Origin of the sequence: Micromonospora sp. DT68 (assembly GCF_049847245.1) — a bacterium.
GTDB lineage: Bacteria > Actinomycetota > Actinomycetes > Mycobacteriales > Micromonosporaceae > Micromonospora > Micromonospora profundi.
The window spans coordinates 1-115,343 of sequence record NZ_JBNCNZ010000002.1; the positions used below are offsets into that span (position 1 = coordinate 1).

90 protein-coding genes (1 of these 90 running past the window's edge) are annotated in these 115,343 nt (G+C 69.7%); 47 read left to right on the forward strand and 43 right to left on the reverse strand.

Going from position 1 to position 115,343, the window contains the following annotated elements:
- Positions 1-294: 294 nt before the first annotated feature.
- The 8 genes from ACPXB1_RS03295 to ACPXB1_RS03330 all read right to left on the reverse strand — a co-directional run bounded on the left by ACPXB1_RS03295 (position 295) and on the right by ACPXB1_RS03330 (position 14,198).
- Positions 295-5,346: an Eco57I restriction-modification methylase domain-containing protein gene (locus ACPXB1_RS03295; RefSeq protein ID WP_425734775.1), complete on the reverse strand. Its 5,052-nt coding sequence runs from the start codon at positions 5,344-5,346 to the stop codon at positions 295-297.
- Positions 5,343-8,144 (reverse strand): helicase-related protein, encoded by a 2,802-nt coding sequence (locus ACPXB1_RS03300; protein WP_425734776.1) that lies wholly within the window; start codon positions 8,142-8,144, stop codon positions 5,343-5,345. The genes ACPXB1_RS03295 and ACPXB1_RS03300 overlap by 4 nt, the downstream gene beginning before the upstream one ends.
- A gap of 13 nt (positions 8,145-8,157) precedes the next feature.
- Positions 8,158-9,219: a serine/threonine-protein kinase gene (locus ACPXB1_RS03305; RefSeq protein ID WP_425734777.1), complete on the reverse strand. Its 1,062-nt coding sequence runs from the start codon at positions 9,217-9,219 to the stop codon at positions 8,158-8,160.
- Positions 9,220-9,565: 346 nt separating this feature from the next.
- On the reverse strand, positions 9,566-9,976 hold the full coding sequence (locus ACPXB1_RS03310; RefSeq protein WP_425734778.1) for a hypothetical protein: 411 nt from the start codon (positions 9,974-9,976) through the stop codon (positions 9,566-9,568).
- Positions 9,976-11,355 carry a WXG100 family type VII secretion target gene (locus ACPXB1_RS03315; RefSeq protein ID WP_425734779.1) on the reverse strand — a complete coding sequence of 460 codons (1,380 nt, stop codon included), beginning with the start codon at positions 11,353-11,355 and terminating at the stop codon, positions 9,976-9,978. Before ACPXB1_RS03315 ends, ACPXB1_RS03310 begins: the two co-directional genes overlap by 1 nt.
- Positions 11,352-11,684 carry a type VII secretion target gene (locus ACPXB1_RS03320; protein WP_425734780.1) on the reverse strand — a complete coding sequence of 111 codons (333 nt, stop codon included), beginning with the start codon at positions 11,682-11,684 and terminating at the stop codon, positions 11,352-11,354. Before ACPXB1_RS03320 ends, ACPXB1_RS03315 begins: the two co-directional genes overlap by 4 nt.
- A complete protein-coding gene (locus tag ACPXB1_RS03325; RefSeq protein WP_425734781.1) occupies positions 11,674-12,093 on the reverse strand; it encodes a YbaB/EbfC family nucleoid-associated protein in 420 nt (139 codons plus the stop codon). The genes ACPXB1_RS03320 and ACPXB1_RS03325 overlap by 11 nt, the downstream gene beginning before the upstream one ends.
- A gap of 197 nt (positions 12,094-12,290) precedes the next feature.
- A complete protein-coding gene (locus ACPXB1_RS03330; protein WP_425734782.1) occupies positions 12,291-14,198 on the reverse strand; it encodes an N-6 DNA methylase in 1,908 nt (635 codons plus the stop codon).
- A 102-nt stretch (positions 14,199-14,300) separates the two neighbouring features.
- Here ACPXB1_RS03330 and ACPXB1_RS03335 point away from each other — a divergent pair, with 102 nt between their 5' ends.
- The 9 genes from ACPXB1_RS03335 (at position 14,301) to ACPXB1_RS03375 (ending at position 24,116) form a co-directional block, all read left to right on the forward strand.
- Positions 14,301-14,858, forward strand: a complete 558-nt coding sequence (locus ACPXB1_RS03335; protein WP_425734783.1) for a DUF4352 domain-containing protein — start codon at positions 14,301-14,303, stop codon at positions 14,856-14,858.
- Between the two features lie 218 nt (positions 14,859-15,076).
- Complete coding sequence (locus ACPXB1_RS03340) at positions 15,077-15,976, forward strand: hypothetical protein (protein ID WP_306271768.1); 900 nt, start codon at positions 15,077-15,079, stop codon at positions 15,974-15,976.
- A gap of 82 nt (positions 15,977-16,058) precedes the next feature.
- On the forward strand, positions 16,059-18,512 hold the full coding sequence (locus tag ACPXB1_RS03345) for an AAA family ATPase (RefSeq protein WP_425734784.1): 2,454 nt from the start codon (positions 16,059-16,061) through the stop codon (positions 18,510-18,512).
- Positions 18,509-18,913 (forward strand): hypothetical protein, encoded by a 405-nt coding sequence (locus tag ACPXB1_RS03350; RefSeq protein WP_306271770.1) that lies wholly within the window; start codon positions 18,509-18,511, stop codon positions 18,911-18,913. Before ACPXB1_RS03345 ends, ACPXB1_RS03350 begins: the two co-directional genes overlap by 4 nt.
- A gap of 162 nt (positions 18,914-19,075) precedes the next feature.
- The gene (locus tag ACPXB1_RS03355) at positions 19,076-19,771 is read left to right on the forward strand and encodes a DUF6218 family protein (RefSeq protein ID WP_425734785.1); all 696 of its coding nucleotides are present in this window, start codon (positions 19,076-19,078) and stop codon (positions 19,769-19,771) included.
- A gap of 14 nt (positions 19,772-19,785) precedes the next feature.
- Positions 19,786-20,994 (forward strand): exonuclease domain-containing protein, encoded by a 1,209-nt coding sequence (locus tag ACPXB1_RS03360; RefSeq protein ID WP_425734786.1) that lies wholly within the window; start codon positions 19,786-19,788, stop codon positions 20,992-20,994.
- 13 nt (positions 20,995-21,007) lie between these two features.
- Positions 21,008-21,754 carry a hypothetical protein gene (locus ACPXB1_RS03365; protein WP_425734787.1) on the forward strand — a complete coding sequence of 249 codons (747 nt, stop codon included), beginning with the start codon at positions 21,008-21,010 and terminating at the stop codon, positions 21,752-21,754.
- 103 nt (positions 21,755-21,857) lie between these two features.
- Entirely contained in the window at positions 21,858-22,694 is an 837-nt protein-coding gene (locus ACPXB1_RS03370) for an aldo/keto reductase (RefSeq protein WP_425734788.1), read from the forward strand.
- Positions 22,695-23,066: 372 nt separating this feature from the next.
- Positions 23,067-24,116 carry an SEC-C domain-containing protein gene (locus ACPXB1_RS03375; protein WP_425734789.1) on the forward strand — a complete coding sequence of 350 codons (1,050 nt, stop codon included), beginning with the start codon at positions 23,067-23,069 and terminating at the stop codon, positions 24,114-24,116.
- A 9-nt stretch (positions 24,117-24,125) separates the two neighbouring features.
- Here the strand turns inward: ACPXB1_RS03375 and ACPXB1_RS03380 are convergent, their stop codons facing one another.
- Positions 24,126-24,728 carry a CGNR zinc finger domain-containing protein gene (locus tag ACPXB1_RS03380; protein WP_425734790.1) on the reverse strand — a complete coding sequence of 201 codons (603 nt, stop codon included), beginning with the start codon at positions 24,726-24,728 and terminating at the stop codon, positions 24,126-24,128.
- A 93-nt stretch (positions 24,729-24,821) separates the two neighbouring features.
- On the opposite strand from ACPXB1_RS03380, the gene ACPXB1_RS03385 reads away from it, so the two are divergent.
- From ACPXB1_RS03385 to ACPXB1_RS03395, 3 genes are all read left to right on the forward strand, one after another.
- On the forward strand, positions 24,822-25,568 hold the full coding sequence (locus ACPXB1_RS03385; RefSeq protein WP_425734791.1) for a metallophosphoesterase: 747 nt from the start codon (positions 24,822-24,824) through the stop codon (positions 25,566-25,568).
- A 2-nt stretch (positions 25,569-25,570) separates the two neighbouring features.
- Entirely contained in the window at positions 25,571-26,203 is a 633-nt protein-coding gene (locus ACPXB1_RS03390; protein ID WP_053652876.1) for a LysE family translocator, read from the forward strand.
- 85 nt (positions 26,204-26,288) lie between these two features.
- A complete protein-coding gene (locus tag ACPXB1_RS03395; RefSeq protein ID WP_425734792.1) occupies positions 26,289-26,783 on the forward strand; it encodes a DUF2231 domain-containing protein in 495 nt (164 codons plus the stop codon).
- A gap of 59 nt (positions 26,784-26,842) precedes the next feature.
- Here ACPXB1_RS03395 and ACPXB1_RS03400 read toward each other — a convergent pair whose 3' ends face one another.
- Positions 26,843-30,187 carry a S8 family serine peptidase gene (locus tag ACPXB1_RS03400; protein WP_425734793.1) on the reverse strand — a complete coding sequence of 1,115 codons (3,345 nt, stop codon included), beginning with the start codon at positions 30,185-30,187 and terminating at the stop codon, positions 26,843-26,845.
- A gap of 340 nt (positions 30,188-30,527) precedes the next feature.
- On the opposite strand from ACPXB1_RS03400, the gene ACPXB1_RS03405 reads away from it, so the two are divergent.
- Positions 30,528-32,411, forward strand: a complete 1,884-nt coding sequence (locus ACPXB1_RS03405; RefSeq protein WP_425734794.1) for a Xaa-Pro dipeptidyl-peptidase — start codon at positions 30,528-30,530, stop codon at positions 32,409-32,411.
- Positions 32,412-32,506: 95 nt separating this feature from the next.
- A complete protein-coding gene (locus ACPXB1_RS03410; RefSeq protein ID WP_355632748.1) occupies positions 32,507-33,031 on the forward strand; it encodes a DinB family protein in 525 nt (174 codons plus the stop codon).
- 86 nt (positions 33,032-33,117) lie between these two features.
- Here the strand turns inward: ACPXB1_RS03410 and ACPXB1_RS03415 are convergent, their stop codons facing one another.
- The 5 genes from ACPXB1_RS03415 to ACPXB1_RS03435 all read right to left on the reverse strand — a co-directional run bounded on the left by ACPXB1_RS03415 (position 33,118) and on the right by ACPXB1_RS03435 (position 48,386).
- Positions 33,118-34,014 (reverse strand): acetyltransferase, encoded by an 897-nt coding sequence (locus ACPXB1_RS03415; RefSeq protein WP_355588679.1) that lies wholly within the window; start codon positions 34,012-34,014, stop codon positions 33,118-33,120.
- 175 nt (positions 34,015-34,189) lie between these two features.
- Entirely contained in the window at positions 34,190-35,374 is a 1,185-nt protein-coding gene (locus ACPXB1_RS03420; RefSeq protein ID WP_355632745.1) for a low temperature requirement protein A, read from the reverse strand.
- Between the two features lie 237 nt (positions 35,375-35,611).
- Positions 35,612-36,511 carry an NAD-dependent epimerase/dehydratase family protein gene (locus tag ACPXB1_RS03425; RefSeq protein WP_425734795.1) on the reverse strand — a complete coding sequence of 300 codons (900 nt, stop codon included), beginning with the start codon at positions 36,509-36,511 and terminating at the stop codon, positions 35,612-35,614.
- 81 nt (positions 36,512-36,592) lie between these two features.
- Positions 36,593-43,195, reverse strand: coding sequence for an SNF2-related protein (locus ACPXB1_RS03430; RefSeq protein WP_425734796.1), 6,603 nt, complete (start codon positions 43,193-43,195; stop codon positions 36,593-36,595).
- A complete protein-coding gene (locus ACPXB1_RS03435) occupies positions 43,188-48,386 on the reverse strand; it encodes a RecQ family ATP-dependent DNA helicase (RefSeq protein WP_355631202.1) in 5,199 nt (1,732 codons plus the stop codon). The genes ACPXB1_RS03430 and ACPXB1_RS03435 overlap by 8 nt, the downstream gene beginning before the upstream one ends.
- Before the next feature lie 738 nt (positions 48,387-49,124).
- Between ACPXB1_RS03435 and ACPXB1_RS03440 the strand changes: the two genes are divergently transcribed.
- The gene (locus tag ACPXB1_RS03440) at positions 49,125-49,535 is read left to right on the forward strand and encodes a VOC family protein (protein ID WP_355631204.1); all 411 of its coding nucleotides are present in this window, start codon (positions 49,125-49,127) and stop codon (positions 49,533-49,535) included.
- A 122-nt stretch (positions 49,536-49,657) separates the two neighbouring features.
- Positions 49,658-50,077, forward strand: coding sequence for a PPOX class F420-dependent oxidoreductase (locus ACPXB1_RS03445; RefSeq protein WP_355631207.1), 420 nt, complete (start codon positions 49,658-49,660; stop codon positions 50,075-50,077).
- 37 nt (positions 50,078-50,114) lie between these two features.
- On the opposite strand, the gene ACPXB1_RS03450 is transcribed toward ACPXB1_RS03445, so the two are convergent.
- Entirely contained in the window at positions 50,115-50,999 is an 885-nt protein-coding gene (locus ACPXB1_RS03450; RefSeq protein ID WP_425734797.1) for a bile acid:sodium symporter family protein, read from the reverse strand.
- 145 nt (positions 51,000-51,144) lie between these two features.
- Here ACPXB1_RS03450 and ACPXB1_RS03455 point away from each other — a divergent pair, with 145 nt between their 5' ends.
- The gene (locus ACPXB1_RS03455; protein WP_355631213.1) at positions 51,145-52,479 is read left to right on the forward strand and encodes a glycoside hydrolase family 18 protein; all 1,335 of its coding nucleotides are present in this window, start codon (positions 51,145-51,147) and stop codon (positions 52,477-52,479) included.
- Positions 52,480-52,533: 54 nt separating this feature from the next.
- On the opposite strand, the gene ACPXB1_RS03460 is transcribed toward ACPXB1_RS03455, so the two are convergent.
- Entirely contained in the window at positions 52,534-52,887 is a 354-nt protein-coding gene (locus tag ACPXB1_RS03460) for an effector-associated constant component EACC1 (protein ID WP_355631215.1), read from the reverse strand.
- A 180-nt stretch (positions 52,888-53,067) separates the two neighbouring features.
- On the opposite strand from ACPXB1_RS03460, the gene ACPXB1_RS03465 reads away from it, so the two are divergent.
- The gene (locus ACPXB1_RS03465) at positions 53,068-55,878 is read left to right on the forward strand and encodes a M14 family zinc carboxypeptidase (RefSeq protein ID WP_425734798.1); all 2,811 of its coding nucleotides are present in this window, start codon (positions 53,068-53,070) and stop codon (positions 55,876-55,878) included.
- Positions 55,879-56,156: 278 nt separating this feature from the next.
- A complete protein-coding gene (locus ACPXB1_RS03470; protein ID WP_425734799.1) occupies positions 56,157-57,188 on the forward strand; it encodes an endonuclease domain-containing protein in 1,032 nt (343 codons plus the stop codon).
- Between the two features lie 135 nt (positions 57,189-57,323).
- Here the strand turns inward: ACPXB1_RS03470 and ACPXB1_RS03475 are convergent, their stop codons facing one another.
- The 5 genes from ACPXB1_RS03475 to ACPXB1_RS03495 form a co-directional block, all read right to left on the reverse strand.
- Entirely contained in the window at positions 57,324-59,384 is a 2,061-nt protein-coding gene (locus ACPXB1_RS03475) for a cellulose binding domain-containing protein (protein WP_425734800.1), read from the reverse strand.
- Positions 59,385-59,641: 257 nt separating this feature from the next.
- Entirely contained in the window at positions 59,642-60,634 is a 993-nt protein-coding gene (locus tag ACPXB1_RS03480) for a LacI family DNA-binding transcriptional regulator (RefSeq protein ID WP_425734801.1), read from the reverse strand.
- Positions 60,635-60,721: 87 nt separating this feature from the next.
- Positions 60,722-61,558: a carbohydrate ABC transporter permease gene (locus tag ACPXB1_RS03485; protein ID WP_355588653.1), complete on the reverse strand. Its 837-nt coding sequence runs from the start codon at positions 61,556-61,558 to the stop codon at positions 60,722-60,724.
- Entirely contained in the window at positions 61,558-62,553 is a 996-nt protein-coding gene (locus ACPXB1_RS03490) for a carbohydrate ABC transporter permease (RefSeq protein ID WP_355588651.1), read from the reverse strand. The genes ACPXB1_RS03485 and ACPXB1_RS03490 overlap by 1 nt, the downstream gene beginning before the upstream one ends.
- A gap of 52 nt (positions 62,554-62,605) precedes the next feature.
- Positions 62,606-63,901 carry an extracellular solute-binding protein gene (locus ACPXB1_RS03495; protein WP_355632652.1) on the reverse strand — a complete coding sequence of 432 codons (1,296 nt, stop codon included), beginning with the start codon at positions 63,899-63,901 and terminating at the stop codon, positions 62,606-62,608.
- Between the two features lie 251 nt (positions 63,902-64,152).
- Here ACPXB1_RS03495 and ACPXB1_RS03500 point away from each other — a divergent pair, with 251 nt between their 5' ends.
- The 4 genes from ACPXB1_RS03500 to trxA all read left to right on the forward strand — a co-directional run bounded on the left by ACPXB1_RS03500 (position 64,153) and on the right by trxA (position 68,026).
- Positions 64,153-65,778 (forward strand): glycoside hydrolase family 43 protein, encoded by a 1,626-nt coding sequence (locus tag ACPXB1_RS03500; protein ID WP_425734802.1) that lies wholly within the window; start codon positions 64,153-64,155, stop codon positions 65,776-65,778.
- Between the two features lie 194 nt (positions 65,779-65,972).
- Entirely contained in the window at positions 65,973-67,175 is a 1,203-nt protein-coding gene (locus ACPXB1_RS03505) for a chitosanase (RefSeq protein WP_425734803.1), read from the forward strand.
- Positions 67,176-67,316: 141 nt separating this feature from the next.
- Positions 67,317-67,709, forward strand: coding sequence for a MerR family transcriptional regulator (locus ACPXB1_RS03510; protein ID WP_355588641.1), 393 nt, complete (start codon positions 67,317-67,319; stop codon positions 67,707-67,709).
- Positions 67,679-68,026 (forward strand): thioredoxin, encoded by a 348-nt coding sequence (gene trxA, locus ACPXB1_RS03515; RefSeq protein ID WP_425734804.1) that lies wholly within the window; start codon positions 67,679-67,681, stop codon positions 68,024-68,026. The genes ACPXB1_RS03510 and trxA overlap by 31 nt, the downstream gene beginning before the upstream one ends.
- A gap of 4 nt (positions 68,027-68,030) precedes the next feature.
- Here trxA and ACPXB1_RS03520 read toward each other — a convergent pair whose 3' ends face one another.
- On the reverse strand, positions 68,031-68,678 hold the full coding sequence (locus ACPXB1_RS03520; RefSeq protein WP_425734805.1) for a DUF5872 domain-containing protein: 648 nt from the start codon (positions 68,676-68,678) through the stop codon (positions 68,031-68,033).
- Between the two features lie 97 nt (positions 68,679-68,775).
- On the opposite strand from ACPXB1_RS03520, the gene ACPXB1_RS03525 reads away from it, so the two are divergent.
- The gene (locus ACPXB1_RS03525; RefSeq protein ID WP_425734806.1) at positions 68,776-70,671 is read left to right on the forward strand and encodes an ABC transporter ATP-binding protein; all 1,896 of its coding nucleotides are present in this window, start codon (positions 68,776-68,778) and stop codon (positions 70,669-70,671) included.
- Positions 70,672-70,809: 138 nt separating this feature from the next.
- Here the strand turns inward: ACPXB1_RS03525 and ACPXB1_RS03530 are convergent, their stop codons facing one another.
- From ACPXB1_RS03530 to ACPXB1_RS03540, 3 genes are all read right to left on the reverse strand, one after another.
- The gene (locus ACPXB1_RS03530) at positions 70,810-71,334 is read right to left on the reverse strand and encodes a PepSY domain-containing protein (RefSeq protein ID WP_425734807.1); all 525 of its coding nucleotides are present in this window, start codon (positions 71,332-71,334) and stop codon (positions 70,810-70,812) included.
- A 273-nt stretch (positions 71,335-71,607) separates the two neighbouring features.
- The gene (locus ACPXB1_RS03535; protein WP_425734808.1) at positions 71,608-72,885 is read right to left on the reverse strand and encodes a HAMP domain-containing sensor histidine kinase; all 1,278 of its coding nucleotides are present in this window, start codon (positions 72,883-72,885) and stop codon (positions 71,608-71,610) included.
- Complete coding sequence (locus ACPXB1_RS03540) at positions 72,882-73,577, reverse strand: response regulator transcription factor (RefSeq protein ID WP_053652902.1); 696 nt, start codon at positions 73,575-73,577, stop codon at positions 72,882-72,884. Before ACPXB1_RS03540 ends, ACPXB1_RS03535 begins: the two co-directional genes overlap by 4 nt.
- A 102-nt stretch (positions 73,578-73,679) precedes the next feature.
- Between ACPXB1_RS03540 and ACPXB1_RS03545 the strand changes: the two genes are divergently transcribed.
- The 3 genes from ACPXB1_RS03545 to ACPXB1_RS03555 all read left to right on the forward strand — a co-directional run bounded on the left by ACPXB1_RS03545 (position 73,680) and on the right by ACPXB1_RS03555 (position 76,007).
- A complete protein-coding gene (locus ACPXB1_RS03545) occupies positions 73,680-74,129 on the forward strand; it encodes a hypothetical protein (RefSeq protein ID WP_053652903.1) in 450 nt (149 codons plus the stop codon).
- A gap of 135 nt (positions 74,130-74,264) precedes the next feature.
- Positions 74,265-75,404 (forward strand): zinc-dependent alcohol dehydrogenase, encoded by a 1,140-nt coding sequence (locus ACPXB1_RS03550; protein ID WP_231639922.1) that lies wholly within the window; start codon positions 74,265-74,267, stop codon positions 75,402-75,404.
- A gap of 18 nt (positions 75,405-75,422) precedes the next feature.
- Positions 75,423-76,007: a hypothetical protein gene (locus tag ACPXB1_RS03555; RefSeq protein ID WP_053652905.1), complete on the forward strand. Its 585-nt coding sequence runs from the start codon at positions 75,423-75,425 to the stop codon at positions 76,005-76,007.
- Here the strand turns inward: ACPXB1_RS03555 and ACPXB1_RS03560 are convergent.
- Positions 75,997-76,584: a TetR/AcrR family transcriptional regulator gene (locus ACPXB1_RS03560; protein ID WP_053652906.1), complete on the reverse strand. Its 588-nt coding sequence runs from the start codon at positions 76,582-76,584 to the stop codon at positions 75,997-75,999. The genes ACPXB1_RS03555 and ACPXB1_RS03560 overlap by 11 nt on opposite strands.
- 141 nt (positions 76,585-76,725) lie before the next feature.
- Here ACPXB1_RS03560 and ACPXB1_RS03565 point away from each other — a divergent pair, with 141 nt between their 5' ends.
- The 6 genes from ACPXB1_RS03565 (at position 76,726) to ACPXB1_RS03590 (ending at position 85,310) form a co-directional block, all read left to right on the forward strand.
- The gene (locus tag ACPXB1_RS03565) at positions 76,726-77,745 is read left to right on the forward strand and encodes an aldo/keto reductase (RefSeq protein WP_053652907.1); all 1,020 of its coding nucleotides are present in this window, start codon (positions 76,726-76,728) and stop codon (positions 77,743-77,745) included.
- 19 nt (positions 77,746-77,764) lie between these two features.
- Complete coding sequence (locus ACPXB1_RS03570) at positions 77,765-78,640, forward strand: LLM class flavin-dependent oxidoreductase (RefSeq protein WP_167944194.1); 876 nt, start codon at positions 77,765-77,767, stop codon at positions 78,638-78,640.
- A gap of 150 nt (positions 78,641-78,790) precedes the next feature.
- Positions 78,791-79,864 (forward strand): endonuclease domain-containing protein, encoded by a 1,074-nt coding sequence (locus ACPXB1_RS03575; RefSeq protein WP_167944196.1) that lies wholly within the window; start codon positions 78,791-78,793, stop codon positions 79,862-79,864.
- A complete protein-coding gene (locus tag ACPXB1_RS03580; protein WP_053652910.1) occupies positions 79,861-80,565 on the forward strand; it encodes a hypothetical protein in 705 nt (234 codons plus the stop codon). The genes ACPXB1_RS03575 and ACPXB1_RS03580 overlap by 4 nt, the downstream gene beginning before the upstream one ends.
- The gene (locus ACPXB1_RS03585) at positions 80,562-83,780 is read left to right on the forward strand and encodes an ATP-binding protein (protein WP_425734809.1); all 3,219 of its coding nucleotides are present in this window, start codon (positions 80,562-80,564) and stop codon (positions 83,778-83,780) included. The genes ACPXB1_RS03580 and ACPXB1_RS03585 overlap by 4 nt, the downstream gene beginning before the upstream one ends.
- Positions 83,781-84,251: 471 nt before the next feature.
- A complete protein-coding gene (locus ACPXB1_RS03590; protein ID WP_053652912.1) occupies positions 84,252-85,310 on the forward strand; it encodes a polysaccharide deacetylase family protein in 1,059 nt (352 codons plus the stop codon).
- An 82-nt stretch (positions 85,311-85,392) separates the two neighbouring features.
- On the opposite strand, the gene ACPXB1_RS03595 is transcribed toward ACPXB1_RS03590, so the two are convergent.
- Both ACPXB1_RS03595 and ACPXB1_RS03600 read right to left on the reverse strand, forming a co-directional pair.
- On the reverse strand, positions 85,393-86,481 hold the full coding sequence (locus ACPXB1_RS03595; RefSeq protein ID WP_053652913.1) for a winged helix DNA-binding domain-containing protein: 1,089 nt from the start codon (positions 86,479-86,481) through the stop codon (positions 85,393-85,395).
- A gap of 67 nt (positions 86,482-86,548) precedes the next feature.
- A complete protein-coding gene (locus ACPXB1_RS03600; RefSeq protein ID WP_231639923.1) occupies positions 86,549-87,166 on the reverse strand; it encodes a DinB family protein in 618 nt (205 codons plus the stop codon).
- A 63-nt stretch (positions 87,167-87,229) separates the two neighbouring features.
- Here ACPXB1_RS03600 and ACPXB1_RS03605 point away from each other — a divergent pair, with 63 nt between their 5' ends.
- The 3 genes from ACPXB1_RS03605 to ACPXB1_RS03615 all read left to right on the forward strand — a co-directional run bounded on the left by ACPXB1_RS03605 (position 87,230) and on the right by ACPXB1_RS03615 (position 89,286).
- Complete coding sequence (locus ACPXB1_RS03605; RefSeq protein WP_053652914.1) at positions 87,230-88,231, forward strand: helix-turn-helix transcriptional regulator; 1,002 nt, start codon at positions 87,230-87,232, stop codon at positions 88,229-88,231.
- A 101-nt stretch (positions 88,232-88,332) separates the two neighbouring features.
- The gene (locus ACPXB1_RS03610) at positions 88,333-88,812 is read left to right on the forward strand and encodes a hypothetical protein (RefSeq protein ID WP_231639924.1); all 480 of its coding nucleotides are present in this window, start codon (positions 88,333-88,335) and stop codon (positions 88,810-88,812) included.
- Between the two features lie 102 nt (positions 88,813-88,914).
- Positions 88,915-89,286, forward strand: coding sequence for an ArsR/SmtB family transcription factor (locus ACPXB1_RS03615; RefSeq protein WP_355588607.1), 372 nt, complete (start codon positions 88,915-88,917; stop codon positions 89,284-89,286).
- A gap of 105 nt (positions 89,287-89,391) precedes the next feature.
- On the opposite strand, the gene ACPXB1_RS03620 is transcribed toward ACPXB1_RS03615, so the two are convergent.
- The gene (locus ACPXB1_RS03620; RefSeq protein ID WP_053652916.1) at positions 89,392-90,408 is read right to left on the reverse strand and encodes a PaaX family transcriptional regulator; all 1,017 of its coding nucleotides are present in this window, start codon (positions 90,406-90,408) and stop codon (positions 89,392-89,394) included.
- A gap of 288 nt (positions 90,409-90,696) precedes the next feature.
- Here ACPXB1_RS03620 and ACPXB1_RS03625 point away from each other — a divergent pair, with 288 nt between their 5' ends.
- A complete protein-coding gene (locus ACPXB1_RS03625; RefSeq protein WP_053652917.1) occupies positions 90,697-92,076 on the forward strand; it encodes an extracellular catalytic domain type 1 short-chain-length polyhydroxyalkanoate depolymerase in 1,380 nt (459 codons plus the stop codon).
- A 120-nt stretch (positions 92,077-92,196) separates the two neighbouring features.
- Here ACPXB1_RS03625 and ACPXB1_RS03630 read toward each other — a convergent pair whose 3' ends face one another.
- The 5 genes from ACPXB1_RS03630 to ACPXB1_RS03650 all read right to left on the reverse strand — a co-directional run bounded on the left by ACPXB1_RS03630 (position 92,197) and on the right by ACPXB1_RS03650 (position 97,575).
- Complete coding sequence (locus ACPXB1_RS03630) at positions 92,197-92,811, reverse strand: dihydrofolate reductase family protein (protein ID WP_053652918.1); 615 nt, start codon at positions 92,809-92,811, stop codon at positions 92,197-92,199.
- Between the two features lie 161 nt (positions 92,812-92,972).
- Complete coding sequence (gene katG, locus ACPXB1_RS03635) at positions 92,973-95,249, reverse strand: catalase/peroxidase HPI (protein WP_053652965.1); 2,277 nt, start codon at positions 95,247-95,249, stop codon at positions 92,973-92,975.
- Positions 95,250-95,290: 41 nt separating this feature from the next.
- Positions 95,291-95,716, reverse strand: coding sequence for a Fur family transcriptional regulator (locus ACPXB1_RS03640; protein ID WP_053652919.1), 426 nt, complete (start codon positions 95,714-95,716; stop codon positions 95,291-95,293).
- A gap of 145 nt (positions 95,717-95,861) precedes the next feature.
- The gene (locus ACPXB1_RS03645; RefSeq protein WP_400278940.1) at positions 95,862-96,587 is read right to left on the reverse strand and encodes a DUF1275 family protein; all 726 of its coding nucleotides are present in this window, start codon (positions 96,585-96,587) and stop codon (positions 95,862-95,864) included.
- Positions 96,588-96,846: 259 nt separating this feature from the next.
- Positions 96,847-97,575, reverse strand: coding sequence for a TioE family transcriptional regulator (locus tag ACPXB1_RS03650; protein ID WP_400278942.1), 729 nt, complete (start codon positions 97,573-97,575; stop codon positions 96,847-96,849).
- Between the two features lie 55 nt (positions 97,576-97,630).
- Here ACPXB1_RS03650 and ACPXB1_RS03655 point away from each other — a divergent pair, with 55 nt between their 5' ends.
- A complete protein-coding gene (locus ACPXB1_RS03655; protein WP_334550961.1) occupies positions 97,631-99,208 on the forward strand; it encodes a DUF6194 family protein in 1,578 nt (525 codons plus the stop codon).
- 9 nt (positions 99,209-99,217) lie between these two features.
- Here ACPXB1_RS03655 and ACPXB1_RS03660 read toward each other — a convergent pair whose 3' ends face one another.
- The gene (locus tag ACPXB1_RS03660; RefSeq protein WP_425734810.1) at positions 99,218-99,898 is read right to left on the reverse strand and encodes a VOC family protein; all 681 of its coding nucleotides are present in this window, start codon (positions 99,896-99,898) and stop codon (positions 99,218-99,220) included.
- Positions 99,899-99,979: 81 nt separating this feature from the next.
- Entirely contained in the window at positions 99,980-100,468 is a 489-nt protein-coding gene (locus ACPXB1_RS03665) for a MarR family winged helix-turn-helix transcriptional regulator (RefSeq protein ID WP_355588589.1), read from the reverse strand.
- Positions 100,469-100,566: 98 nt separating this feature from the next.
- Between ACPXB1_RS03665 and ACPXB1_RS03670 the strand changes: the two genes are divergently transcribed.
- Entirely contained in the window at positions 100,567-101,598 is a 1,032-nt protein-coding gene (locus ACPXB1_RS03670) for an LLM class flavin-dependent oxidoreductase (protein WP_425734811.1), read from the forward strand.
- A gap of 32 nt (positions 101,599-101,630) precedes the next feature.
- Positions 101,631-102,317, forward strand: a complete 687-nt coding sequence (locus ACPXB1_RS03675; protein WP_355631424.1) for an NADPH-dependent F420 reductase — start codon at positions 101,631-101,633, stop codon at positions 102,315-102,317.
- A gap of 121 nt (positions 102,318-102,438) precedes the next feature.
- Here the strand turns inward: ACPXB1_RS03675 and ACPXB1_RS03680 are convergent, their stop codons facing one another.
- A complete protein-coding gene (locus ACPXB1_RS03680) occupies positions 102,439-103,143 on the reverse strand; it encodes a TetR/AcrR family transcriptional regulator (protein WP_425734812.1) in 705 nt (234 codons plus the stop codon).
- 117 nt (positions 103,144-103,260) lie between these two features.
- Between ACPXB1_RS03680 and ACPXB1_RS03685 the strand changes: the two genes are divergently transcribed.
- Complete coding sequence (locus tag ACPXB1_RS03685; RefSeq protein ID WP_425734813.1) at positions 103,261-104,244, forward strand: NAD(P)-dependent alcohol dehydrogenase; 984 nt, start codon at positions 103,261-103,263, stop codon at positions 104,242-104,244.
- Positions 104,245-104,303: 59 nt separating this feature from the next.
- Here ACPXB1_RS03685 and ACPXB1_RS03690 read toward each other — a convergent pair whose 3' ends face one another.
- Positions 104,304-105,320, reverse strand: coding sequence for a LacI family DNA-binding transcriptional regulator (locus ACPXB1_RS03690; protein WP_355588579.1), 1,017 nt, complete (start codon positions 105,318-105,320; stop codon positions 104,304-104,306).
- Between the two features lie 261 nt (positions 105,321-105,581).
- Here ACPXB1_RS03690 and ACPXB1_RS03695 point away from each other — a divergent pair, with 261 nt between their 5' ends.
- Both ACPXB1_RS03695 and ACPXB1_RS03700 read left to right on the forward strand, forming a co-directional pair.
- Complete coding sequence (locus ACPXB1_RS03695) at positions 105,582-107,954, forward strand: AbfB domain-containing protein (RefSeq protein ID WP_425734814.1); 2,373 nt, start codon at positions 105,582-105,584, stop codon at positions 107,952-107,954.
- An 86-nt stretch (positions 107,955-108,040) separates the two neighbouring features.
- On the forward strand, positions 108,041-109,090 hold the full coding sequence (locus tag ACPXB1_RS03700; RefSeq protein WP_425734815.1) for a zinc-dependent alcohol dehydrogenase family protein: 1,050 nt from the start codon (positions 108,041-108,043) through the stop codon (positions 109,088-109,090).
- A gap of 14 nt (positions 109,091-109,104) precedes the next feature.
- On the opposite strand, the gene ACPXB1_RS03705 is transcribed toward ACPXB1_RS03700, so the two are convergent.
- A complete protein-coding gene (locus tag ACPXB1_RS03705; protein WP_425734816.1) occupies positions 109,105-109,686 on the reverse strand; it encodes a copper resistance CopC family protein in 582 nt (193 codons plus the stop codon).
- Between the two features lie 10 nt (positions 109,687-109,696).
- Entirely contained in the window at positions 109,697-110,287 is a 591-nt protein-coding gene (locus tag ACPXB1_RS03710) for a hypothetical protein (RefSeq protein WP_355588571.1), read from the reverse strand.
- A gap of 263 nt (positions 110,288-110,550) precedes the next feature.
- On the opposite strand from ACPXB1_RS03710, the gene ACPXB1_RS03715 reads away from it, so the two are divergent.
- Complete coding sequence (locus ACPXB1_RS03715; protein WP_425734892.1) at positions 110,551-111,129, forward strand: carboxymuconolactone decarboxylase family protein; 579 nt, start codon at positions 110,551-110,553, stop codon at positions 111,127-111,129.
- Positions 111,130-111,157: 28 nt separating this feature from the next.
- Here the strand turns inward: ACPXB1_RS03715 and map are convergent, their stop codons facing one another.
- The gene (gene map / locus ACPXB1_RS03720) at positions 111,158-111,976 is read right to left on the reverse strand and encodes a type I methionyl aminopeptidase (RefSeq protein ID WP_355588569.1); all 819 of its coding nucleotides are present in this window, start codon (positions 111,974-111,976) and stop codon (positions 111,158-111,160) included.
- 78 nt (positions 111,977-112,054) lie between these two features.
- Between map and ACPXB1_RS03725 the strand changes: the two genes are divergently transcribed.
- From ACPXB1_RS03725 to ACPXB1_RS03735, 3 genes are all read left to right on the forward strand, one after another.
- Positions 112,055-112,348 carry a helix-turn-helix domain-containing protein gene (locus tag ACPXB1_RS03725; protein WP_355588566.1) on the forward strand — a complete coding sequence of 98 codons (294 nt, stop codon included), beginning with the start codon at positions 112,055-112,057 and terminating at the stop codon, positions 112,346-112,348.
- 39 nt (positions 112,349-112,387) lie between these two features.
- Entirely contained in the window at positions 112,388-112,996 is a 609-nt protein-coding gene (locus ACPXB1_RS03730) for a class I SAM-dependent DNA methyltransferase (RefSeq protein WP_355588564.1), read from the forward strand.
- A gap of 208 nt (positions 112,997-113,204) precedes the next feature.
- Positions 113,205-114,452 carry a cellulose binding domain-containing protein gene (locus ACPXB1_RS03735; protein ID WP_425734817.1) on the forward strand — a complete coding sequence of 416 codons (1,248 nt, stop codon included), beginning with the start codon at positions 113,205-113,207 and terminating at the stop codon, positions 114,450-114,452.
- A 102-nt stretch (positions 114,453-114,554) separates the two neighbouring features.
- Here the strand turns inward: ACPXB1_RS03735 and ACPXB1_RS03740 are convergent, their stop codons facing one another.
- Positions 114,555-115,343, reverse strand: partial view of an IlvD/Edd family dehydratase gene (locus ACPXB1_RS03740; RefSeq protein ID WP_425734818.1) — the final stretch only. 939 nt of this gene lie beyond the right edge of the window; 789 of the gene's 1,728 nt are visible here — the last part of the coding sequence; its start codon lies off the right edge, out of view; it ends in the stop codon at positions 114,555-114,557.

The window sequence follows — 115,343 nt, forward strand, 5'->3', positions numbered from 1 at the left end:
GTGCCACCCCGATCGTGCAGGCCATCCTCGTCCTCCAAGCCGCCGAGGAGGCCCGCTACCCACGATGAAAATGGCTCAATCTGTCGACGTCTGCGATCATCCAGCCGCCCTACGCGGCGCGACCTGCACTGCCGCCGTCATACCGTTGATCGTCACGAAGGTCTGCTGACCGTGCAAGCTCGCCGAATGGCCGTGCAAGAGGGGCCTCAGCCACCGCAAGGTGACGCCCAGCCTGGTGCTTCTGGTGATTGCTCGGAGCCATCTGCGCTCCTTCGGCTGGAAGGGGGCAGCGGGCTATGACGGCTGCCAGCCCGCGTCGACCGCATCCTGAAGCCGCTTACTGAACACGGCATGCGCCTGCCGGTACTCGTTCTCCCGATCTGCCTTGTAAAACGGCGCCGTATACCCGTCCGGAACCGAATTCCGTTCCGGATCATCTAGGTACGCCGTCAACTCCTCGAAGTTTTCCTTCTTTTGGCGTATGCCGAAGACGCGGTAATTCGCCGCGATTCTCCTACCCTCTGCATCAAAAAATATGGCGTCTTCATAGTCAGCAAGCACCGGGTAGCGCGATCTGTAGATAGCGATCAGCTCATCCGCAGATATACCGAGCCATACGGCAACAATGGCGTCGATTTCCACTAGGGCAGCGCGTCGGTCTCGGTCGCTCCGGAGCGGTGTAGACCAGGTCCAACTAGGACCAATCTCTCCGAGCCCGTCTTGACCGGGCACAGAGGCGGTCCACCTCTCAGAGACCTTCCAACGGGGATCATATAGATCACCCCAAAGGTCGCTGTACACATTTGAGAGGCAGTTCAGCCTGAGGGTCCGCAACAGCAAAGCCGGCGCAAGCGGATGCTCGGGTTCGGGCACAGGGAGCGCATTGGCCTCGGCTACGTGAAGGTCCGACCTTCCCGCGATCCTCAACAAGTAGTCAACTGGAAGCGCCGCCCAGTAGCCTGCGACCAGCACGGTATTCAGCCGATCTGGAAGAGCCATGGAGTAGACGGTGTTGACGTGTGAGGGACCAGGAGGCAGAAGCGCTGGAAACAGGCTGCGCTCCGTATCAAAAGGGATCATTCTGCGCCACGCAACTCTGAAGAACTCCGTATATGGAATTCGAGACTTGTGGATAAGATACTGATCGATCTCGTCTTGATTCGGTTCCCGGCCAAGCACTACCAGCAGCTTTTCACGAGCCACATCCTTGTCCGCTGCAGACAGGCGCAGGGCGGCGAGCCTAGAATGGTCCAGCCAAACGTCTTGCGCCTGCCGGAAGGCGGCGGCATCTGCCGCTCTTCGAAGGTTAGTTCGAGGTACGAGGTCCGCCTCAATGGCAGTCAAGTCCCACGGGTCGTAATCGCGGTTCAGCCGGCACGGAATTCGTGGACATTTCGCGATTGGGTTCGCGATGCCAAACAAAGGGCCCTGATAGATCACCTCGGACCATGCCGAGGGATCAAACGTTTCCCATCGAATCAAACCAGCCTTCGTATCGTTCGCCTCATGGAGGCCAGGAGTGATCTGCGGGTTTCTCGAGTTCAATCGATGCTTGAACCTCGCGATCGCTCGAATCGCGCGTTGCTCCTCCAAGCTCACCGGATACAGTAGCTTAGCTTCTTCCACAGAAGAGGCATCATCTATACCACTAATATTCTGCCACTCGCTTAGCACGCCCCGGTCAACACTAACCAACCGCGACCGATGGGGCCGCCTATCCCAGACACCACCGAAGCGAATACTGGGCACCTCCCCGATACCGTTGTGAGAAAATGATTCGGTGAGAGTGACCGGATCGAAGAGCCAACTCGCGTTCGTGAACGCTACCTCCGACTCACTGCCATAGACATGGATGCCAAACTGCCGCGTCCATTCGATCTCGGGAAAAAGTAGACGACGGTTAGAGAAGTGTGCATGCAGCCGCAAACGTCGATAGGTCGACCTACGGAGCGAACCTTCTTTGGTTCCGGCCAAATGACTGTCAGGGTGCACCAAGGCAGCAACGCCCTCGACAGCCGAGAATCTCCAACATCCGATCATGAAGGCTCGGTAGAGGTTGGGTTGCGTTCCAGCAAGTAGAGGGTACTCCGATGACGAGCCAAGAAAAGCAGCAGTCGCCACCTGGCTAGCTGCCTCCGTCAGCGCGTACCACAACGTACGTGATGCTTCGAGCATCTCGGTCCTCCGGCGACGCCACTCGACCGCCGGAGGCTTCTCGACGAGGGAAAACCAAGGCTCGACCTCCGCTAGAACACCAGCCTCGTCTTTGCGAGGACGCACCCAGGGCGGGTTGCCGACTTGGAGGTCAAAACCACCCTTGTTGAATGCTTGAACAAAGGTGAGTTCCCATTGGAAGAAGCCCTGCTGCTCGGCGATCTGGTCGGCGGCGAGGAGCCACGGGAAGCGATCGGAGAGCGTCCACGGCGAGTCCACGCCGATCACGCCATCGAGCTTGCGCTCGAAGTCGCTCATCTCGCTGAGGCTCGTGAACGTCCGACCGTAGAACCTCTCGGTGCTCTCGTCCAGGTCGCTCCGGCCGATGAGCGCTTCTGCGAAGGTCAGCCAGTCGTCCAAGTTGGACAGCGGCACCTGCTGGCGGAGCTGTTCCGCCACCGTCATCCGCCGGGTGCCGCCGGTCGGCTTGGTCGGCAGCTTCATCTGCTGCGGCTGCACGTTCCCGAAGATGTCCGGCGTCTCGTAGACTACCGCTTCCTCGTACGCCGGCTCGTCCTTGATGTGTGAGACCTGGACGGGCGCGGCCGGGTATGCCGGGTCGGAGCCGTCGAGCAGCCCGACCTTGTCCAGCGGCCAGAACCACAGCGCGCACCACACGTCCATCAGCGTCTTGAGCCGCCAGTACGGCGTGCCCGGCGCGGTCAGGTCGGCAAGGATTTCCTCCCGAGGCACCGCCTCCGTGACCTGCGGCAGATCCTCAGCGCCCCAGACAGGAATGTCGCGGCGGATCTCCCGCTCGGAAATGTCGAGGCGCTGCTGCACCAGCCCCCAGAGGAACTCGACCCGCCGAGCGAGCGCCTGCAAGCGCTGGACCTGCGAGTTTTTCCCCTTGGCCGATGGCGTCCGCTTCATCGCCGTACGCCAGGCTTTCAGACGGGCGGTCTCTTCCGGCGCCAGCTCGCGGGCCTCCTTCTCCCCCGCGACCGCGCCCCACCCGTCGGCGGGGAGCAGGAAGTGGTGGATGGTGCCTTCGTCGATCGGCCCGTCCCGGAAGGGCTGCTCCTTCGGCGCGGTGGTCAGCCACGACTTGTCGGCGAGCTGCTTCGGGCCGTAGGTCTTGCGGCCGGCGCCGATGAGCGAGTTACCGCGTTGCAGGTGCAGGCCGAACCAGGGTGCCTGGAGGCCGGCGTGCATGACGTTGAGCCAGAGCGACACCTCGGCCAGCTCGACGGCCGTGCGGTTGAGGTCGACGCCGTAGCTGTTGTGCAGCGCGACGTACGCCTTCACCCGCTGGAGTTCGAGGTGGTAGTCCTCGGGATCGAGGGTGGTGTCGAGTTCCTTCTGGCGGCGGCGTAGATATTCGGCGGCGACCTGGTTGATCGCCTCGTTGAGGAACGCGCCGGAGCCGAGCGCCGGCTCGCAGATCGTCCAGTCCAGCAGCTCACGGGCCGGGGTGACCGTGTCGTCCTGGTCGAGCCGGTACTTCAGCGCTAGCTGGACGGTGACCTCGGTCAACGACTGCGGGGTGTAGTAGGAGGCGCTGGTCTGCCGGTCGCGGCCGGCGAGCCGGTAGACGAACTGGCCGGGCTGGTAGCTGACCCGGCTACGGACGCCGGTGTACGGGTCCTCCTTGTAGACGAAGACACCGTCGTCGTACTCGTCGACCTTGGAGGCCGGGATCATCCACGAGCCGTCCTTCGGGTCGCCGTTCTTGGCGACCTCGTAGAGCTGCTCGGTGGCGACGAACCCGGTGTAGGACATCAGGCCCTCGTAGACCGCGCCGAGCTGGTTGATGCCGAGCTGGGCGTACGAGATGAAGCCGCCGCGGCGCTTCTTGCCGCCCTTGGTGAGCATCAGCCGGCGCAGCACCTCGTAGAGGACCTTGTTGCGCAGCCGGGTGTCGATCTTCGGGGCATCGTCGTCGTCCATGTCGTCGCTGCCCGGCTCGGCGATCAGCCGACCGATGAGCTTCGTCTTCTCGGGCAGGAACAGGTCGGAGCGCATCGGCTCGAAGCGAAGACCCTCCCCCTCGCTGGCCTTCTCCTCGACGTCCGCGCCGCCGCGTGGTCGGTGCCCCTCGTTGACCATGCGGAAGAGCAGGTCGAGCGACTCGTACAGGTGGGTGCCGTCCTCGGCGGACGGGGCGAGGCGGCGGGAGACGAGGTCACCGAGGCGGGCGAGGCTGTAGCCCTCGGCGTACTGGGGGTCGTTGACCGGCAGCACGCCGAGTTCGGGGCGGGCCTCGGCGTAGAGCAGGAACAGGATTCGGTAGAGGTAGCGCAGCGACTCCCGGCCCAGCTCCTTGGCCAACTCGTCGAGGTCCATCACCTGCTGCGGTTGGTAGCCGGCCCGCCGAATCTGGTCCAGGACCTCGTTGGCGATGAGTTCGACGGAGACCTTCAGGCCCTCGCGGAGTTCGCTGGAGACACCGATGGCGTGTTGGCGGGAGCCGGCGACCAGGTCGGCGAGGGGTTCGGTGCCGCCTTCGGCGGGTGGGCGCAGCGAGTCGGCGCCGAAGAGCGCGGCGACGACGTCGAGTTCCTTGTCGTCGTTGCGGGCGTACGCGGTGTCGAGGCTGACGGCCAGGTAGCGGCCCTCACCCCAGACGGTGCGGTCGGCGAGGGTGATCACGCCACCGCTGAGGATCAGCACGTAGCGGGGCTTCGGGGTGTCGGCGGCGAAGAGCAGCGAGGCGAGCTTGGCGCCCGTCTCGATGGTCTCGGTGCTCGACAGGGTGAGCGGGTCGAGCAGGCGGCCGGCGTCGTCCGGGTCCTGTGCTGCCTCGGTGTCGACGGCCCAACCGCAGTCCAACGCGACGATGCCGTGCGCGGTGGTCAGCTCGGCGTGGGCGACGCTGACCTCGTACTCCTGGCCGGCCCGCTCGACGGTGATGGTCTGCGGCTGCGGGTCGAACCCGAGCGCCCGCAGCACGTCCTGGTGCTGCTTGCGCAGCCGCTCGGGGTCGAAGAAGTCGACGTCGGTCAGCTCGGTCTTGGCGTCGAAGTACTGCCGGCGCATGCCGCGCAGCCCGGCGCGCGGCGTGACCCGGTTGGCCTTCTCCTGCTCCGTCCACTGCTTGAGCAGACCGCCCTTGAGGGTGGTGGGCAGGATCTCGGCGAGGTAGTGCGCGGAGAGATACTCGCCGCGGTTGGTCAGCGACTCGAAACTCATGCGGCACTCTCCTGCGACGGTACGAGGACGGCGAGCACCCGCAGCAGCGGGTCGCCGTCGGTTTCCAAGCGGTCGAGCAGGTCGTGCTGCTCCTGGACGGTGGCGTCGACGCGTTGGCGTCGCTTTTCCCGATGCGCGCCGGGCAGCTCATCGAAGAGGCTCGCCTGTTGGAAGGCGCTCAGCTGCTCGCGATATTTGCGCAGCGGCTCGGCGTTGGCCTCGGCCCACTCCGCGCGCTTGCCCTCCAGATACTGCCGGGCAACCGCGACAGCCCTCGGCAGCAGCGCCTTCAGCGGGTCGATCGCGATGGCCTCGGCGCGGTTGACCATGGCCGGGCCGACGTTGGCCTCCCGCAGCACCTCGTCCATGGGTCGGATCGTCGGCGACGCGGGCAGGTCGGAGACGGCCATCCACTGGACGACCGTGGGTTGGCCGAGACGGTTGGCGTAGACGCCCTGGATCAGGAACGTCGGCGCGGCCACGTCGGCGGTGAGCACCGGGGCCTGCTGGCGGCCGAGCCGGATCAGCACCTTGTCGACCAGCCAGTCGACCATCGGGTGCACGTCACTGAGGAAGGCGATGTCGGGCCACATCGGGGTCTTGCTCTGCCGGGCCTGGTCGAGCTTGCGCTGGGCGAGAGCGCGGTCGAAGGTGACCTTGAGTCGCAGGTCCTCGCCCTCCCGGTGGGCCCGCAGATACGTGCGGGGCAGGTCGGTGAGCCGGTGCACCAGGTCGTCGGGGGCGAGGAAGGTCAGCAGCTCGTCCTCGCGGCGCAGGTCGATGTGATCCTCGGGCCGATCCTCGTAGATCTCGTAGAGAGCGGCGTCGACGAAGTCCTGCGTGGAACCGAAGAGCTTCGGCACCCGAGCGCGCGGCACATCATCCGTGACCGGTGCGGTGCCGACGTCGCCGAAGAGGTCGGCCATCACGTCCACCTCGGCGTAGGCGGCCTCGTAGGACTCGTCCACCGACTTGCCGGCGAGCAGGTCCCGGACCAGCCGGTCCTCCTCGGCCTTGGCGTCGTACTGGCCCGTCACAGCCTCGACGCTGCCGAGGCTGCGGTGGGCGGTCTCCTCCCGGTTGAGCAGCTTCTCGGCGACCGTCCGGTCGTCCTTGGCGTCCTCCCGGTCGGAGGTGAGGATGAGCGCGCGGAACTGCGGCTGGTGCTTCTGCCCGTAGCGGTCGATGCGGCCGTTGCGCTGCTCGATGCGGATCAGGCTCCACGGGATGTCGTAGTGGATCAGGTGGTGGCACTGCTGGTGCAGGTTGACGCCCTCGGAGGCGACGTCGCCGGTGAAGAGCAGCCGGACGTCACTGCCGGCCAGCTCGAACTCCTGGAGAATCGTCTGCTCGTCCTTGTCGGCCACCCCGCCGTGCAGCACCCGGATCGCGTTCGGCTTGAGGCCGAGCAGCCCGGGGACGACCTCGGCGAGCCACTTGATGGTCGGCACCCGCTCGGAGAAGACCACGGCCCGGGTTGCGCTGTTCTTGCCGATGCCGATCTTCCTCAGCTCGTCGACCAGCCCCTTGAGCTTGCTGGAATCGCTGTCGGTCATCGCGGAGGTCAACTCCGCGAGCCGGTCCAGGGCCACCCGCTCGGTGCCGGTGGCCTTCTTGCGCCGGTTGGTCACCGTCTCGTGCAGCGCACGGTGCGAGGACAGAAACGACTTCAACAGGGTGTACGGGAAGAGCCGGTGCTGCCCGGTGATCGCTTCGTCGGTCCATTTGCCAGCCAGCCACACGTCGGTCAGCTCGTCGAAGATCTGCTCCTCGATCGGAGTCGCCGTGCAGTGCAGGGCCTCAGACGGGCCGCGGTCGGCCCAGCGGTCGCCGATCTGGTCGCGTACCTCCGGGCTGATCTTCGTGCGACGCAGGTATAGGTGCGCGATGTCGCTGGCCTGGTAGTCCTTCTCGTTGGCGATCGCCGCCGGGTCGAGCAGCGAGATCAGCTGCGCGAAGGACTCCTTGTCGCCGTTGTGCGGGGTGGCGCTGGCCAGCAGCAACGCGTCGGTCTTCGCTGCCAGGCGGCGGGCCAGCTCGTTGCGCTGGGTGCCCTTGTTGATCAGGTTGTGCGACTCGTCGATGACGACGGCATCCCAGGTCGTGGCGTCGAGGTGATGGCCGAACTGGCCGGCGTCCTTCAGGGTGTCGACCGAGATGATGGCCCGCTTGAAGTAGGTGAACGGGTTACGCCCGGCGGGGATCTCCTGCTGGATGCGCTGAATGCCCGTCGAGTCGAGCCGGACCAACGGGATCGCGAACCTGGTCCAGAGTTCGCGCTGGAACTGTTCGAGGACCTGCTGCGGCGAGACCACCAGAATGCGGTCACCTCGGCCCCGACGGATCAGCTCGGCCAGGATCAGCCCGATCTCCAGGGTCTTGCCCAGGCCGACGACGTCGGCGAGCAGGATCCGCGGCCGCAACCCGGACAGGGCCAGCTCTACGGGCCGCTGCTGGTAGGTCAGCGGATCGAGGAGGAACCGGTCTGCGAGGGCCAACCCGCGCTCCGTGCGTGGCAGTGGAGTACGCCGTAGCACGGCCTCCAGGAAGAGGCGGCTCTGCCGGAACCGCGACGAGGTGTCCTGGACGAGTTCCGTCTCCTCAGGCACCAGCGGCGTGATGTCTTCAAGCTTGGTAAAGAAGGTCGCCTCGACGTCCTGCACGAACTCGGATACGCCTACCGCCTTCACCATCGTGCCGTCCGCGGTGCCGGTCTTGACGCTGCGGATCAACCATTCCTCGTCGCGAACGACGATGCGGGAGCCCGGAGCGAAGGTCGCGGCCTGGGTGGTGGTCATCGGTGGTGCCTTCCTACAGGGTGGAGCGGCGGGCGTACTGGCGGCGCATCTTGTCGACGAGCCACGTCACATCGGCTCGCGCCCTGGGCCGTTTGCCGTCGACCTTCGTGGGTGCCGTCTGCGGCACCGGGACCGTGTCCGGCTCGATGACCGGCGTGCTCTCCGGGTCCTGCCGCGGATCCTCCAGGTCCGGCGGGACCAGCAACTCGGTGTCCCCGTCGTAGGTGAGCGCCGCCACCTCCTGCCGCAGGGCGTGGACGCTCTTGCCGCTGGCAGCCGTAGCAACCGCAAGCAGCCAGCCCCGTACGTCGGTCAGTCCGGGTCGGGCCGTGGGGTCGAAGGCGAGCATCGTGCCGAGCAACTGCACCAGCTCGGCGGGCACGCCGGACAGGTCGGGAAGGTCGCTCGGCTCGCTGATGCGCAGGAGCAGATTCCAGGAGTTGGACTGGGGGTAGAGCCCGTGGCCGGTGAGAGCGAAGACCAGCGTCGCGGCGAGCGCATAGATGTCGACAGCAGGCGTGAGTTCCCGTTTGCCCTTGACCTGCTCGGGCGACATGTAGGCGGGAGTGCCGACCATCGCGCCGGGCTCGGTCAGGTAGTCGTCCCGCTCGATCAGCACCGCCAGCCCGAAATCGATCAGCTTGGGTCCGTCGGGGCCGAGGATGATGTTCTGCGGCTTGAGGTCACGGTGCAAAAGCTTGACCTGGTGCACCTTGGCGAGACCTTCGGCGAGCATCGCCCCGGCCATTGCGGCCAGCGGAAGCGGAAGTGGCCCCCGCGCGTCGACGTGCTGACGCAGCGTGGCGCCGGGGACATACTCAACGGCAAGCCAGGCCGGATTCGCGTACGGGTCGGCGTCCTCCAGACGGGCCACCCGCGAGCCGAAGACGAGCTTGAGGCTGTCGACCTCGGCGGCGAACCGCTCGCGCACCGTCGGCGCCTCGATGAGGTGCCGCTTGATCACCTTGACGGCGACCCGCTCGGCGGTCGGCGACACCGCGAAGAACACGTCGCCCATGCCACCTGAGCCGAGCGGCCTGACCAACTCGTAGCCGCCAATTCTGCCCAGCGTCATACGTCCCCCTCACGATGACACCACCCAAGCTGCTTGTCTGCCTATCAGCTCGACGCTTGGCGGACGCATGACCGTACAACGTTAGACTTTCAACGAGGAAGTGTCCGACTGGCGGGTTCCGGCACGGCTATTGAATCCATACTTCTGTGCCTCGATGCCTGACTCGGCCCGTGAGGTCTCCGTCCCTGGTGACGGGCCCGCGCAGCTGGACGCGCTCCTGGCCGCAACTTTTCCCTTATTTCGGTGAGAGGCTGCGCCGCTGTCCGATTTCTGACGACGAATGGCGCGTAACGCCGGCACCCGGGCACGGCATGGTCTCGTACGACCCGCAGGGCGCGGCAGCTCGTCAGCTGTTCCAGAACATCAACTCGCGTGCCTGCCGCGAACAATCCGTCAGCTCCGGCACGCCCCGGGAGGGGACGACGTAGTTACGTGCGCGGATTAGTGCGAGGAAGTCCTCGGGCACTGCGATGCGATGACGCCGCACGTAGTAAGCGAGGTCCTTCCGCCACAGCCAGTCACCGTCGGTCAGGACGGTAGGGCCGTTCATCACCTGCCGGGTCGAGTCGAAGGCGTCGTCGGCGACGTCCATCACGTCGATGAGGACATGACCCGAATTGAGATAGGTGACCACCTGGGCGGCATCGGGCAACTCCTCGTCGATGACGCTGTCGAAGATGCTCTGCTGCGGCTCGACGGAGCGGACCGGTCCGAATTCACGGAACATCCCCGCCGCCTTCAGCTGACCGCCGCTCATCAACGCCCACCGTTCGGATAGAAGATCTTCCACTCCCCGCCGCCCCGGATCATCGGGGTCTGCCCCACGGGACCATACCTGTCGACACCGACAGCGTCCGTCGGTGCCGTAACCGGCACCCCGAGGGCGTCGGCGACCTGTTGCGCCGCTGGTGGCACGGCGACATCGGGAGCAACGGCACCCGTGTGACAGGACACCAGTCGCACCGGGCCACCGTCGTAGTGCGGGTTGGCGCGAACGGCGTCGGCGATCTGCTGTGGGTGGGTGAGGTTCGCGGGGTGGTCGGCACCGTCAGCGCCCACGAGGCCAGGCCGGAACAGACCATCGGGTAGGCCGTGCACGACCACGTCGTGATGGCCGGGGATCGGCGCCACGGAGTCGAAGTTGCGCATCGTGGCGCTGTCGTAGCCGATGGCGGTGCTGTTCGGGCGGTGGTAGACGGGATCGCCAGCAGGGAGGTGCGCGTCCGACGGCGGCGGTGTCTGCGGATGTGCTGAAGGATCCTCCCAGTCCGACCGACGCCCCATCGAATCCAGGTCTGGCTCTCCCCAGGTGTCAGAACGCCTGGAGGTGGGGCCGGTCGCCGGGTTGACCGGGTCGGCGCGGGCCGCTCGCCGCAACAGTTCATTCAGGTCGTCGATCAGGTCGCCCAAGCGCCGGAGCAGTGGTGTCAGCCGACGCAGACTGCTGATCAGCGCGCTGATCAGCTTGCCGATTCGCGCCGCCCACTTGGCCACCAGACTGCTCACCTGGGAGATCACCAGCGGCGTCGCCACGCCCAGTGTTGCGCCCGCCTCGGCCAGCCAGAGTGGCAGCCTGACCGCCAACACCGACACGAAGTCCGCGATCAGGTCCCGAACCAACTCGCGGACCAGCGCCACCAGCAGCCCGGCACCCTCCACCAGAGAAGCGATGCCGCCGGCAGCCCGCGCGATGCCCTCCATCGCCCGTACCTGGCCCGACATGTGCGCCCGGTAGGCCTGCGCCGATGCGCCAGCCCACTCGGCGAGCTGCGATGAGGTCGCCGCCTGCAAGTCAGCCACCGCATCGGTGCTCTGCTTCGCAACGTTGCGCCAGGTCGACGCGTACGCGTGGATTTGGTCTGGGTCGCCGGCCAGCCAGTCCAGCGCGTCCGACAGCGGCTTGACGTGTTCGAGTAACCAGCCGACACCCCAGCTGACCAACGAGCCGAGCGGGTCCAGCACCGTGGCCAGCGCGTCCATCGACGTGGCGACACCACCGATCGTGGAGTCGATCCAGCTGCCCGACTCGATACCCGACACAGTGTCGGCGACGTCCTCGACCAACCCGAGGCCGGTGTACCACCGGGTTGAATCGTGCCGCGCTGCCACGAGTGGGTTGGCCACCACGTCAGTCACAACGGCAACTCCAGCCGGCCTGCGCTGCCGGAGAGTCGTCGCGCGTTCCCCGCGTCTGTCGCTTCGGTCGCGGCAGCAGCCGCCCGCAGGTTGGCTGCCGCCTCACGCAGTGCCGTAGCGGACTCTCCCAGCGCTGCCACCGCCTTGTCCGCCACCGGGGCGATCAACCGAGGCAGAAACCCACAAACCTGCCCGTACGCCTCCGCGCCCATCTGCACATACGCTGCCGCCCCACGAGCGGTTTCCATCTTGTCGGCGGTGTCGTCGACGGTCGCGGCGTGCCGAATCACCGCCGCCACCGACATGTGCATCTCAGCGTCACCAGCCATTTCTGGCGTCCCGCTCCCACCGATCAGGCTGCTCATCAGCGGGTTTGGGGAACCGCCTGGCGAAGGTGTCGGTGACTGCCCGCCCGGTCTCCGAGTCGGTGCCCACGGTGTCGTGCACCGCAATGCTCACCTGCTCGATCAACCCGGCCTGTGCACGGGCAATCGTGGTCATGATGGTTCGGGCAAGTTCGGAGCCGGTTATCCGCTGGACGCGGTTGTCCAACTGGAGGTCCGTCACCGCCCCCGAGGCGGCGACCGTCACGCGCACCGCACCGTCCGCGCCGACCGCCGACGCCGTGATGGTCGCGACCCGCTCCGACAGCTCAGCGGCGGCCTGGGCTCGTGTTGACAGCTCGGCTGTCCAGGAATGCAGCAATTCCTGTGCCGCGTCCGGATCTCGACCCAGCACTCTCGTAACCTCCCCCGTTACGCATCTCGGACCGCGATCGTTCGACGGACGCCGAGCCCTCTACTGTGCACCAAGATCGCGGTCGACGGCGCCCCGCAGTTATCCGGGCAGGGCTGGGGGATCAATCAGAGATGCCGAACGACGACTTAGAACACCGGGATCACGCATGACGCGCGGTGCGCAGCAGAGGCGGAGCCCTATCGGCTGTCACCGTCTGGCAACACGGCTCCCCGCGCCAAACCGTCAGCGGTGAGCTGTATCAGCTCGGCCCCCAGCGCCATCGTCTCCCGCACTGCCGCCTCGAACGCCTCCAGCCGCCGGAACGCCGCACCGTACGCCTGCTGCTCGTCGAGCGGCAGCCGCCGCACCTGCGCCCGCCGGATGTCGAACCGCATAGTGCCCGACAGGCTCGACGACTGCTTCTCGTTGGCGGACGTGCGGAGCTGACCGGCCAGGAACCACGGATCCAACGCCGTCGGATTTGGCCGCAGCAGGTACAGGTTGCGCCCCAACAGCGCTCCTTCGGCGGTCACCACCCGGGCGGTGAGCTGCCGCGCGATCATCGGCACCACCACGTCCCCCACGGCGAGGGGAATCTCCTGCCCGATCCGGTCGTCCACCCGCCCGGAGGCCTCCACTCCGGCGAGCACGTCCTGCACGGTGAGCACCGAAGGCCCGTCAGGGGCGGGTGTCGACGTGCCGGCGCGGACCGGGCCGATCAGTTGAAGCGCGCCGGTCTTCGCCAGCTCCCCCACGGTGAGGAATGAGCCCTCCGGCCCGCTGGGCGCGGGCGTGACGTGCGGCAGCAGCGCTGGCAGCTCGCCCACGATGGCGGCCAGCCGCTCTCTGGTGCGTACCAGATGCTCGCCAGAAGCCTCGCCCACGACGGCGGGTTGCCGGCGCGCGGGGGTGAGGTCGACCTCCTCGTCGAGCAGCTCGATGACGGGGACCGCGCGGGCGAACCCGGCCTCCTCCACGTCGCCGTCCGGGGCCGCCGCGAAGGCCCGCCACGCGGCCAGCACACGCGGCGCGGTGTCGGTCAGGTCGCCGCCTGCGGCGTCGATCAACAGCGCCCGCGCCGGTGGCGGCGCGTCCGTCGCGGCGCGTCGCAGCACCCACAGATGCAGGGGTACGCCGTGCGGCGCCGCCACACCCGGTGGGAGCGCGATGACGGCGCGCAGGTGGCCGCGGCGCAGTAGCTCGCCGCGGATCCGTTTGCCGGCGCGGCGGCTGGCGACGGTGGGTGGCATCAGCAGAACCGCGTGTCCGCCGACCCGCAGGTGCGCGAGGGCGTGCTGTGCCCAGGCCAGCTCGGGTTCGGTGCGGGGTGTGGTACCCACGATCCAGCGGGGGTCGTGGCCCAGTTCCTCGTCACCCCAGTTGGTCGCGCCGAACGGTGGGTGGCAGACGACGGCGTCGACGGCGCGGCCGGCGAAGGCGTCGGCGCGCAGGGTGTCGCCGGCGCAGACCTCCCCGGGTACGTCGTGCAGTGCCAGCCACAGGCCGGCGAGTTTGGCCAGGTCCTGGTCGAGTTCCTGCCCGTAGACGGCGGTGCTGCCGGCGCGGACGGCGGCGCGCAGGATGGCACCGGACCCGGTGGCGGGGTCGAGCACCGAGCCGCCGCCGACGTTGGCGAGCCCGATCATCAGGTCGGCGAGGTCGTCGGGGGTGGCGAACGGGCGGCCTGGTCCTGGCGCGGAGAACCGTTGCCACAGCTCGTCGAACGCGCCCTGCGCGCCCAACTCGTCGGCGAGGGCGTCAACGTCGGACAGCAGGGGCGCGACCTGGGCGTCCGGGTGGCCGCTCCGGGAGCCGCGTTGGCGCGCCAGCAGGAACGCGCCGACGGCGGCGAGGCCGGCGGCCGGGGTGTCGCTGGCCGCGGCGAGGTGCCGCCAGAGCCGGTCGGCGGTGGCCATCTCGGGGAGCTTGCCCTGGGTGCGGAGCCACTGCTCGACCTGGATCAGGTCGAACTCGGGGCTCGCCGTCGTCCCGCCCACCGGGGCGGGGAAGTCGGAGTGCCGCTTACGCCAGTTGCTAACCGCGGCGCGACCAACGCCGGCGAGCCGGGCGATCTCCGCTGCCGTGATGGTCGGGTTCTCCTGCACCCCGAAAGTCTCGCACATCTGTCAAGCACGAGATTGTCTGTTGACACCGCTGTCGGACGATGCTCTTATTGACGCCGCAACGTTCACAACAGGAGGACAACGATGCGCAAGACCACGACTCTCGCTCTGATCGCCACCGGTCTCATCGCCCTGGGCTGCGGCTCTGGCGCCACCGACACGGCGAGCGACTCCAGCGGCGGCGACAAGGCGAGCAGCTCCACCGGCGCCGAAGGCGGCGCCAAGGCCGAGGACAAGCCGAAGACCGCGAAGATCGGCCAGCCGGCCCTCGACGGCAAGTTCGAGTTCACTGTCAAGTCGTCGAAGTGCGGTGTGAGCAAGGTCGGCAGCGACATGCTCGGCCAGAAGGCGCAGGGCCAGTTCTGCCTGGTCACGGTCAACGTCAAGAACATCGGCAAGGAAGCGCAGATGTTCGACGGCAGCAGCCAGAAGGCGTACGCGGCCGACGGCACCGAGTACTCCGCCGACACCGGTGCGGCGATATACGCCAACAAGAACGCCGAGACGTTCCTCAACGACATCAACCCCGGCAACCAGGTCAACGGCGTCGTCGTCTTCGACATCCCGAAGAACGTCAAGCTCACCAAGCTCGAGCTGCACGACTCGCCGTTCTCCGGCGGCGTCGACGTCACCCTCGGCTGATCACTTCCCGCGGCCCGACCCGGGGCGGGCAACTAACGCCCGCCCCGGCTGTTCACAGCAGGACTGTTCACACCGGGCGCACCATTACCGACCGGCATCCACTCGCCGTTGAGCCGACTGATTCACCGACGTCAGCTCCAAGCGTCTGACCGCCCGCCCCGCCCATTCCGGTCCGACCGGCCCCGGCTCGCGGACCTCCCCTATCTGTGGAGACGACAATGGCCCGTTCCCAGCCATATGACACGCCCGTCCGGACCAACCACCTCCACCGGGCTGTCCGCGCCGCCGGTGCGCTGCTCACCACCGCGCTGCTGACCACGACGCTCACCGGCTGCGGCGACGATAGGCAACGCTCCACCGCCACGCCGACGACCGCCTCCCCAAGCGCAGCCACCTCTGCCAGCGCGTCACCGACTCCGACTCCCCCGCCAGACCGTGACGGCGACGGCATCTCCGACTCCAGCGACACCTACCCCGACGACCCCAAGAACACCCCACAGCAACCTCCGGTCAGCCTTGAGTGCGACACCCGGAACGACTGGGATGCGCTGCTCACGGTGCGGCCCGGCAAGGATGGCCGGCCGGACTTCAGCGAGGTCTGGGCAGCGAAGCCGACGTCCTGTGACGCCCAAGCGGAGATCTATCCCGTTACCGAAACCGAGAAGGCCGCGCTGAAGACGTCCAAGTACGACGACGGGACCATCACGACCCTGTACGAGATGTGCGCCGGCGTCGACCCAGAGGACGCGTACCTGGAGGCGAGCTTCGCCGCCAGCAGCGAGCAGATCCCGGAGATCAACGCGGCTCTCCTGCTCTGCCCCACCTACCCGTACGCGAAGAGGTGGCGCGAGGCGGTGAAGCGCGGACAGGTCGACGTGGATCTGGCGGCCCAAGGTCGGCTCTTCGGCGAAGGCACGTTCCGCGTCGGCAAGGAGATCAAGCCCGGCACGTACGTCACTACCGACGTCGACGGCTGCTACTGGGAGCGGCAGAACAGCTCCGGCGGCACCATCGACAACTACTTCACCAACAGCGCTCGCCGCGTGCAGGTGACCATCCGCTCGTCCGACTACGCCTTCAGCTCCGAGAACTGCGGCGAGTGGCGCCCGGCGCGCTGAGCCGAGGCAACCCACATCTACCGCTCATCCCGGGCGGACCGACGAGCCGTCGGTCTGCGGACACCACACGCCTGGAGACGTCATGACACAGCCTCCGTTGCCCACCACGCCACTGATCGAGCTGATCTTCGACCGGCTTGCCGCCGCTGACGGCGTATCGACCGAGACCGCCGAACTGGTCCTCGCCGCGCTCACCGGCGAGGAGGACCTGGCTGCCACCCTCGCCGGCACTCCCACCCGGCTCGCCTCCCGCTCCCCGGCCGGCGACGGTCCAACGGAACGGATCTGGTTGAAGTCGGTGACCGTTGCCGGGTTCCGCGGCGTCGGCCCGGAACGGACCCTCCACATCGACCCCGGTCCGGGCCTCACAGTGCTCGTGGGCCGCAACGGCTCCGGCAAGTCCAGTTTCGCCGAGGCCGTCGAACTCGCGCTGACCGGTGACAGCGCCCGCTGGGCCGACAGGACCAGCGTCTGGCGTACCGGCTGGCGCAACCTGCACAACCCGGACCCGTGCTGGGTGGGCGTGGAGCTGCGGGTCGACGGGGTGGCCACGCCGACCCGGGTGAACCGTGCCTGGCCCCTCAACGCCGAACTGGCCGGCGCCGAGGTGACAGTCACCAGCGCCCAGGGCCGGCACACCGACCTTGCCGAGCTGGGTCTGGCACGTCCACTGGAGCTGTACCGGCCGTTCCTCACCGCCGCCGAGCTGGGCAAGCTCGCCGCCGGCACGCAGAGCCAACTCTTCGACGCACTCTTCGCGATCCTCGGGCTGGACGCCCTCACCGAGGCCGACAGGCGTCTGCTGCGCGCCGCCCGGCCGCACGACACCACCATCAAGGAGGTACGCGCACAGCGTGCCGCCCTGGCCCAGGCGCTCGAAGAGGTGGCCGACGATCGGGCTCGGCGGGTCGGCGCGTTGTTGCGCGGTCGGGGCGCTGTCGACCTCGACGCGGTGTCGGCGATCCTCGACGAGCCGGACGAGGCGACCAGCGCCCAGACGGTCCTGCTCTGCCGGGAGCTCGCCGCCTTCGCCCCACCGCCGGTCGACGAGGTGATCCGCCTGGCCGGTCAGCTGCGGGACGCGGAGGCCGAGGCACGGCGGTACGACGGCGGTCGGTCCCGGGCCGCGCTCCGCAGCGCCGAACTGCTCCGTCTCGCCCTCGAACATCACGAGGACGAGGGCGACGGATCGTGCCCGGTGTGCGCCACCGGCACCCTCGACGGTGGGTGGCGCGCCGCTGCTGCGGAGGCGCTGACGGAGCTGCGGCAGCGCAGCGTCGCCGCCCAGACGGCGGCGAGCCGGCTCACGGCTCTGCTGCGGCAGACGCACCACCTGATCGACGACCTCGCAATGCCCGAGGGCCCGGGGACGGAGGCGTCGGTCGGGGCGCTGCGCGACGCTGTGGCCGCGCTGCGGCGCGTACCCGGGGATCCGGCTGACCTGGCCGACCACCTGGACGCGCGGTACCCGGTGGTGGTGGCTGCGGCCGACGCGGCCCGCGCGTACGCCGAGGGGTTTCTGCGGCAGCGCGACACCGGCTGGCGGGCGGTGGCGGCCGAGGTGCGCGAGTGGCTGACCGCCGCCGGCGAACTGCCGGCGCGGGAGGCGGGCCTGGCCCGGTTGAGGGCCGCACGCGCGTGGCTGACGGACGCCGGGGGAAAGATCCGCAACGAGCGGGTCGCGCCGTTCGCCGGGCACTCGCAGCGGATCTGGGCGCAACTGCGGCAGGAAAGCAACGTCGAGCTGGGGGCGATGACGCTCGAAGGCGCGAACACCCGACGGCGGGTGGTCTTTCCGGTCAGCGTTGACGGCGCCGACAACGGCACCGCGCTCGGAGTGATGAGCCAGGGCGAGATGCAGGCGCTCGGGCTGGCCACGTTCCTGCCGCGCAGCTGCGCGCCGGAGAGCCCGTTCCGGTTCATCGTTGTCGACGACCCGGTGCAGAGCATGGACCCGGCGAAGGTCGACGGCCTCGCCCGGGTCCTCGCCGAACTGGCCGAGCAGCGGCAGGTCATCGTCTTCACGCACGACACCCGCCTGCCCGACGCGGTCCGCCGCCTCGACGTGGGCAAGGCGCGGATCATCGAGGTGACCCGCGCGGAGCGGTCGGTGGTGACGTTGCGGCCCGGCTCCGATCCGGTGACCCGCTACCTGGAGGACGCGTACGCGCTGGCGCGCAACGACGAGATCACCGCCGAGGTACGCGGGCCGGTGGTAGCGGAACTGTGCCGCTCCGCGATCGAGGCGGCCTGCCACCGGACGGTCTGGCGGAACCGGGTGGCGCGCGGAACGCCGCACACCGACATCGAGAAGGCGATCGAGGACGCGTCCCGGCGGCTCGCCACCATCGTCGCCCTGGCGGTGTTCGATGACGCCGACAAGGGCGGGGACGTGCTCGGCTGGCTCGGCCGGCGGCACGGACGACGGGCCGTCGACGCGTACCAGGCATGTCGGGAGGGCGTGCACGGGGCGTACCTGGCGGACCTGCCCGGCCTGGCGACGGACGCCCGCTTCCTCGCGACGGTCCTGTCGTGACCCCGCCGACACCGCAGCGCTGCCTGGCGGCGGCCGACCAACTGCTGCGCGGGTCCGGTCTGCTCGGCGCCACAGCGGTAGGCGCGGGCTGGTGGCCGCGTGCCTGCGCCTGCCTGATCCGGCTCGCCCTCGAGGGCGGCATCGACGCCTACTGGCGGCAGGTGAAACCGGCCGTGGCGGCGTGCCGGCAGGGCCGCGCGAAGCAGTTGATGCTGCGCGGCCGGCTCGGGCCGGGCGTCGAAACCGCCCGGCGGGTGGCGTTCGCCTGGGCGACGCTGTCCGCCGCCACACATCATCACTGCTACGAGCTGGCACTCACTGCGGCTGAGCTGCGACGGCTGCACACCGAGGTGAGCACGCTGCTCGCACAACTCCAGCCGAACGCCAGCGGGCGGCGGTAACCGCACATAGCCACGGTGACCCGACCATCTCGCAGCGCGCGCTAGATCTGTTCAGCCACTCGCGTTTGGACACAACGCGAAATGAGGTGTCGCTCCGGTTGAGCCGCGGCGCGGCATAGACACGTACTGTTTTGTTCCCTTGCCGATCATGAAGGATGTGGGATGGCAGAACCCGAGGAATCCGAGAACGAACTAACCATCCCCGTCGACTACGTACCCGGCGCGCGCGGTCATGCTGTTCTCGCCGTCGGCCCCGACACCGACGGCGCGGAGGCCGTGGCCGTGTGGCGGCTCAGCCCTACCGGACGCGCTGGCGGGGCGTGGGTGGTGCGCCTCGCTGATGTCCTGCGGGACGACCAGTTCCGTCAAATCATGTGGATGTTGCAGGGACGATGCCTGGTCGGGTGGGACCGAGAGACGCCTGCCGCGATCCTGAACAAGGTTGCCCACGTACTGCCAGACGAACTGATCAGCACGCTGCGGGGGCACGTGCTGGCCATCCCAGAGCTTCTCACCGAAATCAGCGAACGCCGGGCCTCTTACGCCGAAGCAGTCGACCGGCAGCGTGCGGTGTCCAAGTCGAAGCTGGCGCCGCTCGGCTGGGCCACCGAGATGCCGGATCACGAGGATCTAGCGAACCGGCTCGCTCGGCAGCCCCGGGCCGCCTCGCCAGTCGCGGCGACGGCCCTGGCCCTGACGTCGGCTGTCGCCATGACCGCGCAACTCTGGCAGGACACAGAGCAGGCGCGGTATCGCCGAAAGTATCTGCGCGATCTGGGCGAGCCTCAGCCGCTGCCTCCACGGTGGTTGGCCCGGCTGCGGGCCGCCGCCGACACCTCTGCTTTGGCCACGGTATAAGGAGCCGACTCGACGTGTACGCAGTCATCGACCTGGAAACGACGGGCCTGCGCACCAGCTGGCACGACCGCATGGTCGAGGTCGCCGTGATCCAGCTGGACGGCGCTGGTCAGGTGACGAACGAATGGTGCAGCCTGGTCAACCCCAACCGGGACCTCGGGCCGCAACTCATCCACGGCATTTCGGCCGCCGAGGTACGACACGCGCCAGAGTTCAGCCGACTCGCGGGCCACCTCGCCAGCCTTCTACGCGGGAGAGTGCTGGTCGCCCACAACCTGCACTTCGACGCCGCTTTCCTCCTCGCCGAGTATCGCCGGCTGGGAGTCGAACCGCCGATCAGCACGACAGAGGGTCTGTGCACTATGCGGCTTGCCGCGCACTTCCTTCCGTCGGCCGGCCGCAGCCTGCGCGACTGCTGCCGCGCGGCAGGGTTGCTGCCGCACCAGGAACACTCCGCTCTGCACGACGCGCGGGCAGCGGCGCAACTGCTAGCCCGCTACCTGCGGGACGCAGGCACGCCGCTGCCATGGACGTCCGTAGTAGACGCCGCTGCGGCTACCCCTTGGCCGCCCTTGGCTAGCGAAGCAGTGGTTCCGGTGCCTCGCCGAAATCCCGGGCACCAGGCCGAGCACTTCCTGGCCCGTCTGGTGGACCGGCTTCCGAGGATCCGCGAGCCGCAAGGTGACGCCTACCTGGAACTGCTCGACCGGGCACTGCTTGACCGGCACATCTCCGCCAGCGAGGCCGACGCGCTCGTCGCTACGGCCGAAGATCTCGGCCTCGCCCGAGTCGACGTCGACCACCTGCACCGTACCTACCTGGCAGGTCTGGCCGGTGTGGCGCTCGAGGACAGAGTCCTCACGTCGGCTGAGCGCCACGACTTGGACGAGGTTGCCTCGTTGCTGGGGCTGCAGGCCACCGATGTCGACCACGCCCTCAAGACCGCCCGTGACGCCGGCGTGATCCCGCCTGGCACCAACCAGTGGCGGCTCCAATCCGGCGACGTGGTGGTCTTTACTGGGGCGATGGAACCACCTCGGTCGTCATGGGAAGACGAGGCCCGAGCCGCAGGGCTGCAGGTCGGTGACAACGTCACAAAGAAGACCCGACTCCTGGTGGCCGCCGACCCCGACTCGATGTCCGGTAAAGCCAAGAAGGCCCGCCAGTACGCGGTTCCGGTTGTCCACCCGGTCGCGTATCAGCGCATGCTCGCCAACCTCTAAGGAGTTCGAAGGCATGGCTACAGAGTCCCTCGAGGGGCCGGTTCCGGAAGATGCCGTACGTGGGCAGCGCGTCCTCGACCTCTTGGACAAGGCACTCGACGCCCAGGGCGCCATGGTGCGCAAGAACATCGCCCGTGCCCGCCAGCGGAACCCGGAGGCGACGCCTGCCGAGGTGATTCGCAATCTGGAGCGGATGTATGTCAGCGCCCTGACCGGGACGGGTGCTGCCGTCGGTGGAGCCGCTGCGGCGCCCGGCGTCGGCACCGGCGTCGCGCTGGCGCTATCGGCCGGCGAGCTGTTCTCGTCTCTCGAGCTGAGTGCTCTCTTCGCGCTCTCGATCGCCGAGGTCCACGGCGTCCCCATCGATGAACTCGAACGTCGCCGGACCATCGTTATGGGAATCATGCTGGGCGGGTCCGGCTCCGCCACGATAACCAAGGTCGCCGAGCGAACGGGGCAACACTGGGGACGTCAGGTTGTCGCCAAGGTGCCCGCCCAGACGCTGCGCCAGATCAACAAGATCCTGGGGAAGAACTTCGTCACCAGGTACGGCACCAGACAGGGAGTCATCGTTCTCGGTCGAGCGGCACCGTTCGGTATCGGCGCCGTGATTGGTGGTGGCGCCAATGCTGCCCTCGCCACTCTGGCTGTACGCGCTAGTCGTCGCGCATTCGGCCCTCCCCCGACGTCGTGGCCAGGGCAGGAACCCGACACCTCGCCAACGGTCGAGAGCACGGACGGTGAATCCTCGATTCACTGAAGGACGTCGAGCAGCTCCACGTTCACCCCGGATCAAGCCTCCGCTGGCCGGGCAGCTCGTGCCGATAGGGTCCAGGTAACGGGCGACGAAAGGCGGACCAACCATGGCGATTCCCCATCTGACGGCTGGTGACGGCACGTCGTTGCCGGCGATCGGACTCGGCACGTACCAGCTGAACGGCTCGGCGGGGGTCGACGCGATCGGTCAGGCGATACGGGCGGGCTACCGGTTGATCGACTCGGCGGTGAACTACGAGAACGAGGGTGCGGTGGGCCGGGCCGCCCGTTCGGTGGGCGACGTGCGGGACGAGTTGGTCGTCACCTCGAAGCTGCCGGGGCGGCACCACCGCTTCGACGAGGCGCTGACCACCATCGAGGAGAGCGTGTTCCGCACCGGCCTCGACCGGATCGACCTGTATCTCATCCACTGGCCCAACCCGAAGGTCGACCTGTACGTGCAGGCGTGGCGGGCACTGATCGAAGCCCGCGAGCGTGGCCTGGTCCGGAACATCGGTCTGTCCAACTTCCTGCCCGAGCACATCGACCGCCTGGTGGCCGAGACCGGGGTCGCCCCGCTGGTCAACCAGATCGAGGTGCATCCGTACTTCCCGCAGCAGCAGGCGATCGACTATCACCGGGCGCAGGGGATCCTCGTGCAGGCGTGGAGCCCGTTGGGCCATGGCAACGACGTGCAGCAGCACCCGACGGTCGTGGACATCGCGTCCGCACACGGCATCAGCCCGGCGCAGGCCATTCTCGCCTGGCACCTGGCCCGCCAGGTGATCCCGCTGCCCAAGGCCGCCTCCCCGCAGCGGCAGGCGGAGAACCTGGACGTCTTCGGCATCAAGCTCAGCGACGCGGAGGTCGAGGCCATCTCGGCGCTGGGCCGCCCTGACGGGCGTCTCGCTGACCAGGACCCGGCGGTGTACGAGGAGTTCTGAGCGAAACGCCGCAGCGCCATCGTGCGATTGGCCGATGAGGTGCGGCTCGGCAATTACCGAATGTGATGTCTGGGTGGGGCGGATGCCATGAGGAGCGTGATGACTGGGAGGTATCAATATTCCTCTGAGTCATCACGCTCGTTGGCAGGACCGCCGCCAGCCGAGAGAACCCACCCGACGATCACGACCCGGTCGACGCGCGCGGGGCGAGGCGCACCGCGCAGGGCGACGCGCGACGCGCACGGGGCGACGCGCGACGCGCACGGGCCGACGCGCGACGCGCGCGGGCCGACGGGCGACGGGCGACGCGCGCGCTTGGGCGTAACGGGTGATCTGCCGACGGTCCGGGGCACCCCGACGTAGCGTGAAGCCGTGTCGACGAAAGATGTACTCACCAGGGCTGACCTCGCCGAACTTCGCCGCTCTGCGCTCGGCACGGCCAACCCGCTCGGTGTCGCCGCCGACATCGCCGAGGCGGTGCAGCAGGGCAGGCTGGAGGATCCGGACGACGCCGGGGACGCGCTGACGCTCGCCGCCGAGATCGCGGAGATCCGGGCGAGGCCGGATGCCGCCCTGCGGTACGCGGACAGCGCCCTGGCGGCGTACCCGACTGGTGATGACCCCCGGGCCGGCTTCGCCCGGGCGCTGCGGGCACGGGCCCTGTTGCAGGCCGGCGGCCGGGACGACGAGGCGATGGCGGAGCTGACCGCGCTGCGCCCGTTGCTGCTCGTACAACCCGATGCCCCCGCGTACGTGAGTGCGGCGTTGGACGCCGCCGGCCGTTCGGCGATCGCCGAAAGGTGGCTGAGCGAGGCGGTCGACACTCTGCTCGGCGAGCGGGCGACCGCCGCCGGTGCGTCGGCGCAGGCGATCACCGCCGTCGAACCTGCGGTGGAGGTGGGGCCGCCCGAGTCGCCCGGGGTCCTGTTCTTCCTGTTGCAGCAGCGCCACCGGGTCCGCCGGAATCTCAACCTGCCGCACGACCGGCACGACGATCTGGCGGACCGCGTGGAGGCTCAGCTCGTCCGCCGGGCGGGGGAACGGGGCGGCGGTGAACCGGATCTGATCTTCTGGCCCCGGGCCGAGTTCGACCGGCTGCTCTCCACACACGCGGAGCTGACCGAGGTGTACGGGCCGGACTGGGACGCACACCGGGCGCGGCTGGAGAAGGAGCTGGTGCGGCTTGCCGACGCCGGCCAGGTCGGGCTGGTGGTGCTCAGAGCGACTGTCGACGGGCTGGACGGCTTCGCCGGCCGGAAGGACAGCGACCCGGCCGACGGGGAGGTCCGAGCCGGCTACGCGCGGGAGTTGGCGGCCCGGCCGGCGGCGCGGATCCCCTGGCCGCCCGAGCGCAACGACGCCTGCTGGTGCGGTTCGGGCCTCAAGTACAAGAAGGACTGCCTGCCGCGGTCCCGCGGCTGAGCGCGCCGGCTACCTCGCGGTGTGTCGCTGGTAGTGGCGGGCGACGCGGGCCCGGTTGCCGCAGGAGGGCTTGCACCACTCCTGACGCGGGTGGTCCTTGACGAAGTAGCGTACGCAGCGGGGCGCGGGGCAGGCGCGCAACTGCTCGCGGGTCGCACCGGCGAGGAACTCGATGACGGCCCGGGCCAGCCCTGCCGGGAGTGCCAACCGGACCTCGGTCGCCTCGCCGTGCCAGGCCAGCACCGGTGTGCCCTCCTGCTCCCAGGTCAGTACGGGCCGGACGGGCACCGTCGCGGCGGCCTGGTTGAGCCGGTCGACAGCCTCCGGCGGGGAGAGCAGCGAGGTGGAGTCGGCTCGGCTCGGTGGGCCCGGTCGGACGGCGACGGCGAACAGGGTACGGGCGGCGCGGCGCACGGCGACCACGTCGAGGCGGGTCCGCTCGTCGACCTCAACGCGGGAGGTGTCGCACCTGGCGACGTACTCGCGCAGTGGTTCGGCGTGCTCGCGGAGCCAGGCGGTCAGGCCGGCGACGTCGGCGAGGTCGTCGGCGACGCCGCCGTTGCCGTCGTGCCGGATCGTGCTGACCAGGGCGAGCGCGAGCTGTGCGGACATCGGTGCCTCTCCCGTACGCGGCTTGTGTGGCCGGTGTCGCCAAGTGTAGCGTCCCTAATGGTTGACGCATTCTTAATGCATTAGGGGGCAGTCGTGTTGGTCATCGCGCACCTCAGTGACACCCACCTCGACGGGCACCCCCGATCGGCCGAGCGGGCCGCCCGGGTCATGGACCACCTGCACGCCCTGCCGCGACCGGTCGACGCGATCCTGATCACCGGGGACATCGCCGATCACGGGGAGGTGTCCGAGTACGAGACCGCCGCGAGACTCTTCGACTCTCCCCTACCGGTCCTGATGTGCCCCGGCAACCACGACGTGCGTGCCGCGTACCGCAAGGGTCTGCTCGGGGACGACGGCGGCGGCACCGGCCCGATCAACGCCCGGCACGACGTGGCCGGCGCGGTGTTCCTCCTGGCCGACTCGTCCGTGCCCGGCGAGGACCACGGCCACCTGGACGACGAGACTCTGGCATGGCTCGCCGACGAGTTGGCTTCGGTGCCGGCGGGAGCGCCGACGTTCGTCGCCCTGCACCACCCGCCGGTCGTGCTGCACCATCCGGTCATCGACGCGATGCGGTTGCTGCAGGTCGATCCCCTGGCCGCCCTGGTCGCCGCCCACCCGCAGGTCGTCGCCGTGCTGACCGGGCATTTCCACACGGCCGCCGCGAGCACGTTCGCCGACCGTCCGCTGCGGATCGCGCCGGGTGTGGTCTCCACACTGCGGATGCCGTGGGAGGGCGACCGGCCGCTGACCACCCAGACCCAGCCGCCCGGCGTCGCGTTCCACGTGTACGACGACAGCGGCCTCTTCACCACCCACTACCGGGTGGTGGTCTGAGCGTGCGCGGCGTGGCCGTGCTCGGCTTCCTGGTCGCCGTCGCGCCGATAACCGCCACACCTGGTGCGAGCCTGACGCTTGTCGTCTCGCGGGTCGCCACCGGCGGTCGGCGGCAGGGGTGGTGGGTGATCCTGGGTACGGTCACAGGGCTCTACCTGCACGCCACACTTGCCGCCGTCGGCCTGGCCGCGCTGGTGCTCCGGTCGGCGCAGGCGTTCTGGGTCGTCAAGCTCGTCGGTGCTGCCTACCTGGTCGGGCTCGGGCTGTGGATGCTGTTCTCCGCAGCCCGGCGCTCCCCGTCGACCACGGCACCGCCGGCCCGCACGCGCCGACTGCCGTGGCGGGTGGACCACCCCTACCTCCAGGGGCTGCTGGGCAACGTCCTGAATCCCAAGGCCGCCGCCATCTACCTCACCCTCGCACCGCAGTTCCTCGAACCGGGCCGTCCCGTCCTGGTGCCCATGCTGCTCCTCGCCACGGCGCACTCCGCGCTGCACACCTGTTGGCTGGCCGGGTGGACTGTCGTCTCCGGCGCCGCCGGCCGGCTGCTCCGGACGGCCGCCGTCCGACGGGTGCTGGACCGGCTGACCGGGGTGATCCTGCTCGGCCTCGGCGTACGGGCTGCGGTGACCTGAGGCGATCCTGGGTGACGCGTCCGGCGGGTACCGTTAGCGTCCCTGTCTGGATCATCGAGATCCGTTGTCACCGGAGGAGTCGCCGATGTTCGAGGAGTTCATGGGCCTTCCCGCCCACCCTCTCGTGCTGCACGCCGCTGTCGTGTTCGTGCCGCTGCTGGCCCTCCTCACGGTCGGGTACGCGTTCGTCCCGCCGATCCGCCCGCACACCCGCTGGGTGCTGGGGTTGCTGGCCGTGGGGGCACCGCTGTCCGCGCTGCTGGCGAAGCTCTCCGGTGACGCCTTCTTCGACCGCATGCGGTCGGCCAACCGGGTCACCCCCGAGTTCCTGCCGAAGCTGGAGGCACACCAGGAGTTCGGCGACTTCACGCTGTGGGCGAGCATCGGTCTGGCGATCGTGGCCCTGGCCCTGGTCCGGTTCGTCGCGCCGCGAACCGCCGAAGGGAACGCGGACGCGCGACAGGGCCGGGCGCTCACTGTGGCGTTGCAGGTGTTGTCGCTGGTGGCCGCAGGTGTCGCCGTGTACTACGTGATCCGTACCGGGGACTCGGGCGCGAAGGCGGTCTGGGAGGGCCAGTGATCGGCCCGGACAGCGGTGGTGCGGCCCTGTTGAAGCGGGCCGCACCACCGTGTTGACCGTCAGCCCGCGGCGTACGCCCGGATGATGGTCTGGTCGATGCCGCTACCGCTGTCGCCGTCGGCCTTCACCCGCAGCGAGACGGTGCCGGCCCGGGGCAGCTCGGCCCGGTAGGTGTCCCCGCTGCGGGTGACCCGGGCCGTTTTCCAGGTGACGCCGTCGTCGGTGGAGGTCCACACCTGGAACGAGGTCACCTTCTGCGCCTTGACGCCGTGCGCCTGGCGGACGGCGAACTCGGCGGTGCCGCCGGTGGGATGGTTGGCGGTGTCCATCGGCAGCGCGTAGTCGACAGCGAACAGCGGCAACGGCACGCTCCCGGTCCCGTCCGGGCCGGCGGACCGGAACGTCCACGAGGTGGAGACCTTCGTGGAGATCGGCAGGATCAGGCTCGTGTCGACGTCGAGGGTCATCCGGTAGTCGGCGGCCTGCTGCCCGACGGTGATGTCGGCGTACGGCAGGTCCCGCTTCTCGACGAGTGTGCCGTTGCGGTACAGCGACAGGTTGCGCTTCACCCCGATCGCGTTGTTCTGCAGGCAGTCGGCGCGCTGGTGCTGGTCGGTCAACGACACCAGGTCGATGTGCAGGTTGCCCCGGGTCCGTGACGGAGGCGTGGCGCAGGTCCAGCCGTTGTCGGCCGGGTCGTCGTACCAGCCGGAGTGCAGCGGCTGCCGCGCCCAGATCTTCGACTGCCGGCTGCCCGGCTGGTAGCGGCGAGGCGCCTCCTGGGCCGACAGTCCACCGTAGACACCCTCGTCGGCCCAGACGATCTCCGGCGACAGGTAGTCGGTGCGGTACGGCGGCAGGTTGCCCTCGTGGGTCTGGGTCACGCCCAGCCCGTCGGCTGTGAAGCCGGTCCGGATCAGCTGGGTGACCATTCCCGGCGAGTCCATCTGGTGGAAGCGCTGGTCGATGCGGGCCAGGCGGGCCTGCTCGGCTCTGCTCACCCGGTAGGCGGGGTCGGCCGGCACGCCATTGGGATACTCGTGCACCAGGTTGTAGCGGTACGGCATGGCCGTGCCTGCGGGCGAGTTGAGGTTGACGGCCGCCCAACCGCGCCGCGATCCGACGCTGGGCTTCGGCAACGGGGAGGTACGGACGCTCGTCGCGGCCCCGTACCCGTTGACCTGACTCCACCAGGCCTGGCCGTTCGGCGCGGTCTGGAGGATGGTGAAGTCGACGCGCGTCGGCGTGGTGGCGACCCCGTCGACAGTCGCCGTCACCGGCCTGGCGCGGGCCGGATCCAGCGTCACGGTGCGGGGGCCTGTCACGTTCAGGTCGGACTCGCCCATGAGCGTCGACTCCAGCACGTCACTGTCGACGTAGTAGGCGGCGGACGAGCCGAGGATCGCGTACCGGCCGGCGGGCACCCGGACGGTGAAGGTCTCACCGGGTACGCCGCTGGGCCCACCGTAGTAGAGGAGTGGGTCGGTGAGGTTGGCGACCAGGACGTTGATCCAGCTCTCCGCACCCTCGGAGAGGTCGGGCAGTGGCTTGGTGCGGATCGTCAGGTCGTAGCTGGGCTGCTCGACGTAGAAGCTGACCGGGGTGGTCGACGCCAGCTTGCGTCCGGGGCCGCGGGCGGTGACGGTGGCCAGGTAGAAGCCGGGTCGCGCGGCAAGCGCCGCGCGGTTGATCCGCACTGTCGCGTTGGCGGTGCTGCCGCGCTTGAGCGTCACCCGGCTCGTCGACAGCGACACCGCACCGCGTGGCACGGCCTGGCCGTCGTGGTTGACGATCGACACGTCGAGGTCGAGGTGGGTCGTCGCCGGGGAGGCGTCGCCGGTCCAGGTCAGCTTCGTCTCGTTGGTCCCCGACTGCGGGTACGCGAACGTGCCGAGGTTGACCACCGGCTGGTCGCTTGTCGGGCCGCCGAGCGCGCGGGCCGCGTTGAGCCGGCCGGCTCCGACGGCGTACGGGTCGACGCCGGTCAGCGGGTCGGCCGCACCGACGAGCGCCGCCTTGAGCCGCTCCCCCGTCCAGTCCGGGTGCCGCTGGGCGAGCAGGGCAGCCGCGCCCGCCACGTGCGGGGCGGCCATCGAGGTGCCGGTGCTCCCCTCGTAGAACTTGTCGATCGGGTCCTGGAGGTTGGTTCCGGCGGCGCGGGCGGCCACGATGTCGACACCGGGCGCGACAAGCTCCGGCTTGGCCACGCGGCTGGTGACAAGCGGGCCACGGCTGGAGAAGTCGGCGAGCCGGTCGTCCCGGTCGACAGCGCCGACGGTCAGGGCGCTGGCGGCGGAGCCGGGCGAGGAGATCGCGCCACCGCTGTTGCCGGAGGCGATCACGAACAGCGCACCGGTCCGCTCGCTGAGCGCGTCGACGGCGAGCGAGAGCGGGTCGCTGCCGTCGTCCGGGTAGCTGCCGCCGAGGCTCATGTTGACCACGTCGGCGCGGGCGGCGGCCCACTCCATGCCGGCGATGATGCCGGAGTCCTCGCCGGAGCCGTGGTCGTCGAGGACCTTGCCGATGACCAGGTTGGCGGCCGGAGCCACGCCGCGACGCTGGCCGTTGGAGGCCGCGCCGGTGCCGGCGATCGTCGACGCGACGTGCGTACCGTGGCCGTTGTGGTCGACGGCGTCGCCGCCCTCGGCGGTGAAGTCGGCCCGGTCGACGACGCGGCCTGCCAGGTCGGGGTGGGTGAAGTCGGCGCCGGTGTCGAGCACCGCGACCCGGACACCCTTGCCGGTGTAGCCGGCCTTCCAGGCATCAGGCGCGGCGACCTGCACCAGGTTGCGGTCGAGGCCGGTGGGCTTGCCGACGCCGGTAAGCGCGGTGGCGCGGACCTTGCGGTCGAGCCACACCTTCTTCGCACCGGCGAGCAGGGAGTCGGTGGCGAGCTTCGCGGTGGCCGGGCTCTTCTTGGGTACGCGGCCGGCGACTGCGCCGATGCTGGGCAGCGCCAGCACGTCGCCGAGCGCGGCCGCCCGGGCGGAGGCGGTGGAGGGCTGCACGATGAGCGGCAGTTCAGTGGTGTTCTGGTCGTCGTACCCGTCGGCGATCAGCACTGTGACGTCGAAGAGGTCGGGATCGAGGACCGGGCCGACCTGGGACGCGACGCGGGCGGGGATGACGTGCAGGTGGCCGTCCGGACCGCAGGTCTGGTGGATGACCGAGTTGGGGTCGGCGGGTTGCACAGTGGCGTGCGGGCATCCCGATCCGGTGGCCCGTACGGTCACCACGTCCCCGGTAAGCAGGGTGACGGTGTGTGTTTTCCGGTCGGTGGCGGTGTCGGGCGCACTGGGTCGGCTGAGCCCGTCGGGGCTGGCAGTGGCGGTGCCTCCCGGTAGGGCGGTCAGCGCCGTGGCCGTGACGGCGACGGCCAGTAGCCACCGCGTTCTCTTGAGCATCCTGCTCCCTGTCTCATGTGGACAAACACGCCTTTTCGGCGCTGCGCGCAAGATCATATGCACGTGTACGTGATCTTCGGAGCCCCTGGAAGACACCTTTCCTTCGCCCACCTGACAAGGGTTTCGGCCATGTGTCGCCGCCGTACACGGTTCGATGTCGGTTCGATTGCCGCCCCCGGTCGGGGCGCGCAACCGGCCGTCCCACGCGGACGTGTTCACCTACGACGCCGCCCGACGGGATCGACGGAACGTCGCCCCGGACCTAGCATGACGGCGAATGGATCTTCGAGATTGGCCCCTGCCGCGACCCGGCAACCAGCCCAACCGAAGGGAGACGCGCATGCGTCGACCCCGCCATCTGGCCCTACTCAGCGTCAGCGTGTCCGGCGCCCTGGTCCTCAGCGCAGCCCCGGCCTCGGCGACCCCACCCGCGGTGGCCGCCACCCCCACCGGCATCGTGGTCGCCGACGGCATGACCCAGCCGGTGTTCTCGCTTGCCGACGCCATCGAGGAGCGGGTGTACGTCCAGACCCCGCTGGACACCGACCACGACGGCCGCCCCGACCGGGTGGCCATCGACATCTCCCGACCCCGGGAGACCGCCACGCAGGGCTTCAAGGTGCCTGTCATCTTCGAGCACAGCCCGTACCGCAAGGGCACCTGGGGTGACGTGCCGTACCCGAGCGTGCTTGTCGACGACCTGCCGCAGAACGGCCTCACCGACCGGTCCGGGCATCGGGCGCTCGACATGGGCGTCCAGCGGGCCGAGGCGAAGGCGAACCTGCCCGGCTCGCTTGACGACTACTACGTCCAGCGCGGGTACGCCGTGGTGCTCGGTCAGAGCGTCGGCACCGGCGACTCGGACGGCTGCCCGACCAGCGGCGACCAGGCCGAGACGCTGGGCACCAAGGCCGTCATCGACTGGCTCAACGGGCGGGCAAAGGGGTACGACGCGAGCGGCGCCCCCGTCACCGCCGGCTGGACCACGGGCGCGGTGGGCATGACCGGCGTCTCCTACAACGGAACGCTGCCGAACCAGGTGGCCACCACAGGCGTCAAGGGTCTGAAGACCATCGTGCCGGTCTCGGCGATCAGCAGCTGGTACGACTACTACCGGGCCAACGGTCTGGTCGTCGCGCCCGGCACCTACCAGGGTGAGGACCTCGATGTCCTGGCCCAGTACACGGCCGGGCAGGCACGGGCCGAGGGGCAGTGCGCCGACGAGATCGCAAAGATCACCGCGGAGCAGGACCGGGTGACCGGTGACTACTCGAAGTTCTGGCAGGAGCGCGACTACTACGACGCCCGCGACGTCAAGGCGAGCGTCTTCGTCGTGCACGGCCTCAACGACTGGAACGTCAAGACCGGACACTTCGCCGGCTGGTGGGACCAGCTCGCCAAGCGGGACGTGCCGCGCAAGATCTGGCTGCACCAGGGCGGGCACGGCGGTCCGGGAAGCAGCGCCTCGGTGACCCTGCCCGACGGTCGGACGTGGACCTACAAGCAGACCGAGAACCGCTGGTTCGACTTCTGGCTGTGGAACGTCCGCAACGGGATCATGGACGAGCCGACCGCCGTGTTGCAGCGGGAGGACCGGGCCTACACGACGTACGCCAACTGGCCCGACCCGGCGGCGCGTGAGGTCGGGCTGCGGTTCTCCGCCGACGACGCAACCGCCCCGGGAGCGCTCACCACTGGCAAGCCGCCGAAGGCGAAGGTCGAGCAGAGCTTCGTCGACGAGGGCCGGACCATCGGCCCGGACACCCTGGTCGCCAACCCGGACGCGGCAAGCGCCAACCGGCTCGTCTACCGCTCCCCCGAGCTGACCCAGAGCGTGCGGATCTCCGGTCGCCCCGAAATGCGGCTGCGGATGGCCATCGACAACAAGCCGGACGCGAACCTGACGGCGTACCTGGTCGACTACGGCCCGGTGGGCTCGACCGCAACGCCGACAGTGGTGACCCGGGGTTGGATGGACCCGCAGAACCGCAAGAGCGCCGAGCGCACCAAGCCGGTCAAGCAGGGCAAGCTGTACGACTACCGGTGGACGATGGAGCCGAAGGACTACGTCTTCCCGGCTGGCCACCGGATCGGTGTGGTCGTCTTCTCCAGCGACCAGGAGTACACCCTGCTGCCGCTTGGCGGCACCCGGCTGCGGGTCGCGCCGAACGACAGTGAGCTGCGGCTGCCGGTGGTCGGCGGACGGGCCGTGCTCGGCTTCTGACGTCAGTCGTCAGGTGGGGCGGTCCGGCACGTCGGGCCGGCACGTGGCTGTCAAAACGTTCGACCGGGTACGCAGGGATGTGGCACGGTCGTCGGGTGCCGGTATCCCGTCGTGACATCCTGCTGTGGCAGTTCGATTTGACCTGGTCGCTGTTCGAGTACCACCTGGAACGGCTGGAGCCGGCCGACGTCCTCTGGGAGCCTGCCGCACACTGCTGGACGGTGCGCCCGGACGCCGACGGCGGATGGGCGCCGGACTGGGCTGACGTCGAGCCCGACCCGATCCCCGTCCCGACGATCGGGTGGCTCACCTGGCACATCGGCTGGTGGTGGACTGTCGCCATCGACCACGCTCAGGGGCGTACGCCACGGGAGCGCACCGCGATCGGCTGGCCCGGCGACGGCGACAGGGCTGTGGCGTGGCTGCGTGACCTCCGTACCGAATGGTTGGCGGTGTTGAACCGGCTCGACGACGCCGACCTCGACGGTGTCGCGCCGTTTCCCTGGCAGGGCGACCCGGCACACACCGTCGCCCACATGATCGCCTGGGTGAACGGCGAACTCATGAAGAACGCTGCCGAGATCGGTCAGCTCCGCCTGCTGCGCCACGCACGCGGGTAACGCCCCGACCATCGCAGGTGCGGTGCAGGGCCTCCCCTAAGGAAGGCGGGGGTGCGCCCTGGTGGCGCAGGGCGCACCCCGACCGTCTACTCCTGTTCTGTCGCCGGCGTGAATGTCACGCGCGAGCGGATCTGCCGGAAGCCGGTCCGTTCCAGCTCGGCCAGCACCGCGGCCCGGTGGGCGTCCACGTCGGCGATCACCTCCCGGGCACCGTCCTCGGCCAGCACCCGGACCGCCTCGACCAGCAACTCGCCCCGGACGGCGTCGTCGAGCAGGCCGAGGTAGGCAATCAGTGGGAAGCAGGCGTCGCCGGTCGGCCTGACAAGGCCCACCGGCTCACCGTCGGCCAACCCGACCGTCCACTGCTCGGTCGAATCCCCCAGCCAGGCCAGGGGGTCCGTGGCCAGGTCGACTCCGCCGACACCCTGCGCGGTCTCCACCCCGGTCAGCACGTCCGGCTCGGCGATCCGGGCGACCAAGGTGTTGATCTCCGCTTTGTCGAGGGGCCTGCGGAACGTGTACCGCCCGGAGGTGGCCGGGAGCGGCGTGCCTGTCCAGGAGCACCGCAGCCGTTCTCCGCGCTCGACAAGCCCGGCCAGCCGAGCGGCCTCCATCGGGGCGCTGACCACTGCCAGCACCTCCTGTCGACGCCTCCAGTGCGCCGGCAGGGCGGCGTAGTACACGCCCGGCCCTCCGAGCGCCTCGTGGGCGGCGCGCAGCAGCGCGGCCCCCACCTCCGGCTCGGCGACCAGGTCGAACCGGTCCAGCCAGGGGGTGCCGACGGCCCCGGGCGGGAGGAGCCAGGCCGCCCTACCGACCACCTGGCCGCCGCGCAGGACGACCCAGGTGTGCTCGGGCCGGTAGCCGCCGCCAGCGACGCCGTCGGCGTACGCGATCTTGCGCAACTGCGGCAGTGGATCGGGCATGGAGTCGAACAATTCTTCCTCGCCCGCGACGAGCGGGCGGATGACCAGGTCGGTCATGGCAGGTCCTCCGGAAGGCGCGCGCCCCGGTCAGATCCGCGTGGACGCCGGGACGCGGAGGGGGCGCAGAACATCGGACATTGTTCTGACCTCCTCTCAGGCTCGACGGCGTGCCCGCGAAGTTACCCGACGCGCTCGCCGGTCACAAGGCAGACGGCGCCACGTCCCGCGTCGACTACAACGTTGGGTTGGTCTGCGAGCCGCGCCCGTGGAGCACCCCGTCGGCGACGGCGATCCCAACCATGATCAACCCCGCGACGGCGGCCACGGCGACCGGCGGAAGGAAGGCCACAGGCGGCGCCGCCACGATCAGCACCAGCGCGCCGATCGGCAGCACCCCGGAGCGCGGCCGAATCGCGGATCGCTCCAGATAGGCGCGCCCGATCAGGAACAGCACCGGGCCGCCAAAGATGATCGCCACCAGCGCCCAGTCGATCGGCGGGTCGGGGTCGTCGATTACCTGCCCGAGCCCGACCGCCGTGCAGATGATGCCGGCGACGATGAGCATCAGACTGAAGCCCGACGACCGGGCCAGGCGCAGCGCGTCCGAGTCCGCGGACTGCCCCGGGGCCAGGTGGTAGAAGTACAGCCGCCAGAACGCCACGACTGTCACGAAGGCAGCCACGAGAGTGACGGTCCGCCCGGTCGAGAAGCCTGGGAAGCTCACCGCGAGCCCTGTCTCCAGCACCACCTCGGCCAGCGCGATCATAAAGAACTGGTTGTACCGCTCCGCCAGGTGCGCCTCGGAAATCCCGAACGGGTTGCTTGGTCGTTTCTCACCAAGGCGGGGCACCGGCCAGTGGGTGGCGGAGCCGACGAGCTCGATGGCGAGGGCGATGCTCCAGAAGACCCCACGCCCGAAGCCCCCGCTGATGCCGCCACCGATCCACAGCACAGCGGAGACCGCGTGCCAGGTGAGTACCCGGGCGGGGAGCCGCCCTCGCGGGTGCCCCCACTGGGCCAGCGTGAGATAGAGCGGCCGGCCCACCTGGATGATGACGTACGTGCAGGCGAAGATCAGACCCCGCTGGCCGAACGCCTGCGGCAGACTGACCGCCAGCACCAGCGTGCCGAACATCGTCGCCAGCAGGATGACCTGGATGTCGGTGCGGCGGGGATCGTAGGTGCTGGACATGACGGCGTTGAGAAACCAGATCATCCACATCGCCGTGAAGAACAGCAGCGTCTGACCCGCCTCCGACAGCAGTGTGTGCCGGACGATGGTCAGGTCGTCGGCGACCCGGCCCGCCAGACGCGCGAGCGCGAAGACGTAGACGACGTCGACGAGCAGCTCCAGGACTGTCGCGCTGCGCGGGCTGCGGCTGTCGGCCAGCCCGCGCGACCAGGAGGGCATCAGCATGCTCGTGCCCGGCCCGCCGGCCGGCAGGTTGGTCCCCGCACGTTGTCAGCTCAGCCGGTAAGGGGCCGCCGGTACGGTCGTGCCGACGATTCCGGCGAATGAGGTGGCCTGCGCCGATGCCATCGCCCGAGCCTCCCCGCCGACCGGTCCACCCCGTACCCGTTGAGGCACTTTATCCCGATCTTCGCGAGCTCCCGTGGGTTATCGCGGATCCGGCTGCGGCCCGACGGCACGGGCTCAACGACCGGACGGGTCCACATGGTTGCGCCACGAGTGCCGGGGTTCGAAGCCCAGGACCCGGCGGGCCTTGTCGATGCTGAGCAGCGTCTCGTGCTCGCCCAACTCCCGGCGGATCTCGACTCCCGGGTAGACCTCCGCCATGAGGCTGGCGCTGGACCTGGTCATGACGGTGTCGGCGTTGGCGATGATGAACACGTCGGCGCCGGGCCGGTCGTGGGCGAGCGCCCGTTCGACCGCCTGCGCGCCGTCGCGGGCGTCGATGTAGCCCCACAGGTTCCAGCGCCGCGCCCGCGGGTCGGCGTCGAACGAGGGGAACGCCGCGTAGTCCTCGACGTCCATCACGTTGGAGAACCGCAGGCCCACCATGACCAGCTCCGGGCTCCAGCGGCAGAAGTGCCGCGCCATCTCCTCTTCAAGGGCCTTGTTCAGCGAGTACGTCGACTCCGGCCGTGGCGCGTACTCCTCGTCGACGGGGGCGTACGGCGGCGGCGTGTCGAACGGCAAGCCGAGCACCGTCTCGCTCGACGCCCACACCACCCGCCTGATGCCGGCGGCCCTGGCCGCGGCGAACACGTTGTACGTGGCGGCGGAGTTGTTGGCGAACGTCGTCGCGTTGGACATCAGCCCGGGAGCGGGTACTGCCGCGAGGTGCACGACGGCCTCGACGCCGCCGGCGTGCTCGTCGGCGCCCCCGGTGAACGCCTCCACCACCTGGCCGTAGTCGGTGAGGTCGGCGAGGAGGAACTCGCCATCCACATCGCGCGGGTCACGTCCACCGGCGCGGTCCACCGCCAGCACGTCGACGCCCACGGCGCGCAGGTGCGCGACCACGGCACGGCCGAGCTTGCCGGTGGCGCCGGTGACGACGACGCGCCAGGGCAAGGCGGGCTTGGTCATCCTGACATCTTCTCCGGTGAGGCGCGGTGCCTAATACGCGGGTATGGCCCGCTCATCTCTGGGTGCCACCATCCGTGCTTCTCACTCAGCATCGCCGATCATACGGCGGATGTTAAGCAGTCGGTCGCCGTCCAGGGTGGCCGTCATCCGGCCAGCGTTGTCCCATCGCTCTAACGACCATCGACCCTTGTCCCGCCGCAAGGTGACCTTGGCGTACGGCCCCACCCCGTGCCATGCCCCACCGCGCAGCGACACGCCGAATGCGCCACGATCCAGCAGCTTCACCTTGCGCAGCTGAGTACAGGCGAGGCAGCGACCGTCGGTGGAGGCTACGCACCGGCGGCACAGCCGACCACTGCAGAGGACACACGGCTGGACGGCGTCGGGGCAGGCGGGACAGGTGGCGGTGAGGCAGGTCGCGCACACCTCCACGTGCCTCACCAGGTGGTGAAGGCGACAGACGCTCGCCTGATGCAACGGCGCCCCGGTGACGGCGTCGGGCAGGGAGCCGACGGTTTCCCCGGCCGCGACCTGGTACTTGACAGTCATGGTGTCGCCGTTCGCGAGGCGCCACTCCTCCTGCACGTCCAAGCCCACGGTCAGGTCCACTTCGCTGACCCGGCGGGTCATCGCCTGCTGCCGCAGTTCGGTCAACAACGCAGCCGGTATCTGTGGCCCAGCGGCAGGGGCGGTGGGCATGATGCCCGGCATGACGGCCGCGACAGCGGCGGTCGGGGACATCGCGGCCCGGCGCGGCTGACCGAAAGGCAGTCGCGTGATCTTCCGGCTGGCACGACGAGCAAGTGGGGTGGCGCCCAGAAGAGTTGGCCCGCGGAGGTCCCGTTCCGAGGTGTGCGCGGCGATCGACACCAACGCGTGCTCCCCGAGCAGTTCAACGCCGAGCGCGCCACGCAGGAGGTCGAGCTCACTGTCCTTGGTCACCTGATACCAGGTGGGCTGGTCACCGCGATGGCGAACGCCGAGTGACGTGTGATGTCCGACGGCCGCGATCACCACCGTCCAACCGTCGAGGTCGGCGGTGACGATAACCTCGGGTGCCGGACGCCAGCCGGTGTGCACCCACGATGCGATCGCCTCGGGAAACTGCCAGTCGGCCGTCTCCTCGATGACCTGACTACCGAGAGCCCGCCGTCGGACGAGGCCGCGTGCGGTGACGGCCAACGTCACGGCGGTGTGTTGGCGGCAGGCGACGCCGACCGTCCGCGTCGGCGGTGATGCGATGTCACCTGCGGCTTGGCGAATCAACCTCCGTCTGGCCGCCGGTGCGGACACCGGAATGGGTGCCGACGATCTCGTCTCGCCGAAGGCGTCGGCAAGGTCTGCGCGCAGCTCCGGGTCCAGGCCACTAGCAGCGGGCATTTCCGCCAACGAGGGCGCGTTGCCGGCACGCCGCTGACCATCGGTCTGAACCAGCCACTGGAAGGTCGTGTCCGTGTCGTGGCTGAGCACCAGCCAGTCTGGAGGAACCGGTGTCATCTGACCAGGCACCGTGCGAAGATCAACGTCCCCGCTGCCCCCGAGCTCCGCCGCCCGCAGCCGCAGCCGCAACACCTCCGGGTCGTCGGCAGTCGCCGTCTCCCAGTGTTGAAGCCCCGCTGCTCCGATGACCGCGACCTCGCTACGGTGCACCCCCCGCAGCACCACGACCGTGCCTTGCGCGTCGTGCCCGACAAGGACCGTGAGCCCTTCCAGGTGCAACTCACCGGGCAGTTGCCCGCGTTGTTCGGCAGTCGCCGGCTTCAGTTGGCTGCAGGTCAGACAGAGCGACCCCGGCCTGCAGGCCGCGCAGGCCGCGCGGTTGCAGAGTTCGCACGCGCGGACCGGTAGGTGCCGCGCGCAGTCGCCGCAGGATCGATCACCGCACCGTTCGCAGCGGGTCCGCTCAACCGAAGACGGATCCTTCGCCCGGCACATTCCGCAGGCCGGCCGTTCGCACGAGGAGCAGCCGGTGACGGTGCCGTCCTCTCCACAGCAGGGCCCGTAGAGGTGATCGCACACGGGGCAGTTGGCGCTCAGCTCATGGGCGGAGAGATGGCCGCGGCTGTCCACCGAAACCTCGCCCTCGGTGACGGTGCCGTCGGTCAACGCGGCGGCGAGCACCTCACCGGGCTGGACGAGGATGCGTCCCGCAAGCAGCCGGGAATCCAGCGGGGCCGCCGGTGCAATCAGGTAGCGCCGGCTCGCTGTTCCGTAGGGCGAGCGCCAGCTCTCTTCCACGGTCACGTACTGCCCGATCGGCACAGGGGTCAGCAGCTCATCCATCCCGGTCAGGACGGCACACAGCTGCGGATCTTCGACCCGTGCGGCTCCGGCGAACTCCGTGGAGATCGACTGGGTGGAGACGGGTGCGATCTCCGGGTCGCCCTCCCCCTCGGTGAGCAGGGTCCGGGACGTGACTGCGCGACGCACCACGTCCACGCCGTCGGCCGGCTTGCTGTATTGCAGCTCAGTAACAGGCGGTGGCTCCCATGGGTGGCGCACAACGGGCCGCGCGGGTGGCAGGCCCGCTGCGGAAACCAGACGCGCCAGTTGTTCCTCCGCGGCGAGGGTGGCACCGGGTACACCAGGAACGAACAAGGTGCTGCTGTGACTGCCATCGGTCAGCAGGCACACGAACGAACGGTGCAATCCGTCGATCTCCACGCCCACTGGCCCGACGGTGGTGCCGGCGATGGGCCGGCAATGCCGTTCGACGTCGTGCCGGCTGGGTTTCAGCGACGCGGTGTCAGAGTCGGCGAGCAGCGGCGGCCGGTCACCCTCGTGCCAGAACTCCCGGTAATGGAACTCCCCTTCCACGACGTCGACCCGTCGCACCACAGCGAAAGGAACCGCCGCAACCGCAGGCGGTACAGGTGCCGAGCCACGTCGTCGAAGATCCGCGAGCAGGGCACTGACACCAGCAGCGCTCTCTCCGGTGACCTGGAGGTCGGGGACGTCGGGCAGCAGGTCGGCCACGCTGGTGTCGACGTCAGCACCGGCGTGCTCCTGCCACGTCCACCAGACCGACGGTTGCACGTCCGCCCACGCGCTTCCGGCCGACAGATCGGAAGCGGCCATCGGAGGCGTGGCGGCTACCAGACCCGTTCCGACGGGCAACTGCAGCCGGACGGCGAGGCCGCGTAGCCTGGCCCGGACGGGGTCGAGAACGTCCGGGTCGGGCACCACGGTGCTGCGGTGGCCGTGCTCGTCGACGACGACGGCGTGCCGCTCACCCACGAGCAGGTACGCCTGACCGCCCAAGCGCCAGCCATGCTCGTAGTCGGTATCCAGTTCTGTGGCGCGGTCCGGCCGAGCGCAGCCGTTGCACAGCGCTCCGCTGTGCCGGCAGGTGGCGCAGGCTTCGCGACCACAGCCTGCGCAGGCCTGCACGGCGCGGGTCGGTCCGCAGGCACCGCACCATTCGGTCGCGCACACCTGGCAGCCGTGCAACGCCGCGCCGTCGACGACGTGCGCACCGCCGCACAGGGCGAGCGTGTTCAGCGCGGCACCGGTCGCCTCGCAGATCGGGGCGTGGTCGGCGAGGTTGCCGGTCCACGCATACCTGATCTCCCGGGTGATGCCGCTGTCGTGCTGCCAGCTCTCCACCACCATGAGCCGGTCGGAGCCGTGCATTTCCAGAGTGAGCAGTTCCGCTCGAAGCTCGGTGTCGGCCACCGGAGGGGCCGGCCGCCGGGCGGCCTCGATAGCGCGTTCGAGTTGCCGTTCCCACTCCATCAACTGGAGGTACGTCTGCGTGTTTTTGTGCTTGCGGAAGGACTTCTGTGCCGTCCCGAGTTGCTTCTCCAGGTTCGCGACCAGGGTCTCCTGGGCCTCCTTGCGGCTCCGATCCTCGGCCTGCCGCACCTCCCGCAGATGCTGCCGCAGGTGGACGACGGCCTGCTGATCGACAGCGTCCAACACTGCCCGCTCGGGCAGAGCGGTGGGCAGGGGTGCCCCGTCGGGCAGGGGCGAGCGGCTCTCGTCGACGCGTACCTGGGCACCGACATCGACGGTGATGAGCTGCTGATTGCCGCTGGTGGCGCCCTCCTGTACCCGGTAGGTGGCCCGGGCCGACCAGCCCTCGTCGGGCTCCACCCGCCGCTTGACCAGCTGTACGTCCGCCGCATGTCGAATCACCGCGCGTTGGTGCAGATCCGGTAGAACCGCCTCGGTCCCGGCCAGGTCACCCCGATCCCGCAGAACCTCCAACAGTTCGTCGAAGAGTTCCGAACCGACGACGCAGAGCTGCGCCTCGGGGTGATGATCTAGCGCGGCGTTGGTGAAGGCGAGGAATAGTTCGGTACGGCCTCCGAAAGCGGCGGCCAGGTCCGGAGGCAGCGAGGCGACGGTGAAACCCTCCGAGGGATGACTCAGGGTCGCTCCCGCCAACCCTAGGAAACGCCGGACGAACTGCTCGAGGTCCTTCTGCCGACGGCGCGGCCGCTCCGCGAGTTGCGGCAGCAACTCGCGGGCCTGCGGCTGAGCCTCACGCTTACGCCGTTCCTCCTGACGTTGCGCAAGCCAGTCGCTGAGCCCGGCGTCCGCGGCCATCATGGTCATCGCTCGACTGCGCGCGTGTTCGAGTTGGCTGCCCAACTCATCCAGCCGCCGCTGCATCGTGGCGTCGCTGTTTGCGTACAACGCCTGTAGCACCCTGTGCTCCATGCTGGAGTCCTGCGTGCCCTCCAACTCGCCGAGAACGGTCACGACCTGCCCGAAGAGCAGCTCGAACATGGCGAGTTTGTCGTGCAGGAGCCGGTAGACGGACTCATCGAGGGTGTTGCGGGCGAAGAGGTTGGCGATATGGACATCACGAGTCTGGGTAAGCCGGTGGACCCGACCAATCCGCTGCTCGACCCGCATCGGGTTCCATGGCAGATCGTAGTTGAGCACGCAGTTGCTGACCTGCAGGTTCTGCCCCTCGGCTCCAGCATCGGTCGAGACCAGGACCTGCGCGCGTCCCGACTTGAAGTCGGCGACTGAGGCGCCACGAGCGGCGTGGCTCATACCGCCGTGAAACGGTGCCGCGGTGATGCCGTCGGCGTCGAGCAGTCGGAGGATGCCGCCAAGCGTGTCGGTATGCTGGGTGAAGACGAGGACGCGACCATGTTCATCGAGCCACTGGCGGACCACGTTCAGAGCGACCTGTTCGCGGGAGGTGTGCCGGATGTCGCCGGCGAGATGACCAATCTCGGTCAAGGTCTCCCTCAGCCCTCGATCCGCCTCACGCTCGGCCATTCGCAGGGCACTGCGGGAGACCGCCTGGGGCGAGGCGGTGAGCCGCAGGGCGAGTTGCCGTCGCCGCATGGTGTCACCCGGGCCCGTCATCCGGTGCCTCAGGGTGTGCAGGAGCAGGTCGTAGAGCTGGCGTTCGGGGAGGGTCAGCTGCACCCCGTGATCCTGTGGGGGCATCCGGTGCACCCGGTCGACGCCGGCCTGCTGACGGGTGGTGCGGACGACCACGCTGCTGATCAGCTTCCGCAACTCCGCCGCGTTGACCGGCTTGCGCGGGTCGCGGCCGTCAACGAACCGGCGGGCGAAGTCACGTTCGGAGTCGAAGGTGCCCGGTCGGAGCAGCTCCACCAAGCGGTAGAGCTCGAGCAGGTTGTTCTGCACCGGAGTGGCGGAGAGGAACAGGACCCGGGGTGCCTTGGCGACCAGATCTCCGATGATCTCCCGGGTCTTGCGAGCGCCGGCGCCCGCGAGACGGTGCGCCTCGTCCACGATCACCAAGTCGAAGCCCTCACCCAGACGCTCGACGTTCCGCAGCACCAGTTGCAGGGTCATGATGATCCGGTCCTGCCTGAAGGCACGGGCGTCCTGTCCGCTGGCTACCACGGTGAAGTCCTCGTCGAACTTTTCCCGCAGCTCGTCGCGCCACTGGTCCCGCAGCGGTGCCGGGCAGACGATCAGGACGCGCTGTGCGAGGCCACGCAGTATCAACTCCTTGAGAACGAGACCGGCCTCCACGGTCTTGCCGAGGCCCACTTCGTCAGCAAGGATGCCGCGGCCACCCATCCGGGTCAGCACGGTGCGGGCCGCGCCCTCCTGGTGTGGCATGTGTTCGATGTGCGCGGCATCGATGGCGAGCAGCTCGTCGAACTGGTCGAGAGTAGCCAGGCGCTCTCCCTCGAGCCGCATCCGCACAGCATCGGCGGGATCCCATCCCCGATTGCGCAGGGCTCCGGTCATGTGTGTGCGAGCGCTTCGAAGGAAGCCGATGTCGCCCTGCCAGGCGTATTCCTCGCGCTGACGCAACCGGTAGCGGCCGCCGGTGCTCCCCCGCCGCTGCGGACGAGTGTCGGCGCGCGCGGCGGCGGCTCCCCGGGCTACCGGGGCCGCACCCGGTGTCCCCGCCACGCCCGGCGGGCGCGTGGTCACGGACAGCCGGGTCCCCGGCGAGACCACGACGAGGCGGATGGCTTCGCTGCCCCGCCGTTCGAGCCTCAGCAGGCCACCGATCCGAGCGGTGTCCTGTAGGTAGTCGGCCAACGTCTCACCAGCGAGCCGCCGCCGACCCGCAACCCAGGTCACCGGCAGGGACTCCTCCTCCACCACCAGCGCCAGGTCCATCAGTTGGTTCGCCAGACCCAAGCGGGCACTCTCGACCGGGCCGAGAGAGATCTCGCCGCTCTCCAGCATCTCGGCGTTGATGACCCTCTCGACACTTGCCACCTCACCCATGCCGGCCTCCCAACCGTTCCCGCCCGGCATCGGTGACAGCCAGACTTGTGTAACTCCTGCTATCCCGCTCGATCTGATCGCGGACGAGCAAGCCAGCACCGACGAGCCGGTCAGTCGCCTCGTCCCAGCGGCGGTCGGCGCCCCGCACGTGGCGCAGCGCACCGAACTGAGGGCAACGACGCAGGCCAGCCCCGATGGGCTGTCCACCGGCCAGGACTTCCGCGCCGAGGACCGCGGCTTTCAACCCGACCGCGCCGTAGCGACCGGTGCGCAGGGTCGAGGCCCATCCCACAGCCTGCAGAACCGTCAGCTCGACGTTGACCAACTGCTCGGGGTCAGGCACCGCCGACGCGGGAAGGTCGTGCCACGGAGATGTCCCCCCGCAGCCGTCACAGGCGTCGTGCTCAGCACCGCACGAGTACGACGGAAAGCCGAAGTAGGCGACCATAGCGGCACGGCGGCACCCGCTACCGAGGTACGAAAGCATCGCTTCGAGCTGCCGCCGCTGCCAGAGGTTCCATCGCCGAACCTCCCGTTGCAACACCGCGGTGTCCAACTGCCGGCTGCGCACTCGCAGCCGGCGGTACCGCTGCGACGACGAGAAGGTGATGAGCCGGTCGAGCGACCAAGCCACGAGATCGCGTTCCAACGCGTCGGGGTCGACACCGTGGTCCGCCTCAAGCCGATCGAAGTCGATCCGGCTGCCCACCTGTGGGCGCAGCTTCAGCAGCACGGACAACTCGCGGAATCGGCGTCGCTCCCCTTGGTCCGCCGGTTCCCGAACACCGACGTGGACCGTGCCCCGGGCCGAGCAGTCCGGAAGCTGTTCCACCGCGCCGGCACGCTCCAGCCAGCCCAGCAGAACGTTGAGCTCGTCCGGCTCGACCGCGACCGCTTCGGCCAGTTCCTCCGGATCGAACACCACGTCAGCGCCACGGCGACGTTGGGTCAGCAACAGGCTCAATGCGCGTCGGGCCTGCGCCAACCGGTGCCCCTCAGTCGTGTCGGCCACCTGAGCGCGGCGGCGGGCGATGTCGCCCTGGCCGTACAACAACACGCACTGGCCGTGCAGATCGGCGGAGCGCGCGGCGCGACCTGCCTCCTGCACGTACGCGTCGAGCGACTCGGGTAGGTCGTAGTGCGCCACCCATCCGACGTCAGGTTTGTTGACGCCCATCCCGAATGCTTTGGTGGCGACGATGACCTGGGTGGTGCCGGCGAGGAAGTCGTCCTGGACGGCCTCGCGCTGCTCCGGCACCATTCCCGCGTGATAGTGCCGGGCCCGGATGCCCGCGCGACGCAGCAGAGCGGCCACCTCCTCGGTGACTGCGCGCCGCGAGGCGTACACGATGCCCGGGGACGGTCCCATCGCCGTCGCGATCCTCAGCAGTTCGCGGGCCCGCTCCCGTTCACCACCCACCTTGGTCACCTGGAAGCGGAGATTCGGGCGATCGGCAGGTCGGGTGACGACCACCGGGTCAACGAGTTCCAGGGTGCCGATAATGTCCTGCAAGACCGGCTCTGTGGCCGTGGCTGTCAACGCCATCCGTGGAGCTCGGCCCAGGTGCGCCACCGCCCGCGACACTCGTCGGAACTCGGGCCGGAAGTCGTGCCCCCAGTCACTCACGCAGTGCGCCTCGTCAACCACGAGGCCGGCCAGGTGCTGCCGCTCCAGCGCCACCCTCAGCACCGGATCCCGCACCAGCCGCTCTGGCGAGACATAAAGCAGACGAATCTTTCCCGCCGCCAGGTCCCGCAGGATTTCGTTGCGAACGGCGGCAGGGGTGTTGCCGGTGATGCCCTGGACGCCCCGAAGCCCTCGGCGACCTCGAAGGTCATCCAATTGGTCCTTGATCAGTGCGACGAGCGGACTGACCACCACCGTCGCCCGGTCCTCCGGGCGCAAGAGGGCGGGAAGCTGAAAGCAGAGCGACTTGCCGGTGCCGGTCGGCAGGACACCGACGGTGTCGTCGCCTGCCAGGTGAGCCCGCATCAGCTGCAACTGCGGATCGCGCAGCTCGTGTACCCCGAAGAGCAGCCGTGCCCCCTCGCGCAGTTTCGGTTCCGGGTCCTCTCCAGGCGCCAGACGCAGTCGTTCCAGCGTGGCGTCCATGTCACTGCGAGCGAGAGACAACGCGGCTGTGAGATCTGGCTGCTCACCAGTGACGAACTGCACGGCGAAGCGCCAAGCGTCGTCGCGGTCGACCGCGTGGTGAATCGCGGGCCCGGGCAGGGAGGAGAGGAGAATCCGGTTGGCGCTGCCGGGTGACTGCATCCGCCGGTCGCAGATCAGCGCGACACCCCGGTCGGTCTCGCTGCGAATCAGGCGACCGAAACCCTGCGCAAGCTGCACTGCGGTCTTGGGTACGAGGTAGTCCAGGAATGGATCGCCACCCCGGTCGGCGATGGCACGGGCCCGGGCACTGACCACTGCGTCGTCGGGATGCGGGTACGGCGGTTTCTCGATGATCAGGTAACTGAGCGTCTCACCTGGCGCGTCGAAGCCCTGCCAGTAGGACCGCAGACCGTACACAACGCTCCCCGGCTCTGACCGGAACCGGGCGGCAATCTCGGCCCGGCCGGCCTCGCCCTGCACAAGCAGGTGCACGCCCCGCTCGGCCAGCGGCTCCGAGCGCTGCCGTACGAGGCCGGCCACGGCTTCCATCCGACGACGCGCGGCGAACAGCGTCATCGAGCGGCCGCCGGTCAACGACAGCAGACCGACCTGGTCGCGGGCGAACTCCTCGACGAACTCCCGTTCCTGGCCCGGCACGGGTACAGGCAGGTGGCTGGTGAGGACGACGGCGGACTGGGTGGCGTAGTCGAAAGGGCTGCGCAGCTGTCGTCCGTCGAAGACACCTGGCTCGCCGCTGCCCCGTTCCACCCGAATCCCCAGCCGGTCACTCAGATAGTCGAAACTGTCACCGGTCGTCAAGGTCGCGCTGGTCAGGGTGACGCTGCGGGCCGGTCGGACAATGCCGTCCGCGAATGCCGGACCGACGTCGACCGGAATGCACTCGAAGGTCCATTCAGTCTGGGTAATCTGATCCGCTGACACCGTGGTGGGAGTAGTCTCGGCGCTCGTTGCAGGGTCCGTGTCGGTGCCTGGTTGGCCCGAGAGCCGGTAGACCCAGAGATGCTCGTCGGGCAGGTCCCTGAGCCGCCCGAGCACCTCGCCGGCGTTCCCGACGGAGCGAGCCAGGCCAGTGACGCGAACCAGCAGGCCCTTGAGCAGCAGCCGTGCGCGGCCGCTCGCCTCGGGGATTTGCGCCCTGGCGCCCGTCTCAAGCGCGGTCAGCTCGGTCCCCAGTTCCCGCAAACTGCGGTTGGTCTGCCGCACCTCCTCGATGAGCTGCCGATACTCAGTTCGGCTGTATACCACCCCCAGCTGCGGGACTGCGGAGCGGTTCACGCCGCCGTACTCGTGCAGATACTGCTGCACTGCGCCGGTCAACCGATCGCAGTCCTGCCGCAACTGTCGAGCCATGACCGGCATGGCCCGCTCTCGGCGCAGGTCGGTTCCGGCAGCGGCGAGCCGGCGCAGGTGCCGGTCGAGTCCGTTCCTGCCGTCGAGCCTCGCCGCCATGCCGATAAGCTCGCGCCGGCCGACGACCTCCGTCCACGCGGCCGTCAGCGATTCTTCCAGCTCGTGTGCCTCGTCGAAGATGACGTCACCGTGGCCCTCGGCGAGAACGTCCCCAGGGCTCCGCTGACCTTGCTGAGCGAGCTTCGCCCAAGTTGCGATCAGGGCATGATTGACAGCGACAACACCGGGCCGTTCCCGCATCCCGGCGAGTCTTGTGAACAACGGGCACCGGTCTGCCCAGGAACATTCATAACGTTCGCAGGACCCGGCGTCGGTACGCAGGGTGTCCCGCAAGCCCTGGTAGGCGGGGCGCCCGCCGGCGACATCCGCGTCCGCGACGTCATCCCACACCCCCGTCTCACCGACGGCGAGCGCTCGGACAGCGACGGCCAGCGCCATCCAGTGGTCAGTGCCGGCGCTCTCATCCGACGACTCCAGAGCGGAGGCGATCTCCCGCGAGCAGAGGTAGTTGGATACCCCGAAGAGCTGACGGAACGGGGCACGGAACAGACCTTCGGCTCGAAGCCGAGTCACATCGCGCCGCAGTTGCTGCTGGAGGACCTTCGTTGCGGTGGCGACCACGACAGGCCGACCAGGACGGGCTTGTCGTCCGGCCGGCGTCAGATAAGCCAGGGACTTGCCCGTGCCGGTGGGCGCTTCGACCGCGAGTAGACCACCCGCGTCGAGCACCTCAGCCACCGCCCCGGCCATTTCCCGCTGCGACGGCCGGGCCGCGTAGCCACGCTCACCCAATTGGCTGAACACCTGACGTACCGCGTCTGCGGCCGTACCGGATTGGGCCCCTCCGACCGGCTCGAGCAGGGGGTCAGGGGCGCAGGAGAGTACGTCCCGGATGTTCACCGGCATCGGTGCCTCCGGCAACAATCGAGCAAGGTCCGATCCGCCCGCGACGAGACAGGCCCGCGCAACCTGCCACGACGCGTCAGAGCCGTCGATCCGGCTGACCAGAACACGCAGACACGCGGCGAGGGCAAGGGCGTCGCCCAGCGGATCGCCGTTCCCCTGCTCGACACCGAAAACCGCGCACATCTCGCTCATTCGACTGGTCGGTCGATTGGGCTCATGAAGCAGCGCCAGTATCCGCAGATCAGCTCGGAGATCAGGCAGGCAGCGGTCGATTTCGCCTGGTAGGTGCGACCAGCGATCACCGTTCAGGCAGTATCCGACCAGGCCCGCAGCTCCGACGAGGAAATCACGAATGTCATCGGACCGGTTCGGACTCGCGCTGAAAATCCGCGCCTCACCACCCCGCATCCGTACGACTGCCAGTTCCGCCTGCTGGTGCGCCGACGTCCCCGGCACCACGACGACGAGATCCTCCAGCAGCGTCGCTGCTGGAGGGTCAACCCTGTTCCATGCAAAGCCTGCCTCGTCTACGACTTGTGCTGTTGCAGACGCCGCATCCGGGCCGGCTGAGCCGGACGGCCGAGGTGGATGGCTCAGTCGGTCGTGGTCGTCGATGACGAACGCCGATGGAAAGCGCTCCGGCAGTTTCGCCAACCGCGCCGCGGGCAGCACGATGCCACTTTCCCGAAGGGCGTCGGCGATTTCATCGGGCGTGAGCGGCCCCCGTTGTGCGATCACGTCGGATGCTGCGGCGACATTCGGGGGTAACGCCCGCGTTCCCATAGCTTCACTCCCCCTCTGCTGCCCCGAAAGCTGCGGCAGCGAAGGGGTCCGAGCCGGCGACGTAGCCCGCCCTTCCGGGCGCTGCCGGCCCGCTTTCGAGCCGGCGACCAGTGATGCGTCGGCAGAAATTGGTCAGCGCCCGCCAATCGGTCACGGGCTGACTAAACGTAGGCAGCGACTCAGTCGGTCGGGATCCTCCGGACGGACGGCTTCGACCAACCGAGCTGCCGCCCGAGTGCCCCGAGTCGACCCGGGAGGGCTACTACCGGCCCACGCAATCCAACTCTGCAATTTCGAGGCCGCGGTCGTCATGCACCAGAAGCCGAACCCGGCTGTTGATTGGCCGGCGTCCGCCGCCACCTGATACCTGTGGGACGACGGCCGGATCCTGGTGAACATGGACGAGTCCCGTCGCCGGCTGGGCACGTCCGCAACGATCCCCGAGTCCTCTTCACCGTGCTGGACGAGGCCGGCTGGTACACCCATCTCAGCGTCACCGGGGCGTGTCGTCGAGCTGCGACTGGACGAGGGCCCCCGCGCCCAGGTCAGCTGACACCTGCCCGTCAGGGCGTCACGGCGGTGGCGGAGCGGGCGCCGACACGGGTCACCCGGTAGCCGGAGGCCGCCCCCGTTCGCCGGATCGGTCAGGAATCGAGAAGTACGCGACGGTGCGCCGTCCCTAGCATCATCGCCATGGACATCACCATTCACACGACAGTTCTTCCCCACGTCGACCCCGAGGAGTCGCTGGTCTTCTACCGCGACGTGCTCGGCTTCGAGGTCCGCACCGACGTCGGGCAGGGCACCATGCGGTGGATCACCGTCGGCCCCGTCGGGCAGCCCGACACGTCGATCCTCCTGGCCCCGCCGACAGCCGACCCGGGGCTCACCGAGGACGAGCGGCGCATGATCTCCGAGATGATGGCCAAGGGCACCTACGGCTGGATCCTGCTGGCCACCCGCAACCTCGACGACACGTTCGAGAAGGTGCAGGCCCGCGACGCCGAGGTCGTCCAGGAACCGACCGACCAGCCGTACGGCATCCGTGACTGCGCCTTCCGCGACCCCGCCGGCAACATGGTCCGCATCCAGGAGCTTCGCTGAGATTCCCCGGCGGCGGCTCGATCGACCTCGTGGCGACCCGCCCGTTGACGCGCGTCCCGGCGTGCACGGCGCCCTTGGATGCGTAACGTGCAGGGGTAACGCTCACGCGAGGAGGAGACTTCATGTCCAAGCCACCGCTTCCCGAGGCCGCTGTCGCCATGCTCCAGAAGCCGAACCCGGCTGTCATGACGACGCTCCAGGCAGGTGGCCAGCCGGTGTCCGCCGCCACCTGGTACCTGTGGGACGACGGCCGGATCCTGGTGAACATGGACGCGAGCCGCCGCCGGCTGGGCCATATCCGCAACGACCCCCGGGTCTCCCTCACGGTGCTGGACGAGGCCGGTTGGTACACGCACCTCAGCATCATCGGGCGCGTCGCCGAACTGCGCGACGACGAGGGCCTCGCCGACATCGACAGGCTGGCGCGACACTACACCGGCGACGCGTACCCCCGCCGGGAACGCGACCGGGTCAGCGCCCTCATCGAGATCGACCGCTGGCACGGCTGGGGCGCGCTCAAGGACAACGACCAGGTCGGCTGACGGCGCCCGTCAGGGCGTCACACGGCTGACCCCGCCGTCACGGCGTCACCGCGCTTGTGGAGCGGGCGCCGACGCGGGTCACCAGGTAGCCGAAGGCCGCCGCGGTGAAGAACATGACGATGCCGTAGACGGCGCCCGGGATCGCCATCTGGGTGCTGTCGAGCAACGCCGGGCTGAGCGCGATCGTGATGGCAAGTGTGCTGTTGTGGATGCCGATCTCGAATCCGGCTGCCGTCGCGGCCCTCCGGTCGACGCCGGCCAGCCGGGGCACCCCGTAACCGATCGCGAGGCTCAGCAGGTTGAACGCGAGGACGGCCAGGCCCACGGAGACGAAGTAGTCGGCGATGTTCTCGCGTTCACCGAGCACGGCCCCGGCGATCACCGCGACGAGCACGACGACGGAGAGGATCCGGACCGGGCGGTTCAACCGCTCGGCGACCTGCGGCACCCGGGCCCGGATGAGCATGCCGATCGCGACCGGGATGAGCACGATGGCGAAGACCTGGAGGACCTTGTCGAACTGTAGGCCGATGCTGCGCCCGTCGGGCAGGAAGTACGCCGCCGACAGGTTGACAAGGATCGGCAGGGTGAACGCGGCGAGCACCGAGTTGATGGCGGTCAGTGTGATGTTCAGGGCGACGTGCCCTCCGAACAGGTGGCTGTAGAGGTTGGCGGTCGTGCCGCCCGGGGACGCGGCCAGCAGCATCATGCCGACGGCCAGCTCCGGCGCCAGGCCGAAGGCGAGGACGAGGCCGAAGCAGATCGCCGGCAGCACCAGCACCTGGCACACCAGCGCGATGACGGCGGCTCTCGGATGCTGGGCCACCCGGCGGAAGTCCTCGACGGTCAGCCCGAGACCCAGACCGAGCATGATGATGCCGAGGGCGATGGGCAGGCCGATCAATGTCAGGGCTGAGTCCATGGCACAACATCGTTACCACCAGGTAACGCCGTCACAATCCCCCATGGGGCTGGCCGCTCTTGACCGTTGACGGTGATCGGCTTAACTTCATCAATCAGATAAGTCTCTTTACTAATTGTGCTTGATGCCCCGTGGGAGTGTGCCGATGCGACAGTTGCGCCACCGCCGTCTCACAGCAGTCGTCGCCCTGGCGACCCTGCTGATCACCGCCGCCCCGCCCACCGCCGCGAGCGCCGCTGCGGGTGCGGGCGCCAAACCCGACCGCGCCGGCTACCACCGGGTCGGCTACTTCACCCAGTGGGGCATCTACGGCCGCGCCTTCCCGGTCAAGAAGCTCGACACCTCCGGGGCGGCCAGCCGCCTCACCCACGTCAACTACGCCTTCGGCAACGTCAGCGAGGACGGACGCTGCTATGTGGACGGCGGGCCGGGCGAGGGCGACGCGTGGGCCGACTACCAGCGACCGGTGCCCGCCGAGGAGAGCGTCGACGGGATCGCCGACGCCCCCGGTCAGGCGCTCAACGGCAACTTCGGCCAGCTGGCCAAGCTGAAGGCCAAGCACCCCAAACTGAAGGTGCTGATCTCGCTGGGCGGGTGGAGCTGGTCGACGTACTTCTCCAACGCCGCCCGCACCGACGCCTCCCGCAAGGCGTTCGTCGCGTCCTGCATCGACATCTACCTCAAGGGCAACCTGCCGGGCAGCCCGGGAGCCGCGGCAGGCGTCTTCGACGGCGTCGACCTCGACTGGGAGTGGCCGAACTGGGAGGGCGAGCCCGGCAACGTCATCCGCCCCGAGGACCGGGAGAACTTCACGAAGCTGCTCGCCGAGTTCCGCAGGCAACTCGACGCGTACGGGCGCACGACCCGCGCGCACCACCCGCTCACCGCGTTCCTGCCGGCCAACCCGGCGACAATGGACGCCGGCTACGAGGGCCGCAAGATCTTCAAGTACCTGGACTTCGCCACAGTGCAGGGCTACGACTTCCACGGCAGTTGGGACGCGGTGACCAACCAACAGTCGGCGCTGCGCGTACCCCGGGGCGCCCCGGACAACCCGGACTTCTCCGCCGAGGTGGCCATCGACGGCTGGATCGCCCGTGGCGCGCCCCGCAACAAGCTCGTCCTGGGCATCCCGTACTACGGCCGGGGTTGGACGGGCGTCACCGGCGGCGGCAACGGCCTCTTCCAGCCGGCCACCGGCCCGGCGCCGGCCACCTTCGAGGCCGGCTACGAGGACTACAAGCAGCTCAAGACCCTCGCCGGCAAGGGCTACACAGTGCACCGCGACCTGCGCTCCGGGCACGCCTGGCTGTTCGACGGCACTACCTTCTGGACGTACGACGACCCGGCTGTCGTACTGCAGAAGACGCTCTACATCAGGCAGGCGGGTCTGGCCGGCGCCATGATGTGGTCGCTGGACGGCGACGACGACAACGCCACGCTGACCAAGACGATCGGCCTCGGCCTGACCACCTGGTAGGCGTACCGCGCTCCTGGCCCGTCGCCGACCGGTTCCCGGCCGGTGGCGGGCCGACTACCGGGCGGCCACCGCGCACACCGCGGCCTCGACGAGCGCCGTCACCTGGCCCATGTCACGAGCCCGGGGTACGTCCAACTCGGCCGACCACCCGGCGGGACCAGTCAGCGTCACAGTCACGTCGTCGCGGCGATGGGTCAACCAACCGGCGAGCGCTTGGACCAGCACCATTGCCGCGCCGGCGTCGCCGACCGCCACCAGCAGAACAGACGCCTCCTCCTCCGTGTCGGTTGCGGCAGTGGTGACCGTCCCGTGCAGCCGGTCGTCGGCGCGCAACCAGGACGCCAGCGACCGCTGCGCGTCGGCCACCGGACGATCCGAGTGCAGCGCGAGTGTGATCGAATCCGGCAACGTTCTCCTCCTCGGCAGCGGAGTGATCGGCGCAGCCCCGTCACTCCCGTCATCCTGCCAGCCGGCCCGGACACCGGCATCCCACCCAGTCACCGATGTCGATCGGGCCTTGACCACGGTATCGACGCTTCATAGGCTCCGGCCACTGCGAGGCTGTTCCCGAGAGGGGAAACACGAGACATGGCCCCATCGATGCGCCAGTTCCGGTCGGTCCCACCGAGGCGGCTCGCGAGCGCCGCCACTATCGCCCTCCTGCTCGGCATGACTCCCCTGCTCGGCGGCACACCGGCCGCGAGCGCCGCCGCCCGGCCCACCCCGTGCAGCAACGACCCGGGCGCGCGGTTGAGCACCGTTCCCGCCCCGGAGGCCGTGCTCGGTTTCCCCCTCGGCGTCGGCCAGGAGCGGGTCGTCACCAACGGCGAGGTCCGCAGCTACCTCGCGGCGGTGGACAACGCCTCGGACCGGGTCGTCACGGGCGTGATGGCCACAAGCGTGCTCGGGCAACCGCTGCCGTACGCGGTGGTGTCAAACGAGCGCCACGTCAAGCCGGCCGCGCTGCGTGCGATCGCCGACGACGTACGCGACCTGCGGGATCCCCGCCGGACCAGCGCGCGCACGGCCGCCAAGACGGCGAAGGACAGCCCGGCCATCGTCTGGGTCACCGCCAACGTGCACGGCGGCGAGAAGAGCGGCACCGACGCCGCCCTCAAGACGCTGTACGAGCTGGCCGCCGGCCTGTCCTGCGACGTTGCCAAACGCAACGACAACCTGGTCACCATCATCGTGCCGACGCAGAACCCGGACGGCCGCGACGCGACCCGGCGGCAGAACGAGTTCGGCTTCGACATGAACCGGGACTGGTTCGCCCGCACCCAGCAGGAGACCGACGGCAAGCTCGAACTGCTGCGCCGCTACCCGCCGCAGGTGTTCATCGACGCCCACGAGATGGGCGGCAGGCAGTACTTCTTCCCGCCCAACGCCGACCCGATCCACCACGAGATCGCCGGTGAGGCAGTGGACTGGATCAACCGGATCGGCGAGGCGAACAAGGCCGGCTTCGGCTACAACGGCGCCTGCGACGACACCGTCACGACCGAGTGCTACTTCAACTACGACACGTACGACATGTTCTTCATGGGCTACGGCGACACCGTGCCGACCACCGGCTTCGGCGCGGCCGGCATGACGTACGAGAAGGGCAGCGCTTCCGCCGTCGCCGACCGGGTGCAGCAGCAGTTCCACACCCAGTGGTCGACGCTCGGCTGGGCCGCCGCCAACAAGCGCGAGGTGCTCAGCGGCTACTTCGACATCTGGACCGACGCGCTGGCCCAGGGCAGGGCGGGCACGCTGGAGCCCAACGAGGTCGTGCAGCCCACAAACGAGGTCCAGTTCCCGGTACCGGACATCACGATCCGCTCGTACTTCCTGCTGCCCGACCGGCAGCTCGCCGACGTCCGGCAGCTCGTCGAGCGGCTACGCCGGATGGACGTCGAGGTCTACGAGGTGCAGAAGCCGACCCGCGTACCCAACGCCCGGATCTTCGGCGGCCGCAGCGCCACGAACGTGACAGTGCCCGAGGGCGCGTACTGGATCCCGATGGACCAGCCGCAGAAACACTGGATCCAGGCGATCATGGGCGAGGACCCGTACGTGCCGTTCCCGTACTTCTACGACGTGTCGTCCTGGAGCAACCCGCTGCTGATGGGCGTGTCCACCCTCTACACCGGCGACACCGTCCGGCCCAAGGCGCAGCTCGTCCGCAAGGTCTCCGGCGGCCGGTCCGGGCTGGCGTGGCCGTGGGGCTCGTACACGTACAAGCTGGACTCGGCTGCCGCTGCGGAGTTCACCTTCACAGTGCTCGGCCGTGGCGTACCCCTCGTGCGGGACCTCACGACGAACACTGTGGCCATCGCGGCGTCGAAGGTGAGCCGGAGCGTCGACGACCTGGCCCGGTCGCTCGGTGTCACACTGACACCGGCCGGGCGGCCCACCGGCACCCGACTCAGCCTGCCCGACGTCGGACTGTTCCAGGGCACCGGCATCTCCACCACGTCGGGCTCGCACGGCGAGGCCCGGTACGTGCTCGGCAAGCGGTGGGGCCTGGACCTGAAGCCGGTCACCACCGCCGACATCAACGACAACACCGAGGCGTTCACCGGCCGTACCGTGCTGCTGGTGCCCGACGGCAGCAACGCCACCGGCGGGCTCACCGCCACCGGGCAGGCAAACCTGCGCGACTGGATCGCGCAGGGCCACACCTACATCGGACTGCGCAACGAGGGCACACGGATGGCCCGCGCGGCCGGGCTCACGTCCACCACCGAGAAGCCCAAACCGGCCGACTACCTGGTGATCGGCTCACACCTGCGGGTCGACGTCGACCGCGACAGCCCTGTCGCCCTGGGCCGTCCCGCCGAGGACTTCGAGTTCAACAACAGCGACCCGATCCTCAACCCGAGCACCACCGGGACGAACGTGCTCACCTACCCGACGGGCGACACGTTCTGGGCTAACGGCTACACAGTGGGCGCGGACACGCTCAAGGGCACGGCAGCCGTCGTCGACGAGCCGACCGGCGCGGGTCGGGCGGTGCTGTTCGCGTTCAACCCGCTGTTCCGGGCGTACAACGAAAATGGTCTGCACCTGGTGGCCAACGCGCTGCTCTACCCGGCGGGCGCGACCACGCCGGACGCCCGGCGCTCGACCGAGGTCGACCCGGCACGGGCCAGCGCCGCCGCCGCGCCCGTCGCGGCGGACCTGGGCGGCGGGTGGCGGCCCATCACCATCCAGGTCGCGGCCGCGGACCTGCCGCGCGCCCAGGCCATCGTCGAACGCTTCACCACCGACGCGAAGATGTCCGCGAAGAACGGCTCGGTGTACGTCGTGATCCCGAACCCGGAAGGACGCCAGGTCGACGAACACCCGTTCCTCGCCAACCTGGTACGCGCCCTGCGCGACGCCCAGGTGCCGCTGCGATCAGTGGTGGGCTGACGCGAAGCGCCCGCCCCCTCGACCTGGGGGCGGGCGCTTCCGCGCGATCTGGGGTCAGCATCGCGTGGTGTAGGGATCTGGCGGGATCCATGACCGCCGGGCGTCCACCCGCTAGCCGCCGCCAGTTGCCCGCGCTCCCGCAACGGCGGGCAAATCCCGAAGATCTTGGACAGTTTCCGTTAGCGGGTAACGGAAACTGTCCAAGATCCGGATGCACTACGGTCAGCGGCCCAGCGGCCCAGCGGCGACCGCAGCCCGGCGGCGCGGCGGATCGGCGGATGACGGGAACTGTCCAAGATCTGGTGGCGTCGCAGCGGCTCGCGGCGAAAGCTGTCGGGATGCTGCCCGCCGATGACGCCGACGCACTCGACTGGCTCGCCTTCGAGCAGGCGGGCGTGCTGACGACCGCGCAGGTCTCCGGGCTCCTGAGCGAGGGGAAGGTGCGGGGGCGGATTCGCTCCGGCCGGTGGCGATCGGTCTGCCGGGGCATCCTGTTGACCGGCAACGGCCGACTGACCCGCGACCAGCAGCTTTGGGTGGCGGTGCTGGCGGCCGGGCCCGAGGCGGTGCTGGCTGGGGTGACCGCCGCCGCGGAAGGCGGGGTACGGGGACTGCGGCGGGAGCCACTGCATGTGCTGGTGCCGGCAGACCGCCGTGCCGCGCGAACCACCCTGCGTCGACTTCCGATCGACATGCCAGCGGTGCTGGTGCATCGCACGTCGGTGCTGCCGGAGTCTCATCGTCAACTTGCCCGTCCACCGCGTACCACGACGGCCAGAGCACTTGTGGACGCGGCCGGCTGGGCGGCCGGCGTGGATGAGGCGCAGGCGCTGCTGGCCGCCGGTTGCCAGCAGCGTCGGGTACTGCCCGAGGAGTTGCGGGCGGTGCTCGACGTCCTACCTCGGGCGCCTCGCCGGCGGCTGATCGGGCAGGCCGTGAGCGACATCGCGGGCGGTGCGCAGGCGCTCTCCGAGATCGATTTCCTGCGGCTGTGCCGCCGGCACCGCCTACCCACCCCCGACCTCCAGGAACATCGGGTTGACGAGGCGGGCCGTAACCGCTGGCTGGACGCGTACTGGCGAGAATGGCGGGTGCAGGTTGAAATCGACGGTGCGCACCACATGGACGCCCGGCACTGGGCGGCTGACATGCGCCGGCAGAACGACATCTGGACCAGCGGCGATCGGATCCTGCGCTTCCCGGCCTGGCTGGTCCGCGCCCGCCCCGACGAGGTCGCCGCGACGGTCCGTCGCGCCCTCATGGCCGCCGGCTGGACTCCAACCCCGCCCCCACGCCGCCCGACAAAGTGAATCTTGGACAGTTTCCGTCAGTCGCTAACGGAAACTGTCCAAGATCCGAGCCCTGAGGAATAGAACCCGGCGCGACCGGCTGGCCCGAGGGATCGGGCCAGCCGGTCGGCACGGCGTCAGCCCACCGGCACGGCGTCAGCCGCTCGTGCAGAGGGTGCCGTTCACTGTGAACGCCGTGGGCAGCACGTTCGGGCCGCTGTACGCGCCGACGAAGCCGGCACTCACGCTGGCCCCGGCGGCGATCTGCCGGTTGTCGTCGGTCGGGGTGACCCGTACGGCTGTGCCGACCTGCTCCCAGTTGGCGCTCCAGCCGCTGCTCACCTGCTGCCAGCTGGTCGGCCAGGTCCAGGTGAGCGTCCAGCCGGTGATCGGCTTCGTCCCGTTGTTGGTGATCTCGACTCCCCCGATGTAGCCGTTGCCCCAGTCGTTGTTGGTGGTGAAGCGGACGGTGCAGGCGCTCGTGGTCGGGCTGCCGGTGGCGAAGGTGAGCGGCGGCGACGACCACGACACCCGTCCGGCGGTGTCCCGGGCCAGGACGTTCACCGTGTACCTGCTGCCCGGCACCAGGTTGCCGACAGTGAACGAGGTGCCCGCCGTCTCGCCGAGCTGCTCGCTGACGGCACCGTTCTGCCGGTACACCTCGTATTTGGCGATCGGGCTGCCGCCGGGCGTGGCCGCCGGCCAGGTGATCGTCGCGGTGCGGTCGGTGACGCCACTGGCGGTGGGCTGGCCCGGCGCCGACGGCCGCCCGGCGGTCGCGCCGGCCGGGCGCAACACGAGCGTGGTCAGCGAGTACGCGGGCAACGTCCGACTGGTAGCGGAGCCGGACTGGCTGGTGGTGATGCCCGTCGCCCCGTTGGTGAAGGTGGACACCGTCGGCGCGGCGGTCGACGGGGTGAACCCGGCGTAGTCGATGGTGACGGTGTGCGCGGCGTCCGGGTCCTTGTTGATCAGCAGCACCGCGAGGTCGCCGTTGGGGCGGCGGACCGCGTGCGCGCTGACAAGCGAGTCGCTCGTGCCGGCGCGAACGAACTGGTCGCCGGTCTTGGCGAACAGTTTCATCATTGTCAGACCGTGGTACGGCGCGAACGGTGTGTTCAGGGGCGGTTCACACACCGAGCCGTCCTCGGTGCAGGCGCCGCTGGACAGGAGCCCGAAGTCGCCGTAGTCGGTCTGGCCGGCCACTTCGGACACCGTGCCGATGCCGTTGTGCACGTTCCACCACTGGACGGTGAAGACACCGCTGGACAGCAGCCCGCTGTAGACGTCGGCGAGGAAGAGTGCCGCCGGCTGGGTGGTGCGGCCCGCGTCGACGTTCAACTCGGTGAAGCTGATGCCGATGCGCCCGGCGTTCGGGCCCGCGTACCGGGCAAGCTGCTCGCGGAGCAGGTACGTCGCGTCGGGAAGGTGGTTGGTCCGGGCCAGCGACTCCGCGGCCGTGCCTCCCGGGTACCAGTGCACGTCCACGAAGTCGATCTTCGGGCCGGCGATGGAGAGCACCGTCTGGTTCCAGGGACCGGGGTCGCTGCCTGCGGTGATCCCGTCCGGCCAGTTGCCCGGCATCGTCAGCACCGCACCGACCTTGATGGTCGGGTCGACCGCCTTCATCGCGTCGGCGTACTCGACGACCAGGCGCGCGTACTGGCTCGCGCTCTTGTCCGGGTGGTCGTCGGCCTCCCACGCCGACCCGTAGTGCCCGTTGCCGTAGTTCTCGTTGCCGACGGTCCAGTACCGCGCGCCGTAGCCCTTTGTCACGTTGGCGTACCGCACCCAGTCGGCGGCCTCGGCAGGCGTGCCGGTGCCGTAGTTCGCGATGATCATCGGCTGTGCGCCGGCCCGCTTGACCGCCGCCATGAAGGTGTCGAAGTCGGTGTTCGGCGCGACGTACCCGCCGGGGGCGGTGTGGTCCTTCCAGTGGTAGATGTCGGCGTACGAGCCGCCGGGGTAGCGCATCATCTGCACACCGGCGTCGCGCAGCAGGTCCGTTGTCTCGGCCGTACCAAGGTTCTGGTCCCAGATGGCGTGGTTGACACCCAGTGCCGTGTCGGGCACTGTGGCCAGCCCCGCGCGGGCGTTCACGGTGACGGCGACCGGGTCGGCCGCCGCGCTGGCGGTGGAGGCTGTGATGCCGGAGAGCGCGCCCGCGGCGAGCACCAGGCTCACCAGGAGTGCCGTGCGGGCTTTCGGTTTACGCATGGGCGGAGTTCCTTCGCGGAGACAGAACAGTGAGTCGCCCAGCCGGTCAGGGTGCGGCGCGGCGGGCGGACCCGTGGACGGATGGCTCCCGGTGCTCCATCGCTCGTCTCACCGTCCCCCGAGACCATTGCTGGTCCCGGCTGCCCATTGGACGGCGGTCAGCCCCGCGCGCGGCATCATCGACGGCCAAGAATGTCACGGCCGAATCGACGATCTCAAGGGGTACGCGGCTGCCAGCCTCGACTGGCGTACGTCGATCAGGATCCTGGCGGGCGCGGTGGCCGGGCGCTGTCGCGGACGACGAGCTCGGTGGCGAGTTCGATGCGCGGGCTCTCGGTCTTCTCGCCACTGGCGAGCCGCAGGACGGTCCGGGCGGCCAGCATGCCCATTTCGGCCAGAGGCTGACGGATCGTCGTCAGCGGCGGGGAGCACCAGCGGACCTCCGGCAGGTCGTCGAAGCCGACCACGCTGATGTCGTCGGGCACCCGCAGGCCCCGTTTACGGACGGCCTCGTAGACGCCGAGGGCCATCTGGTCGCTGGAGGCGAAGATCGCGGTGGGCGGGTCGGGCAGTGCCAGCAGGTGCGTACCCGAGGTGAAGCCGGCCTCGTGATAGAAGTTGCCAGGTCGGATGAGGGCCTCGTCGACGGGGATGCCGGCGGCGCCGAGCGCGGCGCGGTAGCCGTCCATCCGGGCCCGGCTGCACATCAGGTGCGGTGGTCCGGCGATGAAGCCGATCCGGCGGTGGCCGAGGCCGATCAGGTACTGGGTGGCGCTCAGACTGCCCGCCCAGTTGGTGGCGCCGATGGTGGGTGACTCCTGCGGGTCGACACCAGCGGGGTCGATGACGACCACCGGGAGGTGCAGCCGGCGCAGTTCGGCCTGCAACGGCGGGTTCACCATCGAGGTCACGAAGATGACCCCCTCGGTGGACCGGGTACGCATGTTGTCCAGCCATTGTTTGGCCGACGTGATGCGCCAGTGGATGGCGGAGACGACGGTGCCGACGCCGCTGCTCTGGGCCACGTCCTCCACCCCACGGATGATCTCCACGGCCCAGGGGCTGTCCAGGTCGTTGAAGACCAGGTCGATGAGCGCGGCGTCGGTCCGCCGGGCCTGCGTACGGCGTCGGTAGCCGTGGTGGTGGAGCAGCGCCTCGACGCGTTCCCGAGTCCCGGGTGCGACGTCGGAGCGGCCGTTGATGACCCGGGAGACCGTGGGCACGGAGACACCGGCCAGACGTGCGATCATCGCGATTGTGACATTTCGGCCGTTGTCGGAGCCCACGGTCCCCTTCTTCCTCTGACGGGACGGTTCAGATCGGTCGGCGGTTCGCGGTCACCCCTTGACGCTGCCGGTCAGGCCGCCGATGAGCTGCCGTTCGGCCACGGCGTAGAAGCCCAGTGCCGGAAGCATGGACAGGACGACGTAGGCGAGCACCCGGGCGGTGTCGTCGGCGTACTGGCCCTGGAACGCCTGGACCCCGACGGGCAGGGTCCACCAACTCTGGTCGCTGAAGACGACCAGCGGCAGCATGAAGTTGTTCCAGCTGGTCACGATCGCCAGCACGGAGACGGTGGCCAGGGCGGGACGGGCCATCGGCAGCAGGACCCGCCAGAAGAAACCGAAGGCGCTGCACCCGTCGAGGACGGCTGCCTCCTCGACCTCGGCCGGGATGGTCCGGAAGAACTGGCGCAGGATGATGATGGTGATCGGCAGCCCGAAGGCGGCCTGGGGCAGGATGACACCGAGCGGGTTGTCCAGCAGGCCGACGCTACGCAACAGCACGAACAGCGGCAGGATGGCCACCGCGAACGGGAACATCAGGCCGATCGCGAACAACGTCACCAGGAACTCCCGACCCCGGAAGGCGTAGCGCGCGAAGACGAACGCAGCCAGCGCCGCCGAGCCGACGACGATCAGGGTGCTGCTCACGGCGATGAGCAGACTGTTGCCGAGCTGCCGCCAGAACACCCCGTTGCCCAGGATTTCCAGGTAGTTCGGCACCCACGGGTCGGGCCAGCCCAGCGGGTTGGTGGACAACTGGCCGTTGTCCTTGAAACCGCCGAGCACGCCGAAATACACCGGCACGACGATGAGCACGCCGACGGCGATGCAGACGAGGTGCAGCACGACGCTGCGGGTCCGCTGGGCGCGGCTCGCCATGGCGGTCATCACTGGCCTCCCTGGGTGGTGATCGCGCCCGCCGTGTCACGACGCAGGACGATGCGTTGGTAGAACAGGGCGAAGACGAGGCTCAGCAGGAACATCATGATGCTGATGGCACTCGCGTAGCCGACCTCGAAGCGCCGGAAGCCGAACTGGTACATCGTGACGGCCAGCGTCTCCGAGGAGTGGATCGGCCCGCCACCGGTGAGCACCCACACCATGTCGAACAGTTGGATGGTGCCGATGACCGACAGGAAGATGCTGATGCGGATCGTCGGGCCGAGCAGGGGCAGGGTGACATGCCGGAACGCCTGCCAGGCGCTGGCGCCGTCGGTCACCGCCGCCTCGTGCAGTTCCTTCGGGATGCCCTGCCGGGCTGCCAGGAAGAGCATCATGTAGAGGCCGAAGTACTTCCAGGACACCACCATGAAGACGGCGTACAGCACGGTGTCCGGGTCGGCGAAGATGGTGCCCGCGTCGGCGCCCAGCCACCGGGCGACGCCCTCCCCGAGCCCTCGGTTGGGTGAGAACACCAGGGTGAACAGGACGGCCGTGGTGACCTCGGAGAGGACGTACGGGGCGAAGAAGATCAGCCGGTAGACGGCCCGCCCCCGAAGTGGCTGGTTGAGCAGCATGGCCAGGGCCAGCGCAACAGGAAGCTGCACGCCCAGGGACAGCACCACCAGCACCAGGCCACGCCACAGGTCGCCGCGGAACGTCGGGTCGCCGAAGGCGCGGGTGTAGTTGTCCAACCCGATGAAGTTCTCCGGCAGGCCGAAGCCGTTCCACTTGAAGAAACTGGCGTAGCCGGCCACCACGATGGGGGCGAGGACCAGCAGTACGAACAGCGCCAGGGCCGGCGCCAGGAAAACAGCGAGGACGGTGCCCCGGCCGGGCCGGGGCTGGCGGTCGCGCTTTCGCGCGGTGCCCGGCCCCGACGCCGGCGGATCGGTCGCCGTGTCGCCGCGCCTGTTGTCCGACACGGTCGATGGCCTGGTCATGCCTGCTCCACTCGGGTTCTACGGCCAGCTACGGATGGATGGGTGCTCACGTTCAGACGGTCTTTGCCACCTGCGTGATGTCCTTGACGATCGCCGCCGGCGACTTCTTGCCGGCGATGATCTCCGCGACGCTGTCGTTGATCTGCTGTCCGAGTGCGGGCGCGTACGCCTGGTCGAGGTAGAGCTGGAAGCCGGTGTTCTTGGACAGGGCCTCCGCGACGACCTTGTTGTTGGCGTCGCTGACGGCCGAGGTGGCGTCCTTGACCGTGGGCAGAACGGCTCCCGTCTGGGCGGACCGCTTCTGGTTCTCGACGCTGAGCAGGAACTTCAGGAAGTCGATGGTGGCCGCCGGAGCGTCCTTGCCGACCGCGAAGCCGTTGCCGCCGCCGAAGACCTCGGTCGCGGCGCCCTTGCCGCCGTCCACGGCGGGGAACGGGAAGAAGCCGAGCTTGTCGCCGAGACCCTTCTTGCTCGTGGAGCTTGACCCCTGCACCGCCGGCGCCCACTGCCCCATCAGCTCCATGCCGGCCTTGCCGTTGCCCATGGTGGCGGCCTGGCCGTCGGGCGAGCCGTACTCGGCGCCCAGGAAGCCGTTCTGGAACGGCTGCAGGTCGACGAGTTCCTTGAGCCGCTCACCGGCGGCGACCAGGTCGGGGGTGTCGAAGTTCTTGCTGTCCACGGCCTTCTGCAGCGCGTCGACACCACCGATGCGCATGGCCAGGTACGACCAGTAGAAGTGGGCCGGCCACTTGTCCTTGCCGGCGAGCGCGACCGGGGTGATGCCTGCGGCCTTGAGCTTGCGGACCGCGTCGAGCACGCCGTTCCAGGTGGTGGGGGTCTCGGTGATGCCGGCGCGGGTGAAGAGTTCCTTGTTGTACCAGAACCCGACCATCCCGATGTCGAACGGGATGCCGTAGATCTTGCCGTCGATCGTGTACGGCTGCATGGCGGCGGGCAGGATGCCGCTGACCAGGTCCTTCACGTCGTCGGTGAGGTCCTTGACCAGACCTGCGTCCACCTGCTGCTTGAGCACGCCGCCACCCCAGGACTGGAACAGGTCCGGCGGGTCGCCGGCCTGGGTGGCGGTGGTGAGCTTGGCCTTGAACGCCTCGTTCTCCAGGGGCTGGATGGTGAACGTGACGTTGCTGTGTGCAGCCTTGTACTCCTCCGACAGCGCGGCCCACACGGGCAGCATCGGTTCGGTGTTCTGGATGTGCCACCAGTTGATGGTCTGCGGCGCGTTCGGGTCGCTCGACGCTTCGTCGCTGCTGCACGCGCTGAGCAGGTAGGCACCGGCGCCGGCACCGGCGAGGCCGAGCAGCGTTCGGCGGGTGAGGTGGGTGGTCATGATCCATCCCTTCGGGGACTCACTGAGGGTGCGGAAACGCCGGCCAAGCCGGCACGGTTCAGACCTGGATCTCCGGAACTTTCAATGCTTCGTCGGCGTTACCGATCGATGGCCGGCACGCTACGAGCTGTTTCGGCGGCGGTCAAGACCCCTGTCCAGCCGGGAAAAGACCGACTAACGTAGTGAAGACTTCCTATGGTTTGGTACCGCATAATTTCCGGAAGTTCATAAACCCGCACAGAGGAGCCCTCGTGTCGATCGACACCGCTGACGTGGCGACCGCTGCCTGGTCGATCCGCAACCCCGTCCTCGCCGGATTCCACCCGGATCCGTCGATCCTGCGCGTCGGCGACGACTTCTACCTGGCCACCTCGACCTTCGAGTGGTATCCGGGAGTCCGCGTGCACCACTCGCGCGACCTCGTCAACTGGCGCACCCTGGGCGGGATCATCACCGACCGCCGCCTGCTCGACCTGCGTGGCTGCGGCGACTCCAACGGTGTGTGGGCGCCCGACCTGACGTACCACGACGGCGAGTTTCACCTCGTTTACAGCGACGTGGCCAGCTTCGCCAGCGGCTACTGGGACCCCCAGAACTTCCTGGTGACCGCGCCCGACATCGCCGGGCCCTGGTCGGATCCGGTGAAACTGCACGGCCGTGGGTTCGACGCCGCGCTGTTCCACGACGACGACGGCACCACGTGGCTGCTGAGCATGAGCGCCGACTGGCGACCCGGTCGGGACCGCTTCGGCGGCATCGAGATCCAGCAGTACGACCGGGCCACGCGCCGTCTCGTCGGGCGGCCCCGGATGCTGTTCATGGGCACGTCGGTGGGGGTCACCGAGGGCCCGCACCTCTACCGTCATGACGGCTGGTACTGGCTGATCACTGCCGAGGGCGGCACCAGCTGGGAGCACCAGGTCACCGTCGCGCGGTCGCGGGAGCTGTTCGGGCCGTACGAGGTGGACCCGGACGGACCGTTGCTCACCTCGGTGAACCGCCCCGATCTGCCGTTGCAGAAGGCCGGTCACGGCAGCCTGGTCCGCACCCCGGACGGCGGGTGGTACCTGGCGCACCTGGTGGGTCGTCCCTACTCACCGCTGGGCAACTGCGTGCTGGGCCGCGAGACCGCGATCCAGCGGGTCGAGTGGCCGGAAGGTGGCTGGCCCCGGGTGGCCGGAGGCGTTCCGGCCGAGGAGGTCGTCGCCCCCGACCTGCCCCCGCACCCGTGGCCTGCGGAACCCGCCACCGACCACTTCGACGAGCCCGAGCTGGGTCACTGCTGGTCGACGCTGCGGCGTCCGGCCACCGCGGACTGGGTCGACCTGAGCTCGCGACCGTCGCACCTGCGGGTTCACGGCGGGCAGTCTCCGGTGGGGCGGCAGGCTCCGAGCCTTGTGGCACGCCGCGTCGGCGCGACGCACTGCTCGCTGGAGACGACTGTCGAGTTCGACCCGATCGACCACCGTCAGCTCGCCGGGATCACCGCGTACTACAACACACTGAACTGGCATCACCTCTACCTGACCCGTGCCGACGACGGGCGCGCGGTGCTGGAGTTGCTCAGCTCCGACAACGGTCGGCGCACCGCGTACCCGGAGCTGACAGTCGACGCCGACGGCGTCACCCGGGTCGGCCTGCGGGCGGTCTTCGACGGGCCGGTGGTCCGCTTCGACTACGACCTCGGCGACGGTTGGCAGCGGCTGCCCGTCGACCTGGACGCGACGATCCTGTCCGACGAGCACGCGGCTCTGATCATCGACGGGGAGCCTGCGGCGTGGGGCTTCACCGGCGCGTTCCTCGGCCTGTGGGTGCAGGATCTCGGCGGCGACGGCGTGTACGCCGACTTCGACCTGGCCACCTATCAGGAGCACTGACGACGGGGGGTGCCGACCGGGAAAGCGCTCCTTCTCCCGGTCGGCACCGCATCGTGGCCGCCGATTGAACCTTTGACGTCGCATCGACGTACTGGTAACTGTTAATACAGTTACCTGATTCTTGCGACGTCCACCGCGCCCACACGCCATCGGCCGGCCCGCGCGGTGCGCCGCTGCATCCCCCGAGGAGCACAATGGTGCGCACGAGGACAACCGCCTACGCCGTGGGCGCGCTGCTGATCGCCGTCGCGGCGGTCGGCTACGGCCTGCCGTCAGCCAGCGCCGCGACCGCCGGGCCGATCACCGGCCTCGGCGGCAAGTGCGTCGACGTCGCCGCCGCCAACACGGCCAACGGCACGCCGATCCAGCTCTACGACTGCAACGGCACAGCAGCCCAGACGTGGACGGTCGGCAACACCGACAACTCCATCCGCGCGCTCGGCAAGTGCCTGGACGTCACCGCCGCGTCGAGCGCCGACGGCGCGAAGGTGCAGCTGTACGACTGCAACAACACCGGTGCCCAGAAGTGGACGGCAAGCAACGGCGCACTCGTCAACACCGGCTCCGGCAAGTGCCTCGACGTCACCGACCGCAACACGGCAAACGGCACCCGGTTGCAGATCTGGACCTGCTCGGGCACCACGAACCAACGCTGGACGCTACCCGGTGGCGGCACCCCCACCCCCACCACACCGACAGGCGTCAACCTCGACGACCCGGCGAAGAAGGACGTCGCCATGCAACTCGTGTCGGCGGCGGAAAACTCATCCCTCGACTGGCGCGCGCAGTTCTCCTACATCGAGGACATCGGCGACGGGCGCGGCTACACGGCCGGCATCATCGGGTTCTGCTCCGGCACCGGCGACATGCTCGAACTGGTCGAGGCGTACACCCGCGCCAAGCCGGGCAACGTGCTTGCCGCGTACCTGCCGGCTCTGCGTGCCGTCAACGGCACGGACTCGCACGCGGGCCTGGACCCGAACTTCCCCCGCGACTGGCGGACCGCGGCCACCGACTCGGCGTTCCGGGCCGCCCAGGAGGCCGAGCGGGACCGGGTGTACTTCAACCCGTCGGTACGCGACGGCAAGAACGACCAGGTCCGGGCGCTCGGCCAGTTCGCCTACTACGACGCTGCGGTGATGCACGGGTACGAGGGCATGCGTCAGATCCGCAGCCGCGCCCTCACCCGCGCGAAGCCCCCGGCCCAGGGCGGCGACGAGCGGACCTGGCTCAACGCGTTCCTCGACGAACGGGTCATCGAGATGCGTAAGGAGGCCGCCCACTCGGACACGTCCCGCGTCGACACGGCCCAGCGGGTGTTCCTCAACAACGGCAACCTCGACCTGAACACCCCGCTGGTGTTCGCGGTCTACGGCGACCAGTTCCGGATCGGCTAGACCCCCACCGGCACGCGCACGACGCTCAGGGCGCCGCCTCGCGGCGCCCTGAGCTGTTCGCCGGTGACCGGGCACACGTCTTGCCTTGACGCTGACGACAAGGTTTAGCGTTGACCCCACGAGCTGGTCGAGGAGGTCGCGATGCTGATCGGCGAGCTGGCGGAACGGGCCGGCACGAGCACCCGCACGCTGCGCTACTACGAGGCGCACGGGTTGGTACGGCCGCAGCGCTCGGCAAACGGCTACCGCGTCTACGACGAGGCGGAGCTGCGGGTCGTCAGGGAGATCCGGGCGCTGCTGGACGTGGGCTTCGGCCTCGACGACGTCCGCCCGTTCGTTGCCTGCCTGCGGGCGGGCAACGCGTCCGGCGACGTCTGCCCGGACTCGGTGCTGGTGCTGCGACGCAAGCTCGCGGAGGTCGACGACTACCTCGGACGGCTCGGCGACGTACGCCGGCAGTTGCACGACCAACTCACCCACGCTATCGCCCACCGGGAGGACACATGCCCCAGGAAACGACAGTCGGCTCGCTGATCACCGTCACCGACGACACGTTCGCCGAACTGGTGCTGGCCAGCGAACGACCCGTGGTGGTCGACTTCTGGGCGGACTGGTGCCCGCCCTGCAAGATGATCGAGAAGAGCCTCGCCGAGCTGGCGGGAGAGTTCGGCGACCGGATGGCGGTGGCCAAGCTCAACAGCGACGACAACCCGCGGACCACGCGTGCCTACGCCGTCATGTCCCTGCCGACGCTTCTGGTGTTCCGTCGCGGCGAGGTCGTCGGCTCGATCGTCGGGTCCAGGCCGAAGACCTATCTGCGACAGACCCTGACCACGCACGCCGGCATCTGACGGGTCAGCGCCTGCCGAGTTCCGCCTCCAGCCGCTGGATGAGCGTCTTGCGGCCCTTGCCGCCGCGTTCGGTGCGCAGGGCCGCCCGGAGCTGGCGCGTGTCAAGGCCACGAACGAGCTTGGCCGCCTCGGCGACAGGCATCTCCGACATCCGGCCGCCCGTCCGGGCAGCCATTCGCGGCTGCTTGGCGGGGCCGGTGGCGTCTCGCGGCTGCTTGCCGGGGCCGGTGGCGTCCCTGCGCGCCCGCTTGGCCGGGCTGGTGGCGTCCTTGCGCGCCCGCTTGGCCGGGCCGGTGTTGGCGACGTACTGCCGGCCGGAGCGGGACGCTTCACGCTTCTTCGTGTCGGTCGCGCGCTTCTGACTGTCCGACAGCTCGTCCCAGGCCCGCTTGGGCAGGTACCGACTTGTCGTACCGCCCCGGCGGGCGCGGGTGTCGCCCTCCTTCGTCTGCCACTTCTCGTTGCCCCAGCGCTGGAGGGACTTCTGCCGCTCGTCCTTTTCGCCGAGAAAACCGCCGCCGCGCCGCTTGTACTCCTGCGTGAGCAACTGCGACTTGCGAGCCGACCACTGGCCCTTCCTGCCGCCCTTGTCGGATGCCTTGATCTCTTCCTTGATCTGCTCCCGGAGTTCGGGTTTCGTGTACCGCGCCATGGTTCGCAGCTACCCGGGACCGCGCCGGCTATGCGTCCGGCACGTCGTGTTGACCTCAACCGGACGCGAGGTTCTAGCCTCCTTGCGGAGGTACGGAATGAGTATGGAAGTTACCGCGTGGACGTCCCTGCACCGCGCGATGAATGCCCAGGAAGAACGACCGTTGTCCCTTGCCACCCTGAAGCGCATCGGGCGGTTCGCACGACCACACCGCCGACTGATCGTCAGGTTCCTGCTGTTGAGCGTGGTGACAGCGGTGCTCACGGTGGCCGCTCCCGTGCTCGCCGGGCGGGTGGTGGACGCGATCGTCGTCGGTGCCGACAGCGGCGTCGTGATCCGGTTGGCCGCGCTGATCGCCGTGATCGCCCTGGCCGAGGCCGGCCTCGGTCTGGTGACGCGGTTCCTGTCCGCGAGCATCGGTGAAGGGCTGATCGTCGACCTGCGGACAGCCGTCTTCGACCACGTCCAGCGCATGCCCGTGGCGTTCTTCACCCGGACACGTACCGGCGCGCTTGTCAGCCGCCTGAACAACGACGTGATCGGCGCGCAACGGGCGTTCAGCGACACACTGTCGGGAGTCGTCGGCAACGCCGTCACCCTGGCCCTGACGCTTGCGGTGATGCTCACCTTCTCGTGGCAGATCACGCTGCTGGCGCTCGTACTCCTGCCGATCTTCGTGCTCCCGGCCCGGCGGATGGGTTCGCGGCTCGCCCGGTTGCAGCGCGAGGCGGCCGAGCACAACGCGGCAATGAGCACCCGGATGACCGAACGTTTCTCCGCACCCGGCGCGACGCTCGTCAAGCTGTACGGGCGGCCGGCCGAGGAGTCGGCCGAGTTCGCGGCGCGGGCGCGGCGGGTGCGCGACATCGGCATCCGCGCCGCAATGCTCCAGTGGGTCTTCATCACCGCGCTCACCGTCGTCGGCTCGCTGGCGCTGGCCCTCGTCTACGGGCTCGGCGGCGTGTACGCGCTGCGGGGCAGCCTGGACGCCGGCACGGTGGTCGCGCTCGCGCTGCTGCTGTCGCGCCTCTACGCGCCGCTGACCTCGCTGGCGAGCGCCCGGGTCGAGGTGATGAGCGCGCTGGTGAGCTTCGAGCGGGTGTTCGAGGTCCTCGACCTCAAGCCGCTGATCCTCGACAAGCCCGACGCCCGGCCGCTGCCGGACGGGCCGGTCGCCGTGGAGTTCGAGGGGGTACGGTTCGGCTACCCGTCGGCCGAGAAGGTGTCGCTGGCGTCCCTGGAGGATGTGGCGAAGCTCGATACGCGCGGCGGCGAGGAGGTGCTGCACGGCGTGTCGTTCCGCGCCGAGGCGGGCCAGATGGTCGCCCTCGTCGGCTCCTCCGGAGCTGGCAAGTCGACGATCGCGCAACTCGTTCCCCGCCTGTACGACGTCGAGGACGGCGCGGTACGCCTCGCCGACGTCGACGTACGCGATCTTTCGTCGGATTCGATCCGGGCGGCTCTCGGCGTGGTGACCCAGGACGGGCACCTGTTCCACGAGAGCATCCGCGCCAACCTGGCGTTCGCCGCGCCGGACGCGACGGAGGAGGAGATGTGGGATGCGCTGCGCCGGGCTCGGCTGGAGGCCCTGATCCGTTCGCTGCCTGACGGGCTCGACACTGTCGTCGGTGAACGGGGGTACCGCCTGTCGGGCGGGGAACGGCAACGGCTCACGATCGCGCGGCTGCTGCTGGCCCGCCCACGTGTGGTCATTCTCGACGAGGCGACGGCACATCTGGACTCCACGTCGGAGGCAGCCGTCCAGGAGGCCCTCGCCGAGGCGTTGGACGGCCGGACGAGTGTGGTCATCGCACACCGGCTGTCCACGATCCGCGCGGCGGACCAGATTCTCGTCGTCGAGGACGGCCACATCGTGGAACGTGGGCGGCACAGCGAACTGCTCGCCGCCGGGGGCCGCTACCAGGATCTGTACCGCACCCAGTTCGACCAGGACGAGCCGGAGGCGCCGCAGCAGCGCGTCGCGACCGTCTGAGGAGTGCTGTCATGCCGCCGCCCGCCACGGCGATCCCGTGACGGGCGGCGGTTGGTCGTGTCAGTCGCGGCAGGTGGTGTCAGTCGCGGTTAGTGGCGTCAGTCGCGCGGCTGGTGGTGTCAGCCGCGGATAGTGGCGTCAGTCGTCGTCGCCGGACTTGTCGTCGTCGTCATCGTCGTCATCGTCGTCGTCGTCATCGTCGTCATCGTCATCGGCGTCGTCGTCATCGACCGGCTCCTGCTCGGCCTTGACCACCGTGCCGTTGTCGCGGTCGACGTCCACCTCGTGCTCGACGTCGCCCGCGACGATCTCGACGCTCCAGACCGGTCGGCCGTTCTCCTCCTCGGCCTCGACCTCGACGATCTGGCCGCCACCGGCCTTGGCGAGGGCGATCTCACCAGCGCGCTGCTCGTCCACCACGCTGCCCGCTGGCGCGGTGCTGGCCGAGGGGGAGCCCGCCGACGGCGTACCTGATGGGGTGCCGCTGGTGCCCGGAACGGGCGTGGCGGTGTCGTCAGTGGCCGTCGGGGCGACGGTTGCCGCGGCGAGTGTCGTGCCTCCAGGCCGCGAGTTGTTCGCGGCGGTGACGCCGAGCGCGACCCCGACCACCGCCAGCACCGCCGACCCGCCGACTGTCGCCAGAAGCAGATTGGTGCGCTTCATCGTGGTGTCCACCTTTCCTCGGTTGTCGACTCTGAGGATCGGTCGGATCGGGATAGCAGCGCGCTGTCCAGACGATAAGGCCGGGTTAAGCCGCCGCGTCCCCGTAGATCTTGGACAGTTTCCGTTAGCGGCTAACGGAAACTGTCCAAGATCTACGAGAGCCGAGCTGCCCAAGGCCGCGGCGACAGCCGGGCGGCGCAAGGCCACGGGCAGCGCAAGGCCACGGCGACAGCCGAGCCTGCGAGAGCCGAGCCAGCGTGCCGCGGTGGCCGCTCAGGCCACTCGCGGTGGCCCGAGCCGGAGCAGCACCTGCGTTCCGCCTCCCTCACCGGTACGCAGCTCCAGCCGGCCGCCTCCGGCCTGCGCGGCGCGGCGGGCGATGTCCAGGCCCAGACCTGTCGACCCGGCCGAGCTGGCACCCCGCTCGACCGCGCCGGCCGGCATCCCCGGCCCTTCGTCGGCGACGGTGAGCAGCACCTCCCCCGCCTCGGCGGCCAGCCGGACGGCGAACGGTGTCCCGTCGGGTGTGTGCGCGAAGACGTTGCCGAGCAGGGCGTCCACGGCGGCCGTCAGGTCGTCGGCAGGCACACCGACGAGGATCGGGCCGGGGGCCAGGTCGAGGCTGACGGCCCGGCCGGTGTCCTCGGCCAGCACCGACCAGAACGCGACCCGGTCGGCGACGATCGCCGCGGCGTCCGAGGCTGCGGCGCCTGGCGTCGGTGTACGCCAGCGGGCCTGCCGGATCAGCCCGGTGACCGCCCGTTCGAGCCCGTCGGCGGCGGCCGTGATCCGGGCCGCGTCGTCCGGGTCGCGCAACGACTCGGCCTCCAGCCGCAGCGCCGTCAACGGTGTGCGTAGCCGGTGCGAGAGGTCGGCGACCTGCTCGCGCTCCTGCACCAGGAGGACCTGGATCCGGGCGGCCAGATGGTTGAGCGCGCCGGCGACCTCGCGCAGCTCCGCCGGGCCGGCCGGCGTGACCCGGGCGTCCAGTTCGGCGTTGGCGAGGCGGTGCGACACGGCGGACAGCTCGCTGATCGGCCGGACCAGCGTGCGGGCCAGCCGGTCGGCGACCGCCAGCCCGATCAGCACCAGAAGCACTCCGAGCAGGGCAAGCACCAGCCAGGCCCGGGTCACCCCGGCGGTCAGCTCCTGTTTCGGCACGACGATGCGGATCACCCCGGTGCCGTCGGCCCGGCCCTGCACGGCGATGACCACCTCCCGCCCCGCCGCCGACTCGCCCGTGAGGCTCTGCCCGCGTGCCGCCAGGGCCACCGCCGGCGTACGGGGTGCGGGAGCGCCGAGCACAGTGCCGTCGGGCAGGAAGACGCTCACCTCCCGACCGGACTCGGCGGCGAGCTGCTCGACGGTGACCCGGATGGTGGCCGCGTCGGCGGTGCCGACCACGGGCACGAGGCTCTGCGCGTCGGCGGTGGCCCGGACTGTCGCCCGGTCCTCGGCGACGGTGCGCACGAGCAGCGCCAGCGGCACCAGGAACGCGATGAGGGTGAGCACACTGACCGCCGCGACAAGCAGCGCGAGGCGTGCCCTCACCGCTGTGCCACCGGCGCGTCCAGTCGTACACCGACGCCCCGCACCGTGTGCAGGTAGCGCGGCTGCTGGGCGCTCTCGCCAAGCTTGCGACGCAACCACGACAGGTGCACGTCGACGGTCTTGTCGGCGCCGCCGTACGGGATCTGCCACACCTCGGTGAGCAGCTCACGTTTGGTGACCACCTGGCCGGGCCGTCCCGCGAGGTGGTGCAGCAGGTCGAACTCGCGGGGCGTCAACTCCACTGTCGCACCGTCGAGGGTGACCTGCCGTGCCCGGGGGTCGATGCGCAGTCCACCGACAACCAGCGCCGGGTCCTGCGTGTCGCCGCCCGTCGGGCCACGCCGCAGAACGGCCCGGACGCGGGCGTCGAGCTGCGCCGCCGTGAACGGCTTGACCACGTAGTCGTCCGCGCCCGCGTCGAGCACCCGCACGATCTCGGTCTCGTCGTCGCGGGCGGTGGCCACGATGACCGGAACCGAACTCACCGCGCGCAGCATCCGCAGCAGCTCCCGCCCGTCCAGGTCGGGCAAACCGAGGTCGAGCACGACGAGGTCGGGACGGTCCTCCAGGGCGTCGCGCAGCCCGGCCATCGCGGTCGAGGCCGCGGCCACCGCGTGCCCGCGTTCCCGCAGAGCCCGGATCAATGGGGTACGGATCGTCAGGTCGTCCTCGATGAGCAGCAGGCGGGCCACAGCAGGCAGGCTAGCCGGTGCGGCCGGGCCCGGGGCGGGCGTTAGCAGTGCCTTAACGTGCAGATGTGCCGGCCACAACCGAGGTTCGGGGATAGTCAGAGGATGGGCCGTCGTTCGATTCTCGTCGCCACCGGGTGGGTGGCGACCGCCGCCGTGGCCACCCTCATCGGGTTGGGCGCGATCCGGCTGGTGGGCGAGAGCATCACCGGCACCCCGGGCGGGGTGCGCAGCGAGGCGGAGATCGAACGGGCGCTCGCCTCCCCGGAGCCGACGCCCACCGGCACGACGGCGGCCGGCACGACGCTGGCCGCGCCGGCCGCCAGCCCCGGGTTCCGCCGGGGCTTCGCCACCGAGGGCGGCACGGCGGTGGCCGAGTGCGGCGCCGACGGGGTACGCCTCGTCTCCTGGGCGCCCGCACAGGGTTTCCGGGTCCGCGACGTGGACCGGGGCCCGGACGACGACGTCGAGGTCACGTTCGAGGGGCCGGGCGGCGAGCACGAGCTGAAGGTGCGCTGCATCGGCTCGGAGCCGGTGGCCGTCGCCGACGACTGAGCCGCCGCTCCTCGACGCCGGGTCACCGCCCCGGGTGCTCCGGTTTACCCCAGGAAGCCCAGGGTAGGGAGCGCGGTGCGGCGGACGGCAGGCCGTCCTTGAGCACGGTGGTCCGGGAGGCAACGAATGCGAGCGATGGTGTACCGCGGACCGTACCGCGTGCGCGTCGAGGAGAAGGACCGGCCGGTCATCGAGCATCCCAACGACGCGATCGTCCGGGTGACCCGGGCCGCGATCTGTGGCTCGGATCTGCACCTCTACCACGGGATGATGCCGGACACCCGGGTCGGGATGACCTTCGGTCACGAGTTCGTCGGTGTGGTCGACGAGGTGGGGCCGTCGGTGCGCAACGTCAAGCGCGGAGACCGGGTGATGGTCCCGTTCAACGTGTACTGCGGGTCGTGCTTCTTCTGCGCCCGAGGGCTGTTCAGCAACTGCCACAACGTCAACCCGAACGCCACCGCCGTGGGCGGAATCTACGGTTACTCGCACACGTGCGGCGGCTATGACGGTGGCCAGTCCGAGTACGTCCGGGTGCCGTTCGCCGACGTCGGGCCCAGCCTGATTCCCGAGTGGATGGACGACGACGATGCCGTCCTGCTCACCGACGCGCTCGCCACCGGATATTTCGGCGCGCAGCTCGGCGACATCGTCGAGGGCGATGTGGTCGTGGTCTTCGGCGCCGGTCCGGTGGGGCTGTACGCAGCCAAGTCGGCCTGGTTGATGGGAGCCGGCCGGGTCATCGTCATCGACCACCTCGACTACCGGTTGGAGAAGGCGGCGTCGTTCGCCCACGCCGAGACGTACAACTTCGCCGAGTACGACGACATCGTCGTGCACATGAAGAAGATCACCGATCACCTGGGCGCGGACGTGGCAATCGACGCGGTCGGGGCCGAGGCGGACGGCAACCTCCTCCAGCACGTCACCGCCACGAAACTGAAGTTGCAGGGCGGCTCCCCCATCGCGTTGAACTGGGCCATCGACTCGGTCCGCAAGGGCGGCACGATCTCGGTGATGGGCGCGTACGGGCCGATGTTCAGCGCCGTCAAGTTCGGCGACGCGATGAACAAAGGGCTGACCCTGCGGGTGAACCAGTGCCCTGTGAAGCGGCAGTGGCCGCGCCTGTTCGAGCACGTCCGCAACGGCTACCTCAAGCCCAGCGACATCGTCACCCACCGGATTCCGCTGGAGCACGTCGCCGAGGCGTACCACATCTTCTCCGCCAAACTCGACGGCTGCATCAAGCCGCTTATCGTTCCGAGCGCCGCCTGACCCGACCGGGAGTCCTTCATGCCGTACACAGCGGACAAGCCGAAACTGGCCGAATCCAGCGACGAGCTGCGCGCCCGTATCCCCGGGTGGGGCGTGGACCTCGACCCGAAGGACCGGCCCTCGGTGCCGAAGGAGCAGTTCGATCCGAACCTCAACGGCGCGCACTGGGAGTTCCCCGAGCGACAGCCCGAGAAGTGGCCGCGGGAGAGGTCGATCGAGCACAAGTTCCTCACCCCGGTCTTCGGCACCTCGTGCCCTCCCAAGGGGCTCTCCGGGGTGATCCGCCGGTACTCCTATCGTCGGTACAGCGAGGGGCGAGCGGCGCACTGGCTGCTCCTGCTCGCGGCGGACCGGGTGGACGCTGCGGAGAGCACTGTCGCGTCGTTCCTGACCCGTCGCCCCGACAACCTGGTGGCCGAGACCGGTGTCCTGAGCGAGTTCACCCGGCACGGGCTCTCCTCGCGTCTGCGCGGCAAGCGCGTGGACCGGGTGCACCACCCGCTCGACCCGATCATCGTCACCGCGCCGTGGGTGCTGGCCGGAGGGGCCGCCTATCTGGTCCTCCGTGGGCTCGCCCGACGCGGACGGTCCTCTACCCGGTAACCCGCAGCCCGGCGATGAGGATGCCGACCATGCGGCGGGCGTCGTAGCGGGGGTCGTCCGCGCCGATGCAGAGGTTGCCGACACCCCGCAGCAGTACGAGGGCACCCACGTCGGGGCGGATCTCGCCCGCCGCTGAGGCAGCGGCGAGCAGTTCGGCACACACGGGCACCAGCCGGTCGATGAAATAGGCGTGCAGCGTCTGGAAGGCGGCGTTGTCGGATTGCAACGCCTCGGCGAGGCCGTGCTTGGTGACGAGGAAGTCGACGAAGAGGTCGATCCACTGCGTCAGCGCCGCGTACGGCGTGCTGCTGCTTGCCAACAGGGCGGGCCCGGCCTCGGCGCACGCCTCGACCTGGTGTCGGTAGACGGCCACGATGAGGTCGGCGCGCGTCGGGAAGTGCCGGTAGATCGTGCCCACGCCGACCCCGGCCCTGGTGGCGATCTCGCGGACGGGCACGTCGACGCCGGAGGCGATGAAGGCCGAGGCGGCGGCGTCCAGCAGGGTCGCCTCATTGCGCCGCGCGTCGGCCCGTTTCCGGGGTGCCGGACGCGCTGATCCGCTCTCGATGTCGGCCACTGCGCCGCTCCTTCGGTCACTACGACTTGGCAAACGGAACCGGGTTCCGTATATTCGTTACCGGAACCTGGTTCCGCTTGCCCAGTCTGCCAGATCAGGTGGGCCGCGGCCAACACACCCCTGCCACATGGAGGAACAGTCATGCAATACCGCACCTTGGGTCGCACCGGCGTCCAGGTCAGCACGCTCTCGTTGGGCGCCATGAACTTCGGCAAGATCGGACGAACCACCCAGGAGGAGACAACAGCAATCGTCGACGCCGCCCTGGAGGCGGGCATCAACCTCATCGACACCGCCGACTGGTACAGCCTGGGCGAGTCGGAGGAACTGGTCGGCAGGGCCATCGCCGGCCGTCGCGACGACATCGTGCTCGCCACGAAGGCGGGCATGCCGATGGGCGACGAGCGCAACCATCAGGGCAGCTCACGCCGCTGGCTGGTCACCGAGCTGGACAACAGCCTGCGGCGCCTCGGCGTCGACCACGTCGACCTCTACCAGATCCACAGGTGGGACCCGACCACCAGCGACGAGGAGACCCTGTCGGCTCTGACCGACCTCCAGCGGGCCGGCAAGATCCGCTACTTCGGCTCCTCGACCTTCCCCGCGTACCGCATCGTGCAGGCCGAGTGGGCCGCCCGGGAACACCACCTCAGCCGGTACGTCACCGAGCAGCCCAGCTACTCGATCCTCCAGCGCGGGATCGAGACCCACGTCCTGCCGGTCACCGAGCAGTACGGCCTCGGCGTGCTGGCCTGGAGCCCTCTGGCGTCGGGCTGGCTGTCCGGCGCGGTCCGGGCCGGACAGGAGATCACCACCAGCCGCTCGACGATCCTGCCGGAACGCTTCGACCTCGGCATCCCGGCCAACCAGGCCAGGATGAACGCCGTCGAGCAGCTGGCCAAGGTCGCCGACGACGCCGGCCTCACCATGATCCAGCTGGCGCTCGGTTTCGTCACCGCGCACCGGGCCGTGACCAGCGCGATCATCGGCCCCCGCACCACGGACCATCTGCGTTCCCAGCTCGCCGCGGCGGACACCGTGCTTTCCGGCGACGTGCTCGACGCCATCGATGCGATCGTCGCTCCCGGCGTCGACCTGGCCGCCCACGAGAAGTTCGACACCCCGCCCGCCCTGCTCGACCCGGCACTGCGGCGTCGCTGACACCGAGAGGAGGCCACACATGCACCATGGACACCGAACGCTGTTCGGGATCATGACCGCTCCGTCGCAGGTCGACTACCAGGACGTCCTGCGGGTCTGGCGCGAGGCGGACGCGATCCCGAACATCGAGCACGCCTGGCTCTTCGATCACCTGATGCCGATCGCCGGCGACCCCAGCGGGCCGACGTACGAGGGCTGGACACTGCTCTCGGCCCTCGCCGCGCAGACCCGGCGCCTGCGCCTCGGTCTGCTGGTGACAAGCAACCGCTTCCGGCCGCCCGCGATGCTCGCCAAAATCGCCACGACCGTCGACGTGGTCTCCGGCGGGCGGCTGGACTTCGGTATCGGCGGAGGTTCACGGCCCGGTCATCCGCTGGCCCGGCGCGAGTACGCGGCGCACGGGTTGCCCTTCCACGACTTCGCCCACTCGGTGGGAAGCCTCGCGGAAGCCTGCACCGTCATCCGGCGCCTGTGGACCGAGGCGGAACCTTTCGACTTCCATGGCACGTACGTCGATCTCACGGGCGCCTTCGGCAACCCCAAGCCGGTCCAGCGTCCCCACCCTCCGATCCTCATCGGTGGACGGTCCGCGCCGGTCCTGCGCGTGGTCGCCGAGCACGCCGACCTGTGGAACATCCCGGGCGGCGACATCGACGACGCCGTGCACCGGAGCGCACTGTTGGACCGCTACTGCGCCGAGATCGGTCGCGACCCCGCGTCGATCAGGCGATCCATGGTCCTCCAGGTCTCCTACGACGAGCCCGACACGACCCTGGAGGCGATCCGCACGGCGATGGGCGCCGGGTTCTCGCACATCGTTCTGGGGCTGGCGGCGCCATACCCCGCGCATGTTGCGCAGTGGGTCAGCGAGCGGCTCATCACCCCGGCCGGCTAGCACCCGGAGTTCACCGGAAGGTGGTGTCCCGGGACGGTGGCCGGGCCGATCACTGTCGTAAGGTGCCAGCATGGCGCACCCCACACGGCCCGATGTCGGGCCTTGCGGGACGCACGGGGGCAGCCGCCGGCATTACGGTGCCGCAGCCCGATGACGTCGACCTGGTGGGCCGTGGCGCCGCCCCGACGCGTCAGCCACCTGCCGGCCGTCGACCCCGAACTGCTGCGGGTAGCGCTCGACCCGCTGCCCCCGGGCGCACCGGCCGTCGTGCACTACCGGCCCGTGGCCGTGGGTCCGCTGGGTGACCTGGTGAGCACCCTGCTCGACCAGTTGGACAGCGTGGCGCTCGCGATGTTTCCCAACTGGTTGCCGGATGCGGCCGGCTTGGACGGTCAGGGCGAGCTGAGCGCGGCGGCGGCCCGCTCGCTGGCGGCCCGCACCGCCGCCCGGTCGCGGCACTTCGGCCCGTTCCTGATCGACCTGGCCGAACGCGCGACACGCGGTGCCCGGCAGCCCGGCGACCGGCTCCGCTTTCCGGCGGAGGTACGCGCCGCCGGGCTCGCCCGGGTGATCGCCGAGGCGTACGACCGCACGGAGTGCGTCCTTCTCGTCACCGTGCCCGAGTTGGACCCGGACGCCGAACGGACGCTCGTGGCCGCCGCCGAGTGGCTGGTGCGCCACGGCGGCTTCACGGTGTGGCTGACCGGCACCGCGATGCGGCACGCGGACCGGGTCCGTTCCGTGCCGGTGACGGTGCCGGCGCGCTTCGCCGAGCTGGCCGACCCGAGCAGTCGGATTCCCGACGTGGTCGGCCCACCGGAGCCCACGTTGCTGGCCTGGCCGCCGATCGCTGGTGTGCCACGCGGCGACAGCCCAGCCGAGCAGGCACTCGAACGCGCCCTCGCGTCACACCGGTGGGCGCGTGGGCGGCGGTGGAATCAGATCTTCGATCCGCATCCGCTCGGCGAGGCGTACCGTCTGGATCTCTTTTGGCCCGCCGAAGGTCTTGCGGTCGAGGTGGACGGCCCGGAGCATCGAGGGCGAATCGCTTTCGCCAACGATCGGCGGAGGGACGTTCGGCTGCACCTGCTCGGGCTGAGCGTGCTCCGCTTCACCAATGAACAGGTGCTGTCCGACGTAGCGGCGGTGGTCGACGGGATCCGTCGTCTGCTGGCCCGCCGACGCACGGACGGCACGCATCCCCTTGGAGATGAGACATCATGACGAGCCCGGCGGACGTACCGAGCCTGACGTCGAACCAGATCAACGCCCTCGTGGTGCTGATGGTCGAGGCGCGCCGACTCACCAACGTCGAGCTACGTGAGCTGGCCGGCTTCTCCCTTACCGGCAAGGACAACAAGCGGCTCATCGACCTGGGCCTGGTCGAGACCGACAGGGGGCACCGGCCGTTCGCCCACGAGCTGACCGACGAGGGCTGGCGGGTCGCCCGCCAGCTGCACACCGCCGCGCCGCCCAAGGGAGCGGGCTCGGCGACGCGGTCCCTGCTCACCGTCCTCGCCAACCTGCACCGCTCGCTGGACCGGCTCCGGGTCAGCCACGGCGACTTCTTCAAGCAAACCGACGGCGCGGGTCCGGCCGCCAGCACGCCGGAACCCCCCGTCAGCACGCCACAACCCGCCGCCACGCCGGATGCGGCCGCCGCTGACGTACAGGCGCTGGTGCGCGAGGCGTACCGGGAACTGGCAGCGGCGCCGGGGGCCTGGGTCGGCCTCGCCGACATTCGGGACCGGCTCGCCGACACCGACCGGACCGCCCTGGACGCGACGTTGCGGGCGATGGTCGGCCAGGAGAACGTCCGCATCATTCCGGTGGCCAACACCAAGTCGCTCACCTCGCGCGACCGCGCCGCGGCAGTGCGGATCGGCAACGAGGACAACCACGCCCTGGCGATCGGCCCGGCGTGATCTCCGACGAGCAGCGCGCCGCCCTGGAGGCGGTGAGTCTCAACCCGGCGGTCACCCCCGACGACGTCTGGCGGGCCAGCCCGCACAACGTCCCGGAGTTGCACGAGAAGGTGGTCGCGGAGATCCTGCGCGGGGCGGGACGGGCGCGCACGGACGACACGACGGTGCCGCTCGGGGTGGCCATGCAGGGCCGCGCGGGCGCCGGCAAGACGCACCTGCTCGGCGCGGTTCGTGAACGCGTCCAGCGCGACGGCGGCTACTTCTTCCTGGTGGACATGGTCAGCGGCAAGACGTTCTGGGAGAGCGTCGCCCTGGCCCTGGTGGAGGGCATGGGTCGCGACGCGATCGGCTGGGGCACCCAGCTACGTACCTTCCTGCGCCGGCTCACCGCCCAACTCGGCCTGCCGGTCGAGGTCCGGGACGCGATCGCTGGGACCCGGCCGGTGACCCGGGAACACCTTGACACCTTCATCCGAGGGCTGCGCACCCGTGACCGGGAGGTCGGACGGGACTGCCAGGACACCGCGCGGGCGCTGGTCCTGCACGGCGCCATCGACTTCGAGGCGCAGGACGTGGGTTACGCCCACCTGATCTCCGAGCCGGGCGACCCGCAAGCGCGGGCGGCGTGGGGGCTGAGCACCGCGCTGCGGACCCCGCAGCAGATCGTGCAGGACATCTCCCGGCTGATGGCCCTGACGTTGGACCCGACGGTCATCGCCGTGGACCAGCTCGACACGCTGTTCGCCCAGAGCAGCACCTCCCTGTGGGAACAGCACGCCGGGCTGGAGGACGCCCAGGCGAGGGTGGTCGGGCCGATCGCCGACGGCCTGCTCAAGCTCCGTGACGTCACCCGTCGGACACTGGTCGTCGTCTCCTGCCTGCCCGACACCTGGGAGTTGCTGACGCGCAGCGCGCCCACGCCGGTCAGTGACCGGTTCCGGCAGGCGACTCTGCCGGATCGGATACCCACTGCCGAGATCGGCCTGGCCATCGTGGCCAAGCGGCTCACCGACGCGTTCGCGGGACCGCGCTTCGTCCCGCCGCACCCGACCTGGCCGATCGACCCCGCCGCCTTCGCCGACGCGCCGACCCTGACACCACGCGCCTTGCTGCGGCGGGTGGACCGCCACGTCGCCTGGTGCCGCGACCGCGACGAGGTCACCGAACTCGACCGGCTCATCGACGGCGCCGACACGGCGGCGACTCCGGCCGTCGTGCCCGGCCGGACCAGTGACCAGGCCGCCGACGAGCAGAAGCTGCGCGAACTGGACGCCCGCTTCGCCGAACTGGTCGACGCGGCGGACGTTTCGGCCGCGCTCGCCGCGGCCACCGAGGACGAGCGGATGCCACCATTGCTCGCGGCCGGGCTGGCCGCCTGGATCGCCGAGCAGGCGCCGACGGGTGCCGCCTACAAGTACGATCCGCCGCCCAGTCGCAAGCCCGCCCTGCACGGGCGGTTGATCGAGGTGCTCGACGAGGCGACCGAGAACGAGGCGCACTGGTGCTTCCGGGCCATCGCACACTCCAACGCGATCGCGGTCACCGCGCGGGTCAAGGCCGCGTGCACAATGGCCGGATTGGACCGGGACCTGCCGCAACGGCGACTGGTGCTGCTGCGTAACGGCCCGTGGCCGACGGGCAAGCGTACGACGGAGGTGTTGACCGCCTTCGACGCGGCCGGCGGCGTTCGGTGCGCGGTGACGGAGGCGGACCTGCGGGTCTTCGCGGCGCTGCGGGTGTTGGCGGGCGAGCCGTCCGCGGTCCTGCAGGAGTGGCTGCTCACCCGCCGCCCGGCCAGCGGCACGGGTCTGTTCCGGAGGTTCTTGCCGGGGGCTGACCACGCGGCCTCCAGCACGGAAGGTTCGCCGCAGGGGCACCTCGACGACGGCACCGACGAGACGACGGCCGACGCGACCGCGCCGGTCACCACCGATTCGCCCGACCCGGCGGTCGTCGCCGACGGGCGGTCGATCGGCTTGGGGCGGACCGTCCAGGGTGGCAAGCCGTTCGCGGTGGATCTGGAGTCGCTGCGCCGGCACGCCGTCGTGTTCGCCGGCTCGGGTTCCGGTAAGACCGTGCTGATCCGCCGGCTCGTCGAGGAGTGCGCCCGGCAGGGTGTCTCCTCGATCGTGCTCGACCCCAACAACGACCTCGCCCGGCTCGGCGACGCGTGGCCCGAGGCACCGAGCGGCTGGAGCCCCGGTGACGCCGAGCGAGCCGACGACTATCTCGCCCACACCGAGGTGGTGGTGTGGACGCCCCGGGTCACCGCCGGCCGGCCGCTGAGTTTCCAACCGCTGCCCGACTTCACATCGCTGCGTGAGTGGCCCGACGAGTTCGACCAGGCGATCCGGTCCGCCGTGGAGGCCCTCGCGCCGCGGGCCGGCGTCGACCGGCCCACCAAGCTGGCGCAGCAGGGCAAGGCCGTGCTCACCGAGGCCCTCCAGGCGTACGCGCGCAGCGGCATGGTCGGCCTGCACGGCTTCACCGAGTTCCTCGCGGAGCTGCCCGAGGGGGTCAGCCGTCTGACGCGGGCCGACAAGCTCGCCCAGGAGTTGGCCGAGACGCTCAAGGCGGCGATGGTCACCGACCCGCTCTTCGGCGGGATCGGCGCGCCGGCCGACCCGGGGTTGCTGTTGACGCCGTCGCCGGGCCGGCGGGCACGGGTCTCGGTCATCAGCTTCGTCGGCCTCACCTCCGACCAGGAACGTCAGAGCTTCGTCAACCAGTTGCAGATGGCGCTCTTCGCCTGGGTCAAGCGGCACCCGGCGGGTGACCGTCCGTTGGGCGGCCTCTTCGTGATGGACGAGGCACAGACGCTCGCCCCGTCGACCGGCAACACGGCCTGCACGGCCAGCTCCATCGCGCTCGCCTCGCAGGCCCGCAAGTACGGGCTCGGGTTGGTCTTCGCCACCCAGGCGCCCAAGGGTCTGCACAACCAGATCTCCGGCAACGCGACGACGCAGTTCTTCGGGCTGCTCAACGCGCCCGCGCAGATCGACGCCGCTCGCCAGTTGGCCGAGGCCAAGGGCGGACGGCTGCCCGACATCGGCCTGTTGAGCAGCGGCGAGTTCTACGTGGCCGGGGAGGGGTTCTCGTTCCTCAAGGTCCGCACCCCGCTGTGCCTCACGCATCATCCGAAGGCGCCGATGACTCCCGAGGAGGTCGTCGCCCGCGCCCGCCCGGCGGGTGATCCGCACTCTGGCAGGCCGTGACGGCAGCGTGGCGCGGCGGCCGGAAGCCGCCGCGCCACAGAGCCGATCCGAGGGTACGAGGGTCAGCTCGCTGCAGGAGACCGACTGCCAGGTCCAGTTGCCGCCGCCCCCGTCGGTGCCACCCACTGATGCCTCGCAGCGCACATGGTCAGGCGATCGAATCGACGCCGATAGTTCCGATGAATTTCCGGATCTCGGCATCCGGAGGTCGCGTCCGGCCTCATGATCGACCTTTGCCTGCGGAGACCATGTGCACGTATGACGTCGAGCCCTGCGTGGACGGACGACTGCCAGCGTTCCGGAGAGCTTCCGGAAGTTGTTGACGCGTTGGAATTCCCGCTGTAATACTCCGATCCATTACGGTCGATGCGATCCCGCTTCGTCGGGTTTCGATCGGTCTCCCCACCACCACCCGGACGGCCGGAGTACGCGCCCCCACCGCACAACCCGGCCCGGTAGAAGGGGCACCAGATGAGCACTGTCCCTGTCCAGACGCCCGTACGGTCGAAACGACTCCGAGCCCTGCTGTCCGTCGTCGCCACCGCCGTCGCGGCGTGCGGCGTCGTCATCGCGGCCACCGCCACCCCGTCCAGCGCCGCCACCTGCAACGGCTACGTCGGGCTCACCTTCGACGACGGGCCGACCGGCAGCACCAGCGCGCTGCTGAACGTACTGCGCGCCAACGGCGCACGGGCCACGATGTTCAACGTCGGCCAGAACGTCCAGAACAACAGGTCCGCGGCGCAGGCCCAGGTGGCCGCCGGCATGTGGATCGGCAACCACAGCTGGAACCACGCCCACATGACCTCGATGAGCCAGTCGCAGATGCAGTCCGACCTGTCCCAGACCAACTCTGCGATCCAGTCCGCCACCGGCGTCCAGCCGAATCTGTTCCGGCCCCCGTACGGCGAGACCAACTCGACCCTCCAGTCCGTCGCCTCGTCGCTCGGCATGCGACAGGTGATCTGGGACGTGGATTCGCAGGACTGGAACGGCGCAAGCGTCAGCCAGATCGTGGCCAACGCCAGTCGCCTCCAGGCCGGCCAGGTCATCCTCATGCACGACGGAATCCAGAACACCCGGGACGCCATCGGTCAGATCATTGCCAACCTCACGAGCCGCAACCTCTGCCCCGGCATGATCTCGCCGTCCACCGGACGCGCGGTAGCGCCCGACGGCACCACTCCCCCACCCGGCACCACCCCGCCGCCGGGCACGACACCACCGCCCAGCACGACACCACCGCCGGCCGGCGGCACCTGCACGGCGGCGGCGACCACCACGAACGTCTGGGGTGACAGGTACAACACGTCGGTGACCGTCAGCGGTGCCAGCACCTGGACCGTCGTCGTCGCTCTCACCGCGCCGCAGAAGGTTTCCAGCGTCTGGAACGGCAGCGCCAGCTGGGACAGCAGCGGCAACGTCATGACGGTGCGCTCCAACGGCAGCGGCGCCACCTTCGGCTTCACCACGATGTTCAACGGCAACAGCAGCGCCCGACCGCAGATCCGCTCCTGCACCGCGGGCTGACCGTCTTTGCCCTGGTCCTGCGGGGCGGGCGGCGGACGCCCCGCAGGACCCCCCATCGAGCGACCGTTGCCGGCCGCGATCCTCAGTTGTCGATCCGGACCCGGTCGCTGTCGCCGTCGGAGAGGAACGACGCCAACGCCCCTGCCTGCTCAGTCACTGCCGTGGCCTCGGCGCGGGAGAGGCGGCCCAGCGGTGTGACGCGCACGGTTGCCGCGTCGACGGTCCACGTCGCTGCCACCCGTCCGTCCACCAGCACCACCCGCTCACCGGCGACCGAGAGGCCACGGTGGGCGTGGTCGATGATCCGGCTGCGGTCGTGGTAGCCGAGGATCGCGTTGTCGAACGCGGGCAGGAAACGTACCGGTGCTGGTGTGCCGGGGTCGGGACGCGGCGCGTCGGGGAGGTCGAGCAGTTCGCGGCCACGCTCGTCGCGGAACGACACAAGCGTCTCCCGCAGCGCGGCCACGGCTGCCGGCAGGCCGGCGAGCCCACACCAGGCCCGCAGGTCGGCCGTGGCCGCCGGGCCGAACGCCGCCAGATACCGCCGGACGAACGCCTGGCCGACCGGGTCGGAAGCGTCCGACGCCGGCGGGTCGACCTCCCGACCCAACCAGGACGAGATCGGTACGTTGCGCACCCCCGCCCTGGTGCGCCACACCCCGCGCGGCGGCAGCTGGGCCATCGGTACGAGCGCTGTCACCATTTCACCGAGCGCCCGTGGCCCCGGCGCCGGCCACCGCTCGGCGAGCGCCCGCCCGATCTCGGCCATCGTGCGGGGCTCGCCGTCGGCAAACAACGCCCGGCCCACCGCTGCCAACTCGTCGAGGTCCATCCCGTCGAGGTCGCCTCGGTAAACCCCGAGCACCCGTTGACGCAGCATCGCGTCGTGCCGGGCGCGCCAGGTCAGGACGTCGGCGGCGGTTACGAGGTGGACGGTCCGACGCATCAGGTGCGTGCGTACCACCTGCCGCCGCAGCAGCAGGTCCGACAGCACCTCCGGGTCGAAGGCGCGCAGCCGTGACCAGAGCCCGACGTACGGCTCCTGCGGCTCCTGCGCCTGGAGACCGCCGAGCCATGCGACGGCGTCGAGGACCGGCAGGTCGGCGCGATCGAGCAGCAGTTGCCGGGCGAGCGTCGCACGGTTGAGCGCCCGGTTGTCGAGAACCGTCATCCGGCGCGCCGGATCGCGCGGCTGGCCGGCCGCGTGGTGACAACGCTCGTGTGCTCTGCCGCTGGCGTCACGAGGACGTACGGCCGTCGAGCGCCTCGCGCAGGATGTCCGCGTGTCCGGCGTGCTGGGCGGTCTCGGCGATGAGGTGCGCCAGCACCCGCCGCACGCTGTACGCCGTACCCGGCTCGTGCCAGGGCGCCGCCGGCAGCGGCTGCCGGGCCGACAGGTCGGGCACGGCAGCGATGATTTCCACACTCCGCTCGGCCACCTGCCGGTAACGGTCGATGACCTCAGCGAGCGTGTCGCCGGGCAGCATCCGCAGGTCGTTCTGGTGGTCGATCGCCCACTGCGGAAACTCCCGGGCGGTGCCGGCCGCCATGTCGGCCCAGGTGACGCCCTCGGGCAGGTCGTAGCTCATCGCCGAAGGGCCCTCGACGACGAAACGCATCCAGGTGTCCTCCATGGACGCGACGTGTTTGATCAGACCGCCCAGGCACAGGGCACTGACCGTGGGACGTTCGCCGGCCTGCTCGTCGCTGAGGTCACGCGTCGTGTTGATCAGGGCGAGACGGGCGCTCGCGAGCTGGTCGAGCAGCTCGACGCGTTCCTGGTCGAGGGCTGTGGTCGGGCTGGTCGTGGCGGTCATGGTGATGAGTTCCTTCCGGTCGTTCGCGGTGTCGGGCACGAGACGACGATCGCAGGCGAAGCGGTCAGGTTGTGTCCTCTTCTCCTGGCATCATCGGAAGCCGTGCCGAAGACCTCAGCTCGACTGCTGTCGCTGCTCTCACTCCTTCAGGCGCGTCGGGACTGGCCCGGCGCGCTGCTGGCAGAGCGGTTGGCCGTCAGCCCGCGCACCATCCGCCGGGACGTCGACCGCCTGCGCGAACTCGGCTATCCCATCGTGGCCAGCAAGGGCCCTGAGGGCGGGTACCGGCTCGGCGCCGGCACCCGACTGCCGCCTCTGCTGTTCGACGACGAGCAGGCCATCGCCGTCACCGTCGCACTCCAGATCGCCACGACGGCCGGTGCGGGCATCGAGGAGTCGGCAGCGCGTGCGCTTACCACCGTCCGGCAGGTAATGCCCGCGCGGCTGCGCCACCGCATCGAGGCCCTACGGGTCACCGCCGTCGAGCGGTCGGGCCGACCGAAGCCGCAGGCCGACAGCGGCGTACTCCTGGCTCTCAGCACTGCCGTGCACGCTCGCGAGGTGCTGCGCTTCGACTACGCCCCGGCCCACCCGCAGGCGCCCGGCGCCGACATCAGGCCGCGTCGGGTGCAGCCCCACCACGTCGTCACCTGGGGTGGGCGCTGGTACCTCGTGGCCTGGGACCTCGACCGCGACGACTGGCGGACGTTCCGGGTCGACCGGATCACCCCTCGGACGCCCACCGGGCCTCGCTTCACGCCCCGCGAGCTGCCCGGCGGGGACGTGAGCACCTTCGTCGTCAGCCGGTTCCAGGGCTACGACGGTTGGCCGTGCCGGGGGGAGGTGATCCTCGACCTTCCCGCCGAGGCCGTCACCCCCTACCTCAGCGACGGCGTGGTCGAGCACCTCGGCCCCGGCCGCTGCCGCCTCGTGGCCAGCTCCTGGTCGTGGACGGGGTTGGCCGCAACCATCGGCAGGTTCGACGCCGACGTCGAGGTGGTCGGCCCGCCCGAGCTCAGCGACGCCTTCGCCCGGCTCGCCCTCCGCTACGCCGATGCGGGCCGGCGGCGGTGGCCTTGTGTAGGACCGTCGGCGACGGGGTAGGGTCAGTTTCGGGTCAAGACATGCGCCCTCCACAGGTCAACTCTGCCGCGACACGGCCGCGGCGGGCGGGCCATCCCCTGATTCGAGGGTGGAGGTGTCATGTGACAGACCAGGTCCCCCTGCCGCGCCCGGAGGCGAACGGCCGGCACTCCGCTCACCTGATCGACCCGATCATGATCCTGACGCTGAGTCGTGACGGGTCGACAAGCCTGATCCACGTCGTCGGCGAGATCGACATGAGCAACGCCCACCTGATCACCGAACTGGTGGAGCTGCTCTGTGTCGCGCCGACATCACTGGTCACGCTGGAGAGCGCGGAGAAGCGCGGCGTTTCGACCGGCCGGGCGACGGAGATCGCCGCCCGTACGGTGAACAAGGAGCGGGCACGCTCGGGCGAAGCCCGCACGGCGAGCCGGTCGTCGGTGGCCGACGTGTCGTCCGGGCATCGCGGTGGGAAGCGCTCACACACCGGCGCCAAGGGTCGCACCAAGGAGCAGTTGTACAACGAGGCCAGGCAGCGCGGCATCAAGGGCCGCTGGTCGATGTCGAAGGCGGAGCTGGAGCGAGCGCTGTCGAAATAGCGGCGTACGGTCGTGACATCGGTTCACGATGGCCGAATACCGACAACACTGGATCGGGGAAGTGTCCGGTTCCGCCCGTCTAGCGACACTCTTGGTGGAACGATGCATGACGTGGGAACTGCAGAGACTTCTATGCCTGTCATCTCGCCGCTCGCCGGCGAACCGATCAAGCGCGCCGATGCCGAGCGACTCGCGGGCGTGCTGAAAGCGTTCGCCGACCCGGCTCGCCTGCGGCTGCTCAGCCTGATCCAGTCCGCGCCAGAGGGCGAAGCGTCGGTCACCGACCTGACCGCGCCGCTCAATCTCTCCCAGCCGACCGTGAGCCATCACCTGCGGATCCTCACCGAGGCCGGCCTGATCGAGCGGGAAAAGCGCGGCGTCTGGGCGTACTACCGCATCGTGCCGTCCGCGATCGCGACGATCGCCGACCTGCTGACGCCGCCTCGCAAGCGGCCGACGAAGAAGGCCCGCTGACGCCGACGCGCGTCGACAGCGGCCGGCGGGACACGCCGACGCCGCTGGCGGGCCCGGGTGCCGGACCTCGGCCGGCCTCCTGATCGTCGCGTCGCTTCGCGCGAGCTACACAGCCGTCCGCCGGTGCGTGGGCGGTTCCCGTCGGGCCGGGGGCACCCAGCCCGCGTCGCCGTGCACCCCGGCGAGCAGGTCGGCTGTGGTGTGCGCCGAGATGCCGGGATCCACGCTGTCGGTGAACCGCCCGACGACCGCCCGTACGTGCCGCTGGGCCGGGTCGGCGAGACCGTCGTAGACGGCAGCGAACAACTCCCGGGCCGGCTGCCGGAGCCAACCGGCCGGCAGGAGGTCCCGGGGCAGCTGCGGGTCGAGGATGGGAAAGCGCCGGTAGGTGTCCATGATTTCGGTACGCGCCCGCACCGCCGCCGCGCCGTCGACCTCCCCGGATCGCACCTGCGGCACCAGTGGCGCCCACCGCTGAAGGAACTCCTCGTAGTGCCCGCTGATCGCGTCAATGTCCCACGCGTCGATGAGAGCGCGTCGGCTGTCCGCGTCGAGCGCGATCTGCCGCCCACGGAACACCGTGACGGCGCCCCTGGTGAGCTGTACGAGTCTCGCCTGGGCGCGCGGCGTCAACTCGTACGGGGAGATCCACAGCCCGTCGTACAGCGGCGCGTACCCCAGCCACCGGAGCTGGCCCCGCAGGGCCCTCCGTTGCGTGCCGCGGTCCTGGGGCAGCGAGAAGGCAACTGTCGTCCAGCATCCGTCCCAGGGTTCGGCGGCGGTGGTGGAGGTGAGGATCCAGTGGCCGCCGACGGAGAGGTTGACGGCGGCGGCCTGGGTGAGCCGGTAGGAGCTGTGTCGTCCCTGCCGGCTGCCCTCCAAGACCCCCCGTCGGGCCAGCCGGCTGATCGCGGCACGGGCGCCGGCCGTCGTCACGCCCGATTCGGCGAGCAGCGCGACGATGGCGGCGGACGGGAGCGCGGCGCGGGCCCGCAGCGTGTAGTCCGCCAACAGGGTCACCGCTACGCCCTGCGGTGAGCTGCCTGCCTGACGCCGGGGCATCCGGAGCGAGTGCTCCCCATCGTCCGGATAGATCTCCTCGATGTTGAACGGACTCGTCACAGGCACTCCGGGCTCTGCTCAGGATCGGTCCACCGACTGTAGACGGACCGGCGGCGGGCCGGGGATTCCGAGGCCCGCGAAACCTGCCGCCCATGATCGAGGTGCGTCGATTGACACTTCTCGGTCCGGAGACGACACTATCTGCATTGCGACGCCGCACAGAGCCGGGCACAGGGCGAGCACACGTTGTAGGCGATGCGCGATCACCGCGGGCAGCCGGGCACACCCGCCATCCGAGCGCGCATGGCCGATCTTCAGCCGCACAGCTGAGCGAAGGAGTCGTCCCCCGTGAGAATCAGAAGGAAACTGTTGCTCGCCCTCACCGCGTCAGTGGCCGCGATCGGTCTGGTGATCCCCGCGTTCCAGCCCGCGTACGCCGCGTCGCTGACCGAGGTGACAAGCTTCGGCGACAACCCCGGCCGGATGCGCATGCACGTCTACGTGCCGGACAACCGCCCCGCCAACCCGGCGATCGTGGTGGCCATGCACGGCTGCGGCGGGTCCGGCCCCGGCTTCTACTCCGGCAGCGAGTTCGCGAGCCTGGCCGACCGGTACGGATACGTCGTGATCTACCCGAGCGCCACCCAGCAGGCCGGGTTCGGCAACTGCTTCGACACCTGGTCCGACGCCGCCAAGCGCCGTGGCGGCGGCAGCGACCCGGTGTCGATCATCTCCATGATCCGTTACGTGCAGCAGCAGTACGGCGGAGACCCCAACCGGGTGTACGCCACTGGCAGTTCGTCCGGCGGCATGATGACCAACCACATGCTCGCGCTCTACCCCGACGTGTTCAAGGCCGGCGCCGCCTTCATGGGCGTGCCCTTCAACTGCTTCGCCAACGCGGCGGACTACCCGCCCGGGGCCAGCCAGTGCACCGGCGGCAACATGAACCGCACTCCGCAGCAGTGGGGCGACGCGGTCCGCCAGGCGTACCCCGGCTACTCCGGCCCTCGCCCCCGGGTGCAGTTGTGGCACGGCACCGCCGACACGCTCGTTCCGTACTCGCTGCTCCAGGAGACGATCGAGCAGTGGACGAACGTGTTCGGGCTCAGCCAGACACCCACCTCCACCGACACGCCGCAAGCCAACTGGAACCGCCGCCGGTACGCCGACAGCGGCGGCACCGTCCAGGTCGAGGCGTACAGCATCCAGGGCGCGGGGCACAGCCTGCCCAGCGCCGGCATGGCCGCAGCCGCCCTCGCGTTCTTCGGCCTGACCAACCCGCCGACCACGCCGCCGCCGACCACGCCGCCTCCGACCACGCCGCCGCCGACGACCCCGCCGCCGACGACTCCGCCTCCGACCACCCCGCCCCCGACGACTCCGCCTCCGACGACCCCGCCGCCGGCCAGCGGCTGCGGTGTGGCAGTGGCAGTCAACGCCTGGAACAACGGGCTGACGGAGAACATCACCATCACCAACAGCGGCAGCAGCGCCATCAACGGCTGGTCCCTGGCCTTCGCTCTGCCGAGCGGGCAGGCCATCACCTCAGGCTGGAACGCCTCCTACTCCCCCACCTCGGGGCAGGTGACGGCCAGGAACCTCAACTACAACGCCACAATCCCCGCCAACGGATCGATCACCATCGGCTTCCAGGCCACGCACACAGGTAACACCGCACGGCCCAGCTCGTTCACCCTCAACGGCGCGTCCTGCACACTCGCCTGAGGGCGGCGGTACTCCGGGGGTGGCGTCGGCCGGCGTACATCCCCGGAGTACCGGCCGTCGCGGTCCGACCGGCACGACGCGCCGGTCCCGCGCGGAGCGAAACCATTCGCCCCGGCCGGGCTATTCGCCGCTGGGGACCTGGTCGGTGACCTCGTCGTAGCCGACAGGGGCGGGAGCCCCGGTCGGCGCGTAGATCACGCGGAGCACGCCGGTCGGGAAGACCTCGGTCGCCGTGACCTTCAAGTGGTACGGCGTCTCGCCCTCGTCGAACAGCCGGCGACCCTTGCGCGCCGCCACCGGGTGCACAAGCAGGCGCAGCTCGTCGACGAGGCCGGCGGCGAGCAGCTGCTGCACCACGGAGATCGAACCGGGGATGAGGATGCCCCTGATGCCGGCATCGGCCTTCAGCTCGGTGACCGCGTCGACCAGGTCGCCCTGGACGAGTTCCGAGTTGCGCCAGGTGAACTCCAGCGGCTGACGCGAGACGACCACCTTGCGGACGTCGCCGAGCTGCTTGGCGAAACCGGCGTCCTCCCCGCCCGCGGCCTCACGGTCGGGCCAGGCACCGGCGAAACTGTCGTACGTCTCGCGGCCGATGAGCAACACGTCGGAGGTGTCGTAGTCCTCGCCGACGGCACGGCCCATGTTCTCGTCGAAGTAGGGGAAATGCCAGTCGGGGTCGATCTCGGCCACCCCGTCGGCCGAGATGAACAATGTGGAGATGACCTTCGCCATCGCGGTGCTCCTTCGAGTCGGGTGATGTCGGCACGTAGACCGGCACAGCATCCCAAACTCGCCTGTCCACCACGGCCCCGTCACGGCGGCGCGCCGCAACAACGAACGAGCCCCGGTCGATCCCCTGAGGATCGACCGAGGCTCGTCGGTTGAGGCAGTGGTCAGGCCACGTCGAACCTGTCGAGCTCCATGACCTTCGTCCAGGCCGCGACGAAGTCGTTCACGAACTTGTCACGCGCGTCCTGGCTGGCGTAGACCTCGGCGAGGGCACGCAGCTGGGAGTTGGAGCCGAAGATGAGGTCGACAGCGGTAGCGGTCCACTTCACCTTGTCGGTCGCGAGGTCCCGGATCTCGTACACGTGCTCCTCGGACTCCGACGCCTTCCACCGGGTGCCCGGGGAGAGCAGGTTGGCGAAGAAGTCGTTGGTGAGCACGCCCGGCCGGTCGGTGAGGACACCGTGCTGCGCACCGCCCACGTTGTTACCGAGAGCGCGCAGGCCGCCGACCAGGACGGTCATCTCGGGCGCGGTCAGGTTGAGCATGTAGGCGCGGTCGATGAGCAGCACCTCCGGCTGGGTCTTCTCGCCGGGGCGCAGGTAGTTGCGGAACCCGTCCGCGCGCGGCTCGAGAACCCGGAAGGACTCGACGTCGGTCTGCTCCTGGGTGGCGTCGGTGCGACCCGGCCGGAACGGCACTGTCACCTCGACACCGGCGTCACGCGCCGCCTTCTCGACAGCGGCCGAGCCGGCGAGCACGATCAGGTCCGCGAGCGAGATCTTCGCGCCACCGGCGGAGTTGAAGTCCCGCTGGATGCCTTCCAGGGTCTCCAGGACCGTCGCGAGCTGCTCCGGCTGGTTGACCTCCCAGTTGCGCTGCGGCTCAAGGCGGATCCGGGCACCGTTGGCGCCACCGCGCTTGTCGGTGTAGCGGAAGGTGGCGGCCGAGGCCCACGCGGTCGAGATCAGCTGAGCGGTCGTGAGGCCCGACTCCAGCACCTTCGCCTTGAGCGCCGCGATGTCGGCGTCACCCACGAGCTCGTGGTCGACGGCCGGCACCGGGTCCTGCCACAGCTGGGCCTCCGGAACCCACGGCCCGAGGAAGCGGTCCACCGGACCCATGTCACGGTGCAGCAGCTTGTACCACGCCTTGGCGAACGCCAGCGCGAACTCGTCGGGGTTCTCCAGGAAGCGGCGCGAGATCTTCTCGTAGGCCGGGTCGACGCGCAGCGACAGGTCGGTCGTGAGCATCGTCGGCTTGTGCTTCTTCGACGGGTCGTGGGCGTCCGGGATGATCGCCTCGGCGTCCTTGGCGACCCACTGCTTCGCACCGCCGGGGCTCGTGGTGAGCTCCCACTCGTAGCCGAAGAGGATCTCGAAGAAGCGGTTGCTCCACTCGGTCGGACGGTCGGTCCAGGTCACCTCGAGGCCGCTGGTGATCGTGTCCCCGCCCTTGCCGCTGCCGTACGTGCTCAGCCAGCCCAGGCCCTGCGCCTCCAGGGGGGCGCCCTCGGGCTCGGGGCCGACGTGGTTGTCGGCGACACCGGCGCCGTGGGTCTTGCCGAAGGTGTGGCCACCGGCGATGAGGGCGACAGTCTCCTCGTCGTTCATCGCCATCCGGCGGAACGTCTCGCGGATGAAGTGCGCCGCCGCCAGCGGGTCGGCGTTGCCGCGCGGGCCCTCCGGGTTGACGTAGATCAGACCCATCTCGGTCGCGCCGACGCCGGCCACCATCTCCTTCTCGGAGGCGTAGCGCTCGTCGCCGAGCCAGGCGTCCTCGGGACCCCAGAAGATCTCCTCCGGCTCCCAGACGTCCTCACGGCCGAAGCCGAAGCCGAAGGTCTTGAAGCCCATCGACTCCAGGGACACGTTGCCGGCAAGCACAAGCAGGTCGGCCCAGGAGATCTTCTGGCCGTACTTCTGCTTGACCGGCCAGAGCAGCCGGCGGGCCTTGTCCAGGTTGGCGTTGTCCGGCCAGCTGTTGAGCGGGGCGAACCGCTGGCCACCGTCGCCGGCGCCACCGCGGCCGTCCTCGATGCGGTAGGTGCCCGCGGCGTGCCAGCTCATCCGGATCATCAGGCCGCCGTAGTGGCCGAAGTCGGCCGGCCACCAGTCCTGCGACGTGGTGAGGACCTCGGTGATGTCCCGCTTGAGGGCCTCGACGTCGAGCTTGGCGAACTCCTTGGCGTAGCTGAAGTCCTCTCCCAGCGGGTTGCCCTTTGACGAGTGGGCGTGCAGCACCGAAAGGTCGAGCTGGTTGGGCCACCAGTCCCGGTTGGAACGCGGACGACCACCGGTCTTGGGGGTCGGCGAGTCGATCGCCGGGTTCTCGCTCTCACTGCCGTGGGCGGTCACGGAGTCGTGCGCCACGGGGCAGCCGGCGGCCGCCTTCTCGTCCACGCCCTGCGGGCTGACAGGGCGGTTGTCCTGGGTGTCGCTCATGTACTTCCTTCCGAACTGACGGATTCCGAACTGGCGGATCACTAGGAGGTGCGTTCGGTCGCGCAGCTGGGGCAGACGCCCCAGTAGACGACCTCCGCCTCCTCGACCACGAAACCGTGATCGTTGGAGGCGGTGAGACAGGGAGCGTGGCCGACAGCGCACTCGACGTCGGCGATCGCACCGCAGGAGCGGCACACGACATGGTGGTGGTTGTCCCCCACCCGCGACTCGTAGCGGGCGGTCGCTCGGGCCGGTTGGATGCGGCGCACCAGACCGGTGTCGGTAAGCGCGCGCAACACGTCGTACACCGCCTGATGCGAGATCGTGGGGTGGTCCGCCCGGACCAGCGCGATCACCGTGTCGGTGTCGACGTGCGGGTGATCCCGCAGCGCCGCGAGCACGGCCACCCGGGGCCGGGTCACGCGCAGCGAGACCGCTCGCAGCTGGGCCTCGATGTCGGACGTCACGTGCAGACCTTAGCCCGCTAGTTTGGAATAAATCAAGTTTATGGCCGGCTGCGGCGGCCCGACTTGCCCCACATCACCGGCCACCCAGGTTACGGCAGGGGCACCTCGGCATTGCCGTATCGAGGGAAACTCCAGCCGCCCGTGCTCAGCGACGGCGCAGCGCCAGCGCGACAGCCGCCAGGGCCAGCGTCGCCCAGACCGGCACCCAGAGGGGCCACTGCTGCGCCAGCGTGCCGAGCGCGCCGCCGACGGCGTAGGCGGCGAGCGTCAGCAGGCCGAGCAGCGAGCCTTTCCGGGCCTGCGACCGGCTGTTTCCGGGGCCGGCGATCCAGCCGACGATCCGCTCTCCGGTCTTGGCGACGGTTCCCGACTGGTACGTGATGGTGGTGGCGACCCCGGCCGTGCGCACGAACAGGGTCGCCAGGGAACCCATGGCCAGGCCACCGAGGGCAGCGAGCGCCGCCCGGGACTGCGGGCCGGAGCGGCCGTACTCGAGCAGGACGTTGACGGCCGACCACGCCGCGGTGGCGACCACGACGGCGGCGATGCCGCGGGCCGCCGACGTGCGGACAGTGCCTGTCGCCCGCAGTCGCGCCACCAGCCCGGCCCCGATGCCGAACGCCACAAGCGAGGCCAACGCGGCCGGCCAGGCCGGTTGGCGGCCAGCCGCGCCGACGCCGATGAAGAGGACGTTGCCGGACTGGTTGGCGACGAAGGAGCCGTAGCGGAGGAACGCGAAGGAGTCGAGGAAACCGGCGGTGGTGGTGGTCACCGCCAGGACCAGAATCGGATAGCGGAACTCGCCGTAGGCATCCTGCGGATCGGCCTGGCCCGGTGGGCGCGCTGGCTGTCCAGATCCAGTGCTGGCCATCGGTTCTCCACTGTTCCGTGAGGTATCGACCTCGCTTTACCCAATGCAGCATAGAGAGCAGAGAGTCATTTTTTGCCCGCTTCGCGCACCGCCCACAAGCGGTTGACTCTCACCGGCCTGTGCGCCTTCCCCGTCGGCATTCCCGGCGGGCTCACACCTGGGCGCTGATCGTGATGCTGATCGCCCTGGCCTCGGGGAGCGACCGGCAGCGTCGGCTTGCACCCGACGTTGACGTCCCGTTCGACCAGGCGTACCGACGTCAGGTGCCGGTGCCGCTGTCGAGGTATTCGGCGAGCCGGGCCGCGCCGGTGAGCATCGCCCTGCCGCGTTCGGTGAGCCGGTGCCGCCACTGGCGCAGTGACGCGGCGAGCGGTTCGGTGCCGCCTGCCTCGCGCACCTGACGCACCACGCCCGCGATGTGGTCGAGGCGGTAGCCACCGCGGCGCAGCAGGTGGGCGAGTTCGGCGTCGCGGACGTCGTCCGGCGAGTAGCGGCGGTGGCCGGTCACCGGGTCGCGCACCGGCTGGAGAAGTCCGGCGCGCTCCCACTTGCGCACTGTCGCCGGTCGTACGCCGAGCCGGTGCGCCAGCACGCTGATCGGCACGGCTGCGCGGCCCTGCGGCCCGCGTTCGACTCCGACGAGAAGCGGAACGGCCTCCTCGACAGCGTCCAGCGTCTCCCGGTCACGTTGCAACAGGGCGTGGCCCCGGTCGATGACCCGCAGCGCCGTGTCGATCTCGCCCCGGTTGACAGCGCGCATGATCTCGCCACCGGCCGCGTAACCGTGGCCGGGGATGAGCGCGAGGTAGGCGCCCAGCGCCTTGGCGTGCGCCTCGGTGAACCGGCGGTAGCCGCTCGGGCTGCGCTGCGCAGGCGGCAGGACACCGTCTCGCTCGTAGTTGCGTACGGCCTGCGCGGAGAGGCCGTACGTCCGCGCGAGGTCGACCGGTCGACGTACCCCCGCGTTTGAGGGTTTTGCCTGTGTCATTAGTGCTCGATCGCTCGAAAGTTTCAAAGGGTGGTTCAACGATACGGTTGATGGAATGACGTTCTCGCTGGACCTGCCTGCCGTACCGCCGGACCTGCTCGCGCTCGGCGAGCCCACACACGGCGAATCCGCCTTCCTCCAGATACGCAACGAGGTCTTCGCGTCGCTTGTCGAGCGCGGCTACCTGTCAATCGCGCTGGAGAGCGACCGCGCAGCGGGGCTGACCGCCGACGACTTCGTCCGGGGCGACGCCGGCGTGACGCTCGACAGCGCGCTCGCCGAGGGGTTCAGCCACGGTTTCGGCTCGGCCCCGGCCAACCGTGACCTGCTGCTGTGGATGCGGGAGTGGAACACGGGCCGGCCGGCCTCCGAGCGCCTGACGTTCCACGGCTTCGACGCCCCGCTGGAGATGGACCACGCCCCGAGCCCGAGACGGCACCTCGCCCAGGTCTGTGACTATCTCGGCTCGGACCGGTTCGCCGAGATCGACGATCTGATCGGTGCCGACGCCCGATGGAGCGACCCTGCGGCGATCTGGGAGCAGGGCAGGTCGATCGGGCGTTCCGCCGACGCCCACCGGCTGCGGGTGATCGCCGACGACCTGCTGACCGAGCTGCACCTGCGGGCAGCCCAGCGGCCCGAGGGTTGGCAGGCGGCGCGGGTGTGGGCGACAAGCGCGCTCGCCCTGCTGCGCTACCACGCCGAGGCCGCCGCGCCGCTCCCGCAGGACGCCCGCTTCGCCCGCCTGGCACAGGTCCGGGACGCGCTGATGGCCGAGAACCTGCTCGCGATCCGGGAGGTTGAGGCTCACCGGGGGCCGACGCTTGTCTTCGCGCACAACAGGCACCTCCAGCGTGACCCGGGCACGATGACAGTGGCCGGGACCGATCAGCAGTGGTTCGGTGCCGGCGCGATCGTCGGGGCGCTGCTCGGCGACAGGTACGCGGTGATCGTCGGCAGCCTCGGCGCGAGCCCCACGCTGGGCATCGACGCGCCCCCCGCCTCGACGTACGAGGGCAAACTCCAGGACGGAACAGACCTTCCCCGGTACGTCCGCGCCGCCGACGTGGAGGCCGCCGAGAAGAGGTCCCACGACTACCGGTACTTCCCGCTCGACGCGGCCACGATCGCCCACGCGGACGGGGTGCTGCACATTCCGACAGGCGTCGACCCTGCCACGCTCGCCGACCGGATTCTCGCGTTGCCCGACGTCGAGCAGTTCGTCGCGACAGCCGAGAACGGCTCACCGGAAGGCGCGTGGGGCGACCGCTTCTTCTACGTCGGCCCGGACCGCCGCCAGCCGTTCGCCACGATCGTCGAGCACGACGTACCCGGCTTCGACGAAGCCTCGCAGCTCGACCGACCCGGCGTCTTCCGGCTCAACCTTGAGCTGGGCCGGGCCGAGTTCGAGCGGCTGTTCGGCTTCGCTCCCGGCGACTTCGAGGCGCACCGCGACAGCTTCGACTTCGCCAGGCTGGACACCGTCGTGCCGCACCCCGGCTATGCGCTGCACGGTTTCGCAAGCATCGTCATGCCCGGCCCGCAGATGCTGCCCGAGATCGACCGACTGCTCACGGTGGCCCACGCCCGAGCCGTCGACAGGCACGAGCGCGCATCGCGCAGGGCGCGGTGACGGCGCGGCTCACTCCGGCGGCCTGGCTCCCGACTGCTCGCTCACCATGTACGCCGCGTACCAGTCGGGCCAGTCGTCGTCCCGCTGGCCGGTGCGTTTCTCGTGCTCGCCGTGGGCGGCCGCCGCGCGCCGGAGCGCGCCCGCCAGGTCGCTCACCGAGCCGAACGACGTCAGGCCGCCCTCGACACGCCCCGGCAGCCTTGTCGTGATCTCCTGCATCAGCCAGGTGTTGCCGTCCGGGTCGCGGAACGAGGCCCGCGAGACGTAGCTGCGCCGCTCGGGATCGAGCCCGTCGACCGGGCCGTCCGGCCCGACGTGGAAGATGCCGCCCACCTCGACGCCCGCGGCGACCACCGCGTCGCGGGCCGCGGCGATGTCGGACACGACCAGGTACGCCACTGACGAGCCGGGCGCCGCCGCCGTGAGATCCGGGCCGAACTGCACCGAGCAGTCGCTGCCGTGCGGGGTGAACTGGACGATGCCCGGCGGTGTGCGGTCGAGCCGCCACCCCAGGCGTCCGTAGAACGCCTTCGCGCGGTCGACATCCGACACCGGTACGACGATCACCTCAAGCTTCGTGGCGATGCTCTCGACGCTTGCCATCACGCTCATGTCTGCCTGGGCGGTCTTCGGGCACATCGCGGCCTCCCGTGGGTCGAGCAGCGGCGTACCCGGTAGGCGGTGTCGCATGCGCACCCCACGGCGTCGGGGAATCCTCGGAGCTGGCCCTCGACGGCGGCTGCCCTGCCTATCGTTGCGTGAGGCGTGCGGTCACTCCTCGTGCATCGCGTCGAGGTGCGTGCGAAGCGCCGTCGCTATCTCGCCCGCCGCGCGGAGCTGGTCCGGCGTGAGAGCGTCGACGAAGAGGTCACGCACGGCGCGCAGGTGCGGGACGGTTGCCCGGTGGAAGGCTTCCGCGCCGCTCGGCGTGAGGCGCACCTCCGACCCGCGGGGAACGGTGGGGCACTCGCGGCGGCTGACGAGCCCACGCCGTTCCATCCGGCCCAGGTGGTGGGAGAGCCGGCTCCGCTCCCACCCGACGTGGGACGCGAGCGCGGAGGAGCGCATCTGCTGGTCCTGCGCCTCGCTCAGCGCGAGCAGTACGACGTAGTCGCCCGGTGACAGCGCGGACTCGACCTGGAGGCGTGACGTGAGCTGGGAGTTGAGCGCGGCGGTGGTCTCAACGAAATTCCGCCAGATCCGTAGTTCGTCAGTGGTCGGTAGCTGGCGCCGCCGCCGCTCGGGTGTGGCCTCCGTCATCTGCTCCTCCGGAATTGACGTGTCAATGACAAAGTTAGCACCTATTGACACGTCAACCACCGAGTCGACAACGGCTCCGGCGAAGGGAGAGTTCACAGATGTCTGACCTCGAGTTCGGGCTCGACACCTTCGGCGACGTACCGGAGGACGACTCCGGCAAGCCGCTCTCGCACGCCGCCGCCATCCGGCAGGTAGTCGACGAGGCGGTCCTTGCCGACGAGTTGGGCGTCGACGTCATCGCGCTCGGCGAGCACCACCGGCCGGAATACTCGGTGTCGACACCGGAGACCGTGCTTGCCGGCATCGCCACCCGCACCTCGCGTATCCGGCTCGCCTCCGGCGTGACGGTGCTGAGTTCGGACGACCCCGTCCGGGTGTTCCAGCGGTTCGCCACCGTCGACGCGCTGTCGAACGGCCGGGCCGAGGTCATCCTGGGCCGCGGCTCGTTCACCGAGTCCTTTCCCCTCTTCGGCTACGACCTGCGCGACTACGACACGTTGTTCGAGGAGAAGATCGAGCTGTTCGTGAAGCTCCTGGACGAGAAGCCGGTCACCTGGAGCGGCACCCTGCGTGCCTCGCTGGACAACGCCGACGTCTACCCGAAGACCGAATCGGGCCGCCTGAACACCTGGGTCGGCGTGGGCGGGTCGCCGCAGTCGGTGGTGCGTACCGCCCGCTACGGTCTGCCGCTGATGCTCGCCATCATCGGTGGCTCGCCCGAACGCTTCGCGCCCTACACCGATCTCTACCGCCGGGCGGCGGAGCAACTCGGCACTACCGCGCACCCGGTCGGGATGCACTCGCCGGGCTTCATCGCCGACACCGACGAAGAGGCCAAGGAGCTGTACTGGCCGCACTACCGCGTCATGCGCAACCGGATCGGCGCGCTGCGCGGCTGGCCGCCGATCCGCCGCGCCGAGTTCGACGCCGAGGTGGAACACGGCTCGCTCTACATCGGCTCGCCGGAGACAGTGGCGCGCCGGGTGGCCGCTGCGATCCGCAGCCTCGGCGTCGGCCGGTTCGACCTGATCTACACGGCGGGAGCGCAGCCGGTGAGCGCACGGATGCGGGCCGTCGAACTGTACGGCTCGACGGTGATCCCCATGGTCCGCGACATCCTGGCCAGCTGATCCGCCCGCTCGACGGCACAACGGAGGACGACATGCACGACAACGGCCAGACCCTCGCTGTCCTCGGCGCCGGCAAGGTGGGCACGGTGATCGCCCGGCTCGCCCTCACCGCCGGCTACCGGGTGCTCATCGCCGGCTCCGGCGACCCGGAGAAGATCGCCCTCACCGTCGAGGTGCTCACGCCCGGAGCGGTCGCCACCACAGCCGTCGACGCGGCGGCCGCTGCCGACCTGGTCGTCCTCGCCCTCCCGCTCGGCAAGTACCGCGCCCTTCCCGTCGAGGCGCTGCGCGGCAAGCTCGTTGTCGACGCCATGAACTACTGGTGGGAGGTCGACGGCATCCGCGACGACCTCACCGACCCGGGCACCTCGTCAAGCGAGACCGTCCAGGCGTTCCTGTCCGGCTCACGCGTCGTCAAGGCGTTCAACCACATGGGCTACCACGATCTGGAGGAGGGGGCGCGGCCTGCGGGAGCGGCCGACCGCAAGGCCATCGCCATCGCCGGCGACGACCCCGCCGACCGCGCCGCGGCGGCCTCCCTCGTGGACGCGCTGGGCTTCGACCCGGTCGTCGCCGGCGACCTCGCCGACGGTGTACGCCTCGAACCGGGTAGCGAGTTGTTCGGCGCCAACGTGAGCGCCGACGAGGTGCGCGCCATGCTCGACCGCTTCCCCGAGTCCGAACGGGGACGGATCATCGCGCAGGCGCGGGCGCGCTGACCGCCGCCCTCCATCGCATGATCGCTCGATCCAGGAAGTAGTGGCCTGCCCCGCGCCGGGAGGCCACTACTTCCATGTTCGAGCGCGCTCGGCCAGCGTCTGCGGCTCCGCGCGGGCGGCGTTACGACGTCCAGCCTTGTCGGTGCAGCCGTTCGATGCCGTCCAGCAGCAGGTCCAGCGCGAACTCGAACTCGAACTGGTCGTCGCAGCCCTGCCCCACGACCGACCCGTCGTCGTGCGACGCCGCCGTGGCGATCTCCGCGAGGTGTGGGAAGCGGGCCGCGACCTCCGGCGGCAGGGCTGCTGACGGGGCGGGCTCGGGGGGCGCGCCGGAGCGGCCCACACGACGGGAGTCGTCGAACAGCTCCTGACTGAAGCCCAGGATGCGGCTGCCCATCGCGTGCATGACGTGGTGGGTGAGGTCGGCGGAGAGCCCGCCGGCCCGGAACGTGCCGACCATCGAGTCGAGGTACGCGAGGACGGCCGGCGTCGCCATGTTGCGCGTGTCGATGGCGAGCGGGGCCCAGGGGTGGCGGCGCAGCGCCTGCCGCGCGGAGAGGATGCGCTGGCGGACCGCCTGCTTCCAGTCGGCGCCAACCGTCGGCGGGTCGATCTCGGCGACGACCACGTCGATCATGCCGTCGAGCAGCTCGTCCTTGTTGGCCACGTGCTTGTAGAGGGCCATCGGCACGACCTGAAGGTCCTTGGCGAGGTTGCGCATGCTCAGCGACTCGATGCCGGCCTCGTCGGCGAGCGCGACGGCGGCGCGCAGGATGCGATCCCTGCTCAGCGGCGTCCGGCGCAGCGTCTCCACAGGCTCAACCATCTCGATCCTCGTCTTCGGGCAGCGGTTGAAACCATAACCGCATTGACTGGTGTACGGCGTACACCTACAGTGATTGCCATGAGGTGTACGCCGTACACCTTCCAGGGAGGGGGAAGCATGAAGGCGATCGTCCAGGACCGGTACGGACCGCCCGAGACGCTCCGGCTCGCCGACGTCGACACACCGGTGCCCACCGCCGACGAGGTGCTCGTGCGGGTCGAGGCCGCCGCGCTCAACGCGTACGACTGGCACGCCATGCGGGGCGAACCACGGATGGCGCGGCTGGCCATGGGCCGGTCACGGCCCCGAGCACGCATCCGGGGGCGCGACTTCGCAGGCCGCGTCGAGGCGGTCGGCGCCCACGTCCGGCAGGTGAGCCCCGGCGACGCCGTCTTCGGCGACCTCGGCGACGCCAACGGCGCCTTCGCCGAGTACGTGTGCGTGCCCGCGAGCCTTGTCGCACCGATCCCGGCGAACCTCACACCGCAACAGGCCGCCGCGCTGCCGTTGGCCGGCGTCACAGCGCTCATGGGGCTGTCCGATGTGGGAAACGTCGAGCCCGGCCACCGCGTCCTCGTCAACGGGGCCTCGGGGGGCGTCGGCACCCTGGCCGTCCAACTGGCCAGGGCGCTCGGCGCGACAGTGACAGGGGTGTGCAGCACCCGCAACGTCGACCTGGTCCGCAGCCTCGGCGCCGACCACGTCGTCGACTACACCCGCGACGACTTCACCCGGGACGGTCGCCGGTACGACGTCGTGCTCGACCTGGTCGGCAACCGCTCACTCACCGCTCTGCGGCGGGCGCTGACAGCGACCGGGACGCTTGTGCTCTCCGGCGGGGGCGTGTACCGCGGCAGCAGCCTCCTCGGGCCGGTCTGGCTCCTCGCCCGTGGGCGACTGCTGACGCCGTTCGTGCGGCAGCGCATCGTCACCCTCGCCACGACGCCCAGCCGGCAGCACCTCGACACGCTCCGCGCCCACATCGAGGCCGGCAGCCTCACACCGGTCGTCGACCGGACCTATCAACTCCACGAGGTGCCCGACGCCATCCGGTACCTCGAAGGTGAACACGCCCGCGCCAAGGTGGTCATCACCGTCTGACACTCAAGTGCCGAATCTGGTGGTTACGGCGGGCGCGGCGGGCGCGGGCGCCGGCCGGTTCAGGTGGCCGGTCCGCCGGTGCTCTCGCGGCGGATCAGCCGGAACGGTGTCTGCACCGTGAGCGGACCCGTCACCGGCGTTCCCTCGATCCGGGCGACGAGGCGCCGCACCGCGAGCCGGCCGATCGCCTCCTTGTCCGGCGCGATGGTGGTGAGCGTCGGGTTGCCGAACCGCCCGTCCTCGATGTCGTCGATGCCGATCACCGCGACGTCCTCCGGCACCCGACGGCCGACCTCGGTCAGGGCGCGTAGCGCGCCGATCGCCACCAGGTCGTTGTAGCCGAACACCGCGTCAGGCGGCTCGTCGAGGGCAAGGAGGTCGTGCATGGCGCGCTTGCCCTCTGCCCTGTCGAACCCGTCGGTGCGGGCGACCAACTGCTGGTGAAACGGCAGACCGGCGGCGTCCAGTGCCTCCCGATAGCCACGGAGGCGCAACTGCGCGGACTGCCTGTCGTCGCCGGGTGGCGCTCCGAGGAACGCAATCCGGCGGCGACCGATCCCCACCAGGTGCCGGATCGCCGCGTGGCTCGCGGCCACGTTGTCGATGGCGATGTGGTCGTACGGCGTGTCGTAGACGCCCTCACCGATGAGCACCAGCGGGTTGCCGGCCCTGCGGTCGAGCACCTCGGCGCGGCCGACCCGCACCGGGCTGAGGATCAGGCCGTCGATGGTCTGCCGCCGTGAACCGTCCAGGAGCAGTTGTTCCGCATCGCGGTCCGCGGCGGTGTTCTCCATGACAAGTGTGTAGCCGTGGCCGGCCGCCTCCCGGATGGCGATCTCGGCGAGTTCGGCGAAGTAGGGGTTTGTCAGTTCCGGGATGGCCAGGGCGATCAGGCCGGTACGCCCCCGGCGCAGGTGCCGGGCACTCAGGTTGGGGCTGTAGCCGAGTTCGTCGACCGCCTGCTGCACCCGTTGCCGGGTCCGCTCCCCCACCGGCCGGTATCCGTTGACCACGTTGGAGACCGTGGCCAGCGAGACGCCGGCGCGTTCGGCGATGTCCTTGAGGCTGACGCCCATCGACTCACCCTTTCCGGATGCCGCCTGGGATGACGGTCGGCGAGGACACCTGAGTATGCATCGACGAACAAGGATTGACCGGGCCGCCGCCCTCCTCTATAACGTTATATAGATAACGACGGGTGTCAATAATGTTGCCGATGGTCGCCGCTGGAACTCCCGCCGACATCCTCCACCCCGCTCAGCGACCACCGGATGCCCACCGCCCGCGCGCTTCGGGCCCGCTGCACCGCCCGTGGCGACTCGTCCCCCGGAGACGGCATGACACGTCGAGTCCACATCCGCCCCGCCCTGCCCCTGCTCCTGCTCCTGCTCCTGCTCCTGCTCCTCACCTTGATCGCCGGCGTGCTCGCCGCGCCCACCCGACCGGCACAGGCCGCCCCGGCCAAGACGCCCCCGCTGACCACCCCGTGGACCAGTCAGGCACTGGTCGGCACACCGCTACCGGAATATCCGCGACCGCAGATGACCCGACCGGACTGGCTCAACCTCAACGGCGAGTGGCAGCTTCGGCAGTCCGCCACCGACGACGCCCCGCAGTTCGGCACCACCCTGCCCGAGCGGGTCAACGTCCCGTTCCCGGTGGAGAGCGCCCTGTCCGGGATCCAGCGGGCCGCCAACGACAACCGCAACTACCTGTTCTACAGGCGTACGGTCACCGTCCCGCCGAACTGGGCGGGACGGCGGACACTACTGCACTTCGGGGCTGTCGACTGGCAGAGCACCGTCTGGGTCAACGGCGTACGCGTCGGGGCGCACACAGGCGGCTACGACGCTTTCAGCTTCGACGTGACACCGCAGCTGCGTGCCGGCTCGAACGAGATCGTCGTCAAGGTGTGGGACCCCACCGACACCCGGCAGAACGGCAGCCTCCCGGCGATCGGCAAGCAGACCAAGACACCAAGCGGAATCTTCTACACGCCCAGCTCCGGCATCTGGCAGACGGTGTGGATGGAACCGGTGCCGGCCGCGTCGATCAGCAGCGTCGACGTCTACCCGAACCTCACGAACAACACCTTGCGCGTACGGGTGTTCACCCGAGGCGATGTCAGCGGTCACAGCGTGTTCGCCGAGGCGCTGAACGGCACCACGGTGGTCGGCTCGGCCACCGGCGGCTTCACCGAGTTCAGCGTGCCGGTGCCCAACGCGCGCCGCTGGTCTCCCGACGACCCGTTCCTCTACAACCTGCGGGTCACGCTGCGCAACGCCGGCGGCGCGACGGTCGACCGCACCATGCACTACTTCGGTATGCGCGAGATCACCACGGGCCTTGTGAACGGGGTGCTGCGCCCCAAGCTCAACGGTCAGTTCGTGTTCCAGGTCGGCACACTTGACCAGGGCTTCTGGCCGGACGGGCTGTATACCGCGCCCACCGACGCCGCGCTCGCCTTCGACCTGCAGAAGCACAAGGACCTCGGCTTCAACATGGTTCGCAAGCACATCAAGGTCGAGCCGCAGCGCTGGTTCTACCACGCAGACCGCCTCGGCCTGCTCGTCTGGCAGGACATCCCGTCGATGACCGCACAGAACGTCGACGCCACCGACGCCCAACAGGCGCAGTTCGAGACCGAGGCACGGGAGATCGTCGACGAGCACCGCAGCTCTCCGGCGGTCGTCGCCTACACCGCGTACAACGAGGGTTGGGGTGAGCGGAACCTGGCCGACACCCGCCGGGTCGGGCAGAACATCAAGAACCAGGACCCGACCCGACTCGTCAACACCCACAGCGGCTACAACTGCTGCCAGTCGCTGGGCAACCCCGGCAACGGCGACATCGACGACTGGCACGTCTACCTGGGGCCGGACTCCCCCTCGCCGTCGGGTAGCCGCATCGCCGTCCTCGGCGAGTTCGGCGGTCTGGGCCTGCACACGCCGGGCCACGAGTACAGCCCCAACGGCCAGTTCTTCGCCTACGAGTGGCAACCCACATCGGCGGCGCTCACCGACCGCTATGTGGGTCTGGTGCAGGGCACCCAGAACCTGATGATCGGCAAAGGGCTCAGCGCGACCGTCTACACCGAGATCACCGACCAGGAGGGCGAGCTGAACGGCTTCCTCACCTACGACCGGCAGGTCGTCAAGATGGATCAGGCCCGGGTCCGCGCCGCCAACACCGCCCTCATCAACGCCTCCAAGTCGATCGGCAGCTCGGCGCCCGTCGCGCTTCCTGTCGCCGCCCGACGGTCGTTGCAGGTGACCACCCCCGGCTACACCAACCGCTACCTGCGCCACCAGAACAGCCTGGCGTTCACAGAGGTCGTCGAGGCGGGCAGCTCGACGCTGCTCAAGAGCGACGCCACGTACACCATCCGGGCCGGCCTGGCCGACGCCACCTGCTACTCGTTCGAGTCGGTCAACTTCCCCGGTCAGTTCCTGCGACACCAGGAATCCCGGGTCCGCAACTCCCCGAACGACGGGAGCGTCCTGCTGCGCGAGGACGCCACCTGGTGCGCCCGGGTGGGCCTGACCGGCAGCGGTGTCTCGCTGGAGTCGTACAACTTCCGCGGCAGGTACCTGCGGCACTACAACTCGGAGGTCTGGCTCAGCAACGGCGCCGGCGGCGACGCGTACAACACGCCGACGCTGTGGGCGGCGGACAGCACCTGGAACATCGCCGCACCCTGGGCGCCCTGACCGGCGTGTCCGCCGGGGCCGACCACAGCGGCCGGCCCCGGCGGGCACCTGCGGTCCTGACCAGCGGACATGTGAGGATACGGGCCATGCGTGCCGTGATCTTCGACGAGTTCGGTGCCCGCCCCGAGGTCCGCGACGTCCCGGACCCGGTGCCGCCGCCCGGAGGCGCTGTCATCCGGGTCGAGGCGACCGGCCTGTGCCGCAGCGACTGGCACGGTTGGCAGGGACACGATCCCGACATTCGCCCGCCGCACGTGCCCGGTCACGAGTTCGCCGGTGTCGTCACGGCGGTCGGCGAGGGCGTACGCGGCTGGCGGTCCGGCGACCGGGTCACCGCGCCCTTCGTGTGCGCGTGTGGGCGGTGCCCGGCCTGCCTGGCCGGCGACCAGCAGGTCTGCGAACGGCAGACGCAGCCCGGCTTCACCCACTGGGGGTCGTTCGCCGAGTACGTGTCGGTGCACGACGCCGACGTCAACCTGATCCGGCTTCCCGACGGGCTGGACCACCCGGCCGCCGCGGCGCTCGGCTGTCGGTTCGCCACGGCGTTCCGCGCTGTGGTGCACCAGGGGCGGGTGACGGCGGGCGAGTGGGTGGCGGTGCACGGGTGCGGTGGCGTGGGGCTGTCCGCGGTGATGATCGCCGTGGCCTGCGGCGCTCAGGTGGTGGCGGTCGACGTCGCCCCGGGCGCACTCGACCTGGCCAGCCGCTTCGGTGCCACAGTGTGCCTGGACGGCAGCGCCCTCGACGGACCCTCGGCGGTGGCCGCCGCCGTACGGGACGTGACCGGCGGCGGAGCACACCTGTCCCTCGACGCCCTCGGCAGCCACGCCACGTGCACCGCGTCGGTCGAGAGCCTGCGGCGTCGGGGGCGTCACGTCCAGGTCGGGCTTCTGCCTCCCGCCCAGGGCCGCCCCACGCTGCCCATGGAACTCGTGATCGCGTACGAGTTGGAGGTGCTCGGCAGCCACGGCATGGCCGCGCACGCCTACCCGGAGCTCCTGCGGCTCGTCACTGCCGGTGTGCTGCGCCCGGCCGACCTGATCACCCGCACCATCGGCCTCGACGACGTGCCTGACGCGCTGACCACGATGGACAGGCCCACCACGGGCGGGATGTGTCTCATCCGCCCGTGGTGAGCAGCGCCCGCTGCCTAACCGTGGTCGATCGACTCGGACGGAACGGCGGGACGGCGACGTGCGGGCCGCATCAGCAGGGCGAGCACGACCAGGAGCACGATGCCGTCGACGACAAGCAGGGTGGCACCGAACGGGTCGATGCCGTGGGCGTGGCCCCCGCTGTCCGCAACGGCATCGGGGATCTCGCCGGTGTCGCGGGGTGCCGTGCCGGTGCCCACGCTGAACCGCAGCACACCGCTGTCGTCTTGCCCGTTGGTGAAGGTGATGTGGTAGGCGACGCTGTAGTCGCCGGCCAGTGTGACGCGTACCGGTTGACGTAGCCCGGTCTCCCCGGTCTTCCTGACCTGTCCGTCGTTGACGGTGCTCCCGGTGCTGTCGCGGACCGTGATGTGCGACAGCACCGGGTCGGCACTTGTCGAGAGCCGCAGTGTGACCGCGTCCGGGGTGGTCGACAGCACCGAGCCGTCGGCAGGCGTCACCGCCTGCACGCGGGCCGGTTCGGCGTCCGCCTGGCGGAGGGAGAACCAGACGACGGCGGCGATTCCCACGGAGGCCAGGGCTGTGGCGACCGCCAGGGTACGGCGCGCGGCGGACAAGGCGGCCCGCTCAGCCGAGGGACGACGCGAGCGTCAGCCGGCGCTGGCCCTTGGGTACGCAGGTGCACTGCATCTGCCGCAACTCTCGATCGTTGGGCCGCAGGTGCAGGTACATGGCGACGAGCATCGGGATGAAGACGATCGAGTTGTAGAACAGGTGCAGCTCGACCCGGGGCACGACGAGCTGGACCAGGCTGCTCGGGCCGGTCGCGCCGGGCAGCACGAAGCCCATCTGGACCTGCAACAGCAGCAGCAGGTGCTCGATGTGATGCCAGAACTGGATCGCCAGTGCGACGGTCCACCAGGTCTTCGCCCGGCCCACGAACCCGGGGCGCAGGAGGAACAAGCCGATCAGCATGACGATCGCGTAGCCGTAGTGCAGCCACTCGGAGCTGACCAGCCACGGGAACGGCATGCCCAGGACGCCGCGCGCCTGCGGACGGGCCCATCCGAGCGCCCAGATCTGGTACGCCTGCACCAGATGCTCGGCCCAGTGCGCGAGCACGACGGCCATGTACAACCAGAGGACCGTGCGATGGTGCGCTGTGTTGATCGCACCGATCAGCCCGGGACGTGCGGTGCTTTCCTTGGCCACGCTCATGTGCACTCCATCTAGGTGGCTGGATATCTCAAGGGGCACATTAGACAGTGGCGGACCGTGATTGTTCTTCGTGATTGCGCACTTACCGCGACCGGGGCGTCACATCCCGCCCGCGTGTGCTGACAGCCCGCTGTGGTGACGTCACAGAGAGCACGATGAAAGAAACCCCTACGACTGCCGGATGGGAGCATTGTCGCGCGGCGGTCACGCCGCCCCGCCCGGGTGGTCGGGTCTGTCGCGACGGCGGAAAGGGCATGACGACCATGGCGCACATCGATCTCGGCCTCGACGAGAAGCAGTTTCCCGGCATCACCGGCCCGATGATGTATCGGCCGGAGACGGCGAAGCCGCTCAACGAGCTTGCCGAGGTGCTGCTGCGCGCTCCGCACTCGCTCCCCGCTGGCGAGCGGGAGCTGATCGCCGCGTACGTCTCCGGGCGCAACGAGTGCACGTTCTGCTGCTCGTCACACTCGGCGTTCGCCGCGGCGCAGCTCGACGAGGGCATGAACCTCGTCGATCAGGTACGCGCCGACATCGACACCGCCCCGATCTCGGCGAAACTGCGGGCACTGCTGCGCATCGCCGGCGCGGTTCAGATCAGCGGCCGTAACGTCACCTCTGAGCTGGTCGCCGACGCCCGCGCCGAGGGCGCCACCGACCTGGAGATCCACGACACTGTGCTGATCGCGGCGGCGTTCTGCATGTTCAACCGCTATGTCGACGGGCTCGGCACCTTCGCACCCATCGGCCAGGATGCCTACGCCGAGACCACCCGCCGGATCATCGAGGTCGGCTACGGATCGGCGCTTCCGGTGCCGCCGCCGGCCACCTCGGTCAGCTGAGCGCCGGTCCCGAGGCCGGGCGCGCGGGTCAGGACGCGCTGGCGGACCGTTCGGTGGGGCCACCCGAGGCGATGTCGGGCGTGGGGCGGCGGGTCAGCACCTGAGGGCCGGTGGTCGTGATGGCCACCGTGTGCTCCGAGTGGGCGGTACGGGAGCCGTCGGCGGAGCGGATCGTCCAGCCGTCCTCATCAAATTTGATCTTATCGGTGGAACGGCAGAACCAGGGCTCGATGGCGATGGTGAGGCCGGGGGCGAGCTTCAGGCCACGGCGGGCGCGGCCGTCGTTGGACACGTGCGGAGCCTCGTGCATGGTCCGGCCGATGCCGTGGCCGCCGAACTCGGCGTTGACGCCGTAGCCGTAGGAGCGGGCGACTTCGCCGATCGCGGCGGAGATGTCGCCGAGTCGACCGCCGGGCTGAGCGGCGGCGATGCCGGCCTCCAGCGCGACCTCGGTGGCCTCGATCAGCTTCTCGTCGGCCGGGTCGGGGGTGCCCACGATTACCGACAGCGCGGAGTCGGCGACCCAGCCGTCGATGCCGACCGCCATGTCGATGCTGAGCAGGTCGCCGTCGCGAAGGACGTAGTCGTGCGGCAGTCCGTGCAGCACCGCGTCGTTCACCGACAGGCACAAGACGTTGCGGAACGGGCCGCGACCGAAGGAGGGCGCGTAGTCCCAGTAGCAGGATTCGGCGCCGCGCTCGGCGATCCGGCGGCGGGCGTGGTGTTCGAGGTCCATCAGGTTGACGCCGACGGCGGCGACACCACTCAGCTCGGCGAGCAGCTCGCCGACGAACTGGCCGGCTACCGCCATCTGGCGGATTTCCTCGGCGGACTTGAGCTCGATCACGCCATATCTCCCTCTCCCGGTTGCGGTATTTTTATACCACGCCGGACGGCCTGCTCCCCCGAGGGCTATCCTTCTGGCATGGTTCGCCAACCCCTCACCGCCGAGCAGATCGCAGCGGGCCAGCGCCTCGGAGCTGCCCTCCGCGCCGCGCGTGGCAGCCGCAGTCTCGTCGAGGTGGCCCTGGCAGCCGGCATCTCCCCCGAAACCCTGCGCAAGATCGAGGCGGGCCGGCTTCCCGCACCGGCGTTCGGCACCGTCGTGTGCCTCAGCCGGGCCCTCGACGTCCCGCTCGCCGACCTGGCCGACACCTGGCTTGCCGACATGCCCGTCGGTCGGTCGCCCTGGATGCCGACCGCCGAGGTGCTCCACTAGGAGCCTGTAGACGTCGGGCCGGTCTCCTATAGTCGGCCAGTGAACCTGGAACGGGTCCGGCAGGCGTACGCGTCCGTCGCCGAGGCGTACATCGGGCTGTTCGGCACACGCGAGCAGGTCCATCCCGACGACCTCGCCTTCATCGGGCGGCATCTGGGCGGCCACCCCGGCCCGGTGCTCGACCTGGGCTGCGGTCCTGGCCACCTCACCGACCATCTCCGCTCGCTGGGCGTCGACGCGACGGGTGTCGACCTGGTCGGAGAGTTCGTCGCCCACGCGCGGGCCACCCATCCGGACGGTCGTTACCACGTGGGGTCGCTGCACCACCTCGACGCTGCCGACGGCAGCCTGGCCGGCATCCTGGCCTGGTACTCGTTGATCCACCTGCCGCCGCAGGATCTCGACGGCGTGCTCGTCGAGTTCCGGCGAGCGATCTCACCGTCCGGAATGCTTGTGCTCGGCCTCTTCGACGGCGGCGTCGAGGAGGTCGCCGCCTTCGACCACAAGGTCGTCACGGCGTACCGCTGGCCTTTCGACGAGGTCTCCGCGCGACTGGCGCGAGCCGGCTTCACGGAGGTCGAGCGTCTGCGGCGGCCCGGCGACGACCGCCACCGGCCGCACGGTGCCATCGCGGCCGTCGCCGCCTGACGAGGCAAGCCGGCAATACATAGACAGTTTTCGTTACAATGGGGTTAACAACTGCCCACAGCTCCCGTCGGATCGCCGCGGAAACCCCAGCCGGATGGTGGACGCCGCCCACATCCACCCGGCCCGCGCCCGCGCCGACCGCCCTGGTCGGGGCGTGATCGCACGATCGCCGCCGCCTGCGGAGGGAGCACATCCCTGGAGGAGTTCCATGAGAAGAAGATCGAAGATCGGCGCGGGGCTGGCGGCACTCATCGTCCCGGTCGCCTCGATGTTCATGGCGTTCGGCGCGACACCTGCCAATGCCGCCGTCGGTGGTTCCGGGCCCTACCCCGCTGACTACGAGACGTCGACCACCCTTGCCAACCACACCATCTTCCGCCCGCAGACACTCCCGTCCGAACGCCTCCCCATCTTCGTGTGGGGCAACGGCGGTTGCTCAGCCAACGGCCTCTCCCAGGGCAACTTCCTCCGGGAGATCGCCTCCCACGGCTTCCTCGCCATCGCCAACGGCGCTCCGAACGGATCCGGCTCGACCAACTCCCAGATGCTCACCCAGTCCATCGACTGGGCCGTCGCGGAGAACTCCCGGCAGGGCAGCAAGTACTTCAACAGGTTGGACACGTCCAAGGTCGCCGTCGCCGGCTTCTCCTGCGGAGGTCTGGAGGCGTACGCCGTCTCAGGCGATCCCCGGGTCACCACGACGGGCATCTTCAGCAGCGGCCTGTTGAACGACGCCGACGACTACCAACTCCGGAGGCTGACCAAGCCGATCGCCTACTTCGTCGGCGGCCCCAGCGACATCGCCTACCCCAACGCCATTGACGACTGGGGCAAGCTCCCGGCCGGGTTGCCCGCCTTCATGGGCAACCTGAACGTCGGGCACGGCGGCACCTACGACCAGACCAACGGCGGCGAGTTCGGCCGCGTGGCGGTGCTCTACCTCAAGTGGCGCCTCAAGGGCGACACCACCGCCGGCAGCAACTTCGTCGGTGCCAACTGCGGACTGTGCCGCACCCAGTGGACCGTCCAGCAGAAGAACCTGACGCTCGGCGACAACCCGCCGCCCACCACGCCGCCACCGACCACACCCCCGCCCACCACACCGCCGCCGAGCACGCCGCCGCCCAGCGACCCCCCGACCACGCCACCTCCGACCGGCGGCCCCGCCTGCACCGCTGTCTACGCCGTCGCGGACCAGTGGAACGGCGGATTCGTCGCCAACGTCACCGTCACCGCCGGAAGCGCCGCGCTCAGCGGTTGGCGCGTCACCCTCAACCTGCCGAGCGGAGCGTCGGTGAGCTCGCTGTGGAACGGCGTCGCCAGCGGAACCAGCGGCACCGTCACCGTCACGAACCAGAGCTACAACGGGCGACTGGCCGCCGGCCAGACTGCCACCTTCGGGTTCCAGGGCACCGGGAACGGTAGCGGCGCAACCGCCACCTGCACCGGAAGCTGAATCCACCGCTGCGTGAGCCCCTCGGCGGGCCGGTGCCCGATCACCGGCCCGCCGAGGGTGTTTCGCCGCCGGGCCGCACGCCCAGCGGGTCCACGGGCTGGCTCAGTGCGAGTGCCGGGGCACGGCGCTGCCACTGCCACCGACGAGGAAGTCCAGGTCAGCTCCCCTGTCGGCCTGCAGGACGTGCTCGCTGTAGAGCCGCGTCCAGCCCCGGTCGGCCGTCAGCGGCGGTGGCTGCCAGGCGGCCCGGCGTCGGGCGAGTTCCGCGTCGTCGACAAGCAGATCCAGACGCCGCGTGGAGGCGTCGACGTGGACCAGGTCCCCGGTACGCACCAGCGCGAGCGGGCCGCCCACCGACGCCTCCGGGGCCACGTGCAGGATGCAGGTGCCGTACCCGGTGCCGCTCATACGGGCATCGGAGATCCGCACCATGTCCGTGATGCCGTCGGCGAGCAGTCGCCGTGGCATCGGCACGTTCCCCACCTCCGGAAAGCCGGGATAGCCGCGTGGGCCGGCGTTACGGACCACGATCACGGTGTCCGGCGTGACATCGAGGTCCAGATCGTCGGCGGCGACTACGTACTCCTCGATCCGGTCGAAGACGAGCGCCGGCCCGGTGTGCGTGAGCAGGTGGGCGGAGGCGGCGGAGACCTTCAGCACCGCCCCGGACGGCGCGAGCGATCCGCGCAGCACCACGGTGCCCGAGCCTGCGGGCTGGAAGGGCTCCGCGAGGGTGCCGATGACGTTCCGGTTCCAGCATCGGGCGTCGCCGATGTTGTCGGCCACGCTCCGTCCGCTGACGGTGACGTGGTCGAGATGCAGCAGCGGGGCGATCTCCGCCATCACCGCCGGCACGCCGCCGGCATAGGCGAAATCCTCCATGAGGTACGT

Bases quoted from the DNA above. Each gene is read 5' to 3' on its own strand.
- ACPXB1_RS03340 (WP_306271768.1), top strand. From the start codon at position 15,077: ATGGCCCGTTCCCAGCCATATGACACGCCCGTCCGGACCAACCACCTC.
- ACPXB1_RS03480 (WP_425734801.1), bottom strand. From the start codon at position 60,634: ATGATCGCACGTCTGGCCGGTGTCTCCGTGCCCACGGTCTCCCGGGTC.
- ACPXB1_RS03530 (WP_425734807.1), bottom strand. From the start codon at position 71,334: ATGAAGCGCACCAATCTGCTTCTGGCGACAGTCGGCGGGTCGGCGGTG.
- ACPXB1_RS03630 (WP_053652918.1), bottom strand. From the start codon at position 92,811: ATGGCGAAGGTCATCTCCACATTGTTCATCTCGGCCGACGGGGTGGCC.
- ACPXB1_RS03580 (WP_053652910.1), top strand. From the start codon at position 79,861: ATGACGAGCCCGGCGGACGTACCGAGCCTGACGTCGAACCAGATCAAC.
- ACPXB1_RS03370 (WP_425734788.1), top strand. From the start codon at position 21,858: ATGGCGATTCCCCATCTGACGGCTGGTGACGGCACGTCGTTGCCGGCG.
- ACPXB1_RS03505 (WP_425734803.1), top strand. From the start codon at position 65,973: ATGGTGCGCACGAGGACAACCGCCTACGCCGTGGGCGCGCTGCTGATC.
- ACPXB1_RS03405 (WP_425734794.1), top strand. From the start codon at position 30,528: ATGCGTCGACCCCGCCATCTGGCCCTACTCAGCGTCAGCGTGTCCGGC.
- ACPXB1_RS03590 (WP_053652912.1), top strand. From the start codon at position 84,252: ATGAGCACTGTCCCTGTCCAGACGCCCGTACGGTCGAAACGACTCCGA.
- ACPXB1_RS03335 (WP_425734783.1), top strand. From the start codon at position 14,301: ATGCGCAAGACCACGACTCTCGCTCTGATCGCCACCGGTCTCATCGCC.
- ACPXB1_RS03675 (WP_355631424.1), top strand. From the start codon at position 101,631: ATGCACGACAACGGCCAGACCCTCGCTGTCCTCGGCGCCGGCAAGGTG.
- ACPXB1_RS03420 (WP_355632745.1), bottom strand. From the start codon at position 35,374: ATGCTGATGCCCTCCTGGTCGCGCGGGCTGGCCGACAGCCGCAGCCCG.
- ACPXB1_RS03440 (WP_355631204.1), top strand. From the start codon at position 49,125: ATGGACATCACCATTCACACGACAGTTCTTCCCCACGTCGACCCCGAG.
- ACPXB1_RS03365 (WP_425734787.1), top strand. From the start codon at position 21,008: ATGGCTACAGAGTCCCTCGAGGGGCCGGTTCCGGAAGATGCCGTACGT.
- ACPXB1_RS03570 (WP_167944194.1), top strand. From the start codon at position 77,765: ATGCACCATGGACACCGAACGCTGTTCGGGATCATGACCGCTCCGTCG.
- ACPXB1_RS03400 (WP_425734793.1), bottom strand. From the start codon at position 30,187: ATGCTCAAGAGAACGCGGTGGCTACTGGCCGTCGCCGTCACGGCCACG.
- ACPXB1_RS03690 (WP_355588579.1), bottom strand. From the start codon at position 105,320: ATGGGCGTCAGCCTCAAGGACATCGCCGAACGCGCCGGCGTCTCGCTG.
- ACPXB1_RS03710 (WP_355588571.1), bottom strand. From the start codon at position 110,287: ATGAGCGTGGCCAAGGAAAGCACCGCACGTCCCGGGCTGATCGGTGCG.
- ACPXB1_RS03575 (WP_167944196.1), top strand. From the start codon at position 78,791: ATGACGTCGACCTGGTGGGCCGTGGCGCCGCCCCGACGCGTCAGCCAC.
- ACPXB1_RS03615 (WP_355588607.1), top strand. From the start codon at position 88,915: ATGCATGACGTGGGAACTGCAGAGACTTCTATGCCTGTCATCTCGCCG.
- ACPXB1_RS03510 (WP_355588641.1), top strand. From the start codon at position 67,317: ATGCTGATCGGCGAGCTGGCGGAACGGGCCGGCACGAGCACCCGCACG.
- ACPXB1_RS03430 (WP_425734796.1), bottom strand. From the start codon at position 43,195: ATGGGTGAGGTGGCAAGTGTCGAGAGGGTCATCAACGCCGAGATGCTG.
- ACPXB1_RS03660 (WP_425734810.1), bottom strand. From the start codon at position 99,898: ATGCGACACCGCCTACCGGGTACGCCGCTGCTCGACCCACGGGAGGCC.
- ACPXB1_RS03445 (WP_355631207.1), top strand. From the start codon at position 49,658: ATGTCCAAGCCACCGCTTCCCGAGGCCGCTGTCGCCATGCTCCAGAAG.
- ACPXB1_RS03455 (WP_355631213.1), top strand. From the start codon at position 51,145: ATGCGACAGTTGCGCCACCGCCGTCTCACAGCAGTCGTCGCCCTGGCG.
- ACPXB1_RS03655 (WP_334550961.1), top strand. From the start codon at position 97,631: ATGACGTTCTCGCTGGACCTGCCTGCCGTACCGCCGGACCTGCTCGCG.
- ACPXB1_RS03565 (WP_053652907.1), top strand. From the start codon at position 76,726: ATGCAATACCGCACCTTGGGTCGCACCGGCGTCCAGGTCAGCACGCTC.
- ACPXB1_RS03520 (WP_425734805.1), bottom strand. From the start codon at position 68,678: ATGGCGCGGTACACGAAACCCGAACTCCGGGAGCAGATCAAGGAAGAG.
- ACPXB1_RS03700 (WP_425734815.1), top strand. From the start codon at position 108,041: ATGCGTGCCGTGATCTTCGACGAGTTCGGTGCCCGCCCCGAGGTCCGC.
- ACPXB1_RS03355 (WP_425734785.1), top strand. From the start codon at position 19,076: ATGGCAGAACCCGAGGAATCCGAGAACGAACTAACCATCCCCGTCGAC.
- ACPXB1_RS03670 (WP_425734811.1), top strand. From the start codon at position 100,567: ATGTCTGACCTCGAGTTCGGGCTCGACACCTTCGGCGACGTACCGGAG.
- ACPXB1_RS03545 (WP_053652903.1), top strand. From the start codon at position 73,680: ATGGGCCGTCGTTCGATTCTCGTCGCCACCGGGTGGGTGGCGACCGCC.
- ACPXB1_RS03320 (WP_425734780.1), bottom strand. From the start codon at position 11,684: ATGGCTGGTGACGCTGAGATGCACATGTCGGTGGCGGCGGTGATTCGG.
- ACPXB1_RS03295 (WP_425734775.1), bottom strand. From the start codon at position 5,346: ATGAGTTTCGAGTCGCTGACCAACCGCGGCGAGTATCTCTCCGCGCAC.
- ACPXB1_RS03470 (WP_425734799.1), top strand. From the start codon at position 56,157: ATGACGGGAACTGTCCAAGATCTGGTGGCGTCGCAGCGGCTCGCGGCG.
- ACPXB1_RS03595 (WP_053652913.1), bottom strand. From the start codon at position 86,481: ATGACGGTTCTCGACAACCGGGCGCTCAACCGTGCGACGCTCGCCCGG.
- ACPXB1_RS03735 (WP_425734817.1), top strand. From the start codon at position 113,205: ATGAGAAGAAGATCGAAGATCGGCGCGGGGCTGGCGGCACTCATCGTC.
- ACPXB1_RS03345 (WP_425734784.1), top strand. From the start codon at position 16,059: ATGACACAGCCTCCGTTGCCCACCACGCCACTGATCGAGCTGATCTTC.
- ACPXB1_RS03425 (WP_425734795.1), bottom strand. From the start codon at position 36,511: ATGACCAAGCCCGCCTTGCCCTGGCGCGTCGTCGTCACCGGCGCCACC.
- ACPXB1_RS03465 (WP_425734798.1), top strand. From the start codon at position 53,068: ATGGCCCCATCGATGCGCCAGTTCCGGTCGGTCCCACCGAGGCGGCTC.
- ACPXB1_RS03665 (WP_355588589.1), bottom strand. From the start codon at position 100,468: ATGACGGAGGCCACACCCGAGCGGCGGCGGCGCCAGCTACCGACCACT.
- ACPXB1_RS03305 (WP_425734777.1), bottom strand. From the start codon at position 9,219: ATGACGCTGGGCAGAATTGGCGGCTACGAGTTGGTCAGGCCGCTCGGC.
- ACPXB1_RS03725 (WP_355588566.1), top strand. From the start codon at position 112,055: ATGGTTCGCCAACCCCTCACCGCCGAGCAGATCGCAGCGGGCCAGCGC.
- ACPXB1_RS03495 (WP_355632652.1), bottom strand. From the start codon at position 63,901: ATGACCACCCACCTCACCCGCCGAACGCTGCTCGGCCTCGCCGGTGCC.
- ACPXB1_RS03415 (WP_355588679.1), bottom strand. From the start codon at position 34,014: ATGACCGACCTGGTCATCCGCCCGCTCGTCGCGGGCGAGGAAGAATTG.
- ACPXB1_RS03645 (WP_400278940.1), bottom strand. From the start codon at position 96,587: ATGGCCAGCACTGGATCTGGACAGCCAGCGCGCCCACCGGGCCAGGCC.
- ACPXB1_RS03715 (WP_425734892.1), top strand. From the start codon at position 110,551: ATGGCGCACATCGATCTCGGCCTCGACGAGAAGCAGTTTCCCGGCATC.
- ACPXB1_RS03550 (WP_231639922.1), top strand. From the start codon at position 74,265: ATGGTGTACCGCGGACCGTACCGCGTGCGCGTCGAGGAGAAGGACCGG.
- ACPXB1_RS03485 (WP_355588653.1), bottom strand. From the start codon at position 61,558: ATGACCGCCATGGCGAGCCGCGCCCAGCGGACCCGCAGCGTCGTGCTG.
- ACPXB1_RS03695 (WP_425734814.1), top strand. From the start codon at position 105,582: ATGACACGTCGAGTCCACATCCGCCCCGCCCTGCCCCTGCTCCTGCTC.
- katG (WP_053652965.1), bottom strand. From the start codon at position 95,249: ATGAGCGACACCCAGGACAACCGCCCTGTCAGCCCGCAGGGCGTGGAC.
- ACPXB1_RS03310 (WP_425734778.1), bottom strand. From the start codon at position 9,976: ATGAGCGGCGGTCAGCTGAAGGCGGCGGGGATGTTCCGTGAATTCGGA.
- trxA (WP_425734804.1), top strand. From the start codon at position 67,679: ATGCCCCAGGAAACGACAGTCGGCTCGCTGATCACCGTCACCGACGAC.
- ACPXB1_RS03490 (WP_355588651.1), bottom strand. From the start codon at position 62,553: ATGACCAGGCCATCGACCGTGTCGGACAACAGGCGCGGCGACACGGCG.
- ACPXB1_RS03650 (WP_400278942.1), bottom strand. From the start codon at position 97,575: ATGACACAGGCAAAACCCTCAAACGCGGGGGTACGTCGACCGGTCGAC.
- ACPXB1_RS03525 (WP_425734806.1), top strand. From the start codon at position 68,776: ATGAGTATGGAAGTTACCGCGTGGACGTCCCTGCACCGCGCGATGAAT.
- ACPXB1_RS03300 (WP_425734776.1), bottom strand. From the start codon at position 8,144: ATGACCACCACCCAGGCCGCGACCTTCGCTCCGGGCTCCCGCATCGTC.
- ACPXB1_RS03555 (WP_053652905.1), top strand. From the start codon at position 75,423: ATGCCGTACACAGCGGACAAGCCGAAACTGGCCGAATCCAGCGACGAG.
- ACPXB1_RS03685 (WP_425734813.1), top strand. From the start codon at position 103,261: ATGAAGGCGATCGTCCAGGACCGGTACGGACCGCCCGAGACGCTCCGG.
- ACPXB1_RS03395 (WP_425734792.1), top strand. From the start codon at position 26,289: ATGTTCGAGGAGTTCATGGGCCTTCCCGCCCACCCTCTCGTGCTGCAC.
- ACPXB1_RS03475 (WP_425734800.1), bottom strand. From the start codon at position 59,384: ATGCGTAAACCGAAAGCCCGCACGGCACTCCTGGTGAGCCTGGTGCTC.
- ACPXB1_RS03450 (WP_425734797.1), bottom strand. From the start codon at position 50,999: ATGGACTCAGCCCTGACATTGATCGGCCTGCCCATCGCCCTCGGCATC.
- ACPXB1_RS03380 (WP_425734790.1), bottom strand. From the start codon at position 24,728: ATGTCCGCACAGCTCGCGCTCGCCCTGGTCAGCACGATCCGGCACGAC.
- ACPXB1_RS03680 (WP_425734812.1), bottom strand. From the start codon at position 103,143: ATGGTTGAGCCTGTGGAGACGCTGCGCCGGACGCCGCTGAGCAGGGAT.